Below are 115,343 nucleotides of genomic sequence, written 5' to 3' on the forward strand. Positions count from 1 at the left end.
TTACAAGTGGTTCTGTAATAACGCGTGAAAAAACAAAGACAGAAATTGTTGTTAAAATAATTGTTAAAACGCTAATGATAAGAAATTGGTTCATGAGTTTAAGTAACATATTTTCTAGGAAAGATGTTTTTAATAGCATATATAGCTTTCCTTGAAACTTTGTTGTGTTAAGTGGGCTTACTGTTGTGATGAACTTTGATTTTTTCCAGTTCCTTTCAACGACCAATCCGCCGTCTGGGACAGTTTCTGTTTTACAAGTAAGTTGTTTTTGCATATCTTTTGTTACGGGTTCTGAGGTGGAAATAATTTTGCCGTTATGGTCAGTAATAATGATAGCTATATCGGAGTTAGAAATTGATTCCGATTCAACTAAGTGTGCAGCCTCATTCGTAATATCGAATTCAGGATACACAGGGCGTTTAGGACTTTTATTATGTTCAGCGTGTTTCATTTCTTTATAATATTCATCCCGTCTCTCGCGGCTTTTTATTTTTTTACTATAGCGATTACCTTTCTCTAAAAGAGCATCTGTTTCCTCTACAATACGCATTTTTGAAAGGCTTTTATAAAAAGATACGAAAGCAATTGTTTCAATACATAAAGCTAATATTAAAAAGTATGTCCCAATTTTAAGGGAAAGTTTACTCATTTTTTCACCATACCTTATTCATAATAAAGAGTCAGTGGTATACGATTTCCCACTGACCGAAGTAATTATTCACTTTTCCATTTATATCCGACTTTATAGACCGTTTCTAAGTAATCTTCAATTGGAAATCCTTTTTTGCGTAGTTTATCACGGATATTACGAATGTGTGAATCAATTGTTCTATATTCGATATCTGTTTCATAGCCCCAAATTTTTTCGATTAAATCATCTCGGCTATAAGCACGGTTTGTATTTTGCAAAAATAGTCCGAGTAACGAAAATTCGATAGGAGTTAATGAGATTTTTTCATCATAAACTGTGACAGTATGTTTCGTTTTATCCCACTCAATACCATTGAAACTAACAAAGCCATCTTTTTTTGTACGGCGTAATATAGCCTCGATTCGTGCGACTAATACATGCTCATCAAATGGTTTTGTAATATAATCATCTGCGCCCATCGTGAGGCCTTTCACCATATCGTAGTTTTGATTACGAGCTGTTAACATAATGATAGGAACATTGGAAATTTGACGAATTTGATAGCAAGTATCCCATCCATCCATATTTGGCATCATAACATCTAATAAAATAATATCGAATTCTTTTTGTTCGATTAAATTTAGTGCTTCAAGGCCAGAGGTAGCTTTCATGCAAAAATAGCCGCGAGGGCTTAAGAACAGATCTAATAATCGTAACATACGTTCTTCATCGTCTACTAATAAAATTTTTACCATAATCTTGTGCACCCCAAACTGTTCATTCTACTTGTATAGTTTACATGAAAATAATAAAAAACTCTTTTTATGTGATTGAGTGGAAGAGTTATTTTTCGCTCAGAGTAATTGACATAAAAAATGCACTAGTTTTGCACAACTATTTTTTATAATAGAAAACGTAGCGACACAAAATACCCTATGTTGCGACATAACGTCATGTCATTTTATTTATAAAATGACAATTCCATTCTATTGTGTATGTGAGATAGAGAGGGTTTTCGTATTCACCTCGCATCGGATAAGAAAAATTTCCTATCTCACACTTTTTTTTAAAGGAGATCATACACATGAATTCAAAAGAAGAAATTTCAAAAAAAGAAAAGCAAGATCGTAATACGGTTGTCATGTGTGTTGCCGTATCTATGATTATTATTATAAGTTGCGTAAATAAAATTTTGGGGATTTTATAATATAAAAAAGCTGATTGCTTCTTAAGGAGCAATCAGCTTTTTTCATTGTTAGGGGAGTATTCCTATATGATAAACCAAGGTAAAATTGCTAACCCAGAAGTTACAATTGCTGTAGTAAATATTAAAAGCATAGCTCGTTTGTTTTGTTTCATATCACATTCTCCTCTACATATCAAGTACATGCGATCAGCGTGGGATGTAGTTCCCCACTGAGTAAAGTTTCACTTTATATTTTTAGTATAATGAATGGTAAGGATTGGTACGATCGATAAAGGTGACATGAAGATTACATTGTTGTAATGCAAAAAAACATCTTTCTTATTAAGAAAGATGTTTTTGGAAAACTACCCCGCTATTTGTGGGCAGTAACTCCCACCTTAAAATTCAGCGAATGCGAGGGAGTTAGGTGGGCGATAACTGCCCGTAAAAGCCCGATTGGTTCAACTAATACTCAGTAGGGAATGGAAAAAAACACTGAGTAAAGTTTCACTTTATATTGAAGTATTAATCATTTAAGAACAAAACCATATGTTCCTCGTCCCAATATTGACCATTGTGTTTTAATGAACGCTCTTGTACGCCGTAAGTTTGGAAACCTAATGACTCATATAATTTTTTTGCACCAACGTTACCAACTACAACATCAAGCATGAGTTGTTCTACATGTAATTTATCGGCATTTTCAATAATTGCTTTAATTAGAGCTCGTCCTGCTCCGAGACCACGTGCTTTTGGGGAAACAAAAACGGAGCCAATTTTTGCTTTATGTTCTTGTTTAATAAATGGTTTTGTTTCTAAAGTAGCGATACCAATTAAATCATTATCTTTGAAGACACCTAGAGTATACTTATCCGGATTGCTTAATCGTTTAGCCATAGCAGCCACAGGATTTTCATGTTTAAGAACATCTTCATAAGAAGAGCTAAAAGCTTCCGGATTCTTCGTTAAACCTTCCATACAAACTTTTAAATATATTTCTGCGTCCTCTGTTGTTAATAAGCGAATTTCCATAGTTGTAACCTCCCTGGTGGATTTCAAATAAATCCATTACTTTTATAAGATTGAGTATATGTTTTGTTAGTATTCTCTTTTAATTTGTAAAAGAATGAAAAGATATATGCTACAATGTTTTGTTTTAATTATGTAATGAAATTATATATTAACTTTGTTAACTATTCAAGTGTTTAATATGTTACATTTTTATAACTAAAATAACTCCTCGATTGAGGAGTTATTTTTTAAACATTGGATTGATAGCCATCAATTCGTTTTGGATGTGTGTAAATATTACAAGATTCATTTCTAATAAACCCTACGACTGTAATGCCTAAATCATGGGCAAGTTGCAATGCCAGTTTTGTTGGAGCGGATTTAGATAGAACAATTTCACATCCGATTTTTGAAACTTTGAGTAAAATTTCGGATGAAATACGTCCGCTAAATGCGATGATTTTTCCTTTAATGGATATATCGTTACGCAAACAATGACCATATATTTTATCTAATGCATTATGTCTTCCAATATCCATTCTTGATAGGAGGATATTGTTTCGATCACATAGCGCGGTATTGTGAACACCGCCAGTTTGGCGAAATGTAGTAGAAGATTGTTGCAAGGTATTCATTAAGTGAAAGCATTCTTCAGGAGTAATTTTTACATGTATATCATGTAAGTCTTTTGCTTTTGCTGCGTCGTTTACGAAAATAAAACCTTGTCTACCTTTTCCGCAGCAAGAAGTGATGTATCGTTTATTATATAAAGTTTGATAGAGCGGATTCACTTTTGATGATTTTACATGGACAATTCCGTTATCTTTTTGAACCCATAGTTCTTCAACATCTTTATAGGAAGAAATAATCCCCTCAGAAATTAAAAAACCAATTACCATATCTTCAATATAATTTGGTGTGCATACGACTGTTACATATTCTTCACCATTCAACTTAATAGTAATAGGAGATTCTGTAACAATCTCATCAAGCTGTTTTGAAAATGTACCAGATTGATAGCGTACAATTGTATAAGTCTCTTGCGTAGGCCCCATATTAAATTCCCCTTTTATATGTATTTCTCTCCCACATTTATCATAAAACAATGGAAAAAATAAAAACACCTATTAACAAGAAGATCACAGATTATTTTGGTTATTATTGTATATGTACGATATAATAGAACTGTAGAATAGTGATAATTTCAAGCTTTCGTAGTTATACCTTATAACATCTAGAATCGACTTCATAAGAAAGTATTTGGGTAGAGCGTTTCAAAAATATGTACAGTAATGCGATTTTGAAAACGGATTCATAATTGTGTTGTACAGTTGGTTGTAAGGAGAGGGGAAACTATGGCAGAACAGACAGTCCGTGTAACCGTCGATGGTAAAGAATTTTTTGCATCAGGTGAAAAGACGATACTACAATTATTTAACGAGAGTAATTTGGAACATCCTCAAATTTGTCATGTACCAGAAGTAGATCCAATTCAAACTTGTGATACGTGTATTGTAGAAGTAAATGGGAAGTTAATGCGTGCTTGTTCAACGAAATTAGAGAATGGTATGCATATTGAAAGACAGTCCCAGCGTGCAAAAGAGGCACAGACTGAGGCAATGGATCGGATATTAGAGAATCATTTATTGTATTGTACTGTTTGTGATAACAATAATGGTAACTGTAAAGTCCACAATACAGTACATATGATGGGAATTGAGGAACAGAAATATCCGTATGAGCCGAAAGTAAGTGCGTGTGAAGTGGATATGTCACATCCATTTTATCGATATGATCCAAATCAATGTATTGCTTGTGGGCAGTGTGTAGAAGTATGTCAAAACTTACAAGTGAATGAAACTATATCGATTGATTGGAGCTTAGACCGTCCACGTGTTATATGGGACAATGGTGTAAGTATAAATGACTCATCTTGTGTAAGTTGTGGGCAGTGTGTAACAGTATGTCCATGTAATGCGTTAATGGAAAAAACAATGCTGGGTGAAGCTGGATTCATGACAGGATTGAAACCGGATGTGTTAGATCCGATGATTGATTTTGTAAAGGATGTAGAACCTGGATATAGTAGTATTTTAGCAGTTTCAGAAGTAGAGGCTGCGATGCGTAAGACGAAAGTGAATAAAACAAAAACAGTTTGTACATTTTGTGGTGTAGGTTGTTCATTTGAAGTATGGACGAAAGACCGCCACATTTTGAAAGTACAGCCTGTTTCAGATGCGCCGGTTAACGGTATTTCCACATGTGTAAAAGGCAAATTTGGATGGGATTTTGTAAACAGTGAAGATCGCATTACGAAGCCATTAATTCGCCAAGGAGATATGTTTGTTGAAGCTTCATGGGAAGAGGCTCTTGAAGTTGTTGCATCCAATATGCAGCATATTAAATCAGAATATGGAAGTGATGCATTTGGATTTATTTCTTCTTCGAAAGTAACGAATGAAGAAAATTATCTTATGCAAAAACTAGCCCGTCAAATATATGGAACAAATAATGTAGACAACTGTTCCCGTTATTGTCAATCTCCAGCAACAGACGGTTTATTTAAAACTGTCGGTATGGGCGGGGACGCTGGAACAGTGAAAGATATTGCGGAAGCAGGCCTTGTCATTATCGTTGGAGCAAATCCAACAGAAGGACATCCTGTACTTGCAACGCGTGTAAAACGTGCACATAAATTACATGACCAAAAATTAATTGTGGCAGACCTTCGTAAACATGAAATGGCAGAGCGTGCGGATTTATTCATTCATCCGCGCCAAGGAACTGATTACGTATGGCTCGCTGGTATTACGAAATATATTATTGATCAAGATTGGCACGATAAAAAGTTCATAGCTGAAAATGTGAAGAATTTTGATGAATATAGCAAAATGGTAGAAAAGTATACGCTTGATTATACAGAAGAAATCACGGGGATTTCGAAAGAAAATCTGAAAGAAATGGCTCGTATGGTATATGAAGCAGATGGTACTTGTGTACTTTGGGGAATGGGTGTAACTCAAAATACTGGAGGAAGTACAACTTCAGCAGCAATTTCAAATCTATTGCTTGTTACGGGTAACTATCGTCGTCCTGGTGCAGGAGCATACCCATTACGCGGACATAATAACGTACAAGGCGCTTGTGATATGGCAACATTACCAAACTGGCTTCCAGGTTACCAAGCGGTTTCAGATGATGCGCTCCGTGCGAAATTTGAAAAAGCATACGGTACTACAATTCCGAAAGCACCAGGCTTAAATAATATTGCAATGTTACTTGCGGCAGATGAAGGAAAACTGCGTGGTATGTATGTTATGGGTGAAGAAATGGCTTTAGTAGATTCGAATGCCAACCATGTACAACATATTTTAGCGAATTTAGATTTCCTTGTTGTTCAAGATATGTTCTTATCGAAAACAGCTCGTTTTGCTGATGTTATTTTACCAGCGGCACCAAGCTTAGAAAAAGAAGGAACGTTTACAAATACAGAGCGCCGCATTCAAAGATTATATGAAGTATTGAAGCCGCTTGGTGATTCAAAACCAGACTGGTGGATTTTACAAAAAGTTGCTCGTGCACTAGGCGGGGATTGGAATTATGAAAGTCCAAGTGAAATTATGGACGAAATCGCGTCACTTGCACCGTTATACTCTCAAGCAACGTACGACCGTCTAGAAGGATGGAATAGTTTATGTTGGGGTAGTCATGATGGTAGCGATACACCGCTATTATATGTAGACGGATTTAACTTCCCAGATAAACTCGCTCGTTTATCATTAGATGAATGGATACCACCAGTTGTAGCGCCAGATGAGTATGATTTACTTTTAAATAATGGACGTATGTTAGAACATTTCCATGAAGGGAATATGACGAATAAATCGGCTGGTATTTTATCTAAAGTATCTGAAGTGTTCGTTGAAATCTCCCCGGAACTTGCCCTAGAGCGCAATGTGAAAGATGGTGGTCTTGTAGAATTAGCATCACCATTTGGGAAAATTAAAGTACAGGCACTTGTTACAGATCGTGTAACGGGGAAAGAGCTATATTTACCGATGCATGCAACAGTAAATGAAGAGGCAATCAATATTTTAACTGGAACGGCGACAGATCTTTATACGTGTACACCAGCGTATAAACAAACGATGGTAAAGATGCGTGTACTACGTGAAAAAGGGAATCGTCCGTTACCATCTTCAAACCCGAGAGATAAAAAGCGTAATCCGCAAAATGGTGTTGAAATCCAGCAAAAATGGCAAAGAAAACAATACGTATCACTTGTGGACTAGGGGGCGGAGATAGTGGCGAAAGAAATTACTGTAATTAAAAAGAAAGTTGTAACAGAGGAAGAACAGAAACAGCAAGTAGCGGATGAACTTCTAAATGAGTTATCTAATAATCGTGAAGCAGTAGAAGAAACGATGCAGCTTTTAGCACAGTTGCAGAAGGCTGGTATATTAGATGCAGCAATTAGTTTACTTGCTGCGAAGGAAGATGTTTCAAAAATCGCTGTGGAGCAATTAAATCGTGAACCAGTTAAAAATGCACTCAACAATATGATGGGGGCAGGAGAAGCGTTATCTTCAGTTGATCCAGAAATAACGAAGCAAATTACGTCAAGTTTAGTTACAGGATTGCAATTTGCAACAGATGAATTAAATAGTGGTAAAAAAACAAAAGTAATGGATTTCTTTAAAGTATTAAAAGATCCAGATATCAATAGAGCTATTACATTCGGTTTTAGCTTCTTGAAAGCATTTGGACAAGGCCTAGAGAAAAAATAGAATAAATGAAAAAGTGATGGGAAGTAGCCATCACTTTTTTCATTATATGTATAAGAGTGTTCATGTTAAGCGGAATATATTATTATTAAAAAGATGGATTAGAACTTGAAATATGGAATCCATCTCAAATACCGTTTTAGAATTTGGAGGAATATATGCAACACCGTAAAAAACTATCTATACCAGGAGTAATGAGACATTCCTTTCAAACAGTTAAATTTGCTTTTTGGAATGTATTAACTTTTCAACTTGCTTATAAATTATTAGCAGCGATTGTGTTTGTTCCACTATTTGGAATCATTTTTAATAAGTTATTGTATTTTGCTGGTTATGCAAATGCGACAAATGATGAATTATTAGCGTTTTTAAAGACGCCTTATGGCATCTTAGCAATCGTAATTTTATCATTGTTAGCACTGTTTCTTATCTTTACAGAATTTGCGGTGCTTATTATTATTTCGTATTTCGCTCATAAAAGACAGAAGGTGAAATTACGTCCGATTTTATATAAAACGGTAACGTATTTACCTACTCTTTTCACATATTGCTTACCAGGATTTATTTTATATGCTGTCGTATTGTTGCCTCTTTTAAATATGGGATATGAAACGGCGTTAATCCCGCAAATTCAAATTCCTAACTTTATTACAGGAGAACTGTTTAAGACAACGATGGGACAAGTTGGTTATTACACGTTCTTTGCTGTAGTCGCGTATTTGAATCTTCGATGGATTTTCGTTCTACCCATTGTTGTTTTAGAGCAAAAACCATTTCGCGTGGCAGCACGTAAAAGTGCAACTTTAGTAAAGGAAAGCTTTTTTAAAGTACTATTCTTTTTAGTAGGATTTTTTATTTCAATTGGAATTGTATATGTCGTGTTTTTGGGAATATATTTATTGTGCCTATGGGGTGTTTATGAATTTACAAACCCGAAAGGAACATTTGCATTATTAGCTGAATCAACGATTTCTGTATTTTTAACGAGCACATTGTATTTATTCAGCTTTATCGTGACGCCATTTTATATTATGGCGATTACGCGATTATACTTACAAAAGGTACCGGTTGAGGATGTTTTATTAGAAGAAGGATTAGATTATTCGAAAACGAAAGCAGATAAATGTTTCTTCCAAAAACATCGTTGGAAATTCATTGGCGTATACATTGTAGGAATTATTACTGCCGGAATGGTCGTTGCTTTCATTGTAACGTTTATTTCAAATTCATATAAAGAACCGATTATTATGGCGCACCGCGGGTATATATCAAAAGGTGTAGAAAATACGAAAGAAGCTGTGCAAGGTGCTATTGATGCAAAAGCAGACTACGCTGAAATAGATGTATTACAAACGAAAGACGGTGAACTAGCGGTTATACATGATTTGAAGCTGAAACGTCTCGCAAATGCCAATGTGCATGTGTCAGATTTAACGATGGCTGAGTTAAGGCAGCTTACCCTTAGTCAAGATGGACTTTCAGGACAAATAAGTACACTTGATGAAATCATTAAGCTAGCAAATGGCAAAATCAAACTTAATATAGAAGTGAAGCTTCATGGGGGCGAAAAAGATTTTGTAAACAAAGTCTTAAAAACGATTAAAGATAATGAATTTGAGAAGCAATGTGTAATTCAAACGTTACACTATCCACTTATTAAAGAGTTTAAGCGTGCAAATCCAGATATAAAAGTAGGGTATATATTGTATGCAAGTAGAGCTAACTTAAAGAATGTGAAGGCTGACTTTTACGTAGCAGAAGAATATATGTTAAATAAGAAGTTAGTAAAAGAAGCAAGGAAGTTAAACAAACCAATTTACGTATGGACAGTAAATGATATGGAAAATTTAAAGGCATATTATAAGTTGAACGTAGATGGTATCATAACCGATTACCCTGAAGATGCACGTGAAACAATTAAGATGTTAAAAGAGCAAGAAGCGGAAGAAAGTGATCTGTTTGATAAAATTACTGAAACGACAGATGATTTATTTTCTAAGTTATTTATAAGTTACCCAGCTGCTAGCTAAATGTTAGCAGCTGTTTTTTTTTGAAAAGAATATATCTCTAAAGTATTGAGTAAAATAATAACTGTATATGTATACGTTATCGCTTAGGTTTCTTACATTGTTAAATTATTGTCAAATAATAAAAGGTTGCTGTTTATTTTGAAGAGGTATAATAAAAATAGAGTGATAGATAATGAAATGTCACGAAACCCCCAATAGAATCAATGTTTTATATATTTACACTATTCTAAATATATAAACTTTATAAAAATGGTATGTTAGCGTTTTCATAACTTTTAAGTTATGCTAGAATAAGGACATAAGTTATTAATTATTACAAAAAGAAAAAAGAATCTCTTTTTTCTGTTAATTATAAGGGGGCATTTCATTATGCGTATTGGGGTACCAGCAGAAATTAAAAACAACGAAAACCGTGTGGCAATGACACCAGCAGGTGTTGTACATTTAATTCGTAACAATCACGAAGTATTCATTCAAAAGGGTGCAGGTTTAGGGTCTGGTTTCACAGACGCTCAGTATGTTGAAGCGGGAGCAAAAATTGTTGATACAGCTGAAGAAGCTTGGAACATGGAAATGGTTATGAAAGTTAAAGAACCAATTGAAAGCGAATACAAACACTTCAGTGAAGGCTTAATCTTATTCACATACTTACACTTAGCTCCAGAGCCAGAATTAACAAAAGCTTTAATCGAGAAAAAAGTTGTTTCTATTGCATATGAAACAGTACAATTAGAAAATCGTTCATTACCATTACTTGCACCTATGAGTGAAGTAGCTGGTCGTATGGCTGCACAAATTGGTGCACAATTCCTTGAGAAAAACAAAGGCGGTAAAGGTATCTTACTTGCAGGTGTTCCAGGGGTTAAACGTGGTAAAGTAACAATCATCGGTGGTGGACAAGCTGGTACAAATGCTGCTAAAATTGCAGTTGGACTAGGTGCGGATGTAACAATCATCGACTTAAGCGCAGAACGTCTTCGTCAATTAGATGACATTTTCGGAAACCAAGTAAAAACTTTAATGTCTAATCCTTACAATATTGCAGAAGCTGTTAAAGAGTCTGATCTTGTAATCGGTGCAGTATTAATCCCAGGTGCAAAAGCTCCAAAACTTGTAACAGAAGAAATGATTAAATCAATGGAACCAGGTTCTGTTGTTGTAGATATCGCGATTGACCAAGGTGGTATTTTCGAAACAACTGATCGTATTACAACTCATGATAACCCAACTTATGAAAAACACGGCGTTGTTCATTATGCAGTTGCAAACATGCCAGGTGCGGTTCCACGTACATCAACTCTTGCATTAACAAACGTAACAGTACCATATGCAGTACAAATTGCTAACAAAGGCTACAAAGAAGCTTGCCTAGGCAACACGGCACTATTAAAAGGTATTAACACATTAGATGGCTATGTAACATTTGAAGCAGTTGCAGAAGCTCACGGTGTAGAGTACAAAGGTGCTAAAGAATTATTAGAAGCAGAAACAGTATCTTGCTAATAGAAGCATTATACAAAACAAAATCGAACAATATATAAAACAACATGATAAGAGCTAAGAGTGAAGATCTCTTAGCTCTTCTTGGCAAAAGGGGGCATACATCGTGGCCAACCTATTTAAAAAGAAATCCGTTACGCAATTGTTAGGGGAAAGTAAAAGTAAAACTTTGACGAAAACGCTAGGGGCATTTGACCTAACAATGCTAGGGATTGGTGCGATAATTGGTACAGGAGTTCTAGTATTAACTGGATTAGTAGCAGCAAGAGATGCTGGTCCAGCAGTTATTTTTTCATTCATGATTGCAGCCATCGTTTGTGGATTTGCAGCATTATGTTACGCAGAGGTTGCTTCTACACTTCCTGTTTCAGGTAGTGTGTACACATACTCATATGCAACAATTGGCGAGTTTGTAGCTCATTTAATGGGATGGACATTACTATCCGTATATGTTGTAACGACTGCCGCAGTAGCTGGCGGATGGACTGGTTACTTCCATAACTTAGTGAGTGGATTAGGGCTTGAAATTCCAAAAGCACTGCTAACGATTCCGTCTCAAGGTGGTATGGTGAATTTACCAGCAGTTATCGTTACATTAGTTATAACTTGGTTATTATCAAGAGGTACGAAAGAAAGTAAACGCGTGAATAACATAATGGTATTAATTAAAATTGGTATCGTTGTTTTATTCATTGCAGTTGGTGTATTCTACGTGAAACCAGAAAACTGGATACCATTTGCACCGTACGGTTTAAGTGGAGTTTTCGCGGGGGGAGCAGCAGTATTCTTTGCTTTCTTAGGATTTGATGCATTAGCAACTTCTGCTGAAGAGGTAAAAAATCCGCAACGTGATCTACCGATTGGTATTATCGCTTCGTTAGTCATTTGTACAATCATTTATGTTGTAGTTTGTCTCGTTATGACGGGGATGGTTTCTTATAAAGAATTAGATGTACCAGAAGCTATGGCATATGTGTTAGAAGTTGTAGGACAAGATAAAGTAGCTGGTATAATCGCAATTGGAGCTGTAATTGGTATTATGGCAGTAATTTTTGCTTACATTTATGCAACGACACGTGTATTCTTCGCGATGAGCCGTGACGGTTTATTGCCAGAATCTTTCGCGAAAATTAATAAAAAGACAGAAGCGCCAACATTTACAGTTTGGTTAACAGGAATTGGTAGTGCTTTAATTGCTGGATTTATCGATTTAAAAGAATTGTCGAATTTAGCGAATATTGGAGCGTTGTTAACATTTGCGATGGTTGGTGTGTCAGTTATTATTCTTCGTAAAACACATCCAAAATTACAACGTGGATTTATGGTACCACTTGTACCGATCTTGCCGATTATTTCGATTGCATGTTGTCTATTCTTAATGGTAAATCTACCATTAAAAACATGGATGTACTTCGGTGCTTGGTTAGCAATTGGAGTAGTTGTATACTTTGTTTATTCGAAAAAACATAGTCATTTAAAAGACGATGGAAGTTCGCAGGATAATTTAGAACAAGCTAATTAAAAGGGATATAAGTATAGTAAGCCTTGTGCGTCTAGGGAGCGCGCAAGGCTTTTTCTTTTGTTGAAATAAAGGGGATGTATATTACTTTGTTGAATTTTTATGTCGGAATATGAAAAAAGGGTGGGGGCAAAATGGAAGAAACAAAAGTTGTTGTTGGAGCAGAGGGTTATAATAATAACCCTGGTTGGTTACATACGAATGAAGAAGAATTAAATTTATTACGGAGAGAAACTTGGCTTGATAAATTTCAACCTAATTCTTTATCAGTAATTTTGGCAGAACATGTATGGGAGCATTTATCATATGAAGAAGGAATTGAAGCTGCAAAAATTTGTTATGAGTTTTTAATAGAGAATGGATATATTCGTTGTGCAGTACCAGATGCATTTTTTCCAGATGAAGAATATCAGCAAGGGGTACAAGTAGGTGGACCTGGTCCATTAGATCATCCTGCAGCAAGCCATAAAATTGTTCATAACTATAAAACAATCACGTCCATGTTTGAATCAGCAGGTTTTCAAGTGATGCTCTTAGAATACTGTGATGAGAATGGTAAGTTTCACTATAATGATTGGAATGAGAAAGATGGATTTATTTATCGTTCGAAACGTTTTGACCATAGAAATCGGGATAATCAGTTAGGATTTGTTTCTTTAATTGTGGATGCGGTGAAAAATGAAAAGTAAGTAAAAAGGGGTGTGCGAATTGTGCATCCTTTTTTGTATGAGAATATAGAGAGTGCGGAAAATATGTATACGACTTATTAAAATGTGAACGGAATGTTCATAAAAAAAATTCAGATTTCATTGACACATATGAGTGGACGCTCATATAATAAGAGTATAAGATATATGAATGATTGTTCATATGTTCAATTAAAGAGGTGAGCTATAATGGCTGGAAATAAAGTAGAAACACCACAAGAGACATGTTCTCAAACGATAATTCATGAAGAAGTTGTAGAGCAAGTAAAACAAACAATTCCAACTGATGAAAGTTTAAGTAAAGTAGCAGAACTATTTAAAGTATTAGGTGACCGTACACGTACGAGAATATTACATGCGCTATTTGAAGCTGAAATGTGCGTTTGTGATTTAGCTTATTTATTAGGAATGACACAATCATCTATTTCGCATCAGCTTCGTGTGTTAAAGCAAGCGAAACTTGTGAAGAATCGTAAAGAAGGAAAGGTTGTTTATTATTCGTTAGCTGACCAGCACGTAATTCATATCTTCGAGCAAGCGTTTGAACACGTAAACGAAGAAGAATAAAAGAACGCGAGGAGGGAGAACGATGGCTGAAGCATTGGTGAAAAAGAAACTGATGTTAGAAGGTTTAGATTGTGCGAACTGTGCAATGAAAATTGAAAAAGGTGTTGGGAATATAGAAGGGGTAAATTCTTGTTCTGTAAACTTCGCAACAAAGACAATGATCTTAGAAACAGCACAAAATAAAGAAAACGAAGTTGTTACGGAAGCAAAACAACTCGTTACAAAATTAGAACCGCATATTAAAGTTCAAGAAGAACAAAAAAATAAAATTGCTAAAGAAGTATTTATATTAGAAGGTTTAGATTGCGCGAACTGTGCAATGAAAATTGAAAATAAAGTGAAGGAAATGCCAGCTGTCTCAGAAGCAACTGTTGATTTCGTATCGAAGAAATTACGAGTAGAAGTTGCGAATAAAAGAGAACTAGAAGCGACTGTAGCAAATATAACAAATGTCGTTCAAAAGTTAGAACCAGATGTGAAAGTTGTTCGTGAAGAGAAGAACGGTCATGACCACGGACATAGTCACGATCATGGTGAAGCAAATGTGAAAAAGATGGTAGGGAGATTAGTGGTCGGCGGAATTTTGACAGCAATTGCTGCATTAGCGGGCTTACCACAAATGGTAACAATTCCGTTATTTGTCCTTGCTTATTTATTAATAGGTGGAGATATCGTTTGGAGAGCGATAAGAAACATAACTCGTGGCCAAGTATTTGATGAAAACTTCTTAATGGCAATTGCAACTGTAGGAGCTTTTGCAATTCAACAATATTCTGAAGCTGTAGCAGTAATGCTATTTTATCAAGTAGGAGAACTATTCCAAAGTATTGCGGTAAACCGCTCCCGAAAATCAATTACTTCATTAATGGATATTCGTCCTGATTATGCGAATGTAAAGGTTGGAAATGAAACGAAGCAAGTATCACCAGAAGATGTAAAAATTGGCGATTATATTATCGTTAAGCCAGGTGAGAAAGTGCCGTTAGACGGAAAAGTAATTGAAGGAACATCAATGGTAGATACTTCAGCATTAACAGGTGAATCTGTACCACGTGAAGTAGAAGTTGGAAATGATGTATTAAGTGGCTTTGTGAACCAAAATGGTGTGTTGACAATTGAAGTTACAAAAGAATTCGGTGAATCCACTGTATCAAAAATTTTAGATTTAGTTCAAAATGCAAGCAGTAAAAAAGCACCAACGGAAAACTTTATTACGAAGTTTGCACGTTACTACACTCCAGTTGTAGTTATTACAGCGGCGATCATGGCGTTTATTCCACCACTTATTTTAGAAGGAGCTACATTCTCTGAGTGGATTTATAGAGCTTTAGTGTTCTTAGTAATCTCTTGTCCATGTGCGTTAGTTGTATCCATTCCTCTTGGATTCTTTGGAGGTATCGGTGGTGCATCTAAAAGTGGTGTGTTAGTAAAAGGTAGTAACTATTTAGAAGCTTTAAATGATGTAAAATATATTGTTTTTGACAAAACAGGAACATTAACAAAAGGTGTTTTCAAAGTTACAAAAATGGAACCGAGTGAAGGTACTACAAGTGAAGAGTTATTAGAGTATGCGGCATTTGCTGAAGTATATTCTAACCATCCAATTGCCCAATCTATTCGAAAGGCATATGGAAAATCAATTGATGAAAAAATAATCGATGATTATAACGAAATTTCTGGTCACGGTACAGTCGTAAAAGTACAAGGAAAAGAAATTTTTGCAGGTAATGCAAAATTAATGAGAAAAGAAAATATTGAATTTAAGCAACCAGAAACAGTAGGTACATTAGTTCACGTTGCTGTAGATGGAAGATATGCAGGTTATATTGTTATCTCTGATGAGGTAAAAGAGGATTCGAAACAAGCGATTCAAAAGTTAAAAGAACTAGGTATTAAAAAGACAGTAATGTTAACTGGTGATGCAAAACCAGTTGGTGAAGCTGTCGGTAAAGAATTAGGTTTAGATGAAGTTCATGCGGAATTACTACCGCAACAAAAAGTAGAAGAGATTGAAAAAATTGATGCAGCGAAGCACGGAAAAGAAAAAATTGCCTTCGTTGGTGACGGTATTAACGATACACCAGTATTAGCCCGTGCAGACGTTGGTATTGCGATGGGTGGTTTAGGATCAGATGCAGCAATTGAAGCGGCAGACATTGTTATTATGACTGATGAGCCTTCAAAAATTGCGACAGCTGTAAAAATTGCAAAACGTACAAGAAGTATAGTGTGGCAAAATATCATCTTTGCTCTAGGTGTAAAAGGGATCGTGTTATTACTTGGTGCTTTTGGTATTGCAACAATGTGGGAAGCTGTTTTCTCAGATGTTGGTGTGACACTACTTGCAGTGTTAAATGCAATGCGTGTATTAAGAGTGAAAGATTTATAAAAAAGAGGACGCGACCCGCGTCCTTTTTTTTATTGGTGATTTTGTTGAAATTGACTCAATAAAATAATACCAAATATTATTTTACTTTTAAATAGCGTGATATTAAAATTTACAAATAAAATACATTCGTCTTATTATTTTAATATATTTTTTACAAATATCCATATAGTATTGAAAAAACAGAGAAGGGGAAACTTCTCTGTTTACTTTTGTATGTTTTTTTCAACTTGTTCTCGAACTGTTTGAATGTAATTCATTTTATGATCCCAGCACTCTTGGCTTAAATCGACAGGGTATTCTTCAGGGTTTAAAGTTCGCATATATTCTTCCCAAAATAGAGAGAGACTCTGTTCATTATATTTTTGAATATCTAATATACTTGGTAGTTCATATGTTCTTTCACCGTTAACGAAAATGTCTTTATGCAGTTCACGGGCTTCAAAGTTTGTTACGAATTTACTTATATATGTGTGAACTGGATGGAACATTTTTAAGCGCTCTTCTTTTCCAGGTTCTTCAGAATCTAACGCAATATAATCGCCTTCTGCATGATCGTTTACCCGATTGATAATACGATAAATTCGTTTCAGTCCTGGAGTGGTAATTTTTTCAGGGTTAGATGAAATTTTAATCGTATCATTTAATTTTCCGTCAGTATCTTCAATCGCAACTAGTTTGTAAACAGCCCCCAATGCAGGTTGCTCAAAGGACGTAATTAATTTCGTCCCAACACCCCATACGTCAATTTTTGCTCCTTGAGATTTAAGGTGCATAATTGTGTATTCATCTAAATCGCTAGAAGCGATAATTTTTGTATTTGTAAACCCTGCTTCATCTAATAGTTTTCGTGCCTTTTTTGATAAATAAGCCATATCACCACTATCAAGACGTATGCCATAGAAATCAATACGATCCCCAAATTCTTTTGCAACACGAATCGCATTTGGAACACCAGATTTCAATGTGTCATATGTATCAACGAGAAAGACGCACTTTTTATGAGTTTCAGCGTATTTTTTAAACGCGACGTATTCATCGCGATATGCTTGAACGAAAGAGTGAGCGTGTGTGCCAGCTACAGGGATCCCAAAGCGTTTCCCAGCACGAACGTTGCTTGTAGAGGAGAAACCACCAATAAAGGCAGCACGTGTCCCCCAAAGGGCAGCATCGAACTCATGGGCACGTCTTGTGCCGAACTCTAAAAGCTCATCATTACTTGCAGCGTGTTTCATACGTGCTGCTTTTGTTGCAATTAATGTTTGGTAATTCACAATATTTAAGAGGGCAGTCTCAATAATTTGTGCTTCACCAAGTGGTGCATCAACACGTAATAAAGGCTCGTTATTAAATACAACTTCACCTTCTTGCATACTGCGAATCGTCCCAGTGAATTTCATATTTTGTAAATAATGAAGGAATTCTTCTTCAAATTGTAATTCTGCTAAATAAGCTATATCGCTTTCAGTAAAACTGAAATTTTCTATGTACTCTACAATTTTCTCAAGGCCAGCAAAAACAGCGTAACCGTTCTCAAATGGAAGCTTTCGAAAATATAAATCAAAAACAGAACGGCGATTATGAATACCATCTTTCCAATATGTATAAGCCATGTTGATTTGATATAGGTCTGTATGTAAGGCATAACTATCGTCTTTATAATGAGTCATCGCGAGAACACCTCCATAATTTGGTTATAGTATACCAATTTTTCACCATTCGTAGCAAAGAAGAGATATTGATGTGAAGTCAAGAGAGAAAAAAATGAAATTATGCATATTTTTTAGAAAATTTATATTTATCAATTTATATTTCTCCAGATTTTATGTATTATTAGAGTAATGGGGGTAATGAGAATGGAGGAGGACAATGCAACACACATTAGAAAAAATAGGCAAACAAGTCTTTTATAAACGGCTACAGCAAAAAATGACACAAGAAGAATTATGTCAGGGCATTTGTTCTGTCTCATACTTAAGTAAGATTGAAAATGGAAAGATTGAAGCATCAGAAGAAATTCTACAATTGCTCTGCACAAGACTAGAAATTGCTGTGACGGATTTGAGAGATGTAGAAGAAGATGTAAAGGGGAAGCTGGATGAATGGTTGAATGCACTAGTTCATTTGGACAAGCAACAAGTAGAACGTATATATGAAGAGTTGCAAGGTGAAATGAAGCATGTGTTGGATTTTGAAATTATAAATTATTATAAACTGCTGTATACACGTTATTTAATTATGAAAAGGGATATTTCTGCGCTCGAAGAAGAATTAGATAAGTTGAAGAAGGTATATAAAAAATATTCTCCATTTCAGAAGTTGTTATATATGTACAGTAGAGGATTATTGTGCTGTTTACAGTATAGATGGAAGGATGGGCTAGATTACTTATTAAAAACAGAAGTAATGGCCAAAGAACAGGGGTATCATGAAACAGGCTTGTATTATAATATAGCGCTTGCATATACTCATTTAGATATTCATCATCTTGCAATTCATTTTGTAAATATGGCATTAGAAGGATTTCGTAGTGAATATAAGTTTAGAAACATAATTAATTGCCAAATCCTTATTGCGGTAAGTTATACAGAAAAAGGTCAGTATGAAGAAGCTTTAAAAATGTATGAGAGTATATTGAGAGAGGCCACATCTTTTGCTGATAAGGATGTACTATTAGCTATTACTTTAAGTAATATGGGAAGTATCTATTATAAAAAAGGCAAATATCAGCAAGCGAAAAAATATTATTTAGATAGTCTACAACTTCAAAAACAAATAGATTTAAACTATTTAGATACAATATACGAAATGGCATTAGTATGCATTAAATTAGAAGAGTTGGAAGAGGCAAGGACATTAATTGATAAGGGAATTGATGCAGCAAAACAGGAAGAGAGATTTAATGCAAAATTATATTTGCTTTTAATGCTTAGATATAAATATTTTGAAGAAGCAAAAGATTATAAAGCATTTTTGGAAAATGAGGCTATCCCGTTGTATAAATCTGCAGGAAATAAAATAGAATTAAAGAAAGTATACGTTGAACTAGCAGAACATTTTTCCAGTTTATCGAGATTTGAAGAAAGTAATCGATACTATAGGTTAGTTATTGATTTAATGAATGATAATAAGGAGGAATAAAAATGAAAAAGATGGTATTTGGAGTATTGGCGTTTATAGTGACTCTTACAGTTGCTGGAGGAATACATCAATATAGCAGTAAACCTGATATTGTTGGTCAACAAGCTAAAACTGTTGAACAAGTTAATTTATAATCTCCCCCCCTTTCCAACCGGAAAGGGGTTTTTCAATATTTGTTCCTCAAAATTCTACAAAACTTGAGAAAAAAATTATTTGAATTTTTAGTATATTAATAGTGGAAACATAATGCTAATATGAAACTACTCTTTTTCAAAAAAATTTTTTATTAGGGGGAAGGTTCATGAAAAAGAAAAGTTTAGCGTTAGTGTTAGCGACAGGAATGGCAGTTACAACGTTTGGAGGGACAGGCTCTGCATTTGCGGATTCTAAAAATGTGCTCTCTACGAAGAAGTACAATGAGACAGTACAGTCACCTGAGTTTATTTCTGGTGATCTAACTGAAGCAACTGGCAAGAAAGCAGAATCTGTTGTGTTTGATTACTTAAACGCAGCAAAAGGTGATTACAAGCTAGGGGAAAAGAGTGCACAAGATTCTTTCAAAGTGAAACAAGTGAAGAAAGATGCTGTAACTGATTCAACAGTAGTACGTATGCAACAAGTTTACGAAGGAGTGCCTGTATGGGGTTCTACTCAAGTAGCTCACGTAAGTAAAGACGGTTCTTTAAAAGTATTGTCTGGAACAGTTGCACCTGATTTAGACAAAAAGGAAAAGTTGAAAAATAAAAATAAGATTGAAGGCGCAAAAGCAATTGAAATCGCGCAGCAAGATTTAGGGGTAACACCGAAATATGAAGTAGAACCAAAAGCGGACTTATATGTATATCAAAACGGTGAGGAAACAACATATGCATATGTTGTAAATCTAAACTTCTTAGATCCAAGCCCAGGAAACTACTACTATTTCATTGAGGCAGACAGCGGTAAAGTATTAAATAAGTTTAATACAATTGATCATGTGACGAATGATGATAAGTCACCAGTTAAGCAAGAGGCTCCTAAACAGGATGCGAAAGCTGTTGTAAAGCCTGTAACAGGAACGAATAAAGTAGGAACTGGTAAAGGTGTATTAGGAGATACGAAGTCGCTTAATACAACGTTATCTGGATCATCTTACTACTTACAAGATAATACACGCGGGGCAACGATTTTCACATATGATGCGAAAAACCGTTCAACATTACCAGGAACATTATGGGCAGATGCAGATAATGTTTTCAATGCAGCGTATGATGCAGCAGCAGTAGATGCTCATTACTATGCAGGTAAAACATATGATTACTATAAAGCTACGTTTAATAGAAATTCTATCAATGATGCAGGAGCGCCGTTAAAATCGACAGTTCATTACGGAAGTAATTATAACAATGCATTCTGGAACGGATCACAGATGGTATACGGAGATGGTGATGGTGTAACGTTTACTTCATTATCTGGTGGAATTGATGTAATTGGTCACGAGTTAACGCATGCTGTTACGGAAAATAGTTCAAATCTAATTTATCAAAATGAATCAGGGGCTTTAAATGAAGCGATTTCTGATATTTTTGGTACTTTAGTAGAATTCTATGATAACCGTAACCCGGATTGGGAGATTGGTGAAGATATTTACACACCTGGTAAAGCAGGAGACGCACTTCGCTCTATGAGTGATCCTACGAAGTATGGTGATCCAGACCATTATTCTAAGCGTTACACTGGTTCAAGTGATAACGGTGGTGTTCATACAAACAGCGGCATTATTAATAAACAAGCTTATTTATTAGCAAATGGTGGTACGCATTATGGTGTAACTGTAACTGGTATCGGGAAAGATAAATTAGGTGCGATTTACTACCGTGCAAATACACAGTATTTCACGCAATCTACTACATTTAGTCAAGCTCGTGCTGGTGCAGTACAAGCTGCTGCAGACTTATATGGTGCAAATTCTGCTGAAGTAGCAGCAGTTAAGCAATCATTTAGTGCTGTTGGTGTAAACTAAGGCTTTAAGGAAGAGCTAGTAATAAAATACCTCAAAAATAAAGAAGGAGCATAGGCTCCTTCTTTATTTTTTTCTCCATTTTTTCCACAAATAAAACAATCCAATAACGCCTGCGATTGTTACAACCCACTTCGCTTCATTTGTTCCGTTCATGACTTGGTATGCCGAATATACTTCAATCAATAAGGCCGGTATTTTACCTATTGTACTGGCAATACTGAAGGAGAGTAATGACATTTTCCCTAGAGCTGCAAATAAAGTCACGATACTTGATGGGATGAAAGGTATCAATCGAAACGATAGAACGAGTAGAAAGGCCTCTCTACCTTCTACATAAAGAAGACGCTCTACCTTTGGGTACTTATTTACTTTATCGTGAGTGAACTTTTGAAGGCCCAGGCGGTAAATATAAAACGAGATAATAGCCCCTAAGGCCTCACCTGCGATCGAAATGATTGTGCCATTTGTTACACCGAAGAGCTGTATATTAATGGCGGTTAAAAAGATGCTAGGAATAACACCTAAAAGACTAATGATGATGTTAATTAAGATACTAAGTGGAATTGCGATTGAATAGTATTCTGTTAAGAAATTTTGAATCGTTTCAGCCATTGTTTAAAATCCTTTATCTTTTTTTGCATTACACCATATTTCGATTGTATAGGCAAGGGAAAATTTACATAATGTAGAAAAACGTTGATAAGAAGGGGTATTGATACCTTATATGGGTATTAGGTATATAAAAATAGGGGTATTTTAAATCGTTTTGAAAAATAGTATAAAAACCTTTGTCTAAAAGAGTTTTATAATTATATTATTGGTGATTTTATTCGGGAAATAATTATAAAATATAGGGGGTATATATTATAAAAGGCGAAAAATAGAGGGTTGATGAAATTGCGCGGGTAAATATGGAAAAATAGATGAAAAAAATGAAAACTGATAGATTTTTTCGTTGTGAAATTGACTTTTAGTGAAGTTGCGATAATAATCATGGAAGAGGTGATATGATGAAACGAATAAGTAGTCTTTTCTTCAGTAGTTTATTGGCATTAGTGCTGATCTTAAGTGGATGTGCAGGAAAAGAACAAAAAACAGAGAAACAGACAGGTAATCAAGCTACATCGGTAGAAAAAATTAGTGATAATATTTTAGATGAAATGGAAGGACCACCTAAAAATGGTCATACGATTGAAAGACATGTAGGCAAGTCAGAAGAGGATTTGAAGAATCGCTTGAAGACAGATAAAGTGTCAGCCGCAAGTACATACTATGATAAAGAAACAGCGACGAAAGCTGTAAAAGATAGCTTGAAGCAACATGACAAGGAAATTCAAGATTGGTTAAAAAATTCTAAAGAGGCTCGTCTCGTAATAAATACAACTCATTCATTCCCTGTTGGAAAAACGGTAATAAAGAAAAATATGAGTGTAAAAGACAAGTTGGTAAAAACTGTTACTGTTTTAGCAAGAGATAAGTCAGGGGAATTAGGATTTAAGATTATTACTTCTTATCCATCTGATAAATAAGAAGGGGGAGTACATTATGTATACGACATTACAATACTTTCTTAAATCGTACTGTACGTTAAGTATTCATGAGGATGAAATAGTAAGCGTGATGGAAGAGTTTATTGAACAAGAAGACGAAGAAATTGTTTTGAAATTACGTGATGAATTAATAAATATGAAGAAAAAGAACGCGTGGGAAGAGGCGTGTGTATTAGCTGCGAAGCAAGGAAACCGTATGTGGTCTTTAGAAGAAACGAAAGATCATCTTGAAACTTTTTTACTATTACTGCAAAAGAAAAAGGCGTGATTTACTCACGCCTTTTTCTTTATGCTATTTGGTTGATATTATCTATTCTTTTGGAGCGCTTTTATATACGCTTTTTGAAATTTGTCCATTTGATATTACTTCCCCGTTTTGTGTTACTTTTTTATACGTAACCGCTGTGATTTTATCACTAGTCCTACTAATTACTTGAGAAGAAACTTCAACATTTTTACCAGTATTTGTACCGAAAATGCGTGTAGTAATACTACCTCCATTTGAAAATGCTTGAATATAAATATGATTGCCTGTATTATTTTTAAATTTTAAATCTGGACCATAATCTGCTACTGCTGCATCTTGCCCAAGTGGTAAATAATTTACTGGCATAGAATGATTGCTTCGAGAAACAATTCCTAAATCAGCCCTTAAAGCTGCGCTGTATAAAGTACTACTGACTTGGCAAACTCCTCCGCCTGCACTTTGTATTACTTTACCTTGTGAATATACTGCTGCAGATTTGTAACCATGTGCAGCATCAGTTACGCCAACGCGGCCGTTAAAACTAAATGTTTGATCAGGTGCCACAATAACCCCACTTAAAGTATTAGCTGACTTATTTACGTTAAATGATTGATTTCCGTTACGGCCAGCCATTGGAGTAGAATATTCAGCAATGACTTCTTTAATACCCATTTTCTGTATATCTTCTGTAGAGCGTTCTGGTTTTATGAATGTAACTGGTAATGTAACATCTGATTTACCAGTAGTAATAGCTTCGTTTGTTAAACTGTTTAGTTTTCCTTTATCAATTTTTTCTCCGTTTTGGCTTTGACTAACATTTACTGTTGAGCCTTCAATGCTTAATTCTGCATTAACAGGATTTTTTAATGTTTCATTATATTTATCTTTTATAAAGGTTTCATAAGCTGTTGCATTTAATTGTGGTGTTAATTTATAGTCACGTTTTAATTCACCGTTTTCAGCTTGCTTACGCATTTTGTAACGATTCATTACGTTTCCTTCTTGTTCTTTAAAGATTTTGTCAATAATATCTTTCTCTTTATAATTTACTCCTAAATCTTTCCATGTGTAAGTTTGTTTATCGTTTTGGAATATGTAGGTAAGGGATTTTTGATCTAATTCAGTTACCCTTTGATTAATAATTGCTTGAATATCTTTCTTATTTTTTCCATCGAGAGAAATACCTTCAAATGTAGTATTTGGTAATGCAGTAGTATCTAATTGATTATTTAATTTGGATACATATTGATATCCCCCAACACCGCCTACACAAAGTAATATGCCCCCAGCAATTGCAGAACCAATCAGTATTTTACTTAGCTTCATTTATTTCCCCCCAGAAATTTATGTATAAATATATGTATTACATTTTTTGTATAAAAATGATGAAAATAACATTATGTACGTACTAGTATACTATTATTTTCACTGCGTGTGTAATGTTTTCATAAAAAATGTTACATTGCTGTAATAATTGTCACTTCTTGTCACAATGTGTATGAAAAAAATGTTGAAAAATATAATAAAAAGGCTGTCTAGAAAGATCTAGCAGCCTTTTTATTATAATTTTTTATGTTCATTTTTATTCGTAACACCGAGATGTTTTTGAAGGGTAGTTGAAATAGTATCGACGCTTTTTTCATTTGGAACGTAATAATAAATACCACCTATATATTTATCTGTACCTTCTACTTGCATTTTTTCCATCTTTAAATTTGAATCCATTGAATTTTTTGTAATTGTCATCATATCATCAAAAGTTAAATTGGTTTTTAAGTCTTTATCGACAGCGTCTAGTAGGCCACCGATTTTATTAATGGAATTAAGAGATAGTGCCTTTTCAGCAATGGCCTCTAATACAAGCTGTTGTCGTTGGCCACGCATATAATCACTATCGATGTGACGAGTTCTAGCTAGTGCCAGTGCCTCTTCTCCATTTAAATGTTGACGTCCTTTTTTTAGATGAATTGCATCTGCTTCATCTTTACTATTTTGCTCTGTGAATTCAACTGGAACGTCCACAGTAATGCCACCAAGAGAATCAACAATTTTAATAAAGGATTTAAAATTGAATTTTACATAATAATCAACTGGAACATCTAAAAAGTTCTCTACCGTATCAATTGTGCTGTCTACACCACCGAATACGTGCGCATGTGTGATTTTATCGTATTTATCACGTGATTTAATGTAGACGCGTGAGTCACGTGGAATGCTTACAAGTTTAACGGATTTATCGTTTTTATTAATTGTTGCAAGTAATAACGCATCTGTTCGAGTTGCTTTTCCATAACCTTTTTCCCTAATATCACTTTCATCAACACCCATAATTAGTACGGAAATATTGTCGGTCATAGGTTTAACAGCTTTTTCACGTTTACTGGACTTATCTCCTCGACCTAGTTCAGCATAAGCATTATTTAAGACGGACTTTGCTTTACTGTATATATGGAAGGAGTAGCCTCCTGCTCCAAGTGCTACAATTAGTAATGGAATAAGAAGGAACCAAAGTAGGCGTTTTTTCTTTGAGCGTCCTTTTTTGGCTCGCGTATTGTTGTTCGTGTCGGATTTCATCATTTTTTCTCCTTTAAAACTATCAAAGTGTATACATTTAGAAGTGTATTCAAACACATAAAAAATATTTTACGCTAAATAAAAGCGATTGTACATGTATAAAAAATAGATGTCTTGATTATTTATCCCGTATTAACGAGCAGTAAAATGCCCACCTCAAAGTCCAGTGAATACAATGAAGTTAGGTGGGAGATAACTGCCCGTAAATACCCGATTGGTGAAGGCTAATAATCAGAGTGGGGATAGCCCCACTCTGATTAAAGTTTCACTTTATAAGACACCTATTCGTTATTGTATACAAAAGATAAGGATAAGAAAATGATAAAATTTTACCTAATTACAACATAATGCTTACGATAATTGCAGATAAAATACTAACGAGAGTAGCTCCATATAGTAATTTAAGGCCAAACCTCGCAACAACGTTTCCTTGTTCTTCGTTTAGTCCTTTTACCGCACCTGAAATAATACCAATGGAAGAAAAATTGGCAAAAGACACGAGGAAAACAGAAATAATACCAACTGTACGGGGAGAAAGGCTATTAGAAATTTTACTAAGGTCCATCATTGCGACAAATTCATTCGTTACAAGCTTCGTTGCCATAATGCTGCCAGCTGCTACAATTTCAGAACTTGGTACACCGATAAGGAATGCGATAGGTGCAAATACGTAGCCAATTAATTGTTGGAACGTAATACCGAATATAATGAGGAACAAGTCATTAATACAACTAATTAAGGCAACAAATCCGATGAGCATAGCGCCGACAACAATGGCTACACGAAAACCATCAAGAATGTATTCTCCAAGCATTTCAAAAAAGCTTTGTTTTTCACCTTTGATTTCTAAAATATCTTCGTCATCTTTAACGTCGTAAGGGTTAATGATGAGTACGATAATAAAACCGCTAAATAAATTGAGAACGAGTGCAGTTACTACATACTTAGGTTCAATCATTGTCATATAGGCACCTACGATAGACATAGATACGGTTGACATAGCGGAGGCACAAAGTGTATAAAGACGGTGTTTTGGGATTTGAGCTAATTGCTTTTTCACTGTAATAAAAACTTCTGATTGGCCGACAATGGCAGAGGCGATAGCGTTGTAAGATTCTAATTTTCCAAGACCATTTATTTTACTAAGAAAGTACCCGATCCAACGAATGAAAAATGGTAATATTTTGAAATGTTGTAATATACCAATTAAAACAGAAATAAAGACGATTGGTAATAATACAGTAAGGAAAAATGGCATTTCACCTTTATTTGCAAGACCACCAAATACGAAATTTATTCCATTAGCAGCATACTCGAGTAGCTTTGTAAACAAACTGGAAATGATTCTAATAAGTATGAGGCCGATTTCTGTATTTAATAGTAAATAGGTTAAAATTAACTGTATAATAAGCATGATAAAAATTGGTTTAAATTTAATATGCTTCTTATTATTGCTAGCAATATAAGCGAGCAAGAAAACAACAATTAATCCGACGAAAAAAGTAATGAATTTCATGGTAAGCCCCCTAAAAGAGATATTCTGCTATATATGTTTTTCATTTCAAGGGAGAATATGCATCTTTGGTAAAGAAAGGAATAGAGAGAGTATGAATATATGTAGAGTGCATCACGTTGCAATTATTTGTTCGAATTATGAGACGTCAAAGGATTTTTATACTAGAATATTAGGGTTTAAAGAAATGAATGAAGTATATAGAAAGGAACGAGATTCTTATAAATTAGATTTATGTGTAGGAGAAGAGTATCAAATCGAATTATTTTCATTTCCAAATCCGCCTGAGCGCAAAAGTTTTCCAGAAGCAGCCGGTCTTAGACATTTAGCATTTGCTGTTACAAATATAGAAGAAGCTGTGAAGCATTTAAATCAATGTGGTGTTGAGACCGAACCGATCCGTATTGATGAAATAACGGGGAAGAAATTCGTCTTTTTCCAAGACCCTGATGGTTTACCTTTAGAATTGTATGAGGTTTGAAAATTGGTGGATTTTATATAGAGTTGCTTTCCAATAATTGAAGAAACTAAAGTGAAACTTCTTTTTAAAAGGAGGTGTAACTTTAGCTAAGAAAGCTAAAGAGCATATGTGGATATTTTAAAATTATTGATGGTAGTCATTCTTATTGGGTTAACAGCATTTTTTGTGGCTGTTGAATTTGCAATTATTAAGGTACGTAGCAGTCGTATTGATCAACTCGTTAGCGAAAAAAGACGAGGTGCACTGGCCGCTAAAAAGGTAACTACAAATTTAGATGAATATTTATCGGCCTGTCAGCTAGGTATTACAATTACTGCTTTAGGGCTCGGGTGGTTAGGGGAACCAACCATTAAACATTTACTCGAGCCGTTGTTTTTAAAATTGCAATTCTCACCTACAATTTCCAGTACAGTTTCATTTATTATTGCCTTTGCAGTAATTACATTTTTACATGTTGTCATTGGGGAACTTGCTCCAAAGACATTTGCTATACAAAAAGCAGAACAAGTTAGCTTATTGTTATCTAAACCACTTATTTATTTTTACCGAGTTATGTATCCGTTTATTTGGGCTTTGAATGGTTCAGCGAGGGTTGTAACTGGTTTATTCGGATTACATCCAGCTTCTGAACATGAAGTAGCTCATTCAGAAGAAGAATTAAGGTTAATCTTATCTGAGAGCTATGAGAGCGGAGAGATTAACCAAAGGGAATTTAAATATGTAAATAATATTTTTGAATTTGATAATAGAGTAGCAAAAGAAATTATGGTACCTCGTACGGAAGTTGTAGGCTTATATGAGGACGAACCATTTGAAACACATATTAAAGTAATCGCGCAAGAAAAGTACACGAGATATCCTGTATTTGGTGAAGATAAAGATGAAATTATTGGGATGGTTAATGTAAAAGATTTATTTATTCGTTATATGGATGGTAGTCGGGACGAGGAGTGCTCGATTATGCCATATACAAGGCCAGTTATTGAAGTGCTAGAAAATATTCCAATTCATGATTTACTATTACAAATGCAAAGAAAACACATTCCATTAGCTGTATTGTATGATGAATATGGTGGTACAGCAGGGATTGTTACACTAGAAGATATTTTAGAAGAAATTGTTGGAGAAATTCGAGATGAATACGATGAAGATGAGAATCCACCTATAGAGCATGTAAGTGAAGGTTATAAAATCGTAGAGGGAAAAGTGCTTATTAGTGAAGTAAATGATTTGCTTGGCATACATTTAATTGCTGATGATGTAGATACAATTGGTGGCTGGATTATGGTACAAAAACAAATCGTTGCTGAAGGAGATGTTATTGAGAAATACGGTTTTTATTTTAAAGTCCTTGAAAAGGATATGCATCAAATTAAACGAGTGGAAATAAGGAAAGTAGAAGAATGATTTTCTATAAACTTTAATAAAAAGGATATGCAGAAAAATAAATGTTTGCGCTTTCAAAAAAGGTACTATATAGTGAAGGTGGATACTGAAAAATTCTTCTGAATGATACTCGTGTTTTTCGAGGGCGGATTTTTTGGATAAGGATTTAGAATGAAAAAGTATAGGTGATAAAAATGATAGCAACGAAGGATATACGTATAGAAAAAGATTTTTTAGGTGAAAAAGAAGTACCAAGTGCAGCTTATTATGGTGTACAAACATTACGTGCCGTAGAAAACTTCCCAATTACAGGATATCGCATTCATCCATCACTCATTACAGCAATGGCAATTGTGAAAAAAGCGGCGGCGCTTGCGAATATAGATACTGGTTACTTAGCTAAAGACATTGGACATGAAATTGCAGAAGCAGCGCAAGAAATTGTTGATGGAAAGTTTCATGATCAATTTATCGTAGACCCTATTCAAGGCGGAGCCGGAACTTCTATTAATATGAATACAAATGAAGTAATTGCGAATAGAGCGTTAGAACGTATGGGATATGAAAAAGGGGCGTATGCGAAAATTAGCCCAAACACTCATGTGAACATGGCCCAATCAACGAACGATGCGTTTCCGACAGGAATTCATATTGCAACTCTTATGATGTTAGAAAAGCTTCTTATTACAATGGAAGAACTTCATTCTGCTTTTCGTAAAAAAGCAAAAGAGTTTGATCACGTTATTAAAATGGGACGCACACATTTACAAGATGCAGTTCCAATTCGCCTTGGACAAGAATTTGAAGCGTATAGCCGAGTGCTTGCGCGTGATATAAAAAGAATTAAACAGTCTCGTCAACATTTATATGAAGTGAATATGGGGGCGACAGCTGTTGGTACAGGATTAAATGCAAATCCTACGTATATTGAACAGGTGGTAAAACATTTAAGAACGTTTAGTGGGTTCCCACTTGTTGGTGCAGAGCATTTAGTTGATGCAACGCAAAATACAGATGCATACACAGAAGTATCTGCAGCACTTAAAGTATGTATGATGAACATGTCTAAAATTGCAAACGATCTTCGTATTATGGCGTCTGGGCCACGTGTTGGGTTGGCTGAAATTCAATTGCCAGCACGTCAGCCGGGTTCATCGATTATGCCAGGTAAAGTAAATCCAGTTATGGCAGAAGTGATTAACCAAGTCGCATTCCAAGTAATCGGAAACGATCATACAATTTGCTTAGCATCAGAAGCAGGACAATTAGAGTTAAACGTAATGGAGCCTGTGCTTGTATTTAATTTAATTCAATCTATAAGTATTATGAATAATGGATTCCGTGTATTCCGTGAATATTGTATTGAAGGAATTACAGCAAATGAAGAATTGCTGAAGCAATATGTTGAGAAAAGTGTTGGAATTATTACAGCAGTTAATCCTCATATTGGTTATGAAGCAGCATCTCGTATTGCACGTGAAGCGATTGAAACAGGAAAATCTGTTAGGGAGTTATGTTTAGAGCATGGTGTACTGACAGAAGAGGAATTGGATATTATTTTAGATCCATTCGAAATGACTCACCCTGAAATTGCTGGAGCTTCTTTATTAAAAAATAAAGAAATGTAATGTGAAAAACACCGATCCATTTGGATCGGTGTTTTATTTTTAAAAGATATTAAATACAGCGTTTAATTGAAGTAAGCTAATAACAGCTAAGAAGATTAAACTGTATTTCATTGCTGTTTTAAATAGAGCAGATTCTTTACCAACTAGTCCAACTGCGGCACAAGCAACTGCTACAGATTGTGGTGAAACCATTTTTGCCATTGTACCACCTACTACGTTTAAGGCAACGAGTGTAGAAGGAACGATGTTTAACTGGTCTGCTGTTACTGCTTGAAGTGGTGCGAATAAAGAACCACTTGAAACTACTGAACCTGTAATGAATACGCCAATCCATCCTAAGATTGGAGAAAGAACTGGGAATGCATTACCAGTAGAAGAGAATGCAAGTCCAAGTGTAGATGACATACCAGAGTAGTTCTCTACGTAAGCTAAAGCGATAACGCTACAAATTGTATATACTGGAGCTTTTAATTCTTTCATTGTTTCAATCATTAATTCCTTAACCATTTTACCTTTTACGCGGTAAACGATAAGTGAAACGATAATTGCTAGTACAATCGCAGTAGTTGTAGAAGAGAATACATCAAATTTGAAAACAGCTGCGAAAGGTGTATCAGCTTTTGTAATTGGTGTAGTTTTCATAACAGCATTATGAAGACCAGGGAACTGAATGTTAAATACTAAGTTTGCTAACGCACCATCTGGAGCAAATAAAGCTTTAATCGGTTTTAAGTTAAAGATTGTTACAAATGCAGTTAAGAATACGAATGGAGACCAAGCATATAAAATTTGATTGAATGTATGTGATACTTTAGTTTCTTGTTTTTCTTCTTTAGTAGAAGATTTTGGTTGCCAAACACGTAAGAATAATGCAAGAGCAATCATACTTACAACGGCTGCGAAAATATTAGTAAGTTCTGCGCCTAAGAAGTAAGTTACAGCGAATTGAGTAATAGCGAAAGAAACACCACTTACAAGAATACCTTGCCAAGTTTCTTTAATACCTTTAATTCCATCGACCATTGAAACAAGTAAGAAAGGTAAGATAACACTAATGAAAGGTAAAATAAGAACAGTTTGACGACCAATAGTTAATGCGTCAAGTTGAGTTAATTGTGCTGGTACTGTAACTGGAATACCCATAGCACCCATAGCACCACCAGCAATATTAGCTACTAAACAAATACCTGCTGCTTTTAATGGATTAAAGCCCATACCTACAAGTAGTGCGGCTGTAATAGCAACTGGAACCCCTAGACCAGCTGCGCCTTCTAAGAAAGCACCGAAAGAATAAGCGATTAATAATACTTGTAAACGTTGATCATTTGTAATGCTTGAAATACTATCGCGAATAATATTGAATTGCTCTGTTTTAACAGTTAATTTGTAAAGGAAAATTGCAGCGATAACGATAGTACAAATTGGATAAAATCCAGATAAAACACCGAATCCGGCAGATGCTACAGCTACTGTTGCTGGCATTTTATAAACAAATATTGCAAGGATAATAGCGACAATCACACTATAAAGACCAGCCATGTAACTTTTCATTTTGAATCCCATTAAACAAATGATGAAACAAAAGATTGGAAGTGCTGCGATTAGTGCAGATAACCAAATATTGTTTAACGGGTCATAAATTTGTGTCCAAGTACTCATAATAATGACAACTCCTATCTATTATATGTGAAGAAATTCACATTATTTGTGAAACAATTCACAATCAACTTACATGCTTAGTATATTCTCCTTCAACACTATTGTCAACGTAAAAAAGTATAATTATTCCATAATAGTGTTAAAAGAAAAGCTTTGTTCATAAAGTAGACAAAAAACACACTCAAATGAATTTAAGTGCGCTGTATAAACTATGTGCATATTATTTTGCTTATTCAGATGGCATGTTCCTTATAGGCGTATATTAGATGAAGTCTTTTATATTAAGTATAAAGTTTGATATATGCAATTATCTGTCCTGTTTGATCTAGTGGGGGGAACGGTGAGTGGATTTAATAGGAAGTTTTGCACAACAATCCAACCGCTTGCAATACGAATAAAAAATAAGAAACAAATTTTTAATATCACATCATCTCTTTTTACTGAAAATTCCTTTTAGCGTAACAAAGAGGTTAATTATAGTTCAACTACATTACGATAGGTTATCAATTATAGACGGTATTTTACAATACCGTTACTGTGCATTTCAATGAGGTGAAAATATAACAAAAAGCCTGATAAAACAACGTTTGCAAGCAAAGTATTCGTAGGCCATTATTTTGCTTTTTCGTTATATCATATAGTATAATATTCAAAATCAGCAAGGATTTTTTCCTGAATTTTTGCTGATAAAGATGGAAAAATTTTTCGGCTTTATAGGTTGATAAAGTTATGTCGTAACAGGAAATATAAGAACAGATATATAAATAAATAAAAAGAACATAAAAACGCAAATAAAAACGAAAATGAGGGGAACTTTATGAGCCAAAATCAATTCGAATGTCGTATTTCAGAAGAAGATGTACAAATGTTAAGAGCGTTAGCTCACCCACTTCGTCTACGTCTAGTAATGGAACTTATGCAAAGAGGAACATGTAATGTAACACAGCTACAGGAAGTATTAGAAATTCCACAATCAACTGTTTCACAACATTTAACGAAGTTAAAGCAAAATAAAGTAGTACGCTTTGAAAGACGAGGATTAGAAGTGTATTATCAAATCCATAATGATAAAGTAAGTGCAGTAGTAAAAACATTATTTTCTTAAAATTTGAATATTATGGAAAAAGACGTGTAGAATATACGTCTTTTTTTATTTGTCAGAAAGGTAGCGAGAGAGTAAATATTAGCATGTTAGGAAGAAATGACTATCAATCAATATGCTGCCTTACGGAATATATTCTAAAAGGAAAAGAAAAAATAAAAAGGAGTATAGTAAGCAAAAGGAGGGATAGTAGTATGGATGTGAAACGTGTGAAACAAATCTTATCTTCTTCAAGTAGAATTGACGTTACATATGAGGGCGTACCAGTATGGATTGAGAGCTGTGATGAGCAGAAGGGGAGTGCTCAAGTGTATGATGTATCTAATCCTGGTGAGAGCGTTCATGTGGACGTGACAGCTTTAGAGGAGAAGTAATAAAAAAGACGCTTCTAATTTTAGAAGCGTCTTTTTGTTATTCCATCATATGTGCAATTTTCTTAGAGAACATAAGAAGTACTAATCCCAGTACAATTACGATAATACCGATGCTTGCGAATACTTCTAAATATCCTAAAGATTGAGTGAAAGCGGCTAATTGTCCTGCTAATAAGTTTGCGAAGCCAGTACCAGCTAACCATACACCCATTAATAATGATGCTAATTTAACAGGAGCAATTGCACTTACCATAGATAATCCGATTGGTGATAAGAATAACTCACCGATTGTGTGGAACATGTAAGTGAATACAATGAATAGTAAGTTTGCTTTCATTGTAATGTTACCTTCATCGCTACCAGTTTTTAAAACAGCTAAAGTTAGAACTAAATATCCAATCCCTAGTAAAATCATGCCTAATGCCATTTTTGTTGGGATTTTCAAATCGCCATTTTTTGTTTTTGAAAGCTTAATCCATAACGCAGAAACAGGTAATGCTAGTAAGATAATGAATAGTGGGTTTACAGATTGGAACCAAGGTGTTGGAATTGTAAATCCACCAATTGTACGATCTACGAACTTATCTGTGTAAAGTGTTAAAGAACTACCAGCTTGCTCAAATCCTGCCCAGAAGAATACTACGAAACAAGTTAAAATTAAAATTGCAGCAGTACGTTTTTTCTCTTGTGTTGTTAAAGGTTTTTTCTCAATTGCTTTTGCATTTTTTTCTTTAGATTGTTTACCTACAACAGTTGTTCCGATAGACCCTAAGTAACGAGGTGCTAAGAAATTAAAGGCAAGCTGCCCAATAATCATACCGATACAAGCTGTTAAGAAACCGTATCTATAATCTGCGAAGTAACCGCAAATGAATGGAGCGATAAGAGCTCCTAAGTTAATCCCCATGTAGAAGATAGTGAAGGCACTATCACGACGAGAATCGTTTTCGCTATATAATTGACCTAATAAAGTCGAAATATTTGGTTTGAAGAATCCGTTACCAATAACTAATAATCCTAATCCTAAGAAAAGTCCAGTTTTTGTGTTCATTGAGAATAATACAAAGTTACCAATTGCCATGATGATACCACCAATAGTAATGGCATGTCGCTTCGTAATGAAATGGTCAGTTAACCAACCACCAATAATAGGTGTGAAGTATACTAACATTGTGAAAATACCGTAAATTTGAACTGCAACTGCTTTATCAAATCCTAAACCGCCGCTTACTAAGCTCGTTGTTAAATAAAGAACTAATAAGCCACGCATTCCGTAATAACTAAATCTTTCCCACGCCTCTGTAAAGAACAACAAGTATAACCCTGGTGGATGTTTTTTTGGTGATTGTTGCTCTCCAGCTTTGTCTAATTTTAAAGCTGCATCCATTTTTGTTTCCCCCTAATCCTGTATAACGGATATTTATGTAATCATTTTAATTTACAAAATATTTAGAAGTCAATAGAATTATATGGAAATAGAAAGAAAATTTCTAAAAAAGTTCTATTTTTCTTCGACCGTTACTGTATTTTGCCCTGAAAACGAGATGATAAGCGTTTTCAAATGTAATAATTGAATTCTAAAAGAAAATAAAATAGTGATTAATCAGAAAATTTAGATTAAAACATTTATTCTGATATAAAGAAAATATATTCTATTTACTTTCTCAATATAACATATTGGGAATAAAAATACAAAACGAAATAATGTGACATTTAAGTGAATTGAAAAATAACCAGCTCCACAGAAGGGAGCTGGTTAAGGAAATATTATTTAACAAAGCGTTTTTCGATGTCATCTAATAGTAGGTTAGCGGCCATTACGCCACCAGCTGTATTCCAAATAACGTCATCAACTTTGTATGCTTTACCATTTTTTACTGCATTTAAATTTTTAAATAGAGGATCGTTTATATACTCTTTTTCTAGTTCAGACCCTTTTTTCTCATTTCCTTTATCGAATGTGAAGTAGAATAATACGTCACCATCCATAGCAGAAATACGCTCTTTAGATACGTTACGCTCTGCAAAATCATCTTTATTTTGATCTCCAGGACGTTTAAATCCAAGTTCTTTTAAAATAACACCAGAGAATGTATCGCCATGATAAATACGAACATCACCAGGCATGAAACGAACCATAGAGATTTCTTGGTTTACTTTATCGCCAAGTTTGCCTTTTAAATCTTTTATACGTGATTCGTAATCAGCTACAACTTTTTGACCTTCTTTTTCTTTATTTAATGCTTTTGCATAAAATTTGAAGTTATCTTTCCATTCACCACGTAATGTTTCTGAGAACACAGTAGGTGCAATTGCTTTTAGTTGTTCGTACACTTTTTCGTGGCGCATTTTATTACCGATAATTAAGTCTGGTTTTAAAGAAGCAATTGTTTCAACGTTAACTTGTCCTTCATCACCAACAACTTTTACATTTTTCATTTTATCCTTAATATGTGGATACCATGGGTCACCAGTCCAAGACTTTACAGCACCAACTGGTTTCACACCTAATTCAAGTAAAGCTTCAGTTCCTTCATTTGTTAAGATAACTACACGTTTTGGATTAGCAGGAACTTCTGTTTTACCCATTGCATGTTCTACAGTAACCACTTCTTTTTTATTATCTTCTTTTGTAGATTCTTCTTTGTTATTTGATTTTCCACAAGCGCTTAAAAGCATTGAAAATGCTAGTAAAAATACAAATACTGTAAACGATTTCTTCCGCATGAAATTCATTATGTACCCCCTACATGTTGAGAATATTTTTCAATAGCAAGCATGATATTAAGCCTTTATCTTTTGATTGTCAATACATATGGGTGAAAATAATTCTCATTTCCGTTGACAATGAGAATTAAGTTGAAATACACTAACAACGTATCATTATACATTGAAGGGGAAACGCTGCATGTTATTAAAAACAAATCGAGCAAAATGGATTGGATTATTTGTTGGAATCATTGCAGTCGTTATTTGTATTTGGGGAAGTATTATTTTCGGATATACAAATACGAGTTGGAAACTAGCATTGGATGCTTTTTTCCATTTTAACGGTTCCAATGAACATATTATTATTCAAAATGTACGTCTGCCTAGGGCGTTAATTGCAGCTAGTGTTGGTGCTAGTTTAGCCATTGCTGGTTGTCTTATGCAAACTTTAACTAAGAATCCACTTGCTTCTCCAGATTTTATTGGATTAAATTCAGGTGCTGCGTTCTTTATAGTTGTAGCAATTGTAATCTTTTCAGTAACATCATTATCAGCTTTCACATGGATTGCCTTTTTAGGAGCGGCGGTTGCAGCTGTACTTGTATTTGCTTCTAGTTCTTTAGGAAAAGAAGGGACTACTCCTCTTAAGTTAACGTTAGCAGGGGTCGCAATTAGTGCATTATTTTCATCATTAACACAAGGATTACTTGTGTTAAATGAAAAAGCACTTGAAGAGGTATTATTTTGGCTTGCTGGATCTGTGCAAGGGAGAAAATTAGAAATTTTACAATCTGTATTCCCATATTTATTAATAGGATGGATTGCATCTCTTATGATGGCAGGGAAAGTAAATACATTAATGATGGGGGAAGACGTTGCAAAAGGACTTGGACAACGAACGATTTTAATGAAATCATTCGTACTACTTATTATTGTCCTGTTGTCTGGTGGTTCAGTTGCGGTCGCAGGTCCAATTGGATTTATTGGTATTGTTACCCCGCATTTTGCCAGATTTCTAGTTGGAGTAGATCATAGGTGGAGAGTACCGTATAGCGGTTTATTAGGTGCAATACTATTAATCTTAGCTGATATAGCAGCAAGATATGTCATTATGCCACAAGAAGTACCAGTAGGAGTTATGACAGCATTTATTGGAGCTCCATTCTTTATTTATATTGCACGTAAGAGAGGGCTTAGCAAATGAAGAAGTATATTCCATTTCGTATAGGGAAAGGCGGGCCCTCGTTTTTAATGTATAAACGAGCTTGTCTCGTCTTATTTAGTTTATTAGTTGTTTTAATAGGATTATTTTTTGCGAGTGCAGGTATGGGAGACATGAAAATTGCTCCTTATGATGTATGGCAAGCGATCACTGGAAATGGCGATGCGATGTCTAACATGGTTGTAAATAAGTTTCGTATGCCGCGTATTTTAATTGCCATCCTTGTAGGAATTGCGCTTGCTGTAGCAGGATGTATTTTACAAGGTCTCGTTCGAAATCCACTTGCTTCTCCGGATATCATCGGGATTACGGGTGGGGCAAGTGTTGCAGTTGTATTGTTTTTAGCTATATTTAGTGATAAAAATAATGCGCTAACTGTAAGCATTCATTATATGCCGTTAGCAGCCTTTGTTGGGGCAACGATTGTGGCGCTTTTTGTATATTTATTTGCATGGAGAAATGACGGGTTATCGCCGATTAGTCTTGTTTTAATTGGTGTGGGGTTTTGGGCATTAACGAAAGCGGCAACGACTTTGTTTATGTTGTTAGCACCAATTTATCAAGCGAGTCAAGCGAATGTATGGATTACAGGTACTGTTTATGGTTCTTCATGGCAAAACGTTATGGTGCTTGCACCGTGGGTTCTCATTTTAACGGTAATATCATTTATAGCTGCTAGACATTTAAATGCGCAAGAGCTAGGGGATGATATTGCGGTAGGACTTGGTGTTCCTTTAACGAAGTCACGCGTATTCATGTTATTACTTAGTACGGCTTTAATTGGGGGAGCAGTTGCCTTCGCCGGAGGAATTGGATTTGTCGGTTTAATGGCACCTCATATTTCACGAAGGCTAGTTGGTTCTTTATACGGTGCATTACTCCCAGTTGCAGCTATTGTCGGTGCAATTCTAGTACTTGCTGCAGATTTAATTGGGCGTACAGTTTTCACACCACTTGAAATTCCAGCAGGGGTATTTACATCAGCAATTGGTGCACCTTATTTTATTTATTTACTTTATAAAAGTCGGAATTCATAAAGGGAGATGAATATGCAAAAAGCATTGGAGACGAAATGTTTGACGTTGTCTTATGGTGAAACAATTATTATTGATGAGTTGAATTTAGAAATTCCAAAAGGTGAAATTACAATCTTTATCGGTTCCAACGGTTGCGGGAAATCAACTTTATTACGTTCACTAGCTAGATTATTAAAGCCAACAACTGGTGACATTTTGTTAGATAATCAAGCTATTCAAAGTATGCAAACGAAGCAAATTGCTCGTCAAATGGCAATTTTACCGCAAGGACCGCAAGCACCTGAAGGGCTTACAGTATTGCAACTTGTAAAACAAGGACGCTATCCATATCAAACATGGCTGAAACAGTGGTCAGAAAAAGATGAGGAAATGGTACAGAAGGCACTTGCAGCAACAGGTATGACAGAATTTGCTGAGCGTGATGTGCATGCTCTTTCAGGTGGACAACGACAACGTGCTTGGATTGCAATGACGCTTGCACAAGATACAGATATTATTTTACTGGATGAGCCTACTACATATTTAGATATGACTCACCAAATTGAAGTGCTAGATTTATTATTCGAATTAAATGAAACAGAACAAAGAACAATTGTTATGGTATTACACGATTTAAATTTAGCATGTCGCTATGCAGATAACATTGTAGCCATTCAAGATAAACAAATATATGCACAAGGTAAACCTGAAGAAGTGGTAGATGAGAAACTAGTACGTGATGTATTCCGAATGGAGTGTCAAATTAGTACGGATCCGTTGTTTGGAACACCGCTTTGTATACCTCACGGAAGAGGAAGATGTGTAGTTAAAGAAGTTGCTCAGGCAATGAGATAAAAAAACGATGAGTGATTCATCGTTTTTTTTATTTGGTACAAGAAAATAAGAGGAAGAGAGGAATACGTAAGCGACGTTTATAATCTGCTTCATTTTGAAAATAGGTTGGATTTGGTGTAGCTTCTTTTAATGATGTAATGGTAAATCCGGCTTGCTGTAATAATGTGAAATAATCTTCCGTTGTACGATGATATTTAATAACTTCTTGGTCAATCCATGGTTCAACCCGTTTGCCTAGTTTAAAGTAATCATCGACGAGCCAACTCGTTCTTTTACCACTTGTTTGTAAGCTTTCAAACGAAGAAGTAATAACGGGATGTTGAACGCTAAAGGTAAAGGTGCCATTTGTTTTTAAAGTTTGAAATACATTTTGAAAAATGGTATCAAGATGTTCAATATAATGTAAGGCGAGTCTAGATGTTACTAAATCAAAAGTGGAAGAGGGGTAGGTATAATCTTTGAGGTTTAAAAAATGAACAGATCCATTTTTATTTTCTAGTTGTTTTTTAGCTTTTTCATACATAAGTTCGGAGCCTTCAATGCCGGTGTAAGAGTAGCATCCCTTTTCTAATAATTCCGCGCCAAACTTAGCATCACCACAGCCTAAATCGAGAATTTGTTTTCCTCGTACATGACCAATGAGCTGAAAGAATACTGGTTTTTCAATGGATTCATTTGGGCTATTTTCTCGGTATCTTCGTTTCATATATTGTTTGAAAAATGCTGTGTTATTGTATACATCAGATTCTGTAAATGCCATGTTTGAAACCTCCCGAAATATTTTTTTAATTCTATCAAATATGAAAAGTAAATGATAGATTTATTGTAATGAATCATATATAATCTAGAAATGTAAGCGGTTACTTTAAACTATTTTTCTATAATAAATTCTGAAAACGTGTTAAGCTAGTAGAGGGATTATTAGAACTATTAAGACAATAATCCGCTTACATGAACGATGGGAGGCTTCACGATGTCTAGTAAAACACTTGCGAAATTTTTAGAAGAAAACTTAGAGGATTTAAAATCAAAGGGGCTTTATAACGTAATTGATCCGCTTGAGAGTTCAAATGGACCGATCATTACAATTGGCGGAAAAGAATATATTAACTTATCTTCAAACAACTATCTTGGATTAGCAACAGATAGCCGTTTGCAAGAAGCAGCAATTGGTGCTATTCATAAGTACGGTGTTGGAGCAGGGGCTGTTCGTACAATTAACGGTACTTTAGATTTGCATATTAAGTTAGAAGAAACAATTGCAAAGTTTAAACATACAGAAGCAGCAATTGCTTATCAATCAGGATTTAACTGTAATATGGCAGCGATTTCAGCTGTTATGGATAAAAATGATGCAATTCTTTCAGACGAATTAAACCATGCTTCTATTATTGATGGTAGTCGTCTATCAAAAGCAAAAATTATTGTTTATAAACATTCGGATATGGAAGATTTACGCCAAAAAGCAATTGCGGCGAAAGAATCAGGTCTTTACAATAAATTAATGGTAATTACAGACGGTGTCTTTTCAATGGATGGAGATGTTGCAAAACTACCAGAAATTGTTGAGATTGCAGAAGAGTTAGATTTAATGACATACGTAGATGATGCACACGGTTCAGGTGTACTTGGAAAAGGTGCAGGAACTGTAAAGCACTTCGGTCTTTCTGATAAAGTTGATTTCCAAATTGGTACATTATCAAAAGCAATTGGGGTAATTGGTGGATATGTAGCAGGGAAACAAAATTTAATTGACTGGTTAAAAGTTCGTTCACGTCCATTCTTATTCTCTACAGCATTAACACCAGCTGATGCAGCAGCTTGCATGAGATCAATTGAAATCTTAATGGAAAGCACAGAGTTACACGATCGCTTATGGGAAAATGGTCGCTACTTAAAACAAGGATTAAAAGAACTTGGCTTTAACATTGGGGAAAGTGAAACGCCAATTACACCTTGTATCATTGGGGATGAGGTATTAACACAAGAATTTAGTAAACGTCTAAATGAAGAAGGTGTATACGCAAAATCTATCGTGTTCCCAACTGTAGCAAAAGGAACAGGGCGCGTTCGTAATATGCCTACAGCAGCTCATACGAAAGAAATGTTAGATGAAGCAATTCTTAAGTATGAAAAAGCAGGAAAAGAAATGGGCATCATTTAAGTAACGACATCTTTTGAATAGCTTGCAAATGAGGAGTGGGGAAAATGAAAAAAATTCTAGTAACCGGTTCTTTAGGGCAAATTGGTTCTGAACTAGTAATGAAACTTCGTGATGTATACGGCGCATCAAATGTTATTGCAACAGATATTCGTGAAACAGATAGTGAAGTAGTAACGTCTGGTCCATTTGAAACGTTAGATGTAACAGATGGACAAAAACTACATGATATCACAAAGCGTAATGAAGTAGATACAATTATTCATTTAGCAGCTTTACTTTCAGCAACAGCAGAAAAAAATCCGTTATTTGCATGGAACTTAAATATGGGCGGACTTGTAAATGCATTAGAAGCAGCTCGTGAATTAAACTGTAAATTCTTCACGCCAAGTTCTATCGGCGCATTCGGTCCATCGACGCCAAAAGATAATACACCGCAAGATACAATTCAGCGTCCTACTACGATGTACGGGGTAAACAAAGTGGCAGGAGAATTACTATGTGATTATTATCATCAAAAATTTGGTGTAGATACGCGCGGTGTCCGTTTCCCAGGTTTAATTTCTTACGTAGCTCCTCCAGGAGGCGGAACAACTGATTATGCAGTTGAAATTTATTATGAGGCGATTAAAAAAGGTGCATACACCTCATACATTGCTGAAGGAACGTACATGGACATGATGTATATGCCTGATGCTTTACAAGCGATCATTTCATTAATGGAAGCTGATCCAAGTAAGCTAGTGCATAGAAATGCATTTAACATTACAGCAATGAGCTTCGAGCCAGAGCAAATTGCAGCGTCAATTCGTAAACACATTCCGACGTTTACAATGGATTACGCAGTAGATTCAGCTCGTCAAACAATCGCTGATAGCTGGCCAAACTCTATTGACGCAACTGCAGCAATGAAAGAGTGGGGCTTTAAAGCAGAATACGATTTAGACAAAATGACAACTGACATGCTGGCTAAGTTAAAAAAAAAGCTCGCAGCTGAGTTAGTGATGAATTAATAGGAAGAGTCGATTCTTAGGAATCGGCTCTTCATTATTTTTGGGAGGAGAGAAGTCTTATGCAAAGAGTTGATGTCGTATACGCACTAATACATGACGAGGAAATAGATAAAATATTAATGGTACATAATACAGAACAAAACGTTTGGTCATTGCCAGGTGGGGCTGTGGAAAAAGGTGAAATATTAGAGGAAGCACTAATAAGAGAAGTGAAAGAAGAGACAGGTTTAACTGCTACGTTAGGTGGACTTGTTGCGATCAATGAAAAATTCTTTGAAGAATCAGGGAATCATGCACTGTTTTTTACATTCCGAGCGAATGTAGTAAAAGGGGAACTTATTGCGGAAGATGAAGGTGAAATTTCTGCAATAGAGTGGGTAGATCGAACAATTGCGAATGAGCGCTTCCCATACTATGACGGAGGATTTGAATCTTTATTAGAAGTAGCCATTCCATACAAGTTTCAACCAGAAACAAAGTAATTGAACGAAAAAACAGGAGCCACAAGGCTCCTGTTTTCTATTCAATCGTCTTCAGTAATAGTTTTTTCAGCAATGGTTTAATCTTCAATCGTAAATCTTCAGCATGATTTGCAACTAAGAAGTGATGGTTATAAATGTTTTTCATCAATTGATAAGTTGCTTCTTTCGCTTCGCCTTCTTCGATGAAGATACCGATTACTTCCATACCACTTTTACGCGCGAGTTTAACAGCTTCATGCGTATCTAAAATTCCGTCTTGTTGATAGTCTAGCGCAGAAGGCTCACCGTCTGTGAAGACTAGTAAGAATTTATGTTTCTCAGGTCTTTTGGCAAGTTTTTCAGAAACGATACGAATAATATATCCGTCGCGGTTATCTTCTTCTTCACGAAGTTGCATAATTTCTGGACCAACGTTTGGTAACGTTGAGTTTTTATAATTTACAACTTCATGAATAACGTTCGGCTTATCTTCAGGTTTAGCGCTAGAGGCATCTTCCCAAAATCCGCTAATAGCGTGCGGGATTTTTAAAGACTTTAAAGCTTCATGGAATAGTACAACACTCTTCTTCGTTTCTTCCATTTTGTTATACATAGAACCAGAACAGTCAACTAACAGTTGGAATGCAACATCGAGTTCTTGTGACTCTTGTCCTTTTTTATAAAACATACGTGGTTGTTTTTCGGTATAAATACGAAGGAATTTCTTACGAAGTCTTCCGTAATATTTATCACTATTCGCATTCGTTTTATTTTCAATCGTTTTTTCGATAATTTTCTTTAATTCTTTTACATCTTTATTGACGACTGATTTGATAGCTTGGTAATCTTTTTTCTCATCTGAGTTTGCTTTGCGAGCTTCTTTAAATGTATGAGAAGCACCTACATTATACTTACCGTATGCACCGTCGTGCTGGCTAGAAGCGTGTGAAGCCCTTGCTTCTTCTGTATCAGCGCCATCAAAGTTGGATTGTGTACTTTTTTGAGAAGTACCTTGTACAGAACCAAGTGCTTGGTCGCCATCTTCTGATTCGCGAGCAGTATCGCCCATCATGTTTGTTTTTGTTCCGCTTTCTAATTCAAAGCGTAAAAAGTTCTCGTTTTCGTTATTTTTATTTTCACGATGCCATGTGGAGAAACTTTCATCCATTTTGTTTTTATTTTCATCGTCATCTATAAGCTGCGTATCATCATTTGCTAAATCTTCGACGCGACAGTTCTTTTCGTCTGCAAGGACAGATAAGTAAAGTGGAGCATGTCCGAAATAGTTGTTAAGCATATCACTTTCAAGAAGCGCCTCTAAGCGATAGCGAATTTTCTCAACGATATACATAATATCTTCTGTATTACGTGCTTGGAATGTTTCATGTAAAATCGCTTCAATTTGCTCAAAATATTCATTATTAAACATTTCATATTTATCGCTCGTTAATGAAAGATAGCATAGGCAAAATAGACGATCACCGTGATAATTACGAACGCGGTTTATTTCATTTTGAGAGCCGAAATAGTTGCGGTACATTTCTTTTCGACGTTTAAAAACATGCTTCGTGCCAGGACGTAAGTTCTTTACGATTTCCTCAACGCGTAAATCTTCTAATAGAACAAATAATTGTGTTAAAAACTTTTTTAGGGGCGATTCTTGCAATTCAATCGCATAAGAACGAATTAAAGTCATGTCCGAGTAATGTTTATTACCAAGTGCTTTTAAGAAGACTTCGCTTTTTAATCCGATTACTGTATCTTCTTCTTTTCGATCATCCCAAAAGTGACTAATGACAACTTTCTTTTCAATTTCGTCGTAGTATGCTTTATAGCCATATTCAAGATAGGCATCGTCTTCTTTTAGAAGGGCATACATTAAGTTTTCCATTTGTAGAAACAGCGACGCATCAATTTTTTTGTCACTAAAAATTTGTCTCATAAATTATCCCTCAAAGAAATAACTTTCTGCTAATTCACGGACAGTCATTTGTTCTGTTTCATCATTAAGTTTTGCAATTATGCTTCGTTCAATCGCTCGCATAATAGGAATATATACACCTAAATCACATGCGTCGATAATACCACGAATACTTGCTGCTTCTTCACTTACACGTCCATCGCGAGCTAAAGGCATAAGGTCGCTTGCAAATGCAACAAACTTTTCAATTGTTGCAACATCATTTAATTTTGATTCTGCTAATAATAGTTCTTTTAATGTGTCACCTTGAATGTAAGGAACTTCAATAATAACGAAACGGTTTTTTAACGCTTCATTTAGTTCACTTGTTCCAACGTAACCTTCGTTAATCGCAGCAATTACACGGTATTCGTCATCACCGTATACAACCTCTTGTGTAAATGGGTTTGTAATCATTTTACGGTAATCTAATGCGCCGTGAAGTAGCGGTAAAGTTTCAGGTTTTGCCATATTGATTTCGTCAATATATAGGAAGTGACCGTTCTTCATTGCTTTCATAAGAGGACCGTTAACGAATGAAACTTCAGATGCACCATCTTTCGTTTGTAGTGTGTTGTATCCTAAAATACCCTCTACATCTAAGTCGACAGAGCAGTTAATGCTATGCATTGGTTTTTGGAATAAAGAAGAAAGAGTTTCCGCTAGTACTGTTTTACCACTACCAGTCGGTCCTTTTAATAGAATGTTCTTGCCAAGAAGAAGTGCTGTAATCGCATCTTCAATAATGCTATTATCAGACGCTTTATATATTTTCGTTCCGATTAAATGTGCATTTTCACCAGCTTCTTGTTTATTCTTTTCATGAATCGTAGAAAGCTGTTGTTTTAAATCAGCATGTATATGAAATTGTTCTAACATGTATTTCCCACCTAACATTATTTTCATAAAGTAATACATCTTATGATAACTTGTTTTAATATGGTATGCAAAGAAAAGGAAGGAGGATAAAGGGAAAAGAAAAAGCAATCAAGATAAAGTTGATTGCCTACAGTAAAGGAGAAATGAGCCTCATGAAAGACTCCAATATGCGTTTTTTTATACTTCTTTTTTGGAAAGAGTTCCATTTAATTTCAGTTGAATGTTTAAAATCTTCTTCGAAATCACATTTAATATCGTGAACTGTTTTTGATTCATAAAGTACGCTAATAATTTCGTAATTCAATTCAAAGCTACGTACATCCATGTTCGCTGTTCCGATAGTTGCAATTGTATCATCAACGAGTACAATTTTTGCATGCATAAAACCATCTTTATAACTGTAAATAGAAGCACCAGCTTTTAAAAGCGGAGTGAAATAGGATTGAGATGCTTGATCGCTAATGATGCTATCACTTTTACCTGGATATAAAATCCGTACATCTATTCCGGCAATTGCACTTAAGCGTAATAATGTTAAAGTTTCTTGATCTGGAATAAAGTAAGGGGTAGCGATCCAAATGGATTTTTTTGCAGAGCCCATAACAGCTAATAATGTATTACGAATACTTTTATCATCGGAGCTTGGTCCGCTTGCTACGATTTGAACAGCACCTTCTGCATTTGAAATTTCTTTACCTGGGAAGTATTGTCTATTCATGAATTGATCCCAGGAATAGGTATTTAAACCACTAGAGGCATAGAGCCAGTCTTCTAGAAAGATTGCTTGTAATTTATATAATGCTTTTCCTTCTATTTTTAAATGACTATCACGCCAAACGGGAAATTTCTTTGAACGGCCAAGATATTCATCACCGACGTTGAGTCCTCCGGTAAAACCAATTTCTCCATCTACAATAACGATTTTTCGATGGTTACGATAATTGACAGTTTCAAGTAACCAAGCTGAAAAAATAGGGTCAAATTCTACAATTTCAATCCCAGCTTCTTTCATAGGTTGCAAAAATCGTCTTCTTAACGTATTACTTCCAAGGCCATCATAAAGGAAGCGTACAATAACACCATCTTTTGCTTTTTGTATTAAAGCATCTCGAACTTTTGTACCAATTTCATCAGATTTATAAATGTAGTATTGAATATGTATATGATGCTTTGCCTGCTCTATAGCTCGCAAAATTTCTGAAAATGTTTGATCTCCGTTTGTTAAAAGTTTTGTAGTTGTTTTATCTGCGGCAGGACCACCTCCAAATTTTTGTATGACTTCTGTTAAATGTATGGAACGTTCATTTAGTGGGACTGTGAGTAATAACTCTAGTCTTCTTCCTTCTAATATTTCACGGAATAATTTTCTTTGTTCTTCTGAACGATGGAGATGTTTTTTTCTTCTCCAGCGGCTGCGTCCGAAAATAGCGTATAAAAGCACACCTATAATAGGAAGAAGTGCTAATACTAAAAACCATGCTAACGTACTTTGTGGAGATCTATTTTCTATAAAAATAACGAATGAAATTCCGACGATTGTGATGGACCATAGAGCACCGACAAATGTATATAACGAAATATACGATGTATTTAATAGGAACAGAACGATAGATACGATTGTAAATATTAATAGTAATTGAACGATAGGCTTTTTCATTTCTATATAATTCCCCTAATCTTTTTTCAATATAGACTTCTTAAATAGAAGATGTAATATGACATCTTTATTATAAGGTGTTTTGCTTTTTTTACAAAATATAGACATATCACCCATACTTTCCGCATTTGTCCTACATACAGTGTACTATCCCATTTTTTATCTCACTCTTAACGCATATGAAAATGAAAAAATCGAAAAGGAGCGGAGAAACATGAATTATATAGAAAACAATGGATTGTACTATCGGAATCATCATCATGGAGGACACAATCATGGTGGGCACAATCATAACGGTGGACATCATCACCATGGAGGACACAATCACTATGATCACCATCATCATCACGGAGGCGGATGGGGCTGGGGTGGTGGTAGTTCATGGGGAGGTGGATTTTTCCCTGGAAGCTTTGCAGGAGGAGTGTTAGGCGGACTGACAGCTGGTGCATTAACAGGTGCAACAAGTGGAGGATATTATCCAGCTCCATATCCAGTAGCTTATCCATCGCCATACCCTGTAACGTATCCAATGCCATACCCAGGTTATCAGCAAATACCATATTCGTATTAAATTAAAAAAGAGGCTATCCTCTTTTTTAGTTTAATACAGTATTTATTTATAAAATAATTCCAAAGTTAAGGTAGAAATATGTTAATATTTTGTTATTGTAATTCAAAAACATACACATTAATGTAGATTTTCATATTATTATTCGTGAATAGTTATGTAGTATGATCTAATTTCTATTTCGTTATTAAAAACAAAGAGATCAGATATGAGTGGTATTAGTTGGAAACAAGGCTTGCATAGAGCTACTTAAAAGGATTGCGGTATAATAAGGCGCGAAGTAATTAGAGATATGGGAAGCTACCAGTTATAATTGAAACGGTATAATATTGCTTTTTATTACAAATAATATTATGTTATTTTAATCGGTTTATTTAAAAAGATAATTTATGTAAAGGGCTAGTATTAGAAAATGAAATATCTCTATTTCTATGAAGAGAAACAGGTTGTGTTTTAGTCAGATAGAAGCAAGGAGAGATGCGCATGCTAGAACAGAGAGGTCATGCATTATATGATTCTTCGTTGCGAGATTTAAAGTTAGCATTAGATGAGTCTTCAATTGTTGCAATTACAGACCGAAAAGGTCTTATTACATATGTAAATGATAAATTTTGTGAAATCTCTAAATACAAAAGGGAAGAATTAATTGGAAAAGATCACCGTATTTTAAATTCAGGTCATCATCCGAAAACCTTTTTTCAAAACTTATGGAAACGTATTTTGAATGGGAAAGTATGGACAGGTGAGATTCGGAATCGAGCGAAAGATGGTACATATTATTGGGTCAAAACAACAATTGTTCCATTTTTAAATGAAAAAGGAGAGCCATACCAGTTTATCGCAATTCGAAATGATATTAGTAGTAGAAAAGAAGCGGAACAGAGGTTGAGGCTAAGTGAAAGTCGTTATAGGGAACTTGCCTATCATGATGCTTTAACGAGTTTGCCGAACCGTTTGCAATTAATAACGACCGTTAATAAATTGATTGCAGATAAAAAAGAATTTGGTATGATTTACTTTGATTTGGACCGTTTTAAATTAGTAAATGATACGTTAGGTCATATGATAGGGGACTTACTTTTAAGCGAAGTCGCTTCAAGGTTGCATTATGTACTAGGAGAGAAAGATGTTCTGGCTAGGCTAGGTGGCGACGAATTTGTGCTGTTAACAAAAAATCATAGACAAGATGATATGAGGCAGTTAGCGACATCTGTGTTGTCATGTTTCCAGGCACCATTTATTCTTGAAGGCCATGAAGTATATATTTCAGCTAGTCTAGGACTTTGTTCTTATCCACAAGACGGACAAGACGTGGAAACATTATTGAAAAACTCAGACTTAGCTATGTATAGTGCAAAAGAACAGGGGAGAAATGCTGCATGTTTCTTTACAGATGAGCTACGCGCGAAAATAAATCGTAGAATGAAAGTTGAGTTTGCTTTGCAAAAGGCAATTCGTGATGAAGAGTTAGATGTAGTATTGCAGCCTATTATTGATTTGAAAACGAAGAGATATTCTGGTATAGAAGCTCTAGTACGCTGTATGACAGAAGACGGACCTATTTCACCAAACGAATTTATCCCGGTAGCTGAAGAGTCTGGACTTATTATAAAGCTAGGAGACTGGGTATTAGAAAAATCGTGCCGATTGTTTAAAACATTGCCAAATTATCAAGAAGGACTAAAGTTATCAGTGAATTTATCTATACAACAATTAATGCAGAAACGTTTTATTTTCTCTGTACGTAGCATTTTAAAGAGAACTGGTTTTCCTCCGAACCGTTTAATATTAGAAATAACGGAAAGCATAGCAGTCCGCCATTTTGATTATATTATTGCTACATTACAAGAATTAAGAAATATGGGTGTGTTAATTGCTTTGGATGATTTCGGAACTGGCTATTCTTCCTTATATTATTTAAAACAACTACCACTGGATATTGTAAAAATTGATCGTAATTTTATTCGTGAATTTCATTATGATCACGCACAACCAGAACGAACGATTGTAAAATCCGTTATTGAAATTGCTCATAGTTTAAATTTAGCAGTAGTTGCTGAAGGAGTAGAAACAGTAGAGCAAGAGAGTTTGTTACAATCAATGAGCTGTGATTATGTACAGGGATTTTATTATGCGAAACCTTTATCTGTAGGAGAGCTAAAAGAAAAGTTAATTACAGATTTTTAATAAAAAAGAGAAGCCAGCAGCTTCTCTTTATTTAATCTGTTTTTTGTGAGTCTTTCATTAGTACTGGATAAAGAATAAGACCTAATATAAACAATCCAATTCCTAAGAAGAACGTTTTTAAATCAGCAGTTCCCGTTTTGATAACCCAAATGGAGTATACCAATGCCAATGTAGTGATAATTCCATCTTTTACTCGAGATCCTGGTAGTATATCATACGTTTCTCCTGTAATAACTAATTTTAATTGGTACAAGGTAGAAACAAGGTATGGAATTAAATAGGCTAATGTTGCTACGACGATAGCGAAACTATATGCTTCTGAAACAGTACCAGAAATCGTTGAAAATAAGAAAATTTGCGTCATTACATTTGTAATCAATAATGATTTTGAAGGACTACCTTTTTTATTTGTTTTCCCAAAAAACTTAGGAAAAAGTCCATTCTTTGCTGCCTGGTAAGGTACTTCTGAACTAACAACGATCCAGCCAACTGTAGATCCAAATAAAGATATAAGAGCGAGTAAGGCCATTATATATGCACCTTTATTTCCAATTGCTAAATTTAATGCATCTACTAACGGTTTTTGAGACTCCTTTAAAGCATCTTGCGGAAGAGCTCCCATTGTAAGTAAAGTAATTGACATGTAAATAAGAAGAGCGATAATTAATCCGAAAATCGTAGCTTTTTTTACATCGCGCTGTGATTTTGCACGGTTAGAAAGCATAACCGCTGATTCAATACCGATAAATGCCCAGAGTGTTGCAATAGCAGCTGAATTGATTTGGCCACCTAACGAGATAGATTGTCCTGCTTCATTCATAAAGGTTTGACCGTCTCCGAAATTAGAAGCATTGAAAATGAATAATGTAATTACAATAAACATTGTAAATCCGATAATTTTTGCAATAGTAGCAAGTAGATTCATATTTCCAGCTCGATCAATATTTTGAGAAAGAATATATTGAATTCCCCATAGCATAAGGCTACATACAAGGAAAGTTAACCCTTTTCCGAGTTCTAGTGAAAATCCGTTTATTGAAAAAAGAATTTGCTTACTTTGTAAAACTGGAAAGAATGTTGATAAATATCCAGCAAAGGAAATAATAACAGATGCTGTTGCAGCCCAGTTAGCAGCCCAATATCCCCATGCCATACTATATCCTGCAACTTTACCAGCTTTTTTTGAAGGAAACATCGCTTGAGCATAGCTTTGTGGTCCAGCTTTTAATTCTGGTTTACGAATCGCTAAATTTCCAAATACAAGTGCAATCATAAAAACGCCAAGGCCTGTAATACTCCATGCGAGTGTAGAACCCATTGGACCTGATACTTGTGCTAAATTTGCTGGAAGCATAAATACGCCACCGCCAACCATATTCCCGATAACAAATGCTGTTAAAACCCATAATCCCCATTTTTTCGTTTCCATTTTTGTTAACTCCTTTGTAGTAAGTTTTGCTTAAACATCATTTTTTACTAGCTTTTTGACAATAAAAAAAGAGCCATGTAGATAAAAAAATACCTACATGGCTCTTTCGCCAAAGCGTAGGTACAACGGGAATAACCCTTGTACCTACGCGTAATTTTTCCGCTAGGTTTCAAGGGTTACGTATGATGATGATGTTTTTGTGCAAATGTAACTACAGTTGTTGTATAAGTAAGCATAGTTCTTTGCTCCCTTTCTCCTCTGATTTTGAAGTTAGTATACTACATGTTTTTTTGAATGAAAAGAAAAATATAAAAATTTTTATAAAAATACGTTTTAAAGATTAAATATTTACCTATATTTTTCTTGTAATGGAAAATAAGTGAGAGATTGGCAGAAGAGTGAAGCATGTTATAATACATATAGAATTATAAGGTGACAAGGGGCTATTGTAGATGATGAGTAAGTATGAACAAATTTATACAGAAATCAGTAAATCTATTGATAATAAACAATTAAAAGAGGGATGCAAAATCCCATCAGAAACAGAATTAATGAAGCAGTATGAGGCAAGCCGAGGCACGGTAAGAAAAGCTGTAGATTTACTGCAAGAGCGTGGATATGTGCAAAAAATTCACGGAAAAGGTGTGTTTGTTTTAAAGCGAAAAAATATTGAATTTAATTTTGGTGGTATTGTAAGTTTCCAAGAAGAAAATGAACGTTTAGGACGTCATTGTATTACAGATGTCGTAGAAATGGAGAAAATTGAAGCGACGAAAGACGTAGCAAAGTTATTAAACGTGAAAGAAAAAACAGTGATTGACCATATTAAACGTGTACGAAATATTGATGGAGAAAAAGTAATTTTAGATATAAACCATTTTGTATCGGAATATATTCCAGGGTTAACGAGAGAAATTGCAGCTACATCGATTTATAAATACATTGAGAAAGAGCTTGGGCTACATATTAGTTATTCACAGAGGGTAATTGAAGTACAGCCATGTACAGAGGATGACAGAAAGTATTTAGATTTAAATGGAACAGACTATGTTGTCGTTGTGAAAAACTTTACACATTTGTATGATGGAAGTCAGTTTGAATATACAGAATCACGCCACCGCTTAGATATTTTTCACTTTTCGGATGTGGCACGCAGGAAGTAAAGAGGCGGAACAAAATATTGTTTCATCTCTTTTTTTTATAAAAAAACACAAACTCGTATATATGAGTGTTGACTAACTTATATATACGAGTTAATATGTAATTGTAAACGGTATCAAAAAAAGAAAAGAGGGACGGGAATATGGGGAAAGACTATCGTAAAACAGCAGAGGAAGTGTTGCAGTATATTGGTGGGAAAGACAATATTGAACAAGCTGCACATTGTGTGACGAGGCTCCGTATCGCTTTAAAAGATGAAAGTAAAATAGATAATGATAAATTACAGTCTGTTTCATTAGTGAAAGGAGCATTTCATAACGCTGGGATATTTCAAATTGTAATTGGTCCAGGGGATGTAGATCGTGTTTACGCTGAATTGATAACGCTTGCAGGTATGGAAGAATCGACTGTAGCTGATGTAAAAGACTCTGGAAATCAGAAGTTAAATCCAGCTCAAAAGTTTGTGAAAATATTTTCGGATGTATTTATGCCGATATTACCAGCGATCGTAACAGCTGGTTTACTAATGGGTATTAACAATCTATTAGGCGCAAAGGACTTATTTTTTGATGGGAAAAATTTATTAGATGTTTATCCGAACTTAGGCGGGCTTTGGGATTTAATTAATATGATGGCCAATACAGCATTCGTATTCTTACCAGCACTTGTCGGTTGGTCAGCAACGAAGCGTTTTGGTGGTAGTCCAATACTAGGGATTGTTATGGGACTAATGCTTGTGCACCCGGCCTTATTAAACGCTTGGGACTATGGAAAAGCAGCGACTGGTTTAGACGGACAAAAGATTGAGTACTTCGATATTTTAGGACTGTTCCAAATTGAAAAGGTAGGGTATCAAGGTCAAATCTTGCCGGTTTTAGTAGCTGCATTTGTGTTAAGTAAAGTAGAAATTTTCTTAAAGAAACATGTACCAAATGCAATTCAATTATTAGTTGTACCAATTACAACAATCGTTGTGACAGGTGTGTTAGCATTAGGAATTATTGGTCCGGTTACACGCCATATTGGAGATTTATTAACAGTAGGATTAGTAGGTGTATATGAAACAGTACCAGTAGTTGGAGCAGTATTATTTGGAGCGTTATATGCACCGCTTGTAATTACAGGTATGCATCATATGTTTATTGCAATTGATTTACAATTGATTGCACAACATGGCGGTACATTTATTTGGCCAATGATTGCTCTTTCTAACATTGCGCAAGGTAGTGCGGCACTTGCGATGTTCTGGATTTCTAAAAATCAAAATGATAAAAGTATGGCATCAACATCAGCCATTTCAGCATACTTCGGTATTACAGAACCAGCGATGTTTGGTGTGAATTTACGAAATAAGTTTCCGTTCTATGCAGCGATTATAGGGTCTGCTGTGGCAGCGATATTCATTACATTAAATGGTATATTAGCACCTGCTATCGGAATTGGGGGATTGCCAGCATTTATTTCTATCATTCCGAAATCGATTCCAATGTTTATTGTCGGAATGATTATTGCAGTTGTAATCCCATTTACTTTAACATGGTTATTTGCAAAAAGAGTCAAACAGAAGTAGGAGGAAGTTAAACATGAAGGATTGGCATAAAAGTGTAGTCTATCAAATTTATCCGAAGAGCTTTAATAGTTATTACAATAGAGAAACCGGTGATATAAAAGGGGTTACAGAGAAACTAGATTATTTAAAAGAACTCGGAGTGGATTATATTTGGTTAACACCGATATACCAATCACCACAAAATGATAATGGATATGATGTAAGTGATTATTACAGCATTGATCCATCTTACGGAACGATGGAAGAGTTTGAAGAACTTTTAGCAGAAGCGAAAGTACGTAACATTGAAATTATGCTTGATATTGTTGTAAATCATAGTTCGACTGAACATAAGTGGTTTAAAGAAGCGAAGGAAGATAAAAATAGTCCATATCGTAATTACTATATTTGGCGTGATGAAAAAAATAATTGGCAGTCTAAGTTTGGTGGATCTGCTTGGAAATATGATGAGAAGACGGAGCAATATTATTTACATCTATTTGATGAAACACAAGCTGATTTAAATTGGGAAAATGAAAAACTTCGTGAAGAAGTATATGATATGATGCGCTTTTGGCTGGATAAAGGGGTAACGGGATTCCGATTAGATGTCATTAATTTAATTTCAAAAGACCAATGCTTCTTAAATGATGAAGGTAATACTGCGACAAGTGATGGACGCAAGTATTATACAGATGGCCCGCGTGTTCATGAATATTTACAAGAGATGAACCGCAATGTTTTTGCAGGAAAAGATGTAATTACAGTTGGAGAAATGTCTTCTACGACAATTGATAATTGTATTAAATATTCAAATCCTAAGCGTAATGAATTAAGTATGACGTTTAGTTTTCATCATTTAAAAGTAGATTATCCCAATGGAGATAAGTGGACAAAAGCAAATTTTGATTTCATTAAATTAAAAGAAATTATGTCTAATTGGCAAATTGAAATGCAAAAGGGCGGAGGATGGAATGCGTTATTTTGGTGTAATCATGACCAGCCTCGCATCGTGTCACGCTTTGGTGATGATGGAAAGTACCGAAACGAATCTGCAAAAATGTTAGCGACAGCTATGCACATGCTGCAAGGAACGCCTTATATTTATCAAGGGGAAGAAATCGGTATGACAAATCCTAAATTTAAGTCCATCGAGCAATATCGTGATGTGGAATCGTTAAATATATACGATATAAAGCTAAAAGAAGGGCTATCACAAGAAGAGATTATAGGGGTTTTAAAGCAAAAATCTCGTGACAACTCTCGTACTCCGATGCAGTGGAATGAAGAGGTGAACAGTGGTTTTACAACAAGTACACCTTGGATTTCAGTGGCTGAAAATTTTAAAGAAATAAACGTAGAGAAGGCATTAGCAGATAAAGAGTCCGTATTTTATCATTATAAAAAGTTAATAGAGCTTAGAAAAACGTATGATGTAATTACAGAAGGAGAATATGCTATTTTGGATAAAAATGATCCTAAAATTTGGGCATATACTCGTACTACAGAAAGTGAAGTACTACTTGTTATAAATAACTTCTATGGAGAAGAAATAACGTACTCTGTACCGGCGCACGTTCAATTAGATGGAATGAAACAAGAGGTACTACTGTCGAATTATAAAGATTCCAGCAAGGATATTACAAAACTTAAATTAAGACCATATGAATCAATTGTGTATCGATATACGAAATAAAAAGGTTGTATGCCCGAGCGGCATACAACCTTTTTATTTTAAGACACCACTATACAAAATATTTACGTCTACTTCAGGTTTGAATTTTACTTTTGCATAATCTTTATTCCAATTTTTTTTCTTCCATAAATCAGGGTGATAAGCGATGAGATGTCTACCAATTCCAAAAGCATCACAATTTGCTTTTTGTAGTTTATTTGTTATTTTTTTCGCTTCTTTCGTAAGTTGCTTTGATAATTCCTTATTTAGTTTTTTTCTGGCTTCCATTTTATAAATATTATCTCTTGGGGCTTCAAGTGCTATTACTTTTAGTTGGAGCTTAATGTGAGCATAAACATTTCCTTTTTTATCCGTTGTTATTTTTAAATCTCGTTTTAACTTTCGATTGCTAATTTCCATTGTTAAATAATCAGATGTCTTCTCAGATTCATCACTAGTAAGTTTTTGGGTTATACGGGCACTTGTTCCCATTTTTCCGGTTAATAATACGAATAAAACAGATTGTTTCAAAGGTAAATGTCCAGTCAATTTATCATTGTTAAATAAAGCTAACCCATTTGTAATTAATTCTTTTCCTTTTATTTTTATAGAAGGGAGTGTAAAGTCTTTACCGGGATCTAACATTTTTGTAGCGGCTGTTTCTAAAGTTTCTTTTGGAAATACACTCATATCTTCTAAACTTTTCACTTTTTTCTGTAGAAAATCTCCAATTAGTAAATTTCCTATTTTCTTTTTTTCGAGTATCTCCGATGTTTCACCATCTACTGCAATAAGTTTTACTAAAGCAGTTGGGTTTGTTGGGTCCCGAAAGCTGACATCTAAATAGGGTAATATACCTTTTTTTAGAATTTTGGTTCCTAGTAATTGAACACCATATTTAAAATAGCGAATATTCCCAGTCACATTTTTTTTTAGGGCATCGCTTGTATCCCTTATGTTATGCCCGGTTGCTGAATGTATTTCATTTTCGAATGAAGATTGCTCTCCACTTGAACTTTTTACGAGTTCAAGCGTTTGCTGAAGCTTATTCTCTTCCGTAACATCATATCCAATGCTATAAGCTAATCTAGCTTCTCTTAATGGTTCTTGATCCCAACAGCCAGAAAGGAGGCAACTAGTACATAATATAAAAAGTAATTTAAATCTTTTTGGAAACATACTGTTCTCCTTTCTTCTTTCTTATTACTGAATAGAGTAGAAATAAAAGAGGGAGAACAACGATGAAAATATAGGTGAACTTATCTGTGAAAGTTGCAATGACTTTTAATTCTTCAGGTGTATCTATAAATAAGGCTACACTAAAAGCAATAATACCAACGATTGGAACAGCCTTTTTATGATTAGCGAGGTTGAATATATGTCCAATTCCTATAGAAGCGGCACAGTAATAACTCGCAATAGAAGCGACAACTGTTATCATCCATATTGGAATGAATAGTAAATCAGTCCGGTCTATAATCCCGATATGTAAGGAGCGTAATAAGTAAGCAACTGGTTCTGGGATAAGTTCAATTTGTTTTGGACTAAATACGATAAAGCAAATCCAAACAGTGAAAGCATAAAAGAGAGTCACAAATCCATTAGCGATAGAAATTGCCTTCAGTTTTTCCACAGAACTCCCATTTACTTTAGGAAATGCGATGAGAAAGATTTCAAAACCATACATAGCTGTAATTGTTTCTTTCGATGCTTGAATAATATTCCACCATCCAGCCTCTGTAATGGGAAAAATATAAGAAAAGTCAGCTCGGGAAAGCCCTAGGGCGATTAAAAGCGCCATAGGTAAAATGAGAATAGAGGTCATGACATAAAATCGTACGATGACTTTAAACGTATTATAAGCTACATAACAACAAGCTATTGTAAATAGCATGAGAATGGCATACCACGGAGTTGCTTGTAATATCCAAACTTTAATGACGTTACAAGCATTCAACATAACCGTCATACCGATAAGGGTAAAATAAAAAATATAAGAAAAGCCCAATAGTTTTCCTAACTTATTACCAAATAGCATACAAACACTTTTATACATATCTGCATCAGGAAATCGTTTTAAGAAAAGCCACATAAGTAAAATAATAAGTTGAATGGCAAGCCCCGCGATGAGCGCAGAAATCCAACCACCACCTTTTGCTATCGGATGAAGCCGGTTAGGTAGAGATAGTATACCGACCCCAATTTGGCATTGAATAACGAAAAAGGTAAATTGAACTAGCGAGATTTTACTTTGCGTGTTTGTCACCGTCCTCATCCTCTCTCGTTACATGTTGGCGTTGCATTTTTTTTGGTTTTGGATCATGTGGTCGTTCCCAAAATGACCAAATTGGTAGTCTTACGAAAGAATCTTTCATATCTTTAATCCGCATCGGGGCAACAGGAGAAAGATATGGTGTATGAAATGAATGAAGCTGACATAAGTGAACGAAAGTTATAATGAGACCGAATGATATGCCTACATATCCAAATATGGCAGCAAGGAGCATTAATGGAAAACGAAGAATTCGAACTGCTGAACTCATATCGTTTGATGGAACGAGAAAAGATGAGATTGCAGTTAAAGCTACTACGATGATCATCGTATAAGAAACGAGCCCAGCTTTTACAATCGCATCACCAATTACTAAACCACCTACAATACCGATTGTTTGTCCAACACGGCTCGGCAAGCGAATACCAGCTTCTCGTAATAACTCGAAAATTAACTCCATTAAGAGAGCTTCAAAAATAGGAGGAAGCGGTACTTTCTCTAACGAAGCTTTAATCGTATACACAAGTTCGAGCGGCAACACATCGGGATGAAATGCGACAGTTGCAATATATAAAGCTGGCAAGAGAAAGGCAATTAAAAAACTTACTAAGCGAATCATTCGGACGAAAGAACCGACAATCCAACGGTTATTATAATCATCTGGTGATTGATAAAAAGCGAATAACGTAACAGGTACGATGAGCGTTGTTGGATCTCCGTCAGATAAAATGGCAACACGTCCTTCCATTAAATTAGCAACAGTTCTATCTGGACGCTCTGTATTTAATTGCTGCGGAAATGGGGAGAAAGACGTATCCTCTATAAATTCTTGTATGTATCCTGGTGACATAAGTGCATCCGTTTTAATCGTTTCTAATCTTCTTTTCACTTCTGTAACTAAATCGTCATTCGCTATATTTTGCATATAAGCAATTGCTACTTTCGTGTGCATTTCTTCACCGATTGTAAAATACTTAACAACTAAATTTGGACTCTTAATGAGTTTACGAATAGAGCTTAAATTAGTTGCTAGATCCTCTACAAAACCAGTATGTGGACCACGCACAATCCCTTCATTATCAGGCTCCGCTATATCTCTCTTTAAAGATAAAGCTGTTTCGAAAATACAAAAACTATCGACGTGTTCATGAAAATATAAGGATTTACCTTGTAATAAAACCTGTACTCCATAATTTAAATTCGTTTCTTTTTTCATATTTAACGTAGAAAAAGCTTTATCTAAAGATAAATCCGACCTCGTTAATAATGGTTCAAGAGCTAATTGATGAATTAAATTTGGATCTGCTAAAGATTCAATATATATGATTGTTCCTTTTCCGTTTTGAAAAGGGAGATCTAATTTTTTTATATCATCAGAATGAGAAAGTTTATTTTCAATGTAATTAATGTTCTCCAGAAGTGATGGAAACATATGCATTTGTTTTTTACTCTCTTGTTGTTCTTTTTTGTCTGTCATAATTTCCACCTCTTTTAAAGTACGATTGTTTCTGTTAATTTTTGTCGTTTGTGAGAAATTTATGCTTGAATTATTTTTTTAAAAAGAGAATTCAAAGTTACGTTACATTGTCTTTTGCGCATTATTCAATTTCATAGCAGTACTTCTAACATTTGTGTCGAATTAAGAAGATATATAGGAGGGATATATATGGAAATAGCTGTAGAACGTGTTTTTACGAAAGAGATTTTAAAAAGAGCAGCGAATTTGTTTCATGTAACAGTGGAAGAAAAGCCACTTGGAGATTTTGAGAATTATATTTTTAAGGCGAAGGGTGATAATGATGAAGATTACGTATTACGTTTAACACATTCTTCTCATCGTTCTAAACAAGAGGTAGAGGCTGAACTAGATTTTTTACGATATGTTGCGGAGAATGGGGCAAAGGTAGCAGGACCTCTTTATTCAACGTCTCGAAATCTCGTAGAAGAAATCGTAGCAGGGGATGGAACGTTCTTTTTCGCTTCTTTATTTACATATGCAAAAGGTGAGCAAGTAAAAGGAGAGGAATCGCCTTATTGGGGAGATGCTTATTTTGAAGCATGGGGAAAAGCGATTGGGCAACTGCATCGCCTTACAATGGATTATCCTAAAACAGACTACCGTGATACGTGGGAAGAAGACGAAAGTGGAATTGTTAATGAATTAGAAGATGGTCAAGTGAAAAAGATTGCAGCGGTACTAATGGATGAAATTAAGGCCCTTCCAGTTGAAAGAGAAACGTTCGGTCTTATGCACGGTGATATCCATCAAGGTAATTTTCATTATGATGGTAAAGAGCTAACAATCTTTGATTTTGATGATGCGGCTTATAATTACTTTATACATGATTTAGCGATGGTTCTATACTACTCTGTTCTATTTACAACGTGGACAGCAGAAGAGAAGACAGATTTTGCTCGTAAACAGTTACAAGTGTTACGAAAAGGATATGAGTATGAGCACAGGCTGGCGGATAGTTGGTATGAATCGTTGCCACTATTTTTACGTTTACGTGATATAGGTTTATATGGAACGCTTCAGAAGAAGTTTAAAGGTAAAGATATGCCTGATAACTTCTTGAAATTATCAGAAGAGCTATACGAAAGAATTATTAAAAGAGAAGCAATTGTGAATATATAATACATTTAGTTCAAAACAAAGTATATAAAACAAATATATACTTTGTTTTTTTATACAAAAATATGTTTACTTTATTAAAATAATATTGTCCTAGATTCAGTATGCACTTATAATTTTATATATATTCTGAATATTCTTTATAAAGGAGGAGGGGGAATGTTGGAAACTTTCGTAAATTGGATAAATAATATTGTTTGGAGTCCAGCACTTGTTTATTTATGTTTAGGAGTAGGTTTATATTTTTCCATTCGAACGAGGTTTTTACAAGTAAGGCACGTAGGAGAAATGGTGAAGCTGACATTTAAAGGAGAAAAATCAGAGGCTGGTGTTTCTTCATTCCAAGCGTTAGCACTTTCATTATCAGGACGAGTTGGGACAGGGAATATCGCTGGGGTAGCAACAGCGGTTGCATTCGGTGGACCAGGAGCTGTATTTTGGATGTGGGCAGTAGCCTTTTTAGGGGCAGGATCAGCTTATGTAGAATCAACACTCGCGCAAATATATAAGACGAAACATCAAGGGCAGTTTCGTGGTGGACCTGCTTATTACATCGAAAAAGGTTTAGGTGTAAAATGGTATGCATTAGTATTCGTTGCAGCGACAATTATTGCAACGGGGCTTTTATTGCCAGGTGTGCAAGCAAATAGTATTGCTGTAAGTTTAGAGACAGCTTTTGGAATTAACACTACATTATCAGGGACTTTATTAGTTGTTGTATTAGCTATTATCATCTTCGGTGGAGTAAAGCGAATCGTTAACGTTGCACAAGTTGTCGTACCGTTTATGGCAGTTGGTTATATTTTAGTAGCTTGCGTTATTGTTGCTATGAATATTGAAAAATTGCCAGAAGCATTTATGTTAATTATAAGAAGTGCTTTTGCATTAGAGGCGGCTTTCGGTGGTATTATCGGTTTAGCAATTTCTTGGGGAGTAAAACGTGGTATTTATTCCAATGAAGCAGGGCAAGGAACTGGGCCACATGCAGCAGCAGCTGCTGAAGTATCACATCCAGCTAAGCAAGGCTTAGTGCAAGCATTTTCCGTTTACATTGATACATTATTTGTTTGTTCAGCAACAGCATTTATGATGATTATTACAGGCATGTATAACGTATTTGATGCGAGCGGAAAAAACTTTATCGTAAATAAATTAAACGGTGCTCAGCCAGGACCGGGGTATACACAGGCGGCAGTAGAATCTGTTTTCCCTGGATTTGGAAACGGTTTCGTTGCAATCTCGTTATTATTCTTCGCGTTTACAACAATTATGGCGTATTACTACATTGCAGAAACGAATATTGCGTACTTAAATCGTGATAAAGACCGTCCTTGGATGTCTATGGTACTAAAGTTTGTATTTTTAGGAGCTGTATTCTATGGATGTATAAAAACAGCAGCAACGGCTTGGGCTTTAGGCGACATTGGGGTAGGAATTATGGCATGGGTAAATATCATTGCGATTTTACTATTACAAAAACCTGCATTAGTCGCATTAAAGGATTATGAAAAACAGAAAAAAGAAGGAAAAGATCCAGTATTCGATCCAGGGCCATTAGGAATTAAAAATGCTGATTTTTGGGAGCATGAATACGGGAAAGATAAGAAAGAAGAAGTATCTTAACAGAATAGAAATGAAGAAGCAAAGGGGAAACTCTTTGCTTTTTTTTATGGACAAATTGAAGCTAAAAGTTATTTTTGAGACTATTTTTGAATATAAAAAGAATGTACATGCATTGTTAGGGGAAGGGGGAGTATGTTGATAGAATTTTGTAATGTAAATAAATATTATGGTAACTTTCAAGTTTTGAAAAATATTAATGTGCAAGTGAAAAAAGGTGAAGTGGTGGTAGTTGTCGGGCCTTCAGGATCAGGAAAAAGTACATTGCTTCGATGTATAAATCAATTAGAGGCAATTACAGATGGAGAATTAATTGTACAAAATACAGAGGTACACAATAAAAAAACGGACATGAATGAATTGCGGCGAAATATTGGGATGGTCTTTCAACATTTTTATTTATACCCACATAAAACAGTTCTGCAAAATATTACATTAGCACCGATTAAAGTAAATAAAGTTTCCAAAGAAGAAGCAGAGAAAACAGCAATGCTTTATTTAGAGAAAGTAGGAATCCCAGAGAAGGCTAACGTATATCCACATCAATTATCCGGAGGACAACAACAAAGGGTAGCAATTGCTAGAGGACTTGCGATGCAGCCGGAAATTATGCTATTCGATGAGCCTACGTCTGCTCTTGATCCAGAGATGATTGGAGAGGTACTTGATGTTATGAAGGCGCTGGCTAAAGAAGGGATGACGATGGTTGTCGTTACACATGAAATGGGATTTGCTAGAGAGGTAGCAGATAGGATCTTATTTATGGATGATGGTCAAATTATTGAAGATACAACACCGGCGCACTTTTTTGCAAACCCTGAACAAGAAAGAGCTCGTTTATTTTTAAGTCGGGTGCTAAATCATTAGAGGAGGAATTTCATGCTTAAAATGAAAAAATTATTTACTTTAATCGTATTTTCATGTTTATTCGTGCTTGTTGTTGCTGGTTGCGGAAGTAAGAAAGATGAGGCAAAGGAAACAAATACGAAGCAAGGCGGGGCTGTTGAGCAAATTAAGAAACGAGGGAAATTAGTAGTTGGGGTGAAGAATGATACGAATTTATTTGGATTAAAAAATCCTTCAACAGGGCAGGTAGAAGGATTCGATGTTGATGTCGCGAAGGCACTTGCGAAAAAGATTCTTGGAGATGAAAAGAAGCTAGAGCTGAAAGAAGTAACGTCTAAAACACGTATTCCAATGCTGAAAAATGGTGATATTGATGCAATTATTGCAACAATGACAATTACGGAAGAACGCAAAAAAGAAGTGGATTTTTCAGATGTATATTTTAAAGCAGGACAATCGTTACTTGTGAAAAAAGGAAGCAATATTAAGAGTGTCGATGATATAAAACAAGGCGTTAAAGTATTAGCTGTAAAAGGATCAACATCTACAAATAACATTCGTCAAAAGTCACCAGAAGCGACTGTATTAGAGTTTGAAAATTATAGTGAGGCATTTACAGCGTTAAAGGCAGGTAAAGGTGATGTGTTAACGACAGATAATGCGATCCTTTACGGAATGGCAAAACAAGATTCTAATTATGAAGTAGTAGGAAAAATTTTCACAGATGAACCGTATGGAATTGCAGTGCAAAAAGGGGCAGATGATTTAACGAAAGAGATTAATACTTTAATTAAAGACATGAAAGCAAGCGGAGAGTATGACAAATTATATGAGAAATGGATTGGACAAAAACCAGAAAAGTAGATAGTAAAAGTGAGAGGATGAGAGTACTCATCCTCTTCTTGTAAAGAAAGAGGGGAGAATATGTGCCTGATTTTTCTATATTAACGAATAACATTGATATGTATTTAGAAGGATTTAAATATACAGTTATGTCTAGTGTAATTGCATTGATAGGTAGTTTTATTTTAGGAGTAATTTTGGCAGTAATGCGTATTGCACCTATTCGTATTTTAAATTGGATAGGATCAGCTTTTGTGGAGTTTGTAAGAAATATTCCACTCGTATTAATTGCATTTATATTCTATTTTGCTTTACCTGTAATAGGAATTACTTTAAATGGTTTTGTAGCAGGAACAGTTACGCTTACGGTATATACGGCAGCTTTTATTGCAGAAGTAATTCGCGCTGGTATTTTATCAGTTGCGAAAGGGCAGATGGAAGCTGCTCGCTCTTCAGGGCTAACGTATGTGCAGGCGATGTATTATGTTGTCTTACCCCAAGCAGTGAAAATTGTAATTCCCCCTTTAGGAAACCAGTTTCTCAATTTAGTTAAAAACTCCTCAATACTTGGAATTATTGCTGGTGCTGATTTAATGTATCAAGGAGATTTAATTTCAACGAAGACGTTTGTTACGTTTGATGTTTATATATTTGTCGGGATGTTTTATTTAATATTAACAATTCCGCTCAGTATGCTAGTGCGTTATTTAGAAAAACGCTTGGCAAAGGAGGCGGTGTAAATGGATTTCAAGGGAGCAATTACAGGAGATCATATTCTATTTTTATTAAAAGGATTACTTATAACATTAGAGGTAGCGCTCATAGCAATTGTACTTAGTTTTATTATTGGAAGTGTAATCGGTATATTGCGCTACACGAAAATACCTGTCGTCTCACAAATATTAGGAGTTATAGTTGAAGTGATTCGAAACTTACCACTACTGTTAATTATATTTTTCACGTATTTTGCACTTCCAGAAGCAGGCTTGAAATTAGAAATTATAACAGCTGCAATTGTTGCTTTAACAATATTTGAGGCAGCAATGATATCTGAAATTGTTAGAAGTGGTTTATTGTCTATTGAAAAAGGGCAGGTTGAAGCCGCAAGATCTTCGGGATTAACTTATGTGCAAGCGCTTTGGCATATTATTTTGCCACAAGCATTAAGGAGAATGGTTCCGCCGCTTGTCAGTCAATTTATTTCATTGCTGAAGGATACGTCGCTAGCGGTTGTTATATCACTCCCTGAGCTTATGCATAATGCTCAAATTATTAGCGGGCAAAATGTGAATTACATGATTCCAACATTTATATTAGTAGCTTGTATGTACTTTATCGTAAATTATAGTTTATCAATTTTATCGAGAAGATTAGAACTTCGTTGACTCTTACAATATATGTAAGGGTTTTTTCCTTGTTTCTCCTTATTTTCCTCTAAATAGAATCTAAATCTTGCAATAATTCGATTTTTATATTATTTTATCAGAAAAGTTTTAATTTTATATAGAAAATGTAATCGCTTTCGTGTATATTTTTATTATCAGAAAATTTTAACAAGATATAGGGGTATTGGTAGGGGGAGGATTTAGATGCAGCAACCAACGAATGAGAAATTACATCGCACGATGAAGAGTAGACATTTATTTATGATCGCGCTTGGTGGTGTAATCGGAACTGGTTTTTTCTTAGGTTCAGGTTACACTATTAATCAGGCTGGACCAGGGGGAGCCATCCTTTCATATTTAGTAGGCGGATTTATTATGTATTTAACAATGCTTTGTCTTGGAGAGTTAACGGTAGCTATGCCGGTTTCAGGATCTTTCCAAAAGTATGCAACGAAGTTTATTGGACCAGGAACGGGCTTTATGATTGGCTGGTTATACTGGCTTGGCTGGGCAGTAACAGTGGGGCTAGAATTAACGTCAATCGGTTTAATGATGAAAAGATGGTTTCCAAATGTTGATGTTTGGGTATGGTGCCTTGTATTCGGTGTTATTTTATATGCTTCAAACGCAATTTCGGCAAAAAGTTATGCTGAATTAGAATTTTGGTTTTCTAGTATTAAAGTAATTACAATCCTTGCATTTGTCGTTCTTGGTGGTAGTGCATTATTAGGATTTATATCATATGACGGAAAAGAAGCAGCACCTCTTTTCTCTAACTTTGTAAGCGATGGTGGACTTTTCCCGAATGGACTAGCTGCCGTACTACTTACAATGATTACAGTTAACTTCTCATTCCAAGGAACAGAGTTAATCGGAATTGCAGCGGGAGAAAGTGAAAATCCAGAAAAAACAATTCCACGTGCGATCCGTAATACAGTATGGCGCATTATGTTATTCTTCATTTTAACAATGACAATTTTAGTAGGATTAATTTCTTGGAAAGAAGCAGGCGTAATTGAAAGTCCATTCGTAGTCGTATTTGATAAAATTGGTATTCCATACGCAGCTGATATTATGAACTTCGTTATTATTACTGCGTTACTATCTGTAGCGAACTCTGGATTATATGCAGCGACGCGTATACTATGGTCACTTGCAAATGAGGGAATGGCACCAACTTCCTTCCAGAAAGTAAATAAGCGTGGTATTCCAATTACAGCGCTAGTCGTAACGATTGCGGTAGCTGGATTATCTCTATTCACAAGTTTCCTTGCAGAAGATACAGTATACATGTATTTATTATCGATAGCTGGTTTATCGGCTGTTTCAAGTTGGATCATTATTGCTCTATCGCAACTTCGCTTTAGAAGTCAGTATATAAAAGGCGGAGGAAAGTTAGAGGACTTAAAGTATAGAACACCACTATACCCGATTGTTCCAATTTTAGCTTTAATTACAAATAGCATTGTTGTTATTAGTTTAGCGTTTATTCCTGAACAAAGAATGGCGTTATACTGTGGTATTCCATTTATCATTTTCTGCTATATATATTATTATATTAGTAAGAAACGGCAGAAACCGATGAAAGTGGAGATGGAAAAAACAAATGAAACTAACAATCAAACACGATGATATAGAAGCAGATTTATTGTATGGTCAATTAGCGATTGGAAAAGAAAACGGTTATTCACCGTTACAATTACTCGTTTCTTCTATCGCAGGGTGTAGTGCAATTGTTTTTCGAACGATTTTAGAAAAGAAACGTATTCCATACGATACGTTTACAATCGAAACTGAAATTGGTAGAAGTGAAGCGTTATCGAAGCCAGTTGAAAGTGTTCATTTGCACTATAAAATTAAAGCGGAAAACATTACAGAAGAGCAGCTGGACAAGGCGCTGCAACTTGCAGTGAAAAATTGTACGATTGTTCAATCTGTAAAAGATAGTATAAAGGTTACGGAAACAATTGAACTAATAAAATGAAACATAAAAACGTGAGAATACGGCTCTCACGTTTTTATGTTTTTAATAAAGGGGGAAATATGATGGAATGTTTAGGGTGTAAATTAGCAGGCGGAGAGGAAATTATATATAAAATATATGAAGATGATTATGTAACATGTTTTTTAGATCATGCGCCTTTCTACTCAGGACATACTTTAATTGTGCCAAAGCAGCATGTTGTAGAAGTAGACGAATTAGATGACGTTGTAGCAAAATCTATTATGGATGCTTCTAAGCTCATTGCAAAAGCGATTAAGATAGTATATAAGCCTGACGGAGTTACAGTTTGTCAAAATGGTGGAGTATTTAACGAGTTAACACATTATCATATGCATGTCGTACCAAGATATAAAGAGCGTTCGTTTGCTGAGTTTTATATGGTACAACCAGGAGAAAAGCAGAATCATAACTTGGAAGAGACACAGAATTTGTTAAAAGAAGCGATAGAGCATATGCTGCTTACTGAAAAGGCGTAGCGGTCAGGAAAATTCTAATATTAAAAAGCCCAGTTTCTCAGTTAAAATAGAGAAATTGGGCTTTTGTTTATTTTATTATTAAATTTTATTTATAAACAGATTTTGTGGTGTCACAAAGTATATCGCTCATTCGTTATATAGAGTGAGAGGAGGAATTATATGAAAGTTACAAACAACGATTATGAAAAGATGGAAGAGCTATACGAATTGTACGAGCAAAAAATTTATTACGTAGCTTATTCTATTTTAAATAATATTCAGCAGGCAGAAGATGCAGTTCAAGAGACGTTTATTACTCTTTATAAGAATTTGGAAAAGCTCCATAACTTGGCTACTCAAGAGCTTAAACGTTACATTTTGAGGATTGCGAAAAACAAGGCGATTGATAGTTACCGGAAAAACAAACGACATGAAACATTTTTAGAAGAATATGAAAGAGAATCTGTAGAAGCAGTAGATGAAAATATTGAAGAGTGGGAAAAACGTAAAATGTCTGAGGTTCAAATTGATGCATTGCTAAAAGAGTTAAACGAATCTAATAGACAGGTGTTTAAGTACAAAGTCTTCTATAACTTAACGTATCAAGAAATTTCAAGTGTCATGGGGATAACCGAGGCAAATGTCCGCAAGCAGTTTGAACGCGCTCGAAAACGAGTCCAAAATATGATAGGAGGTATACAACATGACGAATTCAAAGAACTCCAAAGAAATATATGAACTTGCTGAAAAAATTGCTTTAGATGATTTTGATAAACTTGAAGAACAACATGAATTTTCACATACATATACGCGCAAAAAGAAATTGTTTATGGAGGAAATGAAGCCGCAAGATGGACAACCGCTGAAAAAGCGTAAAAGACATCGTATGTTAATCGCTGCTGCTTGCTTATTGATCGGCATGCCGACAACCGTTTTTGGAGCAGTAAAGGTCTATAATATGATCGTTCAAAAACAAAATTATGAAGTAAATGTTTCAGTAACAAATAAGGACTCGAAAAAGGCTGATAAGTGGTATAAGCTGAAAATCGATAAATTACCAGAAAATATGGAAGCAATTGATGACTCTGCTATGAAATATTCCTTTAAAGATAACTACGCAATGGGTGGATTTTCATTCGTTCTTTGGAGAGTAGGAGGGAATTCAGATTTTCCAACTCTGTACTCGAAAAGTTATGAAGAAAAAGAGATAAATGGTAAGAAGGCAGTAATTGTCCATAGAGAAAATGGTAATAAAGATTTAATGTTTAATAGAGTAATTTTTCTCTATTTTGAGGAAGAAGGAATTATGTTACAAAGTTACATTGGAAATGATATAAACGAAGAACAAATGATAGATGTGCTAGGGAGCATTTCACTTGAGCCCACGTCAAAAGAAAAGTCATCATATATAAGCGATTATGATAAAAAGTATTTTAGCCAAGAAAGTAAAACAACTAAGGTAATTCCTTTGAAGAAGGATAGCAAACGACTATTTCATATAGGGCAAAAGGTTCCAGTAACGATATCTATGGATAACAGTCAAATTGAATATGTGATAGAAAAAGTTGAAATCTTTGATTCAATCAAAGATTTTAAACAAGAGAACTTTAATGAAATGGGCTTAGGAATACTAAGCAGGAATCAAGCTTTGGATCAAGCTGGACAATTGATACCATATAGAAGGGATAAATATAAAATTGGAAATGGTAAAGATTCAATTGATCAATTAGTAGAATCAAAATTAATTCATCCTAAATTTGTCTACCTGACAACAACAGTGAAAAATATAGGTAAACAGGCGACAGAAGAAATCTATATGACTCCATCTATAAAAGTTCTTGAAGATAAAGGAAATGCATGGCAGTATGCTGGGAAAGATGGAATCGCAGAAAAAAATATTATGACAGGCGAAGTTGATTATTTAGAGCCTCATGGAGATGGAAAAAGCTTTTACAATATTGGCAGTATCACACCAGGAGAAACGGTAAAAGTTAATTTAGGTTATTTTGTAGATGAAGATAAATTAGATTCAATCTTTTTGGATGCTTTCAATTACAGAGGGATTGGTGACACTGAAAATATGAATTCGAAAAATCGTTGGTGGTTTGATATTCGTCAATAATAAAACAATAGGAACAACAGGACAAAGAAGCTGCTTATATTTAGCAGCTTCTTAGTCTTCATACATATGTAAAACTTCTTTCGCACGCATACGTAAACCATCTATCAATTCTATCGGTTCTAAAACTTTTGCATCTTTTCCGAGTCTATAAAATAAAGGGGTAATAAAATTGATTTCTCCTTTATCAATTGTTGAATGTATATATCCTGTCCCGTTTTCGTTTGTTACAACGAATTCTTCAAGGTAAGGCACGCTTTTACATTGGCGTACGCCTTCTGTTGACAGTAAAACATGTAACTGAGTAGGATTATGTACTACGTGAGAGTTAGAGGCAAACCACTCTTCTAAATTCATGAATGTATCTTCATTTTCTTCCGTTGATAATATAGAAAGAATACGATCGACGCGATACAGTAATGTTTTTTCTACATTAAAATCATAAGCAGGTAAATACCATAAACCATCATGCGCATATACACCGATAGGATGAACGTGTTTTGTTTTGATCCTTGATTTAGATTCGTATTGAAAGTGTAAATTTTTATTTTCAATAGCCGCTGTTAACACTTCGTTTAAAAGTGGTGTCTCAATTGTTCTTTTCGGATTCCAAAAGGCGATATAAGAACGTATTTTGTCAACTTTAGCTTTCGCATCATGTTGTAGGGAGCTATATAGTTTATGTGTAACGGAATTTATTTCTGTATTAAAAGGCAAGTCTCTGTAGTAGCTTAAAGATTGAAAGGCAAAAAAGATGGAGACTGCTTCTTCTTCGGTAAATAAAATAGGTGGAATTACTCTATTCGTTAATACTTTATATCCTCCGTTGCGACCTTGTTCAGCGTAAATGGGTAATCCCATATCACTTAAATCTAAAATGTATCTATGGACAGTACGAACAGAAATATTAAATTCATCAGCTATTTCTTGCGCTGTAAATGCTTTTTTCGCAGAAGCAAATATAAGAATATCTAATAAGCGTTTAGCTTTTGACAAATGTATCACCTTTTTTCTTTTTAAACATGACATAAATTGTCGTGTTTTATTGTTAGTATATTGTTTACAGCATAATGTTATCAAGATGAGATGTAAGGAGGAAAAAATATGTCACGTGAAATAGTTTTATTTATTGCGGCGAGCTTAGATGGATATATTGCGAAAGAAGATGATGATTTACAGTGGTTAATGGAAACCGAAGGGGAGGGAGATAACGGTTATACAGAAATGTACGAAACGATTGATACAATAATTATGGGAAAAAGAACGTACGATTATGTAGTAGAGCATATAGAACCATTCCCGTATTTAGATAAAAAATGTTATGTTTTTTCTAACTCAGAAAAAGGTTCAAACGAACACGTGGAGTTTGTAAATGAAGATGTAGTGGAGTTTACAAAAAGGTTGAAAGAGCAAGAAGGATCTAAAATATGGATGGTCGGTGGAGGGAGTCTCTTAAGAGAGTTCTTTAAGAATAATCTAATTGATGAATATGTTGTTACGATTACACCTCACATATTAGGTTCTGGAGTTCCGTTATTTCAAGACAAGAACCCGGAAATTAATTTAACTTTAACGGATACGAAACGTTTTGGGCAATTTGTAAATTTATATTATAAAGTAAAGTGATAAAAAAACACGACTATTGATGATAGTCGTGTTTCTTTATGGATGGTAATGAAACTATAAAGCAAGACCCGTAATCGATTTCGCTCGTTACAGTAATATTTCCGCCGTGTAGTTCTACAATTTCTTTTACGATAGATAGTCCTAAACCAGTTCCGCCTGTAGATCGTGATCTCGCTTTATCAACTCGATAAAAGCGGTCGAAAATGTGAGGGAGATCTTCAGGAGGAATACCTTCGCCTTCATCTTCAATTGTAATAGAAATACTTTTATGTTCTTCTGTAACAGAAATGTTTATATGAGAATGTTCTTTTGAATGTCTATAAGCGTTATTTAAAATGTTCACCACAACTTGTTCAAATCGTTGTTCATCTAAGTTTACTAGCAGTGTAGGAGGACAAGAGAAAGAAACTTTAATGTATCTTTCTTTATATATGGCATTTACTTTTTCGGCTATGCGAGTTAGGAAGGTGTGTAAATGTACTTCCTTTACTTGAATAGAAAAGTTATGTTGTTCCATTTGTGCAAGTGAAAATAAATCTTGAACTAAGTTTGTAATGTAATCAGACTCATCTTTTATAATTGATAAATATCGCAAACGTTGTTCAGAAGGGGTGCTTTCTTTTGAAGCAATGTCAGCATAACCTCTTACGTATGTTAACGGTGTTCGTAATTCGTGAGCAACACTTGCTAGAAATTCACTTCGCTCTGTTTTCATATAATGTAAATCATTTGCGAGCGTTTGAATAGATGATGCTAGTTCACCAATTTCATCATTTCGAGTAGTCGTTAATGAAACGGACAAATCGCCTTTACTCATTTTTTCAGTTGCATGTTTCATGTGTAACAATGGTTTTGTTAATAAACGTGATAATAGGAAAATTGTGATGACTGTGAGTAGAAACGTGATGGCGCCAGCAATAATGAATTGTTTCGTTAATCCATTTACCAACTTTTCAATGGATTCTGTTCCAAGAAACATATACACATACCCTTCATGTTTTCCAGCTACTATGATAGGACTAACTGTACATATATAATTAGATGTTTTCCAATGATTTTCTATAATCGCTCCGTTATGGTCTGTTCGAGTCTGCATGCTACTAATGTGATTTTTTATAGTCGTGTTTATTTCGTTAGATTTAGCTAGCACTTCTTTATTTGTATTTGTAATAACGACAGTTGTTTCAGCTTCAGATTCCATTAATGCTACGTGAGAGATGGTTTGCTCATCGTAATATTTTTCAAGTACATCTCGATGACTATTTCCTCGCTTTAATAAAGCTGTCATTTCTTCATTTACTCTAGTGTTTACGAGACTATAATAGAGCAAAATAAAGAGAACACTTTCAATTAAAAGTGTAACAATTAAAAAATAAAATCCGAATTGAATTGAAATTCGTTTCATCGTTTTGCCCCTTACTGTTCAGTATCAACCCATCGATAACCTACTCCATACACGGTTTTTAAATGATGATCAATAGGGAAATTTGCTTTTCGCAATTTATCACGTAAATTACGAATATGCGAATCGACTGTGCGATCTTCTGTATTTGTGTTTAATCCCCAAATTCGTTCGATGAGCTGATCACGGTTTAATACGTAGTTCACATGGCGTAAAAATAATCCGAGTAAAGAAAATTCAATTGGTGTGAGAAGGAGTTCTTCACTATGGACAGAAACGAAGTGTTTTGTTTCATCCCATACAATACCGTGATATTGGATTTGTTTATGTTCATTTGTACGTCTTAAAACGGCTTCAATTCTTGCGAAAAGTTCTTCTTCATGGAAAGGTTTTATTACGTAATCATCGGCTCCAAGTTTTAATCCTTGAACGACATCTACTGTTTGATCACGAGCTGTAACCATAATAATAGGAATGTTACTAAAAGATCGGATTTTTTTGCACGTTTCCCATCCGTCCATCTTTGGCATCATAATATCGAGTAAAACAAATTTAAAGTTTCGATTTTCTATATGTAAAATAGCTTCTTCTCCTGAAGTCGCACATACGCAGTTATATCCAATTGGGGTAAGATAAAGCGTTAATAATTCAAGCATTCTCGGTTCATCGTCTACGAGCAGTATATCAATCATAGAGAGCCCTCCATATTTATAATCGTTACTTAAAGTGTAATGCAAAATCATGAAGAAATGGTGCAGATTATGATGCATCTGCATAATTTCTTCAGAATTGCTTGTTATTGTGGAGTTGAAATTACATTTTAGGTAATCATATTGGCTCAAAAATGATTAATACGGAGGCGGTATAGTGAAAAAAATGACCCGAATTTTTGGGATAACAATAATTACAGCAGTTGGTCTTGCTGCATGCGGACAAACGAATACAGACCATAAAAACCATGAATCTACAAAAGAGAAGAAAACAGAGCAAAAGGAAATGAAAATGAATCAGGAGGTAACGGCGCCAAAAGAAATGAACGAAGGTGCATTGAATGATTTATTAACGACAAGTCTAAAAAATGTGACGAGGTTAAATACAAATGACCCCCTAAAAATGGCAGTATTAACTTCGCAAACGATATGGCCAGCAACTCATAAGGAGAACCAGCCAGGTGCTGTTATTTTAGTACCAGCAAGCGAGTGGCAATTAGGTATTGCGAGTGCAGACCTTATTCATCATCCGAATAACGGGCCGATTTTATTTATAGAAAAAGAAAAGATACCGGAAATGACGTTAAAAGAAATAAAACGATTAAATCCAATCGGAACGAAAGATGGGACACAAATTATGGTGATGGGGGATGTAGGTACTAGCGCGCTTGAACAATTAAAAGGTTATAAAGTAAAACAAATAAAAGAAATGGACCCAGCTATATTTGCGAAGGATGTTGATAAGGAGTATGCCGACATAACAGGAAGCTACCCAAGTAGTGTTATTATTGGTTCGTCTGCAGAAGAAGGACGTTTATATACAACACCCGCTGTAAATTGGATTTCTCATATGCCGGAACCACTACTCTATACAGAAAAGAATAAAGTGCCAGAAGCGACAATAGAGGCATTAAAAATGAGAAAAGATAAAGCAAATATATATGTATTAGGGCCAGAAAAAATTGTTTCAAAAGAAGTGGAAAAAGAGCTGAGCAAATACGGGAAAGTAACGCGTATTAGTGGAGAGACCCCTACAGAAAACTCGATTGCGTTCGCTAAATTTAAAGATGAAAAAACAAAATTTGGCTGGGGATTCACAAAACCTGGTCACGGTTTATCATTTGTTTCAAGTAAAACACCAGATTTAGCAGTTGCTGGGGCACCTTTTTCACATATGGGTAAACACGCACCTGTTGTATTATTAGAAGAAGGTAAAGCTTCACAACCAGTGTATGACTTCCTTGCTACTATTCAGCCGAAGTTTAAAGATGATCCGACACTTGGACCATATAATCATGGCTTCTTATTAGGAAGTACGAGTGATATTTCATTTGAAACACAAGGAATACTAGATGAGAGGTTAGAAATTGTTCAGGAAAGTGGTCAAGGACACGGTGGACATTAATGAAATGAGAAAAGACGCTACTGATATAGCGTCTTTTTCTTTAGGAAACTTTTACATAGTAAAAAATCTTCTACTCGTTATATAATAGCTTTCGTGCAGTCGGCTGATTTTCTTATGGAGAAAATCAAATGATAAAGGAGTAGAGGAGTGGTATTTTGTTTCAAACGATAAAAAATGATTGGTTTTCTAATGTGAGAGGGGACGTGTTATCAGGAATTGTCGTTGCTTTAGCATTAATTCCTGAAGCGATAGCCTTCTCTGTTATCGCTGGTGTGGATCCGACCGTTGGGTTATACGCAGCCTTTTGTATTGCAGTTACCATTTCATTTGTTGGCGGAAGAACTGGGATGATTTCAGCTGCAACAGGTGCAATGGCATTATTAATGGTGACGCTCGTTAAAGATCATGGTTTGCAATATTTATTTGCTACAACAATATTAACAGGTATTGTCCAAATTATTTTTGGCGTGTTCAAACTGAGCTCATTTATGAAGTTTGTTCCGAAATCTGTTATGAGTGGTTTTTTAAATTCACTTGGAATTTTAGTTTTTACAGCGCAATTGCCACATTTTAAAAATGCAACTTGGCAAATGTATGCACTCGTTGTATTAGGACTTGCAATTATATATTTATTTCCACGTATTACAACGGCTGTACCTTCTACGCTTATTTCAATTATTATTGTGACGAGTATTGCACTTATGAGCGGACTACAGTTGAAAACAGTAGGAGATATGGGAAGCTTGCCGAAAGAATTACCATTATTTAGCATTCCTGACGTGCCTTTTACAGTTGAGACATTAGGGATTATTTTACCGTATGCAGTTATGCTTGCAATTATCGGTTTACTAGAATCATTATTAACAGCTTCAGTTTTAGATGATATGACGCATACGGAAAGTAATAAGCATAAAGAGGCACGCGGTCAAGGGATCGCAAACATTGTTGCTGGTTTCTTCGGAGGAATGGCAGGTTGTGCAATGATCGGTCAATCTGTTATTAATATTAAATCAGGTGGACGAGGTCGCCTATCAACATTTGTAGCGGGCGGATTTTTAATCGTATTACTATTTGTTTTAGGAGATTATGTCGTTCATATTCCGATGGCAGCTTTAGTTGCAGTTATGATTATGGTTTCAATCGGAACGTTTGATTGGAACTCTGTAACAACAATTCATAAAGTACCAAAAGGAAACGCATTTGTTATGATTGTAACAGTTGTGATTGTCTTAATTACACATAATTTAGCATTAGGTGTAATTATCGGAACAGTAATTAGTGCGGTTTTATTTGCATTCAATATGGCAAAGATTCACGTGAAACATTTATATATTGAAAATAAGAAAATATACGAAATTCACGGTCAACTTTTTTTTGCATCTACAGCCGACTTTATAAATAATTTTTCATTTAATGAAGATGTAAAAGAAATCGAAATGAACTTTACTCATGCGCACGTATGGGATGATTCGGCAGTGGCATCAATTGATAAAGTTATCATGAAGTATGAACAAAGTGGTGTGAAAGTAACTATAACAGGATTAAATGAACGTAGTTCAAAACTTGTTGCAAATTTAGCTACTTATAATAAAAGAATTGCTAGTTAAAAGCCTCCTTTTTAGGGGGCTTTATTATATAATACGAATAGGATAACGAAAAGGGGATTCAGCATATGTACAAACAAATTATATTAGCATGTGACGGTTCTGAACATGCACTTCGAGCAGCGGAGCATGCAACATATATTGCGAAATGTAGCGAAGAAACAAATGTTGAAGTTGTGTACGTAGTAGATAATAGAACGGCAAAATCAGATATTATACAAGGTCAAACAGATTTAGAAACAATATCGGCTAGTCGAAAAGATAAATTAAAAGAGATTGAAGGTTTATTAAAGAAAGAGAACATTTCTTATACAATTACGATATTACATGGTGATCCTGGAGATACAATTGTTCAATATGTAAATACAGGAGATATAGATCTTGTCATTGCTGGAAGTAGAGGGCTCAATACACTGCAAGAAATGGTGCTGGGAAGTGTAAGTCATAAAATAGCAAAGCGTGTGAAATGTCCAGTGATGATTGTAAAATGAAATAGAATGTAACGAAGACCTTAGTATAACTGAGGTCTTTTTTTATGTATAAATGACTCTTATTTGTGGAAATACTAGATATATAAGTTGAAAAGATGTTAACTTACAAATTTGTAAGTTAGTTGTTAGAGAAATCGATGTTATGAAATTTTTCCCATTGGTAAAATAAAAGTATCAAAGGGGAGATAGGGAGGATGGAAGCAATGAAATCATTTCAAAATTTGTCATATAGCCAAGGTGTCAGTCTTATTTGTTTAGGGGGATTTGCTGCATCTGTTACGTTAGCTGTTTTAATAAAGGTGTTTCATCAAATCTTTTAATCTTATAGTAGGGAAGGAATTGGTTGTTATCATTAGTAGGAACAGCAATGAAAATAAAAAATAGCTCTTAGCATGTATGTAAATGCTAAGAGCTATTTTTATGCTTGTTATATATTATTTAAGCTTGCTTTTGTTTTACTGACCCTGTATTTAAAGTAAGAGCAAGGAAGAACATTGCAAGTACGCAAGATGCAAGTAATAAGATGAATCCGCCATCCCATCCGAATGCATCTACGATAAAGCCCATAGCTGCACTAGCAAAAGCAGCTCCGCCTAAGTAACCGAAGAATCCAGTTAAGCCTGCTGCAGTTCCAGCAGCTTTCTTTGGTGCTAAGTCTAGAGCGTGTAGACCAATTAACATAACCGGTCCGTAAATTAAAAATCCAATTGCGACAAGTGCGATACTATCAACCATTGGATTACCAGGAGGGTTTAACCAGTAAACAAGAACTGCGATAAATACACCAACCATAAATAGAATACCAGCAGGTGCACGACGTCCTTTAAAGAGTTTATCACTCATCCATCCGCAAAGAAGTGTACCTGGAATACCAGCCCATTCATATAGAGCGTAAGCAGTACGTGAGCTACTATGAGTAAAGCTTTTTTCTTCTACTAAATAAGTAGGAGCCCAGTCTACAACGCCGTAACGTACGAAATATACGAAAACGTTCGCAATAGCGATGTACCATAAAAACTTATTGTTTAATACGTATTTAAATAAAATTTCCTTTACTGAAAGCTCGCGTTCGCGATCTTTTACTTTTTCATCTGGTGGATATTCTCCAGTATGTTCTTCAATAGAAGGTAGTCCACAAGATTGAGGTGTATCTTTCATCGTAATTAATACATAAATACCAACTAAAATTGAAAGAATACCTGGGAAGTAAAAAATACTTTTCCAGTCATCTGCGAAGAAGTATAAGCCTAATGTTACAAGTGAAGGCATAAGCGCTCCGCCAACATTATGAGCGACGTTCCAAATAGACATTTTTGTACCACGTTCGCTAATAGAGAACCAGTGAACCATCGTACGACCACAAGGAGGCCATCCCATACCTTGTACCCATCCATTTAAAAACTGAAGTACAAACATAAGTATAATGCTCGTTGTAATGAAAGAAAATGAGCCGAAAATAATATTAATGATACCTGATAAAAATAGCCCAGCTGCTAAAAAGTAGCGAGGATTACAACGATCGGATACGATACCCATAAGAAATTTACTTAATCCGTAAGCGATAGAAACTGCTGAAAGGATAACCCCAAGTTCCCCTTTACTAAAGCCTTGCTCGATTAAGTATGGCATTGCTAGTGAAAAGTTTTTTCGAACAAAGTAGTAACCTGCATAACCGATGAAGATACCTAAGAATACTTGTAAACGTAATTTACGGTATTCGCTATCAACGCGATCAGCTGGTAAGCGTTCCGCGTGGGGCGCAGGTTTAAATAATTGTGTGAAAAACATAAAATGAAAATCCTCCCCTAATTAATTCGAAGCGTTTTAAGACAGAGAACATAAAAAGGCCATGAAATATAAAAAAGTTTCCTTTTTTATGATTCATAGCCGTGTACTCCGTTTCTCCGTGACTGTCAATATTAACTTCGTCGAAAATTATACAACTTTGTGACAAAAATGTAAACGTTTTTATGAATAAAAGTATTGACGGATTTTGTTCGTGGGATTAATATTTAAATACATTAAATATTTTATTGTTTAAATAAGAGGTGGATAACATGCCAAATGATATGACGCATATCGATAAAATTCAAGCTCTTGCCTTTTCGATTGGAAAGAAAATGCAGACGGAGTTATTAGAACAAATGCAAGCGACAGGACTTACACCACCGCAGTTTTATATTTTAAAGATTTTAGATCATTATGGGGCTTCAAGAGCGACAACATTAGCGAAAAAGATGTATGTGAAGCCTAGCGCGATTACAGTGATGATTGATCGTCTAATCGATCAAGAACTTGTAGAACGCTATCACGACAAAGATGACCGTCGCGTTGTCATCATCGAGTTAACGAAAAAGGGGAAAGCTAGAGTAGAAGAGGCAATGACAGCTCGTAACGAGCATATTGCAAAATACTTTTCACATTTAGAGTTGCAAGAAAGAGAAGATTTATTACGTCTCTTTGAGAAGTTAGAAACCATTATTTGTGGGACACAAGAGAAAAAAGAGAATAACTAAGAGGAATTGAGGAGATTACATGGAGCAACAAGAAAATCAAAATAGAAAGTTGTTGTTAATCGGTTTAATTATCGCGATGCTATTTGCTGCATTAGATGGAACAATTGTTGGTACAGCAATGCCACGTATCGTCGGTGACCTAGGTGGATTAAGTTTAATGACATGGTTAACAACAGCTTATATGTTAACATCAACGACAGTTGTACCAATTGCAGGTAAATTAGCGGATTTACTTGGTCGTCGTAACGTATATATAACAGGGCTAGTTATTTTCATGATTGGTTCGGCGTTATGTGGTATGGCAAATGGTATGACAGAATTAATTATTTTCCGTGGTATTCAAGGTCTTGGTGGCGGTATTATGATGCCAATGGCTATGATTATTATTGGAGATATGTTCACGGGGAAAGAACGTGCAAAATGGCAAGGTATTTTTGGTGCGTTATACGGCCTTGCTTCTGTAATTGGACCACAAGTTGGTGGTTGGATTGTAGATGCAGTGAACTGGAGATGGGTATTCTACATTAACTTACCGGTTGGTATTTTAGCAACAATCTTTATTGCAATGGGATTAAAATCGCATAAACAAACAGGACCAATTAAAATTGATATCGCTGGAATCTTTACGATGATTCTCGGTGTTGTAAGTTTATTACTTGCGCTAACGTTTGGCGGAAAAGATTATGCATGGGATTCTTGGCAAATTATCGGTTTATTTGCACTAGCTGTAATTGGTATCGTTAGCTTTGTTATCGTTGAAACGAAAGCTGAAGAGCCAATTTTACCAATGCATTTCTTTAAAAATCGCACATTTACAATACTGAATGCGATTGGATTCTTTATGAGTATTGGAATGTTCGGCGCGATTATGTTCGTACCATTCTTCATGCAAGGTATTGTAGGAGTAAGTGCTGCTGAATCAGGAACAATTATGACTCCAATGATGATTACAATGATTGTGATGAGTATTATCGGTGGGCAACTTGTATTAAAAGTTGGTGTAAAACCACAAATTATCGCAGGTATGCTTATTATGGCCGGTGGTTTCTGGTTATTAACAACGATGGATATGCACACAACGAAGCTTACAGCTACTTCTTATATGATGGTTATCGGTTTAGGAATGGGTCTTGTAATGCCGACATTAACATTAGCGTTACAAGAAAGCTTCCCGAAAAAAGACCTTGGTGTTGTAACATCATCAAGTCAGTTCTTCCGACAAATCGGTGGTACATTTGGTATTACAATTTTAGGATCAATTATGAATAACACTTCAGGTACGACATTAACAAAGAATTTAGTACCTGTATTAGATACATTCCCGAAAGAAGCGGGACAAATGGTAACGAAATTTAAAGATATGATTCACACAGATCCACAAGGTTTATATTCGATGCTATTTAGCCCAGAGGCATTAAAACAAATGCCAGAAGCGTTCGCTAACAGTATTGTACCTATTTTGAAAAACTCTTTAGTAGACTCGCTTCATACTGTATTCTTAACAGGATTAGTATTTATCGTAGTAGGTGCTATCTTTACGATTTTCTTACAAAAAATTAAATTATCAGATCGTAAAAAAGATGCTAAAGAGCCTGTTGTAGAAGAAAAAGAAAAAACTGTATCATACTCGTAATGAAGAAGCATCGCCTTATGGCGGTGCTTTTTTGAGTATAACCTCAAAAGCTTTTTAGTGAGAAATGATTGACGTATTTTTAGAAATACGTTATATTATTTTCTGTAAACGGTTACATGAAATGAGGAGAAAAGAGAATGAGTACGATCAAAGACGTTGCGAAATTAGCGGGAGTATCTGTTGCGACCGTTTCCAGAGTTCTAAATAAAAATGGATATGTTCACGAAGATACATTAAAAAAGGTAGAACGTGCAATTGAGATGTTAGATTATAAGCCTAGTACAGTAGCGCGTTCACTGTATAATAAAAAGTCTCGTTTAATTGGCTTAGTTGTTCCAAATATCGTGAATCCATTCTTTCCGGAAGTTGCACGTGCCGTAGAAGATGTAGCACATAAACAAGGTTACACAGTTGTCCTTTGTAACTCTGATGAAAGTTTAGAAAAAGAGAAACAATATATTGATGTGCTTAGACAAAATAATGTAGATGGATTTATTGTAGCAACGAATCCACAAAATAGTGTTAATTACATGAATTTATCTGTTCCGGTTGTTGCGATTGACCGTATGTTTAATGAGCGTATTCCTACTGTATATGCAGATAACTATGCAGGAAGTCAGGCTGCGACAAAGTTGTTACTAGATAAAGGATGTAAATATATTGCACATATTCGCGGTCCACGTGATGTGAGTACTGCAAATGAACGCTTTGAGGGTTTTGTAGACGTTATTACGCAAAATAATCTTTCGTATATGATTGCAGAGAGTACGTTTGATCCAGCAAATAGTGAGCGTGTAGCGATGGAATTATTAGAAGAATACCCGCATATTGATGGTATTGTTGCTGGGAATGATTTAATTGCGATCGGTATTGTAAAGGCTGCACTTCAAAAGGGGATTGCCATTCCAGATGATTTACAAATTATCGGATTTGATGGCATTTCTTTAACGGAAATGATGTATCCATCTATTACGACAGTTGCACAACCAATATATGAAATGGGGAAAATTGCAACAGAGTTGTTGTTAGAGCAAATGGAAGGAAATACATTAGAAGAGAAACATTATCGTTTGCCGATTGAAATTATAGAACGAAATACAACGAAGTAAGGAGATGAAACAGATGCCAAATATTGCAGTAGTAGGGAGCATTTCAATGGACTTAGTGGCTGTTTCAAAAAAACGGCCGAAAGCAGGAGAAACAGTAATTGGTGAAGCGTTTCATACAATCCCAGGAGGGAAAGGGGCAAACCAAGCAGTTGCTGCAGCTAGATTAGGAGCAAATGTAGCAATGGTTGGAGCGGTAGGAAATGATGATTATGGAACAGTAGTTAGAAAAAATTTAGAGAACGAACGCATTTTTATCGATTATGTGGTACCGGTTACAGATAGAACGACAGGAATTGCTCATATCGTTTTAGCAGAAGAAGATAACAGTATTGTTGTCGTACAAGGGGCAAATGCTCTTGTAAATAAGTCAGTTGTAGATCGCTCCAAAGACCTTCTTGTAAAAGCGGATATGGTTGTTCTTCAACTAGAAATTCCACTTGAAACAGTAAAATATGTATTGACTATTTGTGAGAAACATAATATTCCTGTTATGTTAAATCCAGCGCCAGCACAAGTTTTATCAGAAGAAATTTTAGAAAAGGCAACTTATATTACGCCAAATGAACATGAGTGCCGCATCGTATTAGATGATTTCATCTCACCAATTGAAGATTTACTGGCTAAATATCCAAATAAACTATTGATGACAGAAGGTTCTAACGGTGTTCGTTTCCATAATGGGACGGAGATTGTACATGTTCCTAGCATTGCTGTTGATGTAGTGGATACAACTGGAGCTGGTGATACATTTAATGGTGCGTTAGCAGTTGCACTTTCTGAAGGAGAGACACTTCAAAAAGCAATTCGTTTCGCGAATATTGCCGGTGGTCTTTCTGTAACGAAACTTGGAGCACAGGGCGGTATGCCAACGAGAGAGCGAGTACGTGAAGTGCAGGTGATTGTTGGGTGAAAAAGCATGGTGTATTAAATAGTGAAATCGCGGCAGTCCTTGCTTCACTTGGGCATACAGATACGGTTGTAATTGCTGATTGCGGGTTACCGATTCCGGATGGAGTAAAACGAATTGATTTAGCTGTTGAGATTGGAAAACCGAGTTTTTTAGAGGTGTTACAAGTTGTAGCTGATGATATGGCAATCGAAAAAGTGACGTTAGCAGAAGAAGTCATTATAAATAATGCGGAAGTAAATAAAGAAATAGAGCAGAAATTAATAGAGCCAGCATTTGAGTATGTATCTCATGAGCAATTTAAAGAGCATACAAAGAAAGCGAAGGCGATTATTCGTACAGGCGAGGCTACGCCTTATGCAAATGTAATTTTACATGCAGGCGTGATTTTTTAATAAAGGGAAGTGATGGGAATGCATATTGAAATGAAAAACATTTCAAAGGCGTTCAATGGAAATCCTGTTTTGAAGAATGCACAGTTTATGATTGAAACAGGAGAAGTCCATGCATTGATGGGGGAAAATGGAGCGGGTAAATCAACGCTCATGAAGATTTTAACAGGTGTATACAAAAAAGATGGTGGGACAATCACGATTGATGGGCAAGAGCGCACCTTTAAAAATGCGAAAGAAGCTGAAGAGTACGGCATCGCATTTATACATCAAGAACTAAACATATTGCCGAATTTAACAGTAGCTGAAAATATGTTTCTCGGTAAAGAGTTAATGTATGGGAAAACAGGTATTTTACGCACTCGACAAATGAACGCCATTGCGCAGCAGCAACTAGCGGAGTTAGGGTTGCATGTAAGAGGCGCTATGTTAGCAGAGGAATTATCGGTTGGACAACAGCAAATTATCGAAATTGCGAAAGCATTAATGACCAACGCGAGCGTTATTATTATGGATGAACCTACTGCGGCACTGACGGATCGTGAAATCGAAACGCTCTTTACAGTAATCAATAAGTTACGTAAAGAAGGTGTTTCATTCGTGTACATTTCGCATCGTATGGAAGAGATTTTCTCAATATGTGATGCTATTACGATTTTGCGTGATGGAGAATACGTCGGAAAGAGATTAATTCCAGAAACATCATTTGATGAAGTAGTGAGTATGATGGTGGGGCGCAGCATTGGTGAACGTTATCCAGAGCGAAATAGTCAAATTGGTGATGTCATTTTTGAAATGCGTAACGGAACGAAGAAAGGGAAATTTGAAAATGTTTCTTTTCAAGTGAGGAAAGGTGAAATCCTTGGTGTAGCTGGTTTGATGGGAGCTGGCCGTACAGATATTATGAAAGCGATATTTGGATACGAACCTTTAGACTCTGGACAAATTTTTATAAATGGACAAGAGGTAAAGATTGATAGTCCAATAGATGCAATTAGACAAAGAATTGCTTTTATTACAGAAGATAGAAAGTCTGAAGGATTAGTGTTAGATTTTTCAATTCGAGAAAATTTAGCTTTACCGAATTTAGAAAGTCTTTCAAAGGGAAGTGTTCTAAGCAATGAGCTAGAACAACAGTTTACAGAGGATATGATGAAGCTTCTTAATGTGAAAGCATCTAGCGGAGAGCAGGCAGTGAAATCTCTTTCTGGTGGAAATCAGCAAAAGATTGTAATCGCAAAATGGCTAGGCATTCATCCGCAATTACTCATTTTAGATGAGCCAACAAGAGGTGTTGATGTTGGAGCGAAAAAAGAAATTTACTCTATTATGAATAAGCTTACAGAGCAAGGCGATGCCGTTATTATGGTATCATCTGAGCTTCCGGAAGTTTTAGGGATGAGTGATCGAGTTCTTGTTATTCATGAAGGAAAAGTCGGCGGAATTTTAGAGAAAGATGAGGCATCACAAGAGTCTATTATGGCACTAGCTACAGGGGGAGAGTAAGGATGGCTAAGAAGGGGAATGTATTACAACAACTCGGTTCTTTAATCGGTTTAGTATTAATTATCGTCGTAATTACAGCTTTAAATCCAGCGTTCATTGAAATTCCAAATTTATTTAATATACTGCGTCAAGTATCGATTAATGCGCTTATTGCATTCGGAATGACCTTCGTAATTTTAACAGGGGGTATTGACTTATCGGTAGGTTCTATTTTAGCATTATCAAGTGCACTTGTTGCTGGAATGATGGCAAGTGGCATGGATCCGTTCCTTGCAATGGCAGTTGGATTATTAGCAGGTCTTGTAATGGGAATTGTAAACGGTATCATCATTGCGAAAGGAAAAGTAGCTCCATTTATTGCAACTTTGGCAACAATGACTATTTTTCGTGGGTTGACGCTTGTTTATATGGACGGACGTCCGATCACTGGTCTTGGTGATCATTTAATGTTCCAAATGTTTGGCCGCGGTTATTTTCTTGGTATTCCGGTACCAGCTGTTACAATGATGATCGCTTTCGCAGTACTGTACTTCATTTTGAAGAAAACGACATTTGGTCGCCGTACATTTGCAATTGGTGGAAATGAAGAAGCAGCAGCACTATCAGGTATTAATGTTACGAGAATTAAAGTAATGATTTACGGTCTTTCCGGAATTTTGGCAGCGCTTGCAGGTATTGTCTTAACATCACGATTAGATTCTGCACAGCCGACTGCAGGTACTTCTTATGAATTAGATGCAATTGCAGCAGTTGTATTAGGTGGAACAAGTCTTTCTGGGGGAAGAGGATGGATTGTTGGTACATTCATCGGTGTACTTATTATCGGTGTACTAAATAACGGTTTAAATTTATTGGGTGTATCTTCTTTCTTCCAACAAGTTGTAAAAGGACTTGTAATCTTACTAGCTGTATTAATTGATCGCAGAAAAGAAGCGTAATGGAGGGACAGTTCATGAAGAAATGGTTACTTATACTCGTTGCATGTATTATGGTCATTACTGCTGGTTGTTCAATGGAACCGCCAGAATGGGCAAAGGATTCTAGCGATAAAGGTCGAAATAAAACTATTAAAGTTGGATTCTCTGTTTCAACTTTAAATAATCCCTTTTTTGTAACTTTGAAAAAGGGTGCAGAAAAGAAAGCGAAAGATAGTGGCATCGAATTAATTGCTGTTGATGCACAAAATGATGCAGCAAAGCAAACGAACGATGTTGAAGATTTAATTCAAAAGGGTGTCGATGTAGTTGTTATTAATCCGACCGATTCAGATGCTGTTGCTTCAGCAGTAAGTGCGGCAAATGCAGCAAATGTTCCTGTTATTACAGTAGACCGCGTTGCGAATTCAGGTAAGGTTGTTTCTCACATTGCTTCTAACAATATCGAAGGTGGTCAAATGGCTAGTGATTACATTCGGGAATTAGTTGGCGAAGGAGCAAACGTTGCTGAGTTAGAAGGAATCCCTGGATCTTCCGCTGCTCGTGAACGTGGGAAAGGATTCCATAACGTAGCCGATAAGTCTTTAAAAGTAGTTGCAAAACAAGCGGCTGATTTTGATAGAGCGAAAGGATTATCTGTTATGGAAAACATTTTGCAAGCAAATAGCGATATTAAAGCCGTGTTTGCTCATAACGATGAGATGGCATTAGGTGCACTTGAAGCATTGAAGTCTGCTGGAAAAACAGATGTAGTAGTTGTTGGATTTGATGCAACAGAAGATGCTGTGAAAGCGGTTAACGATGGGCGTATGGCTGCAACAGTCGCTCAAAAACCAGAATTAATCGGAGAGAAGGCGATGCAAACAGCAAAAGAGATAACACAAGGTAAAAAAGTGGACAAATCTATTCCGATTGAATTAGAGCTTATTAAGAAAAAAAAATAAATATAAAATGAAAATTAGGAAGGAAGAATAACAAATGAAATTCTTTATTGATACAGCAAACATTAACGAAATTAAAGAGGCAAATGCATTAGGCGTATTAGCTGGAGTAACGACAAATCCATCACTTGTAGCAAAAGAAGGCGTAGATTTCCACGAACGCATTCGTGAAATTTGCAACGTTGTAGAAGGACCTGTAAGTGCAGAAGTAATTAGCTTAGAAGCTGATAAGATGATTGAAGAAGGAAAAGAACTAGCGAAGATTGCTCCAAACGTTGTTGTAAAAGTTCCAATGACAACAGAAGGTTTAAAAGCAGTAAAAGCGTTCTCTGATTTAGGAATTCGTACAAACGTTACATTAGTATTCTCAGCAGTTCAAGCATTACTTGCAGCTCGTGCTGGTGCAACATACGTTTCACCATTCTTAGGTCGCTTAGACGATATCGGTCATAACGGTATGGACTTAATTCGTCAAATCGCAGAAATCTTTGCAATTCATGGCATCGAAACAGAAATCATTGCAGCATCTGTACGTCACAGTGTTCACGTAACTGACGCAGCATTAAACGGTGCACATATTGCAACAATCCCAGCAAACGTAATTGCTTCATTAGTGAAGCACCCATTAACAGATCAAGGAATTGAGAAATTTTTAGCTGATTGGGAAAAAACACAAGAGAAATAATAGAAAAGCAAGAATCCTAGTTTAATTGACTAGGATTCTTTTTTTTATTTAAAAGAATTTTCATGCAATTTTGCATATTGTCTTTTAAATTTGTTATATAAGATATTTAATATATATCACATAACTCTTTATTTTTCATATTTCGACATAAAGTGAAACTTTAATCAGTGGGGGCTTTGTTCATCCCCACACTGATTATTAATTGAACCAAGGGATAAAAAGATAGAGGGTCTGACCAGAAAACTGGAGGGCATGATTCTATAACAAAAAGCTTAATGTTTATAGAATTATGTCTTTTTATATAGGGAGGGTAGTAAACAGAGATTTCGACAAAAATGCACCAATTTATCTGAATTTTAAGTTTTATAAAAGGGGAGAAATGGAATGAGAAGAAAAGCACCATTTAAAGTGTTGTCATCATTAGCAATTGCGGCAATTATCGGATGTACATCTGTAATGAGTGCTCCGTTAGCATATGCAGAAACGGCAGCAAAAGAGAAAGATAATGTATCTACAACACCAATTGATTACAATTTAATTCAAGAAGATCGTTTAGCGGAAGCACTGAAAGAAAGAGGAACAATTAATCCAGCATCTTCTAAAGAAGAGACGAAAAAAGCTGTTGAGCAATATATTGAAAAGAAACAAGGAGATCAGGCGAATAAAGAAATTCTTCCAGATGCTCACTCACAAGAAACGTCTGATTTCACAAAAAAAGTAAAAGAGAAAAAGATGGAAGAAAAGGAAAATGTAAAAAAGGCTGAAAAAAATGTTAGCCTTGAGCAAAAGCCAGAACCAAATAAAAAGCAATTGAATGAGCAAGTTCCAACTTCAAAAGCAAAGCAAGCTCCATATAATGGATCTGTTCGATCGGATAAAGTATTAGTGCTACTCGTTGAATTTAGTGATTATAAACATAATAATATTGATCAAACACCAGGTTATATGTATTCGAAAGACTTTAGTAGAGAACATTATCAAAAGATGTTGTTCGGTAATGAGCCTTATACTTTATTTGATGGTTCAAAAGTAAAAACGTTTAAACAATACTATGAAGAGCAGTCTGGTGGTAGTTATACGACAGATGGATATGTAACGGAGTGGCTAACTGTTCCAGGAAAAGCATCTGATTATGGAGCTGATGGTAGCAGTGGTCACGATAATAAAGGTCCGAAAGGTGCACGTGATTTAGTGAAAGAAGCTTTGCATGCAGCTGCTGAGAAAGGACTAGATTTATCCCAGTTTGATCAATTTGATAGATATGATACAAACGGGGACGGGAATCAAAATGAACCTGACGGTGTAATTGATCATTTAATGGTAATCCATGCTGGTGTTGGTCAAGAAGCTGGTGGCGGTAAATTAGGTGATGATGCGATCTGGTCACATCGTTCAAAATTAGCAGTAGATCCAGTAGCGATTGAAGGTACGAAATCAAAGGTAGATTACTTTGGTGGTAAAGTCGCAGCACATGATTACACAATTGAACCGGAAGATGGAGCTGTAGGTGTGTTTGCACATGAATTTGGACATGATCTTGGATTACCAGATGAATATGACACGAAATATACTGGAAATGGTTCACCAGTCGAAGCTTGGTCATTAATGAGTGGAGGTAGTTGGACAGGGAAAATCGCAGGAACAGAGCCGACTAGTTTTTCACCACAAAATAAAGACTTTTTACAAAAGAATATGGGTGGCAACTGGGCAAAAATATTAGAAGTAGATTACGATAAAATTAAGAGTGGTGTGGGAGTTCCTACCTATATTGATCAAAGTGTTACGAAATCAAACCGTCCAGGCGTTGTACGTGTTAACTTACCAGGTAAAAGTGTTGAAACGATTAAACCGGAGTTTGGAAAGCATGCATATTATAGTACAAGAGGCGATGATATACATACAACGTTAGAGACACCATTCTTTAATTTAACAAAGGGAACAAATGCAAAATTCGATTATAAAGCAAATTATGAGTTAGAAGCAGAGTGCGATTTCGTCGAAGTACATGCAGTAACAGAAGATGGAATGAAGACGTTAATTGATAGACTTGGAGAAAAAGTAGTCCAAGGAGATAAAGATACAACAGATGGGAAATGGATTGATAAATCATATGATTTAAGTCAATTTAAAGGCAAAAAAGTGAAACTACAATTCGACTATATTACAGATCCGGCTGTAACATATAAAGGTTTTGCGATGGATAATGTAAATGTAACTGTTGATGGACAAGTTGTATTTTCTGATGATGCAGAAGGACAGTCTAAAATGAATTTAAATGGTTTTGTTGTTTCTGATGGGACAGAGAAGAAAGCTCATTACTACTACTTAGAATGGAGAAACTATGCGGGATCAGATAATGGATTAAAAGCAGGAAAAGGTCCAGTGTACAATACAGGTCTTGTCGTTTGGTATGCAGATGATAGCTTTAAAGATAACTGGGTTGGGATGCATCCAGGTGAAGGATTCCTTGGTGTTGTTGACTCTCATCCAGAAGCGCTAGTTGGTAATTTAAACGGGAAACCAGCATACGGTAATACGGGCATGCAAATTGCAGATGCTGCATTTTCATTTGATAAAACACCAGCATGGAGTGTAAATTCATTAACACGTGGTCAGTTTAACTATTCTGGATTACAAGGTGTTACAACTTTTGATGATTCAAAAGTATATAGTAACAAGCAAATTGCAGACGCAGGAAGAAAAGTTCCAAACCTTGGACTTAAATTCCAAGTTGTTGGACAGGCAGAAGATAAATCGGCAGGCGCTGTTTGGATTAAACGCTAATAACATAAAAGCACATTCTTCATATGAAGAGTGTGCTTTTTAATTTGTACAGTAAGTTATTATTTTAGCTTATGTAATACAAGTCTCTGTTCATATGTAGTGTATCAAATTATGTGGGGAAAGGAAATATTTCCGAGGAAATTGTCGAAGTATCGTCGGTATTTATACACCTTTTTTGTAAAAGAAGAAATGTAGTATTGCCTTTACAGTTTAATTTATTTACATTGTTACTTGGTTACACACAAAAGTAATATATTCGGCAGTAAAAGAGCGCTATTGGATAGTGCTCTTTTTGTAGATAGAAAGGAGTTGAGTTAAATGAAAGAAATAATTGAATGTCCACAGTGTGAAGGAGAGATTACTGCGCAACATATTATTGATCTCCCGCATCCTTTTTCATTCAGATGTCCACACTGCAAGGTGAAGTTAAAAGAAATGAGAATCACACCGTGCTTAATATTAGCAGCAATTTGTATCATTCCACTGTTTATTATAATTGGAGAGAGTATTAAGGAATTACTAGTAAAATATTTTTCTATTATAGATGATGTACCAACTGTACTTATTTTCTTCTTATTTTGTTATCCATTGTATTATTTCTATGAAAAATATAATGCTATATTGTTTATTAAATACGGCTTATTGAAAGTTAAAAGTTGAATTGAATAGGAGATTATCATAATGCTTTGGAAAATATATTTAGTTATTGTAGCAATATTAGCTATTATTTCGTTAGTAAGGGGCATGTTTCAAACACCAATTCAAAAGTTTGACTTTGTAGTTTCTATTATTACGTGGATAGGGCTCTTTGGTTTTGTATTTGATATACAAATATTAACCTCAATTGTTTGGAAATGTATTTTCTTGTTTAGCATCATTTGGACTTTAACTGCAGTTTTTGTTTTTCGTTTATATGAGGAGCGAGATGAGCCGTTACCTTTTATATTTAAAGTAATTGGAATTATTCCAACGCTTCCATTATATTACGGATTATATCAATATGCATTTTAAAAAAGACAACGATGGATTATCCCATCATTGTCTTTTTTACTTTGCTTCTTACATAAATCATCCCAGCAAATGTTAATAAAAATGCTGTCCCGATAATGAAGCTGATGCTAGGTGATGCTCCGATTGCGCCGACTGTAAAGGAGCCAGCAACAACTCCTAATGAGAAGAAGGCATAAAATAATCCGAATGCCTTTCCGCGATTATCGTCTGTAGTATTTTCAACGAGTAAAGCGTTAATAGAGGGGAAGAGGATTGCGAATCCAATTCCATAAATCATCATTACGATAAAGAGCATACCTTTTGTAGCAAATAATCCGAGTAAAGATAATGCGAATGCCATAACTGCAATTCCGATTAGCATTAGTTTCGAACGATTAAATCGATCGTAAATACGATTTGTTGGAAGCAAGAAGAAGAGGATAGCAGTTATACCAAATACACTTAACATCATGCCTGTTGTGGATGCTTTAAGCGCTAATGCCTCAACTTTTACTGGTAACATATAAGTGACAATTCCTTGTGAAAACATTAATGTGAAAGCACCAATATATGCTTGTAATAACGGTTCTGATTTTAAAAGTTCAACCATATCTTCTTTGTTCATCATTTGCGTTCTTGATGTATCTTTTCTTGATACGTTATTTGGTAAGAAGAATAGAGATACGATCGTACCAAGAGCCATTAAAATAGAAATAGTAATGAAGACCCATTCTACGCCAGCTGTTGCTTTCATAATACCGCTGAAAGCCGGTCCTACGATTGCGGCTGTTCCAACAGCAGCACCAGATAGAGCCATTGCTTTTCCTTGTCTTTTTGCATTTGTTTGTTTTGATAAAAATGTAAAGGCAGCAGGAATTAAAAAGCCATCACTAAATCCATGCATAAAGCGAACAACTAATAGTTGTTCACCACTTTGAACAACGGTGTATAACAAGACTATGAAACTCGTAATTCCCATGCTTATATAAAGGATTTTTTTTGCACCAAATTTATCGACAGCTGCTCCAGCAATAATATTACCGATCATATTAGCGAATGAGTACATACCGACAACTAGCCCGATAATAAGAGGGGTTCCTCCAAGGCTTTGAGCGAAAGTACTCATAATAGGTAATTGTGAAAATGTATCTAAAAATGCCACGATAACGATAAAGTAAATAAAATATTTCAAGCGATATTCACCTCTCCTATGCTATTATGGCACAATGCTAATTTCACCTGCAATGAAATTGAATTAACAGATGTGGAAAAAAGTACAAAGTGACAAAATATTGAACGTTATTTGTAAAAAATTAGTAGAGATGCGATTGTTTTTTTGAAATATATGGATAGAAGTATTATAATAGAATTGTAAACTTCACCAGGTTAAGTATATACATAGAGAGGGATGTATAAAATGAAAGCACTACTTTGGCATAATCAACGTGATGTACGAGTAGAAGAAGTACCAGAACCAACAGTAAAACCAGGAACAGTGAAAATCAAAGTTAAATGGTGTGGTATTTGTGGGACAGACTTGCATGAATATTTAGCAGGGCCTATTTTTATTCCAACAGAAGAACATCCATTAACACATGTGAAAGCACCTGTTATTTTAGGTCATGAGTTTAGTGGTGAGATAATAGAGATTGGTGAAGGAGTTACATCTCATAAAGTGGGAGACCGCGTTGTTGTAGAACCAATTTATTCTTGTGGTAAATGTGAAGCTTGTAAACATGGACATTACAATGTTTGTGAACAACTTGTTTTCCACGGTCTTGGCGGAGAAGGCGGCGGTTTCTCTGAATATACAGTAGTACCAGAAGATATGGTTCATCACATTCCAGATGAAATGACGTATGAACAAGGTGCGCTTGTAGAACCAGCAGCAGTAGCAGTTCATGCAGTACGTCAAAGTAAATTAAAAGAAGGGGAAGCTGTAGCAGTATTTGGTTGCGGTCCAATTGGACTTCTTGTTATCCAAGCAGCTAAAGCAGCAGGAGCAACTCCTGTTATTGCAGTTGAACTTTCTAAAGAACGTCAAGAGTTAGCGAAATTAGCAGGTGCGGATTATGTATTAAATCCAGCAACTCAAGATGTGTTAGCTGAAATTCGTAACTTAACAAATGGTTTAGGTGTAAATGTTAGCTTTGAAGTAACAGGTGTTGAAGTTGTACTACGTCAAGCGATTGAAAGTACAAGCTTCGAAGGACAAACTGTAATTGTTAGTGTATGGGAAAAAGACGCAACAATTACTCCAAATAACTTAGTATTAAAAGAAAAAGAAGTTATTGGTATTTTAGGATACCGTCACATCTTCCCAGCTGTTATTAAATTAATTAGCTCTGGTCAAATTCAAGCAGAGAAATTAATTACGAAAAAAATTACAGTCGATCAAGTTGTTGAAGAAGGATTTGAAGCACTTGTAAAAGATAAAACACAAGTGAAAATTCTTGTTTCACCTAAATAAGATAGAATCGAATAGAGTAGCCCTTTTCTAGAAATAGAAGAGGGCTACTTTTTTTCTATACTGAAAGGTGATAGACTTTCCTTTGACTAAATGTATTTTTGTTTGGAAGGGAGAATCTAATGCTTTCATTTTTGTTAACTTTAAAGCGAATGTTAAGAGCCTGTTTACGAGCGTGGAAAGATAAAGAATTTCAAGTATTATTCGTATTAACAATTTTGACTTTAATATCGGGTACGATTTTTTATAGTACAGTTGAAGAATTACGTCCTATTGACGCTTTATATTTTAGTGTGGTCACGTTGACGACTGTCGGTGATGGGAATTTTAGTCCGCAAACTGATTTCGGAAAGATATTTACAATCTTATACATATTTATTGGGATTGGATTAGTGTTTGGATTTATTCATAAGTTAGCAGTTAATGTACAATTGCCAAGTATATTATCGAATAGAAAAAAAGAGTAAAGCATTCAGATGCTTTACTCTTTTTTTACATTAGTTTAGACAAGCCTTAATAATAGTTTATTAAAATGAAAGTGTATTCATTCATTATATTCACTGTGTATAAAGTTATAATGATATGAACATTTGCATATTTTAATTTATTGATAGAAATTTCGTGAAAGGTGGGATATTCTAGTCATAGGTTAACCGGACGACATCATAGGATCCTAACAAAATGTTTACAATAATTCAATTATAAAATGGAGGATTTTATATGAAAAAGAAAGTACTTGCTTTAGCGGCAGCTATTACATTAGTTGCTCCATTACAAAGTGTTGCATTTGCTCATGAAAATGATGGGGGACAGAGATTTGGAGTTATTCCGCGCTGGTCTGCTGAAGATAAACATAAAGAAGGCGTGAATTCTCATTTATGGATTGTAAACCGTGCAATTGATATTATGTCTCGTAATACAACACTTGTAAAACAAGATCGAGTTGCACTATTAAATGAATGGCGTACGGAGTTAGAGAACGGTATTTATGCTGCTGACTATGAAAATCCTTATTATGATAATAGCACATTTGCTTCACATTTCTATGACCCTGACAATGGGAAAACTTATATTCCGTATGCAAAGCAGGCAAAGGAAACTGGAGCTAAGTATTTTAAATTAGCTGGTGAGTCTTACAAAAATAAAGATATGAAACAAGCATTCTTCTATTTAGGATTATCTCTTCATTATCTAGGGGATGTAAACCAACCGATGCATGCAGCAAACTTTACGAACCTTTCGTATCCACAAGGGTTCCATTCTAAATATGAAAACTTTGTAGATACGATAAAAGATAACTATAAAGTAACGGATGGAAATGGATATTGGAACTGGAAAGGTACGAATCCAGAAGATTGGATTCATGGAGCGGCAGTAGTTGCGAAACAAGATTACGCTGGCATTGTAAATGATAATACGAAAGATTGGTTCGTGAGAGCTGCTGTATCACAAGAATATGCAGATAAATGGCGCGCTGAAGTTACACCAATGACAGGTAAGCGTTTAATGGATGCACAACGTGTTACTGCTGGATATATTCAGCTTTGGTTTGATACGTACGGAAATCGTTAAGTATTTAAAAAAGGTCAAATCTCAGAATAGAGTATTTGGCCTTTTTATCACTATACAATACATGGAGGTATGAAACGTGAAAGGTAAATTGCTAAAAGGTGTACTTAGCTTAGGTGTTGGTCTAGGAGCTTTATATAGCGGAACGTCAGCTCAAGCAGAAGCGTCTACAAATCAAAACGATACATTAAAAGTGATGACGCATAATGTATATATGCTATCAACAAACTTATATCCGAACTGGGGACAAACTGAGCGTGCTGATTTAATCGGGGCGGCAGATTATATAAAGAATCAAGACGTAGTTATATTAAATGAAGTGTTTGATAATAGCGCATCAGATCGTTTATTAGGGAATTTGAAGAAAGAATATCCAAATCAAACAGCAGTATTAGGTCGTAGTAGTGGAAGTGAATGGGATAAAACGTTAGGAAACTATTCATCTTCAACTCCTGAAGATGGTGGCGTTGCGATTGTGAGCAAATGGCCAATCGCTGAAAAGATTCAATATGTATTTGCAAAAGGATGCGGGCCAGATAATTTATCGAATAAAGGATTTGTATACACGAAAATTAAGAAAAATGATCGCTTTGTTCATGTAATTGGTACGCATTTGCAAGCGGAAGATAGTATGTGCGGAAAAACTTCACCTGCATCTGTACGTACAGACCAATTAAAAGAAATTCAAGACTTTATTAAAAATAAAAATATACCAAATAATGAGTATGTGTTAATTGGTGGTGATATGAACGTAAATAAAATAAATGCAGAGAACAAGAATGACTCAGAGTATGCATCTATGTTTAAAACATTGAACGCTTCTGTACCATCTTATACTGGACATACAGCGACTTGGGACGCAACGACAAACAGTATTGCAAAATATAATTTCCCTGATAGTCCTGCTGAGTATTTAGATTATATTATTGCAAGTAAAGACCATGCGAACCCATCGTATATAGAGAATAAGGTGTTACAGCCACAATCTCCACAATGGACTGTTACATCATGGTTCCAAAAATATACGTATAATGATTACTCTGATCATTATCCAGTAGAGGCGACTATTTCTATGAAGTAGTTTCAAAAAGTTTCTTCGTAAAGAAGAAACTTTTTTTATTTGCAAACAGGAAAATCACACTTTCTTTCCAATATGTATAAGACATATTGAGAAGAGGAGAGAAAAATGTGGATCGAGGAATTTTTAAAGAAGTTCCATTACCGTGTGCATTTTTGGATGAAGTGGCTTTAGATAGAAATATTCAATCGATTATAGAGTTAAGTGGAAATAAAAAGATTCGTATAGCGAGTAAATCGTTACGCTCTGTTCCGATTATGCAAAAGATACTAGCTGCAAATAATCGATTTCAAGGTATTATGTGCTTTTCACCTAGAGAGATTTTATTTTTAATAGAACAAGGATTTAATGATTTATTGCTTGGATATCCTGCTTACGATGAAAGAGCTCTGTATGAAATTAGTTTGTTAACAAAGAAAGGTTTCATTATAACTTGTATGGTGGATTGTGAAGAGCATATTGTGTATTTAGAAAACATTGCTGAGCAATCTAAAGGATGTTTTCGTGTTTGTTTGGATATTGATATGAGTAGTCGCTTCTTTCAATTTCATTTTGGTGTACAAAGGTCCCCAGTAAAAAATGTGCAGGATGCGTTGAAAGTAGTAGAAAAGGTGAGAAGGTCATCATATTTAATGTTAGATGGTGTAATGGGATATGAAGCTCAAATTGCCGGGGTGGGCGATTATATACCGAATCAATGGTTGAAAAGTAAAGTGATTTCGTATTTAAAGCAGAAATCAGTGCTAGAAGTTAAAGAAAGAAGAGAACATATTGTAAAAGCAATACAAAACATTGGTATTGAGCTAAGGTTTGTAAATGGAGGCGGAACAGGAAGCATAAAAACAACCGAGAAAGATAATTCAGTTTCAGAGATTACAATAGGTTCTGCTTTTTATTCTCCGAAGCTGTTTGATTATTATAAAGAGGTGAAATTTCATCCAGCGGTCGGATTTGCCTTACCAGTTGTGCGTAAACCAGTCCCGTTTATTTACACTTGCCTAGGTGGTGGATATATTGCTTCAGGAGCAGTTGGAAAAGATAAAGAGCCTGAAGTTTGGAGACCGAAGGGTGCAAAATTATTAGATTTAGAAGGTGCTGGCGAGGTACAAACGCCAATTTTTTATAACGGTAAGGAACGAGTGGATATAGGAGAGACCATTTTGTTTCGTCATAGTAAGGCTGGTGAATTATGTGAACGCTTTCCTTTTTTGTATCGTGTTAAAAAAGGAGAGATTGTCGGGGAGTATTCAACATATCGGGGGGATGGCCAATGCTTTCTATAAAGGGACAAAAGTGGAGAAATTGGACAGGGAATGTAGAAGGAACGCCGCATTATACGATGTATCCAGAAAGTATACAAGATGTAGTAGAAGTTGTGGGGCTTGCGCGAAAAAAGGGAAAGAAAATTCGTGTTGTCGGTTCAGGACACTCGTTTACCCCCCTTGTGCAAACGGAAGAAGTTTTAGTTTCTTTAGATGAATTGAAGGGTATTGTGAATATTGATGCAGAGAAGATGGTTGCTGAAGTATGGGCAGGAACAAAGTTATATGATTTAGGGAAGTTACTTGAGGAAAAAGGTTATGCGCAAGAAAATTTAGGGGATATTGATTCGCAATCTATTGCAGGAGCGATTAGTACGGGGACTCATGGAACGGGTATTACCTTTGGGAGTTTATCAACACAAGTTATAGAGATTACGGCAGTTCTATCTAATGGTGAGAGTATAGTTTGTTCGGAAGCTGAGAACGTAGAATATTGGAGAGCGTTTCAGTTGTCACTTGGAATGTTAGGTATCATTGTAAAGGTAAAATTGAAGGTTATTCCAGCGTATTCACTCGTTTATGAAAGTGAAAAACAGTCATTATCCACTGTAATGAACAAACTAGAAGAATATAAGAAGCATCGTCATTTTGAATTTTTCGTTTTTCCTTATTCTGATGAAGTACAAGTGAAACTTACGAACGAAACAACGAATAAAGGCAGTGATTTGAAATGGCATAAACTAAAGGTGGAGTTACTTGAAAATAGGATGTTCTCTTTACTATCTAAAGGATGTAAATGGTTTCCTTCTATAAGTAAAGGAGTGAGTCGATTATCAGCTAAAGCTGTACCAAACACAAAAATAATTGGCCCGAGCTATGAAGTATTTGCTACATCACGTACGGTGCCATTTTATGAAATGGAGTATAGCATTCCTTCAAAGTATATGAGGACGGTTGTAGAAGAAATCTCAAATCTTATTGAAAAGAAAAAGTATAAGGTGCACTTCCCAATCGAATGCCGCTATGTAAAAGGGGATGATATATGGCTTAGTCCGGCCTATGGAAGAGATTCAGCATATATCGCTGTTCATATGTATAAAGGTATGAAATATGCTGCTTACTTTGGCGAAGTGGAAAAGATTTTTCTGAAGTATGAAGGGCGTCCACATTGGGGGAAAATGCATACATTATCGTATGAGCAATTACAATATATATATCCAGAGTTTCATTCGTTTTTACAGGTGAGGAAATCTCTAGATGAACTTGGAATGTTTTTTAATCCTTATGCGGAGAAGTTATTTATCCCGCTATTTGTCAGGCAGTAAGACCCCTACGTCAAAATTCAGTGGAAGCAAAGAAGTTAGGTGAGGGCTAATTAAAGTTTCACATTATGTATATGAAAAAGCTGACAAATAATTATTTGTCAGCTTTTTTTTAGTGTAATTGCATTTCTTGTATGACTAATATGTTCATAAAATAGTAGTTTATCACGGCTAAATACATGTAGTAAAACATGAATAATAAATAGGCCGTTAATGATGAATAGGAATAATAATGTAACGAGTAATACTAAAGGCTCTGTGTGATTTAAAATAGAGCTACTAGAAAGAATATAATTGATTCCACCTAACGCAAAATAAAATATACCGTAGCGAATAAATAGTTCTTTTAATGTAATACGATTTGATTTTCCTTTCACGTGAATGCGAAGCAATGCTTTCCCAATTGTTTTTCCGTTAGTAAAGTATGGAATAATAATAAAGTAAATAAGGATTGAACACGTAATGAAAATGAGTTCATACATATTGGTGTAAGATTGCATATTAGAAACGAAGAAAGAATTTCCTTTGTTTTTAACGACAGGTACAACGATAGATAAGAAAATCCAATCAATTTGCATCGCGATAAGGCGACGAATGAATCCGACTGGTTTCGTTTCCAAATCAATATGACTATCTAACTCGTTTGTCTTCGGAAGGAAGTACGTAAATATTGGTGCAATGATAAAACCAATTACGCCACCTAATGTATTTAAAAACAAATCATCGATATCAAATAATCGGTATGCACAATTGTATATACCGTATAATCCAGTCACTTGTGTTAGCTCGAAAAATAGTGAAAGGAAAAAGGAAATGCAAATTGTTTGTAAGAAACTACGTCGGAAATAATAACGTAAGTAAATACCGAATGGAACAGTTAATAGAACGTTAAAGGCAACTTGTAAAAACGCAGACTCTTTTAATAAGTAGAAATAAGTAGCTGGTTTCGTTAAAACTGCCGATGTATGACTACTAATCTCTTGTATGAAATAAAATGGTGCGAGTTGCATGTGTTGTGTATTAGCCGGTTGTAGGCTACAAGTATCAAACGTTTGTGGCAACGGCAAAATAACAAGAAAATAGGCATTTAATAAGTAAAGTAATAATGAGTATAAAATAAATGAGCGCCATTTATTTAAATAACCGTATTTTCGATAATTAAATATTAAAAAAGGGATTAAAAGAAACATTGCTAAAAAAGGAAATAAAATAAATGCTGTTTTCACTGGAAATAAATATGCAGTCAAAGTAAAACTCCTTTCAATAAAAATTCGTTTATCATTATAGCGCTAAAAATATTTAAATACAAAGTTAAAACCTTTCGAAATAGAAAAAATTACTAATTTGATAGGGATTAAGTTATAATAAATTTAATATAAGGATATTGTGATTATATAAGTTGAGAGAGGGTACAAGAGATGCGATATGAACTTTTTTCTGTAAGTGGGGATCATATTACGACTTTTGAAAGTGCATGGCGTTTTCAGGAGGGAGAACAGATTTTTGTTCATGATGATCAAACAAAACGAAACTTTATTATTATTCGGCTGACGCATGATGTATTTCAACAAAATAAACATGTTATTCGTTTGTATTGTCAAGAGAAGAAAGTGTATGCATAAGAGAAGCCCTCTTACAGTATGAAAAGTAAGAGGGTCCTTATCTCGTTATTTGTGAACAGCCCAATTGATGAGGGCTGATTAATTTAACTTTATCATTTTGGCCCTCGTAAGGAATAAAAAGAGAAGGATTAATGCACATAGGTAGCATTTGATTTGGAAGAAAGGATATAGCCTTGTATTTTGTGCTTCAAAGTTTCATTGCCTTCTTTTTGAGAAAGCCATGTATGGTAATCTTGTTGTGTTTTCCATAACATACGAATCATATACTCTGCCTTATCATTTGTACGATGAACAGGTGAAAACTCTATGTTAATACAACCGTTCGTTCCGGGGAAAGGATAATATTGTTTAAGCCCATAAAGTAGCTCATTTTCATATTCGTACTTAATGTGAATGAGTTTAGTAACTATAAACATATAAACACCTCTTTTACGATAATAGTAGGAAAGATAGAATTACTGTAATAGTGAACTCGATAAATATTATACTATTCTGAAAATTATAAGTAAATAATAGGTTTTAACTGAATAAAGGTATAAAAAAGCGAGTCATTCTATTACACTAGATGACTCGCTTTTAATTTGTAAGTTTTACTTTATAAGAAAATAAGAGTAAGTACACCTACGATAATACAATAGAAAGAGAAATATTTTAAATTTCCTTTTGCCATAATGTTCATAAACCATTTTAGTGAAATATACGTCATGATAAATGTTGCGATGAATGCAACGACATATGGTACGAATAATGTGTCTAGATTTGGGTCATTTGCAATGTCTGTAATGCTTAACAATAAGCCACCTAAGCTAACAGGAATGTATAGTAAGAATGAGAAGCGAAGAGCTGTTTCTTGCTTCATACCAAGTAACATTGCTGCTACGATTGTGGCACCAGATCGGCTTATTCCGGGAATCAGTGCACAAGCTTGTGCTAATCCGACGATGATTGCATCTTTCATAGAAAGGTCGCCATCATTTTTACGACCGCGTAAATTTCTAATAATCCAAAGGCCGACAGCAGTAATAAGAAGGGAAATCCCAACCATCTTCACACCTTTTAAGTACTGATCGATGTAATCTTTAAATAAAACACCAATAACACCTGCTGGAATGGTTGCAATAACAAGATAAATAATAAAGAAGAAATCTGATTTTGCGTCTTCTGCTCTTGTAAATATATAAGAGAGACCATTCTTCGTTAGACGAATTAAATCATTTCTATAAATAAGTAATACAGCTAATAATGAAGCTGAATTAACAAGTAGTTCGAAGCTAAACCCTTCTATTTTTAGTCCTAGCAAATGTTGTGCTAAAACGAGATGACCACTTGAAGAAATCGGAATTGGTTCTGTTAGTCCTTGGAACAGACCGAGAATTAAATATTTTAAAACGTAGTAAAATTGTTCCATAATAACCTCCTTGTTTATTAGTTGAAAGAAACAACTTTTCCATTATAACAAAGATATGGATGAATATTGAAAAGAAATAAATATTCAAAATAAAATAAAAATCCCTTATAGCAGTATAAGGGATTCTTAATTTTAATTAAGAAGTCACTGTTCCTTGAAGACTTTTAGATAATTGAACATCGACTTTTTCAGCATCATGAATATGATTCATAATAGTAGTATTTAATTTTTGGAACATTTGTTGTGTGTTAGCGAATTCTCGTAATATGTCATCATTACAAGACTTTTGGTTTTCGATAGCCTTAATAACATTTGTAGCACCATTTTGTAACGTTTGAATCATAACTAAAATATTTTCAATTCTAGCATTTGTATCGGCGCTCATTTCTACACCTTCATCGACTAAATGTAAATTATCTTTTGTGTTATCATATGCTTTTTCAATTTCTTCTTGTATTTTTTTCGTTAAGTTGCCGATGTTTTTTGTACTTTCTGCTGTACTTTCCGCTAGTTTTCTTACTTCATTGGCAACGACGGCGAATCCTTTACCGTGCTCTCCAGCACGTGCGGCTTCAATACTCGCATTTAATGCAAGTAAATTTGTTTGTGCTGCAATGTTTTGAATGACTTCTACAATTTGCTCGATTTCCTTTGAGCGTTCGCTTAGATGATTCATACTATTAGACGTGCGTTGAGATTGTTCACCTAATTTATTAATTACAATAAGTAAGCGGTGAACGGATTCTTTTCCTTCATTAGAGCAGTCAATAATTTCTGCAATAGACTGAATTAAGCTTTGTTCCTTTTGTAACATTTCATTATTTAACTCATTGGAATGTGTCGTACGTGTTGAAACATTTTCGAAACATGAACTTAATTGTTGAACTAAATTTTGAAGTGTATTATGTTGGTTATTTACAAGTTGATGCTCTTGGATAACGCTTTGTACACGATCGTGGATAGTAGAAATAGTCTCCTGCTTTTCGATATCTTTTTGTTTTAATTCTGCTTCTAATTCTTGTATACGCTCTTGTAATTGAGCAATTGTATGTTGGAGTGATTTTTTTTGAGTAAACATGTATTTATTTCAACCGCCTTCGAAAGTTATATTTTCTCTATATTTGGATTTTAGCATCTTTTGTATTTTTTAAATATAGGAATTGTTAAATATTTAAGAATCTATTACATTTTATTCATAATTCTCTTTTTTTCGTCACGAAAAATAAACTGTATTTAATCGTTTTGTAAACAAACTGTAAAATAAATCATGTATAACTGTATAAGAAGGGAGTCGGATTATGAACTATTTTAAGCGAATCAGCTGTCTAGTATTAGCAGGAATTATCGGTCTTTCTAGTACAGTCGCTGTTAAAGCAGAGTCAAACGACGAGAAACTTAACAACATGCAACAGCAATTGCAACAAAACGATGCAGAAATGCAAAAGAAAGAGCAAGAGAAGCAAGCTGTTAGTAAAGAAATTAAAGGTATTGAAAACGAACTACATAATTTAAATAATACAATTGCAAAAAATAAAGAGGATCAAGCTGCTATTCAACGTAAAATCGATGAAACACATAAGCAGATTGAGCAAAAAAAGCAAGAAATTGTCGTTTTGGAGGATAAAGTCCTTGCTCGTAAAGATATTATGAGAAAACGTATGGTTTCTGTTCAAAACAGTTCAAATACAAGTTTAGTAGTAGAAGTTGTAGTAGAATCAAAAAACTTTGCAGACTTCTTACAACGTATGAACGCAGTTTCTACTATTCTAGAAGCTGATAAAGAAATTTTACGTCTACAAGAACAAGATCTTCGTCAAATTGAAGAAGATAAGAAAACAATTGACGAAAAAGAAGCATCTTTAGTAGTAGACAAACAAAAATTAGCAAAAGCGCAAGCTGAACTGCAAGATAACTTGAAAAAGCGTCAAGATAACTTACAAACAGTTCAAGCTAAATATAATGAAGTTGCAAGTCAACTTAATTTAGCAGCGGAAGAAAAAGCTAAAATTGAATCAAATATGAAGACAGTACAAGAAACGATTGCTCGTGAGCAAGAAGCAGCAAGAATCGCAGCGGAAGAGCGTGCAAAAGCAGAAGCAGCTGCAAAAGCAGAGCAAGAAGCTTTAGCGAAAGCACAAGCAGAAATTGCTGAAAAGCAAAAGCAGGAAAAAGCTAGTAAACCAGCTGAACCAGTTGCTAATAATAATTCGAAGGTAGAACCTGCAAAACCTGCACAACCTGAACCATCTTTTAAGCCAACTGCTGGTGGGAAAGAAATTTATGTAGAAGCTACAGCTTATACAGCTGATCCAGGGGAAAATGGTTATGCACCAGGTCAACAAGTATTTTCTGCATGGGGACCAGGTGGTAAAGGTTATAATCTAACTGCAAACCCAGGAATGAAATTAATTGCTGTAGATCCAAATGTTATTCCATTAGGTAAGACTGTAAATGTTGAAGGTTATGGAGTAGCAATTGCAGCCGATACTGGTGGGGCTATTAAAGGGCATAGAATTGATGTTTTAATGCCAGATAAAGGTTCATCAAGTAGCTGGGGCAGAAGAACAGTTAAAGTTACAATTTTAAACTAACAAGTAATCCAACTTTACAATACGTAGAGTTGGATTTTTTTATAATAATAATGTTAAGTTGAGTTTACATTTTGTTAAGAATAGCATACAATAATGGTGAGAGGTGGTAAATTTGACCATTTTAAACAGAGTAAAAGAATTAAGAGCTCGTTTTAACTTTACGCAAAGCGTATTAGCAGAAAAGGTTGGAGTAACGAGACAAACAATTGCAGCAATTGAAAAAGGGGATTACGTTCCTTCGTTGTTATTAGCACTTACGATTTGTGATGTGTTCCAGTTAAAGATGGAAGATGTGTTTGTTTTAAATAAGGAGGGAGAAGAGGATGAATAGAATTGTTTTTTCTTATATTATAAATGTACTCTATACTGCACTAGCATGTTGGACATTTGTTGAATTTTATAGTGTTATTACAGAGTTAGCAGATATAATTAAAAACGAGAAATTCCCATTTGAAGTATGGTTTAATGGAGTACCATTCATTTTATTATTTATTGGAGCAATTATAGTTACAATTTTTTATAGAATTCAAAAGAAAAAATATAAGAATTTATCTTTTTGGATGTATCCATTATTATTTCCGCTAGAAGATGAACGTGAAAAAGCGATTACGGATAAAGCTTGCCGAACAACATTTGTATCGTTATGGTTTGTGTTACCTTGTGCAGTTGGATTTTTAACTTTTTCGCCTATTATTAATGAATATCTTCCTGGATACCCATTATATATTCTATTTTCTATTTTCTTTATTCAAATGACAGTATTTCACGTATCACTATACAGAAATAAATTAGCTTAAAAAGAAACCTTCTTGCACCGGCAAGAAGGTTTCTTTTCAGCTAATACTTGTACATATGACGATATTATTTTATCATTTTATATAGAGTAAGATTTTGTAAGGGAAAGGAACTGTGTATGAATAAGCAAAGAATTTATAGTATAGTAGCAATTCTGCTATTTGTTGTAGGTGGCGTGTTAATTGGAAAGCCATTTTATGATGGATATCAGGCTGAAAAGAAACAGACTGAAAATGTGCAGGCTGTTCAAAAGATGGATTATGAAAAGCATGAGACGGAATTTGTAGATGCTTCCAAAATTAATCAACCAGACTTGGCGGAAGTAGCGAATGCATCATTAGATAAGAAACAAGTAATTGGTCGTATTTCGATTCCAAGTGTTTCAGTAGAACTGCCTGTTTTAAAAGCTTCTACTGAAAAAAACTTATTATCAGGTGCAGCGACAGTAAAAGAGAATCAAGTTATGGGAAAAGGAAATTACGCATTAGCAGGACATAATATGTCTAAAAAAGGTGTTTTATTTAGTGATATAGCTTCTTTGAAAAAAGGCGATAAAATTTATTTGTATGACAATGAAAATGAATATGAGTATGCGGTTACTGGTGTATCTGAAGTGACTCCTGATAAGTGGGAAGTTGTAGAGGATCATGGGAAAGATGAGATAACGCTTATTACATGTGTATCTGTAAAGGATAATTCTAAGCGTTATGTTGTTGCTGGTGATTTAGTAGGAACGAAGGCGAAGAAGTAAAAAAGAAGGTGAACTCTTTAAAGAGTTCACCTTCTTTTTTACTAATGTTGAGAAATAATAGAATATTTCGGTTCGTATTTAAGTATTCTTCTATTTATGTATAATAAAGTTAGAATTCTATATTTTGGGAGGAACAAGAGTGAGACAACAGGTGAAGAAACTTCTTTTAACAACGAGTATAGCGTTATTGGTAGCTCCAATTTCAGCTTATGCGCATCCAGGGCGTACAGATGCTAATGGCGGACATACATGTCGTACAAATTGTGAGAAGTGGGGATTACAGTACGGGGAATATCATTATCACAATAAACCAGCTTCTAGTAGTGGCGCAACGAGCCCAGCTCCTAGTCAGAATAATAATAGTGCTGTAGAAGCTGAGAGACAAGCAGAAGCACAGCGCAATACTGAGGCTGAAAAACAACGTGCTGCAGAAGCACAGCGTAAAGCTGAAGAAGAGAGACAACGTGTAGCCGAGGAACAAAGAAAAGCTGAAGAGGCACGTAAGCAAGAGAAAGCGCAGCGCCAAGCTGATATGGAAAAAGGTCAACTTGAAGGTCAAAAGAATGGAGAAACTGATTTTAAAGCAGGAAAAAATGATGCAGAAGTGCATGTAGCTGGAAAATCTGATGCATATAAACAAGCGTTTAAAGCGACTTATGCAGCCGCATGGTCTTTAGAAGAGCAGAAGAAAACGCATTTTGAAAAAGGAAAAGAACAAGGTTTAGCACAAGAGACGATGGACGATAGTCAAGTTGCTCCAGAGTTTAAGGTAAACTTTGCAGACGGGTTCAAAGTAGGGAATAAAGAAAGAACAGAAAAAATTGAAAAAGAGCAAGCTGAATTAGGGGAAAAGACAGGGAAAGAACTAGCTGAAAAGAATCCTGAAAATAGAGAGAAAGAAGTATACGTGAAGGCATATGAAACAGCGTATGAAAAAGGCTATAAGTCTACAAAAAAGGCAGTAGAAAAGGCTGGCTATAAGTATGCATTTGAAAACTATGATTTAAAAGTTCCTGCTAAGTATGAACGAAATGAATTGTTAAAGAAGTGGTTTACTGAAGGATTTAAATCGAATAAAAAAGCAGCGGAAATTCGAGAAGAAGGGTATAAAAAAGGAGACAGCTGGTTCTCATTCTTCTATAAGAGTTTCGTACCAAGTGAATATAAAGAACATAAAGAGCTGTACGAACAAGCAATAGAAAAAGGTAAAACAGCATAAAAAAGATGAGGAGAAATTCCTCATCTTTTTTAATCCATCCATTTCACTAATTTCTTAGAAATTAATAATAAAACACAGCCTAATACAATTGCCACAGCGCCAATAACTGTGAATACTTCAGCGTATCCAAGTGAAGTTGTGAAGCTTGCGAGTTGTCCGCCTAAAATGTTGGCGATACCTGAACTTGCTAGCCATACACCCATTAATAAAGATGCTAATTTTACCGGAGCAAGCGCACTAACCATTGATAGTCCGACAGGTGATAAGAATAGCTCACCTAACGTATGGAAAAGATACGTAAAGACGATAAACAGTAAGTTTGCTTTTTCTGTAATGTTATGTTCATCACTACCTGTTTTTAATGTAGCGATAACGAGAATGATATAACCGATACCGAGTAAGATCATACCAAGTCCCATTTTAGTTGGGATTTTTAAATCACCCTGCTTGCGAGTTGCAAGTTTTGCCCATAATGCAGAAATGACTGGAGCAAGTAAAATAATAAATAATGGATTGACCGATTGGAACCAAGATGTTGGAACTTCCCATCCGAACACAGAGCGGTCTACAAATTTGTTTGTATATAATGTTAATGAGCTACCAGCTTGTTCAAAGCCAGCCCAGAAGAAGACAACGAAGCATGTTAAAATGACGATAACTGCGGTACGTTGTTTTTCTTTTTTTGTTAACGGTGTATCTCCTACTGATGGTTGTCCAGCAGCTGTTTGTAAATCACGAGTTGGTTTTTTACCGATATTACCAAGGAAGCGATTTGATAGTGTTGTAAATAAAATTTGTCCAATGATCATTCCGATTGAAGCGGCTAAGAAACCGTAACGGAATCCGTAATGTACAACGCCATCAACTGTTGTTTTGAATAAATTTTCTGATAAAAATCCGCAAACGAGTGGAGCTAAAAATGACCCGACGTTAATACCCATATAGAAAATGGTAAATGCACTATCACGTTTTGGATCGTTCTCTTCGTATAATTCTCCAACCAGTGTAGAGATGTTCGGTTTGAAGAATCCGTTACCTATAATAATAAGCGCTAATCCGAGGTATAGGCCTAATTGGTTTTGCAAGGCAAATAGTGTAAGGTTACCGATTGCCATTGTTATACCACCAATTGTGATTGCTTTTCGTCTACCTAGAAAACGGTCTGTTAAGTAGCCACCAATCATTGGTGTGAAATAACAGGCTCCAGTATAAAATCCGTAAATAGAGAGTGCCCATGCGGGACTAAACCCAAGACCACCGCTTACTAAAGCTGTCGTTAAATATAATGTTAATAATCCTCGTAATCCATAGTAACTAAATCTTTCCCACATTTCTGTAAAGAAGAGTAAGTATAAACCTGGAGGATGTTTCTTTTTTCTTTGTTGTTCTCTTTCTAGTTGTATCGCTGATTCCATGTTATTTTCCTCCTGACACAAACAAAAACAAAGTTAATAATTTTGTACATTTAATATTTTACCTTATTAACTATTATAAGTCAATAAAGGTTGATTTTTCAGAAGAAATTGGAAAAGAGGAATAGCTATAGAATGGGTGTTTCTTTTGTGATAGACTATGGACTATGTTTTCTTTGTAAGGAAGCGGGTTATTGTACTTTTTATATGTGAAATTGATTTCATAAAAGATGAAATTAAAGAAGGAGAAAGAAATGAAATTGTTACAGAAAAAAGAAATTTTACTTATTAGCCTTATGTTATTCTCTATGTTCTTTGGAGCAGGGAATCTGATATTTCCACCTTTCCTTGGATATGAAGCAGGAGAACATGTTTGGATTTCATTAGTAGGATTTATTATATCAGCAACAGGTCTTCCTATATTAGGTGTTATCTCCATTGCAAAAGCAGGAAGTTTTCAAACGTTAGCGGGTAGGGTTCATTCTTCATTTGCAATTATTTTTCCATGTATCGTGTATGTATTTATTGGACCTGGGCTTGGTATACCACGTGCGGGAAGTTTAGCTTTTGAAATGGGGCCAGGTCAGTTATTCCCTGAAGCAGGAAGCGGAGTATTATTGTTTTATACAGTTATTTTCTTTAGTATTGTTTATTGGTTAAGTTTATCACCATCTAAGTTAATGGGTTTGTTTGGGAAAGTTTTAACACCATTATTATTATGTATGATTGCCATTATTTTTATAAAAAGTATGTTTACATCAGTAGGTGGCGTGAAAGAGGCTGCGGGGAATTATGGACAAGCTCCTATGTTTCAAGGGTTTTTAGATGGATATTTAACAATGGATGCGTTAGCTGCTTTAATCTTTGGAATTGTTATTGCAAATGCATTACGTGCAAAGGGTATTGAAGATGATAAAGGTTTAGCGAAATATATGAGTATTGCTGGCATTGGGGCAGGATTATTATTATCGATTATTTATGTCATCCTTGGATATGTGGGGGCAATTAGTGGCTCATTAGGAACATTCGATAACGGTGCGAAAGTGTTAGCACAAGTTATGATTACATTATTTGGACAGGGCGGAGTCGTTTTATTAGGTCTTATTTTTACTATCGCGTGTTTATGTGTTTCAATTGGACTTGTTACGTCTTGTAGTCAATTTTTTGCGAGTGCATTTCCGAAAGTATCTTATAAATTGTGGGCATTTATAGTAAGCGTTGTTAGTATGATCTTAGCTAATTTAGGGTTAACGCAAATTTTAAAAGTATCAGTACCAATTCTTGGATTTATTTATCCAATTGCGTTAACGCTTATTATTCTAGGGTTATTCCATCAGTATATTGGAAAGTATGCATACGTATATGCAGTAACTGTTTTGGTTGTAGCGATATTTAGTGCAATTGATATTTTAAATAAAAATGTAATGATGAATCAGTGGACGTCAGCATTAAAATACATTCCGTTTTATACAGAAGGTGTTGGGTGGATTGTTCCAGCTATTGTAGGCATGTGTCTTGGTTTCATCGTTAGCATTGTTTTAAATAAGAATAACTGAGTAAAAAGGTGTTTTCCGATTTTGGAAGACGCCTTTCTTTTTTTGGAAAAAATACTATTGAAAATGAATAGACTAGGAGTATGATAAAGATAATTGGTAATATATAGGTTTAATGAGAGTTACAAATGAGGGGGGAGCGTATGAATAAGGATTTGGATAAGAAAATAGAAGCACTCGAAACGGCAATTGAAACAATTCAAGAAGCACTTGCTGAATTAAAAGTGAAGCAAAGGGAAATAGAAGTAGAAAACGCTCAGCAACATGTTAGTAAGAACAAGAAAGAATATATTGAAACAGTAATGGAGGAAAAGCCAAAAGAAGAAATAGTTAAGATAAAAGAGCCTTTGCAAGAACGTCAGGTAAAACAAGTAGATATATCTGCTTTTAAACCAGAGCCATTTAATATTATTAAGTTTTGTCAAACATGGTTACCGCGTGTATTTGTCGGTATTATGTTGCTTGGAGTGATCTGGTTATTTAAAGCAGGGGTAGATGCTGGCTTATTAACACCAGCGATACGAATTGTGTTTGGTATCGTATTATCTATCGGATTGTATTATATAGGAGATATTCAAATTAAAAGAGAGCGGCAGGCGTTAGGGTTAGTATTAGCTGGAGGAAGTATTACCGGGATTGTTCTAACAACGTTTGCAGCACATTATTTATATGGATTTATTCCGGCAAGTGTCGCGTTTCTCTGTAATATTGCATGGGTTATTTTAGGTATTTATTTAGCGAAAAGATATCAATCGGAATATCTCACTATTTTCGTAGCGGTCGGAGCGTTCTTCGTACCATTCTTGTTAAATAGTACGACTCCTAATCCTTATATTTTCTTTGGATATGAGACAGTATTAACACTTAGTTTATTATGGTATGCGTTGAAAAATCGTTATAAATACTTATATATGATTTCTTACGCTGTTGCTGCCATTGTCCTTTTCGTTTTCTTTGCTGTTATGTCAATGTTAGTAGAGAACTTGCAAGTACAGTTAACGATTGTATATGGTTTGATTCATTTACTATTATTTTGGCATATGTTTACGGAGAGAAGTTTTATACTAGAACCACGTTTGGCGATATTTAGTGCAAATGCAGTGTTCTTTATACTAGCTATTTCAAAAATACATGATTTTACAACATGGGGATTAATTATTAGTGCAATCGTGCATGCCGCTATGTTCGTATTTGAATATAGGAAAAATAGACATTCTACATTTACAAATCTCTTATTTGGTTTCGCAATGGGAGCATTTAGTTTAGCAATTTTATATGAGTATAGTTTAGTGAATGCAGCGATTGTACTATTATTACAAGGTTTCCTCGGCATGGTCACTTCTATTAAAGTAAAACAACAGATAAAATTGTATGTTAGTGCGACGGTTTACGCAATTGGAATGATACAGACTATTTTTAGCCCGTTTGATCAATTTATTTCGGCAGGCTTTGTTGCTCATCTTATTTTAATAGGAACGTTCTATTATTGCATGAGAGAAGCGAAAGAAGTATTAGCGAGCTTCGGCAAATATATGTATTCTATAGTGCTCTATTGGTTTATGATAATTGTATTTATTACAATTACGAGAATCGGTGAAGTTTTATCTACAGATGGAAGCGTAATTAGTGTATCAGTATCGTTATTATGGATGGTATATGCATTATTTGCGGTTTGGTTTGGAAGAAATAGAAATATGAATGAAATATTATATGCTGGTTTAGTCGTTTTAGTCGTAACGGTAGGGAAGTTATTCTTACTTGACTTACCAGAGGTATCGATGATGATTAGGGCAGTGTTATTCCTAATCGTCGGTAGTATAGGTATCGTTATTTCAAGAATGTTTTTCTCGAAGGAAGAGAAGTGAGAAGAAGGCAATCCATGTATGGATTGCCTCTTTTATTATTTCTTATTAATTGTTACAGTTTCATTATATTTCGTTGTTGTATTTTGGCGTAGACGAAGCGTTGCTTGTCCAATTGTATTTGAATCAATCTGTACATTTACAACTTTCTCAGCAGAGCCTAAGCTGTTTGTTGTGAAAGAAAATGCACTACTATATCCAAAAGTAGATGGCCAAGTGCCGTTTGCATTTTGTACTTTAGCCACTTGTGTTCCACCAGTAGTGAAGATACCTAAAGAATAGTTGTTATAAGTTGTATTAGGTAGTAAGTTGTTTACTTGAATCTTCATTTGGAAAATTTCATTGTTTGGTAGAATGCTAGGGTGTGTAACGACGTAGTCGCTTGTTGTTACCGCACCGTTATAACCGTATGAACCTGGTTTAAAAGTATTTGTATTAAACCATTGATAACCTGCATTTGGTGCACTCCAAGGTTCAGGTTGTGGTTCTGTTGATAAGCTTGGCTGTTCAAATGTTTGTAGAGCTGTAGGTGAATCAAGTTGTAAACCATTTACTTGATCTAAACTTGTAAATGTCTCTTTATTTGATAACCAATTTACGATGTTTTCTAATAAGATAGCATCGTTTTCTTCTTTATAACCATCGTAAGTTTTCTTTGTTTGGCCAGAATCTTCACGAACGTACTTTGGCGTAGCATCTTCAACAGGAGAAGAGTCACCAATAAAGGCAGCTTTTCCAAGTCCTACTTTTGCAATTGCAGCATATGGGCCTTCTGCAATACCACCGCCATTATAAACGCCGCTATCAACAGCGTTATTCCATTTTGATGGATTTTCTGGAAGGTAAACAAGTCCTTTTGCTAGTTTTGGATTTGTAATTGCCAGAGTAGAACCAGCATGCATTGCTACAGACGAAACACCTTTTGTAATTCCGAAAGATTGTTCAGGCGATACAATTGTTTTCGCTGAAACATCACCAAGTGCATTGTAGCGGAAGCGAATACCGAAGTTGTCAGAGAGCCAATCAGAGCTTTCTACTCCTTGCATAGCTTGTGAATTTGTTTCTTCATTAGACATTCCTTTTGCTGGATTATCCCAAGCACCGCGTCTATATCCATTAAATACTTCAGAAGAGTCCCAGCGATTTTTATTACGATCTGCATTGTAATGATCAGCAATAAAGAAGATACTACCACCATTTTTTACATATTGTAACATAGCGTCCTGCTCAGATTTTTTGTAAGGAATATTAGCTTCTGGAACGATAAATACATTGTAATCTTTTAAATCTTCGTACGTAATAGGTGTTGATTTACGAAGTTCCTTTACGTGATATCCGTTTTTTGCAATGCCGTTTCCGAAGTCAGAAAAGCCGCCGTCAATAACCCAGTCAGCTGTCCCAGCAGTTTGACCGTGTGTATTATCAAATAATACTTTCTTCCCATTGTTTTGATTCACAACTTTTGCAGCAATTTCAGGAGCTGGGTCTACAGAGCTTTCGGCATAAGTAGACGGTATGAACGAGGTCCCTATACTTAGTGTAATTGCTGTTGCTAAAGAAAATGTAATCCATTTTTTATTCTTCATAGAAGAATCCCCCTAATAATAAATATATGTGCTTTAATAATGTAATTTATTTTTCTGTAAAAATAAAGACGGAAAACATAAAAAATATTAAAAGATTGTAAAAATACCGTGAATTATGTTGAGAAATATTTATATAGATATAAAAACATCCCTTCCAAGTAATAAGGAAGGGATGTTTTGCTTAACTAATTTTTGAGTTAGGTGTTTCATCAATCTTATGAAACCCTTTCATGTAATATACGATTGCTAAGCCGATAAGCCAAATTGGGCCAACAATCAATGCAATTCGTGTATCTTCTGAATACGCCATTATACCTAATACTAATATAAGGAAAACGAGTGAGAAATATGAGCTTAATGGGTATAAAGGCATTTTATACGATAACCTTTGTTTATTTTGAGTAGGCAAGCTTTTACGGAATTTAATTTGAGCAACTAATATAATGCCCCAAGTCCAAATTGCGCCGAAAGTTGAAATGCTAGTAAGCCATGTAAATACCTTTGCAGGTACGAGATAGTTTAATATAACACCAATGAGTAAAACGATAGC

General features: G+C 35.1%; 103 protein-coding genes and 1 pseudogene (2 of these 104 running past the window's edge). 72 read left to right on the top strand and 32 right to left on the bottom strand.

The features are described from left to right. On the bottom strand, positions 1-649 hold the 5' end (the start) of the coding sequence (locus MKY21_RS02970) for a HAMP domain-containing sensor histidine kinase (protein WP_000041026.1). The gene continues 806 nt to the left of window position 1, outside the view; the window shows 649 of its 1,455 coding nt (coding positions 1-649); its start codon is at positions 647-649; its stop codon lies off the left edge, out of view. 65 nt (positions 650-714) lie between these two features. Beyond that, the gene (locus MKY21_RS02975; protein WP_000238959.1) at positions 715-1,386 is read right to left on the bottom strand and encodes a response regulator transcription factor; all 672 of its coding nucleotides are present in this window, start codon (positions 1,384-1,386) and stop codon (positions 715-717) included. Positions 1,387-1,715: 329 nt separating this feature from the next. Between MKY21_RS02975 and MKY21_RS02980 the strand changes: the two genes are divergently transcribed. After that, positions 1,716-1,838: a hypothetical protein gene (locus MKY21_RS02980; RefSeq protein WP_001085005.1), complete on the top strand. Its 123-nt coding sequence runs from the start codon at positions 1,716-1,718 to the stop codon at positions 1,836-1,838. A 504-nt stretch (positions 1,839-2,342) separates the two neighbouring features. Here the strand turns inward: MKY21_RS02980 and MKY21_RS02985 are convergent. Next, positions 2,343-2,849 (bottom strand): GNAT family N-acetyltransferase, encoded by a 507-nt coding sequence (locus tag MKY21_RS02985; RefSeq protein WP_000405884.1) that lies wholly within the window; start codon positions 2,847-2,849, stop codon positions 2,343-2,345. Positions 2,850-3,076: 227 nt separating this feature from the next. Further along, positions 3,077-3,883, bottom strand: coding sequence for a formate dehydrogenase accessory sulfurtransferase FdhD (gene fdhD, locus MKY21_RS02990; protein ID WP_000529230.1), 807 nt, complete (start codon positions 3,881-3,883; stop codon positions 3,077-3,079). Positions 3,884-4,183: 300 nt separating this feature from the next. Here fdhD and fdhF point away from each other — a divergent pair, with 300 nt between their 5' ends. The 8 genes from fdhF (at position 4,184) to MKY21_RS03030 (ending at position 16,324) form a co-directional block, all read left to right on the top strand. Next, on the top strand, positions 4,184-7,120 hold the full coding sequence (gene fdhF, locus MKY21_RS02995; RefSeq protein ID WP_000840636.1) for a formate dehydrogenase subunit alpha: 2,937 nt from the start codon (positions 4,184-4,186) through the stop codon (positions 7,118-7,120). Positions 7,121-7,132: 12 nt separating this feature from the next. Continuing rightward, positions 7,133-7,615 (top strand): DUF1641 domain-containing protein, encoded by a 483-nt coding sequence (locus tag MKY21_RS03000; RefSeq protein ID WP_001040540.1) that lies wholly within the window; start codon positions 7,133-7,135, stop codon positions 7,613-7,615. Between the two features lie 155 nt (positions 7,616-7,770). Then, positions 7,771-9,642, top strand: a complete 1,872-nt coding sequence (locus MKY21_RS03005) for a glycerophosphodiester phosphodiesterase (RefSeq protein WP_001164705.1) — start codon at positions 7,771-7,773, stop codon at positions 9,640-9,642. A 369-nt stretch (positions 9,643-10,011) separates the two neighbouring features. Further along, a complete protein-coding gene (gene ald / locus MKY21_RS03010) occupies positions 10,012-11,145 on the top strand; it encodes an alanine dehydrogenase (protein WP_001219744.1) in 1,134 nt (377 codons plus the stop codon). A gap of 103 nt (positions 11,146-11,248) precedes the next feature. Next, positions 11,249-12,664, top strand: a complete 1,416-nt coding sequence (locus tag MKY21_RS03015; protein ID WP_001284890.1) for an amino acid permease — start codon at positions 11,249-11,251, stop codon at positions 12,662-12,664. A 131-nt stretch (positions 12,665-12,795) separates the two neighbouring features. Then, positions 12,796-13,350 (top strand): class I SAM-dependent methyltransferase, encoded by a 555-nt coding sequence (locus MKY21_RS03020; RefSeq protein ID WP_000393176.1) that lies wholly within the window; start codon positions 12,796-12,798, stop codon positions 13,348-13,350. Between the two features lie 207 nt (positions 13,351-13,557). Beyond that, positions 13,558-13,935 carry an ArsR/SmtB family transcription factor gene (locus MKY21_RS03025; RefSeq protein ID WP_000918378.1) on the top strand — a complete coding sequence of 126 codons (378 nt, stop codon included), beginning with the start codon at positions 13,558-13,560 and terminating at the stop codon, positions 13,933-13,935. Between the two features lie 22 nt (positions 13,936-13,957). Beyond that, positions 13,958-16,324 (top strand): heavy metal translocating P-type ATPase, encoded by a 2,367-nt coding sequence (locus MKY21_RS03030; RefSeq protein WP_000796559.1) that lies wholly within the window; start codon positions 13,958-13,960, stop codon positions 16,322-16,324. 203 nt (positions 16,325-16,527) lie between these two features. Here the strand turns inward: MKY21_RS03030 and MKY21_RS03035 are convergent, their stop codons facing one another. Further along, complete coding sequence (locus MKY21_RS03035; RefSeq protein ID WP_000150184.1) at positions 16,528-17,991, bottom strand: nicotinate phosphoribosyltransferase; 1,464 nt, start codon at positions 17,989-17,991, stop codon at positions 16,528-16,530. A 199-nt stretch (positions 17,992-18,190) separates the two neighbouring features. On the opposite strand from MKY21_RS03035, the gene MKY21_RS03040 reads away from it, so the two are divergent. The 3 genes from MKY21_RS03040 (at position 18,191) to MKY21_RS03050 (ending at position 21,464) form a co-directional block, all read left to right on the top strand. Next, on the top strand, positions 18,191-19,462 hold the full coding sequence (locus tag MKY21_RS03040; protein WP_001164881.1) for a tetratricopeptide repeat protein: 1,272 nt from the start codon (positions 18,191-18,193) through the stop codon (positions 19,460-19,462). A 2-nt stretch (positions 19,463-19,464) separates the two neighbouring features. Beyond that, positions 19,465-19,596 carry a quorum-signaling peptide NprX gene (gene nprX, locus MKY21_RS03045; RefSeq protein ID WP_016112135.1) on the top strand — a complete coding sequence of 44 codons (132 nt, stop codon included), beginning with the start codon at positions 19,465-19,467 and terminating at the stop codon, positions 19,594-19,596. Positions 19,597-19,763: 167 nt separating this feature from the next. Further along, positions 19,764-21,464, top strand: coding sequence for a M4 family metallopeptidase (locus MKY21_RS03050; RefSeq protein ID WP_000730369.1), 1,701 nt, complete (start codon positions 19,764-19,766; stop codon positions 21,462-21,464). A 63-nt stretch (positions 21,465-21,527) separates the two neighbouring features. Here the strand turns inward: MKY21_RS03050 and MKY21_RS03055 are convergent, their stop codons facing one another. Continuing rightward, positions 21,528-22,076, bottom strand: coding sequence for a TVP38/TMEM64 family protein (locus MKY21_RS03055; protein WP_000852232.1), 549 nt, complete (start codon positions 22,074-22,076; stop codon positions 21,528-21,530). Between the two features lie 398 nt (positions 22,077-22,474). Here MKY21_RS03055 and MKY21_RS03060 point away from each other — a divergent pair, with 398 nt between their 5' ends. Together MKY21_RS03060 and MKY21_RS03065 are read left to right on the top strand one after the other, a co-directional pair. Continuing rightward, complete coding sequence (locus MKY21_RS03060; RefSeq protein WP_000822699.1) at positions 22,475-22,993, top strand: RNase A-like domain-containing lipoprotein; 519 nt, start codon at positions 22,475-22,477, stop codon at positions 22,991-22,993. Positions 22,994-23,009: 16 nt separating this feature from the next. After that, complete coding sequence (locus MKY21_RS03065) at positions 23,010-23,282, top strand: hypothetical protein (RefSeq protein ID WP_000288803.1); 273 nt, start codon at positions 23,010-23,012, stop codon at positions 23,280-23,282. 42 nt (positions 23,283-23,324) lie between these two features. On the opposite strand, the gene MKY21_RS03070 is transcribed toward MKY21_RS03065, so the two are convergent. The 3 genes from MKY21_RS03070 to MKY21_RS03080 form a co-directional block, all read right to left on the bottom strand. After that, positions 23,325-24,587 carry a VanW family protein gene (locus MKY21_RS03070; protein WP_341075394.1) on the bottom strand — a complete coding sequence of 421 codons (1,263 nt, stop codon included), beginning with the start codon at positions 24,585-24,587 and terminating at the stop codon, positions 23,325-23,327. Between the two features lie 234 nt (positions 24,588-24,821). Then, entirely contained in the window at positions 24,822-25,838 is a 1,017-nt protein-coding gene (locus tag MKY21_RS03075) for an LCP family protein (RefSeq protein ID WP_002163841.1), read from the bottom strand. A gap of 334 nt (positions 25,839-26,172) precedes the next feature. After that, positions 26,173-27,351, bottom strand: a complete 1,179-nt coding sequence (locus tag MKY21_RS03080; RefSeq protein ID WP_000668870.1) for a NupC/NupG family nucleoside CNT transporter — start codon at positions 27,349-27,351, stop codon at positions 26,173-26,175. Between the two features lie 91 nt (positions 27,352-27,442). Between MKY21_RS03080 and gloA2 the strand changes: the two genes are divergently transcribed. The 3 genes from gloA2 to aspA all read left to right on the top strand — a co-directional run bounded on the left by gloA2 (position 27,443) and on the right by aspA (position 30,843). After that, positions 27,443-27,829, top strand: a complete 387-nt coding sequence (gene gloA2, locus MKY21_RS03085; protein WP_001017679.1) for an SMU1112c/YaeR family gloxylase I-like metalloprotein — start codon at positions 27,443-27,445, stop codon at positions 27,827-27,829. A gap of 108 nt (positions 27,830-27,937) precedes the next feature. Beyond that, positions 27,938-29,236 carry a hemolysin family protein gene (locus MKY21_RS03090; RefSeq protein ID WP_061140053.1) on the top strand — a complete coding sequence of 433 codons (1,299 nt, stop codon included), beginning with the start codon at positions 27,938-27,940 and terminating at the stop codon, positions 29,234-29,236. Positions 29,237-29,409: 173 nt separating this feature from the next. Continuing rightward, on the top strand, positions 29,410-30,843 hold the full coding sequence (aspA, locus tag MKY21_RS03095) for an aspartate ammonia-lyase (protein ID WP_000562129.1): 1,434 nt from the start codon (positions 29,410-29,412) through the stop codon (positions 30,841-30,843). A 39-nt stretch (positions 30,844-30,882) separates the two neighbouring features. On the opposite strand, the gene MKY21_RS03100 is transcribed toward aspA, so the two are convergent. Continuing rightward, positions 30,883-32,502, bottom strand: a complete 1,620-nt coding sequence (locus MKY21_RS03100) for an L-lactate permease (RefSeq protein ID WP_000109101.1) — start codon at positions 32,500-32,502, stop codon at positions 30,883-30,885. Positions 32,503-33,319: 817 nt separating this feature from the next. Here MKY21_RS03100 and MKY21_RS03105 point away from each other — a divergent pair. Beyond that, complete coding sequence (locus MKY21_RS03105) at positions 33,320-33,607, top strand: ArsR/SmtB family transcription factor (RefSeq protein WP_000081428.1); 288 nt, start codon at positions 33,320-33,322, stop codon at positions 33,605-33,607. Positions 33,608-33,798: 191 nt separating this feature from the next. Then, positions 33,799-33,978, top strand: coding sequence for an acid-soluble spore protein H (locus MKY21_RS03110; protein ID WP_000382679.1), 180 nt, complete (start codon positions 33,799-33,801; stop codon positions 33,976-33,978). A gap of 37 nt (positions 33,979-34,015) precedes the next feature. Here MKY21_RS03110 and MKY21_RS03115 read toward each other — a convergent pair whose 3' ends face one another. Further along, positions 34,016-35,365, bottom strand: coding sequence for a peptide MFS transporter (locus MKY21_RS03115; RefSeq protein ID WP_000338314.1), 1,350 nt, complete (start codon positions 35,363-35,365; stop codon positions 34,016-34,018). 380 nt (positions 35,366-35,745) lie between these two features. Next, positions 35,746-36,714: an ABC transporter substrate-binding protein gene (locus MKY21_RS03120; protein WP_001010279.1), complete on the bottom strand. Its 969-nt coding sequence runs from the start codon at positions 36,712-36,714 to the stop codon at positions 35,746-35,748. Between the two features lie 172 nt (positions 36,715-36,886). On the opposite strand from MKY21_RS03120, the gene MKY21_RS03125 reads away from it, so the two are divergent. The 3 genes from MKY21_RS03125 to MKY21_RS03135 are packed head-to-tail and all read left to right on the top strand — an operon-like array spanning position 36,887 to position 39,780. Then, a complete protein-coding gene (locus MKY21_RS03125) occupies positions 36,887-37,891 on the top strand; it encodes a FecCD family ABC transporter permease (RefSeq protein WP_000925233.1) in 1,005 nt (334 codons plus the stop codon). Further along, the gene (locus MKY21_RS03130) at positions 37,888-38,946 is read left to right on the top strand and encodes a FecCD family ABC transporter permease (protein ID WP_000760070.1); all 1,059 of its coding nucleotides are present in this window, start codon (positions 37,888-37,890) and stop codon (positions 38,944-38,946) included. The genes MKY21_RS03125 and MKY21_RS03130 overlap by 4 nt, the downstream gene beginning before the upstream one ends. Positions 38,947-38,958: 12 nt before the next feature. Further along, positions 38,959-39,780 (top strand): ABC transporter ATP-binding protein, encoded by an 822-nt coding sequence (locus MKY21_RS03135; protein ID WP_044797125.1) that lies wholly within the window; start codon positions 38,959-38,961, stop codon positions 39,778-39,780. A gap of 28 nt (positions 39,781-39,808) precedes the next feature. On the opposite strand, the gene MKY21_RS03140 is transcribed toward MKY21_RS03135, so the two are convergent. Further along, entirely contained in the window at positions 39,809-40,540 is a 732-nt protein-coding gene (locus MKY21_RS03140) for a class I SAM-dependent DNA methyltransferase (protein WP_341075399.1), read from the bottom strand. Positions 40,541-40,753: 213 nt separating this feature from the next. Between MKY21_RS03140 and MKY21_RS03145 the strand changes: the two genes are divergently transcribed. The 3 genes from MKY21_RS03145 to MKY21_RS03155 are packed head-to-tail and all read left to right on the top strand — an operon-like array spanning position 40,754 to position 43,436. Further along, on the top strand, positions 40,754-41,944 hold the full coding sequence (locus MKY21_RS03145) for a glycine C-acetyltransferase (RefSeq protein WP_341075401.1): 1,191 nt from the start codon (positions 40,754-40,756) through the stop codon (positions 41,942-41,944). 44 nt (positions 41,945-41,988) lie between these two features. Next, positions 41,989-42,954: an L-threonine 3-dehydrogenase gene (locus MKY21_RS03150; RefSeq protein ID WP_044797126.1), complete on the top strand. Its 966-nt coding sequence runs from the start codon at positions 41,989-41,991 to the stop codon at positions 42,952-42,954. A 59-nt stretch (positions 42,955-43,013) separates the two neighbouring features. Further along, positions 43,014-43,436 carry an NUDIX hydrolase gene (locus MKY21_RS03155; RefSeq protein WP_001189928.1) on the top strand — a complete coding sequence of 141 codons (423 nt, stop codon included), beginning with the start codon at positions 43,014-43,016 and terminating at the stop codon, positions 43,434-43,436. 37 nt (positions 43,437-43,473) lie between these two features. On the opposite strand, the gene MKY21_RS03160 is transcribed toward MKY21_RS03155, so the two are convergent. From MKY21_RS03160 to MKY21_RS03170, 3 genes are all read right to left on the bottom strand, one after another. Further along, a complete protein-coding gene (locus tag MKY21_RS03160; RefSeq protein ID WP_001248850.1) occupies positions 43,474-45,357 on the bottom strand; it encodes a vWA domain-containing protein in 1,884 nt (627 codons plus the stop codon). A gap of 3 nt (positions 45,358-45,360) precedes the next feature. Continuing rightward, positions 45,361-46,254, bottom strand: a complete 894-nt coding sequence (locus MKY21_RS03165) for an ATP-binding protein (protein ID WP_000892972.1) — start codon at positions 46,252-46,254, stop codon at positions 45,361-45,363. A gap of 127 nt (positions 46,255-46,381) precedes the next feature. Continuing rightward, a complete protein-coding gene (locus tag MKY21_RS03170; protein WP_000743029.1) occupies positions 46,382-47,911 on the bottom strand; it encodes a cardiolipin synthase in 1,530 nt (509 codons plus the stop codon). Positions 47,912-48,125: 214 nt separating this feature from the next. On the opposite strand from MKY21_RS03170, the gene MKY21_RS03175 reads away from it, so the two are divergent. Then, complete coding sequence (locus tag MKY21_RS03175) at positions 48,126-48,482, top strand: hypothetical protein (protein ID WP_001106406.1); 357 nt, start codon at positions 48,126-48,128, stop codon at positions 48,480-48,482. A 480-nt stretch (positions 48,483-48,962) separates the two neighbouring features. Next, a complete protein-coding gene (locus tag MKY21_RS03180; protein WP_000893350.1) occupies positions 48,963-50,666 on the top strand; it encodes a putative bifunctional diguanylate cyclase/phosphodiesterase in 1,704 nt (567 codons plus the stop codon). Between the two features lie 31 nt (positions 50,667-50,697). Here the strand turns inward: MKY21_RS03180 and MKY21_RS03185 are convergent, their stop codons facing one another. Then, the gene (locus tag MKY21_RS03185; protein ID WP_044797131.1) at positions 50,698-52,095 is read right to left on the bottom strand and encodes an amino acid permease; all 1,398 of its coding nucleotides are present in this window, start codon (positions 52,093-52,095) and stop codon (positions 50,698-50,700) included. Between the two features lie 452 nt (positions 52,096-52,547). On the opposite strand from MKY21_RS03185, the gene treR reads away from it, so the two are divergent. The 3 genes from treR to treC all read left to right on the top strand — a co-directional run bounded on the left by treR (position 52,548) and on the right by treC (position 56,501). Continuing rightward, on the top strand, positions 52,548-53,258 hold the full coding sequence (gene treR / locus MKY21_RS03190; RefSeq protein WP_000987236.1) for a trehalose operon repressor: 711 nt from the start codon (positions 52,548-52,550) through the stop codon (positions 53,256-53,258). A gap of 140 nt (positions 53,259-53,398) precedes the next feature. Continuing rightward, positions 53,399-54,826 carry a PTS system trehalose-specific EIIBC component gene (gene treP / locus MKY21_RS03195; RefSeq protein WP_341075407.1) on the top strand — a complete coding sequence of 476 codons (1,428 nt, stop codon included), beginning with the start codon at positions 53,399-53,401 and terminating at the stop codon, positions 54,824-54,826. Between the two features lie 13 nt (positions 54,827-54,839). Next, positions 54,840-56,501, top strand: a complete 1,662-nt coding sequence (gene treC, locus MKY21_RS03200) for an alpha,alpha-phosphotrehalase (protein ID WP_061664096.1) — start codon at positions 54,840-54,842, stop codon at positions 56,499-56,501. A 33-nt stretch (positions 56,502-56,534) separates the two neighbouring features. On the opposite strand, the gene gerKC is transcribed toward treC, so the two are convergent. Genes gerKC through gerKA form a run of 3 tightly spaced genes read right to left on the bottom strand, consistent with a single transcriptional unit; the run spans position 56,535 to position 60,229 of the window. Then, positions 56,535-57,659 (bottom strand): spore germination protein GerKC, encoded by a 1,125-nt coding sequence (gene gerKC, locus MKY21_RS03205; protein ID WP_000484123.1) that lies wholly within the window; start codon positions 57,657-57,659, stop codon positions 56,535-56,537. Beyond that, positions 57,640-58,746: a GerAB/ArcD/ProY family transporter gene (locus MKY21_RS03210; RefSeq protein WP_016117152.1), complete on the bottom strand. Its 1,107-nt coding sequence runs from the start codon at positions 58,744-58,746 to the stop codon at positions 57,640-57,642. Before MKY21_RS03210 ends, gerKC begins: the two co-directional genes overlap by 20 nt. Beyond that, positions 58,727-60,229, bottom strand: coding sequence for a spore germination protein GerKA (gene gerKA, locus MKY21_RS03215; protein ID WP_000130114.1), 1,503 nt, complete (start codon positions 60,227-60,229; stop codon positions 58,727-58,729). Before gerKA ends, MKY21_RS03210 begins: the two co-directional genes overlap by 20 nt. 189 nt (positions 60,230-60,418) lie before the next feature. Between gerKA and MKY21_RS03220 the strand changes: the two genes are divergently transcribed. From MKY21_RS03220 to MKY21_RS03270, 11 genes are all read left to right on the top strand, one after another. Next, the gene (locus MKY21_RS03220; protein ID WP_016117153.1) at positions 60,419-61,390 is read left to right on the top strand and encodes a phosphotransferase enzyme family protein; all 972 of its coding nucleotides are present in this window, start codon (positions 60,419-60,421) and stop codon (positions 61,388-61,390) included. A 159-nt stretch (positions 61,391-61,549) separates the two neighbouring features. Beyond that, entirely contained in the window at positions 61,550-63,010 is a 1,461-nt protein-coding gene (locus tag MKY21_RS03225) for an alanine/glycine:cation symporter family protein (RefSeq protein ID WP_033693781.1), read from the top strand. A gap of 132 nt (positions 63,011-63,142) precedes the next feature. Beyond that, a complete protein-coding gene (locus MKY21_RS03230; protein ID WP_341075412.1) occupies positions 63,143-63,874 on the top strand; it encodes an amino acid ABC transporter ATP-binding protein in 732 nt (243 codons plus the stop codon). 12 nt (positions 63,875-63,886) lie between these two features. Next, entirely contained in the window at positions 63,887-64,717 is an 831-nt protein-coding gene (glnH, locus tag MKY21_RS03235) for a glutamine ABC transporter substrate-binding protein GlnH (protein ID WP_000916491.1), read from the top strand. A 62-nt stretch (positions 64,718-64,779) separates the two neighbouring features. Next, positions 64,780-65,436, top strand: a complete 657-nt coding sequence (locus tag MKY21_RS03240) for an amino acid ABC transporter permease (protein ID WP_001112667.1) — start codon at positions 64,780-64,782, stop codon at positions 65,434-65,436. Then, positions 65,437-66,081 carry an amino acid ABC transporter permease gene (locus tag MKY21_RS03245; RefSeq protein ID WP_000345955.1) on the top strand — a complete coding sequence of 215 codons (645 nt, stop codon included), beginning with the start codon at positions 65,437-65,439 and terminating at the stop codon, positions 66,079-66,081. It begins immediately after the preceding gene. A 204-nt stretch (positions 66,082-66,285) separates the two neighbouring features. Beyond that, on the top strand, positions 66,286-67,713 hold the full coding sequence (locus tag MKY21_RS03250; RefSeq protein ID WP_001187097.1) for an amino acid permease: 1,428 nt from the start codon (positions 66,286-66,288) through the stop codon (positions 67,711-67,713). Continuing rightward, positions 67,688-68,065, top strand: coding sequence for an OsmC family protein (locus MKY21_RS03255; protein ID WP_000778817.1), 378 nt, complete (start codon positions 67,688-67,690; stop codon positions 68,063-68,065). The genes MKY21_RS03250 and MKY21_RS03255 overlap by 26 nt, the downstream gene beginning before the upstream one ends. Next, a complete protein-coding gene (locus MKY21_RS03260) occupies positions 68,062-68,562 on the top strand; it encodes an HIT family protein (RefSeq protein WP_341075415.1) in 501 nt (166 codons plus the stop codon). The genes MKY21_RS03255 and MKY21_RS03260 overlap by 4 nt, the downstream gene beginning before the upstream one ends. Before the next feature lie 159 nt (positions 68,563-68,721). Continuing rightward, positions 68,722-69,279 (top strand): RNA polymerase sigma factor, encoded by a 558-nt coding sequence (locus MKY21_RS03265; RefSeq protein ID WP_086423289.1) that lies wholly within the window; start codon positions 68,722-68,724, stop codon positions 69,277-69,279. Further along, positions 69,245-70,663, top strand: a complete 1,419-nt coding sequence (locus MKY21_RS03270) for an anti-sigma factor (protein ID WP_341075418.1) — start codon at positions 69,245-69,247, stop codon at positions 70,661-70,663. The genes MKY21_RS03265 and MKY21_RS03270 overlap by 35 nt, the downstream gene beginning before the upstream one ends. 51 nt (positions 70,664-70,714) lie before the next feature. Here the strand turns inward: MKY21_RS03270 and MKY21_RS03275 are convergent, their stop codons facing one another. Continuing rightward, entirely contained in the window at positions 70,715-71,689 is a 975-nt protein-coding gene (locus MKY21_RS03275) for a helix-turn-helix transcriptional regulator (protein WP_113710808.1), read from the bottom strand. A 75-nt stretch (positions 71,690-71,764) separates the two neighbouring features. Between MKY21_RS03275 and MKY21_RS03280 the strand changes: the two genes are divergently transcribed. Beyond that, positions 71,765-72,286 (top strand): dihydrofolate reductase family protein, encoded by a 522-nt coding sequence (locus MKY21_RS03280; RefSeq protein WP_000085766.1) that lies wholly within the window; start codon positions 71,765-71,767, stop codon positions 72,284-72,286. 13 nt (positions 72,287-72,299) lie between these two features. Here the strand turns inward: MKY21_RS03280 and MKY21_RS03285 are convergent, their stop codons facing one another. Together MKY21_RS03285 and MKY21_RS03290 are read right to left on the bottom strand one after the other, a co-directional pair. Further along, positions 72,300-73,691 carry a sensor histidine kinase gene (locus MKY21_RS03285; RefSeq protein ID WP_109140732.1) on the bottom strand — a complete coding sequence of 464 codons (1,392 nt, stop codon included), beginning with the start codon at positions 73,689-73,691 and terminating at the stop codon, positions 72,300-72,302. 11 nt (positions 73,692-73,702) lie between these two features. Next, complete coding sequence (locus MKY21_RS03290) at positions 73,703-74,380, bottom strand: response regulator transcription factor (RefSeq protein WP_341075420.1); 678 nt, start codon at positions 74,378-74,380, stop codon at positions 73,703-73,705. 175 nt (positions 74,381-74,555) lie between these two features. Here MKY21_RS03290 and MKY21_RS03295 point away from each other — a divergent pair, with 175 nt between their 5' ends. From MKY21_RS03295 to MKY21_RS03310, 4 genes are all read left to right on the top strand, one after another. Beyond that, complete coding sequence (locus tag MKY21_RS03295; RefSeq protein WP_109140733.1) at positions 74,556-75,803, top strand: cell wall-binding repeat-containing protein; 1,248 nt, start codon at positions 74,556-74,558, stop codon at positions 75,801-75,803. Positions 75,804-75,958: 155 nt separating this feature from the next. Beyond that, positions 75,959-77,410, top strand: a complete 1,452-nt coding sequence (locus MKY21_RS03300; RefSeq protein WP_000487916.1) for a SulP family inorganic anion transporter — start codon at positions 75,959-75,961, stop codon at positions 77,408-77,410. Positions 77,411-77,475: 65 nt separating this feature from the next. After that, a complete protein-coding gene (locus MKY21_RS03305) occupies positions 77,476-77,898 on the top strand; it encodes a universal stress protein (protein WP_000277999.1) in 423 nt (140 codons plus the stop codon). A gap of 203 nt (positions 77,899-78,101) precedes the next feature. Then, positions 78,102-78,218: a DUF4027 family protein gene (locus MKY21_RS03310; protein ID WP_000834733.1), complete on the top strand. Its 117-nt coding sequence runs from the start codon at positions 78,102-78,104 to the stop codon at positions 78,216-78,218. Positions 78,219-78,336: 118 nt separating this feature from the next. On the opposite strand, the gene glpT is transcribed toward MKY21_RS03310, so the two are convergent. Next, complete coding sequence (gene glpT / locus MKY21_RS03315) at positions 78,337-79,686, bottom strand: glycerol-3-phosphate transporter (protein WP_000466384.1); 1,350 nt, start codon at positions 79,684-79,686, stop codon at positions 78,337-78,339. 269 nt (positions 79,687-79,955) lie between these two features. Here glpT and MKY21_RS03320 point away from each other — a divergent pair, with 269 nt between their 5' ends. The 12 genes from MKY21_RS03320 (at position 79,956) to MKY21_RS03375 (ending at position 92,317) form a co-directional block, all read left to right on the top strand. Next, positions 79,956-80,414, top strand: a complete 459-nt coding sequence (locus MKY21_RS03320) for a MarR family winged helix-turn-helix transcriptional regulator (protein ID WP_001132365.1) — start codon at positions 79,956-79,958, stop codon at positions 80,412-80,414. Positions 80,415-80,433: 19 nt separating this feature from the next. After that, entirely contained in the window at positions 80,434-82,047 is a 1,614-nt protein-coding gene (locus tag MKY21_RS03325; RefSeq protein ID WP_000437641.1) for an MDR family MFS transporter, read from the top strand. A 137-nt stretch (positions 82,048-82,184) separates the two neighbouring features. Continuing rightward, entirely contained in the window at positions 82,185-83,156 is a 972-nt protein-coding gene (rbsR, locus tag MKY21_RS03330) for a ribose operon transcriptional repressor RbsR (RefSeq protein ID WP_086391912.1), read from the top strand. A 13-nt stretch (positions 83,157-83,169) separates the two neighbouring features. Continuing rightward, entirely contained in the window at positions 83,170-84,066 is an 897-nt protein-coding gene (gene rbsK / locus MKY21_RS03335; protein WP_341075422.1) for a ribokinase, read from the top strand. Next, positions 84,063-84,458, top strand: a complete 396-nt coding sequence (rbsD, locus tag MKY21_RS03340) for a D-ribose pyranase (protein ID WP_000716151.1) — start codon at positions 84,063-84,065, stop codon at positions 84,456-84,458. Before rbsK ends, rbsD begins: the two co-directional genes overlap by 4 nt. 18 nt (positions 84,459-84,476) lie before the next feature. After that, positions 84,477-85,961, top strand: coding sequence for a ribose ABC transporter ATP-binding protein RbsA (gene rbsA, locus MKY21_RS03345; RefSeq protein ID WP_016117168.1), 1,485 nt, complete (start codon positions 84,477-84,479; stop codon positions 85,959-85,961). A gap of 2 nt (positions 85,962-85,963) precedes the next feature. After that, a complete protein-coding gene (locus tag MKY21_RS03350) occupies positions 85,964-86,899 on the top strand; it encodes an ABC transporter permease subunit (RefSeq protein WP_001074641.1) in 936 nt (311 codons plus the stop codon). Between the two features lie 14 nt (positions 86,900-86,913). Beyond that, on the top strand, positions 86,914-87,840 hold the full coding sequence (rbsB, locus tag MKY21_RS03355) for a ribose ABC transporter substrate-binding protein RbsB (protein WP_044797147.1): 927 nt from the start codon (positions 86,914-86,916) through the stop codon (positions 87,838-87,840). A 34-nt stretch (positions 87,841-87,874) separates the two neighbouring features. Next, entirely contained in the window at positions 87,875-88,522 is a 648-nt protein-coding gene (gene fsa / locus MKY21_RS03360) for a fructose-6-phosphate aldolase (RefSeq protein WP_000667661.1), read from the top strand. A 384-nt stretch (positions 88,523-88,906) separates the two neighbouring features. Further along, positions 88,907-91,306 (top strand): M6 family metalloprotease immune inhibitor InhA2, encoded by a 2,400-nt coding sequence (inhA2, locus tag MKY21_RS03365; protein WP_341075423.1) that lies wholly within the window; start codon positions 88,907-88,909, stop codon positions 91,304-91,306. A gap of 318 nt (positions 91,307-91,624) precedes the next feature. After that, positions 91,625-91,966: a hypothetical protein gene (locus MKY21_RS03370; protein WP_000658666.1), complete on the top strand. Its 342-nt coding sequence runs from the start codon at positions 91,625-91,627 to the stop codon at positions 91,964-91,966. Positions 91,967-91,987: 21 nt separating this feature from the next. Continuing rightward, positions 91,988-92,317: a hypothetical protein gene (locus MKY21_RS03375; RefSeq protein WP_341075425.1), complete on the top strand. Its 330-nt coding sequence runs from the start codon at positions 91,988-91,990 to the stop codon at positions 92,315-92,317. Between the two features lie 16 nt (positions 92,318-92,333). On the opposite strand, the gene MKY21_RS03380 is transcribed toward MKY21_RS03375, so the two are convergent. After that, positions 92,334-93,488: an MFS transporter gene (locus MKY21_RS03380; protein WP_000873271.1), complete on the bottom strand. Its 1,155-nt coding sequence runs from the start codon at positions 93,486-93,488 to the stop codon at positions 92,334-92,336. Positions 93,489-93,713: 225 nt separating this feature from the next. On the opposite strand from MKY21_RS03380, the gene bdhA reads away from it, so the two are divergent. The 6 genes from bdhA to MKY21_RS03410 all read left to right on the top strand — a co-directional run bounded on the left by bdhA (position 93,714) and on the right by MKY21_RS03410 (position 99,997). Then, on the top strand, positions 93,714-94,766 hold the full coding sequence (bdhA, locus tag MKY21_RS03385) for a (R,R)-butanediol dehydrogenase (protein ID WP_016117171.1): 1,053 nt from the start codon (positions 93,714-93,716) through the stop codon (positions 94,764-94,766). A 119-nt stretch (positions 94,767-94,885) separates the two neighbouring features. After that, positions 94,886-95,230: a potassium channel family protein gene (locus tag MKY21_RS03390; protein WP_000948209.1), complete on the top strand. Its 345-nt coding sequence runs from the start codon at positions 94,886-94,888 to the stop codon at positions 95,228-95,230. Between the two features lie 253 nt (positions 95,231-95,483). Then, positions 95,484-96,335, top strand: a complete 852-nt coding sequence (gene cerA / locus MKY21_RS03395; RefSeq protein WP_000730997.1) for a phospholipase CerA — start codon at positions 95,484-95,486, stop codon at positions 96,333-96,335. Positions 96,336-96,411: 76 nt separating this feature from the next. Then, a complete protein-coding gene (gene sph / locus MKY21_RS03400) occupies positions 96,412-97,413 on the top strand; it encodes a sphingomyelinase C (protein WP_000676797.1) in 1,002 nt (333 codons plus the stop codon). Positions 97,414-97,520: 107 nt separating this feature from the next. Beyond that, positions 97,521-98,693 (top strand): amino acid deaminase/aldolase, encoded by a 1,173-nt coding sequence (locus tag MKY21_RS03405; RefSeq protein ID WP_086391916.1) that lies wholly within the window; start codon positions 97,521-97,523, stop codon positions 98,691-98,693. Next, on the top strand, positions 98,681-99,997 hold the full coding sequence (locus MKY21_RS03410; RefSeq protein ID WP_000948953.1) for a D-arabinono-1,4-lactone oxidase: 1,317 nt from the start codon (positions 98,681-98,683) through the stop codon (positions 99,995-99,997). The genes MKY21_RS03405 and MKY21_RS03410 overlap by 13 nt, the downstream gene beginning before the upstream one ends. Before the next feature lie 98 nt (positions 99,998-100,095). Here MKY21_RS03410 and MKY21_RS03415 read toward each other — a convergent pair whose 3' ends face one another. Further along, positions 100,096-101,241 (bottom strand): VanZ family protein, encoded by a 1,146-nt coding sequence (locus MKY21_RS03415; RefSeq protein ID WP_086391917.1) that lies wholly within the window; start codon positions 101,239-101,241, stop codon positions 100,096-100,098. A 171-nt stretch (positions 101,242-101,412) separates the two neighbouring features. Between MKY21_RS03415 and MKY21_RS03420 the strand changes: the two genes are divergently transcribed. Continuing rightward, positions 101,413-101,616 carry a hypothetical protein gene (locus tag MKY21_RS03420; RefSeq protein ID WP_001268332.1) on the top strand — a complete coding sequence of 68 codons (204 nt, stop codon included), beginning with the start codon at positions 101,413-101,415 and terminating at the stop codon, positions 101,614-101,616. Between the two features lie 128 nt (positions 101,617-101,744). Here the strand turns inward: MKY21_RS03420 and MKY21_RS03425 are convergent, their stop codons facing one another. The 3 genes and pseudogenes from MKY21_RS03425 to MKY21_RS31130 all read right to left on the bottom strand — a co-directional run. Further along, positions 101,745-102,032 (bottom strand): hypothetical protein, encoded by a 288-nt coding sequence (locus MKY21_RS03425; protein WP_000471237.1) that lies wholly within the window; start codon positions 102,030-102,032, stop codon positions 101,745-101,747. A 179-nt stretch (positions 102,033-102,211) separates the two neighbouring features. Continuing rightward, the gene (locus tag MKY21_RS03430; protein WP_000434794.1) at positions 102,212-103,024 is read right to left on the bottom strand and encodes an undecaprenyl-diphosphate phosphatase; all 813 of its coding nucleotides are present in this window, start codon (positions 103,022-103,024) and stop codon (positions 102,212-102,214) included. A gap of 136 nt (positions 103,025-103,160) precedes the next feature. Beyond that, positions 103,161-103,661: pseudogene (locus MKY21_RS31130) on the bottom strand (methyl-accepting chemotaxis protein); the annotation flags it as partial. A gap of 661 nt (positions 103,662-104,322) precedes the next feature. On the opposite strand from MKY21_RS31130, the gene MKY21_RS03440 reads away from it, so the two are divergent. The 5 genes from MKY21_RS03440 (at position 104,323) to MKY21_RS03460 (ending at position 108,380) form a co-directional block, all read left to right on the top strand. Continuing rightward, positions 104,323-105,615 carry a 3D domain-containing protein gene (locus tag MKY21_RS03440; protein WP_109140738.1) on the top strand — a complete coding sequence of 431 codons (1,293 nt, stop codon included), beginning with the start codon at positions 104,323-104,325 and terminating at the stop codon, positions 105,613-105,615. A gap of 112 nt (positions 105,616-105,727) precedes the next feature. Next, on the top strand, positions 105,728-105,946 hold the full coding sequence (locus MKY21_RS03445) for a helix-turn-helix transcriptional regulator (protein WP_000154019.1): 219 nt from the start codon (positions 105,728-105,730) through the stop codon (positions 105,944-105,946). Further along, positions 105,939-106,412 carry a hypothetical protein gene (locus MKY21_RS03450; RefSeq protein WP_001080043.1) on the top strand — a complete coding sequence of 158 codons (474 nt, stop codon included), beginning with the start codon at positions 105,939-105,941 and terminating at the stop codon, positions 106,410-106,412. Before MKY21_RS03445 ends, MKY21_RS03450 begins: the two co-directional genes overlap by 8 nt. A gap of 116 nt (positions 106,413-106,528) precedes the next feature. Beyond that, positions 106,529-107,161, top strand: a complete 633-nt coding sequence (locus MKY21_RS03455; protein ID WP_001041724.1) for a class A sortase — start codon at positions 106,529-106,531, stop codon at positions 107,159-107,161. Positions 107,162-107,300: 139 nt separating this feature from the next. Beyond that, on the top strand, positions 107,301-108,380 hold the full coding sequence (locus MKY21_RS03460) for a YHYH domain-containing protein (RefSeq protein ID WP_341075433.1): 1,080 nt from the start codon (positions 107,301-107,303) through the stop codon (positions 108,378-108,380). A gap of 29 nt (positions 108,381-108,409) precedes the next feature. On the opposite strand, the gene MKY21_RS03465 is transcribed toward MKY21_RS03460, so the two are convergent. Continuing rightward, on the bottom strand, positions 108,410-109,795 hold the full coding sequence (locus MKY21_RS03465) for a peptide MFS transporter (protein WP_000443143.1): 1,386 nt from the start codon (positions 109,793-109,795) through the stop codon (positions 108,410-108,412). Between the two features lie 251 nt (positions 109,796-110,046). On the opposite strand from MKY21_RS03465, the gene brnQ1 reads away from it, so the two are divergent. Continuing rightward, complete coding sequence (gene brnQ1, locus MKY21_RS03470; RefSeq protein ID WP_044797159.1) at positions 110,047-111,348, top strand: branched-chain amino acid transport system II carrier protein BrnQ1; 1,302 nt, start codon at positions 110,047-110,049, stop codon at positions 111,346-111,348. Between the two features lie 140 nt (positions 111,349-111,488). Next, positions 111,489-113,210, top strand: a complete 1,722-nt coding sequence (locus MKY21_RS03475; protein WP_086391919.1) for a DUF2339 domain-containing protein — start codon at positions 111,489-111,491, stop codon at positions 113,208-113,210. Between the two features lie 35 nt (positions 113,211-113,245). Here the strand turns inward: MKY21_RS03475 and MKY21_RS03480 are convergent, their stop codons facing one another. After that, a complete protein-coding gene (locus tag MKY21_RS03480; RefSeq protein ID WP_000791510.1) occupies positions 113,246-114,793 on the bottom strand; it encodes a hypothetical protein in 1,548 nt (515 codons plus the stop codon). A 181-nt stretch (positions 114,794-114,974) separates the two neighbouring features. After that, on the bottom strand, positions 114,975-115,343 hold the 3' portion of the coding sequence (locus MKY21_RS03485) for an amino acid permease (protein ID WP_001164898.1). 1,023 nt of this gene lie beyond the right edge of the window; 369 of the gene's 1,392 nt are visible here — the last part of the coding sequence; the start codon falls outside the window, past its right edge; the stop codon is at positions 114,975-114,977.

Origin of the sequence: Bacillus sp. FSL R9-9497 (assembly GCF_038005805.1) — a bacterium.
Lineage (GTDB): Bacteria > Bacillota > Bacilli > Bacillales > Bacillaceae_G > Bacillus_A > Bacillus_A cereus.

What these genes read in the sequence shown, in the direction of transcription:
- bdhA (WP_016117171.1), top strand. Translation starts at nt 93,714, where the DNA reads ATGAAAGCACTACTTTGGCATAATCAACGTGATGTACGAGTAGAAGAA.
- MKY21_RS03250 (WP_001187097.1), top strand. Translation starts at nt 66,286, where the DNA reads ATGCAGCAACCAACGAATGAGAAATTACATCGCACGATGAAGAGTAGA.
- MKY21_RS03305 (WP_000277999.1), top strand. Translation starts at nt 77,476, where the DNA reads ATGTACAAACAAATTATATTAGCATGTGACGGTTCTGAACATGCACTT.
- MKY21_RS03150 (WP_044797126.1), top strand. Translation starts at nt 41,989, where the DNA reads ATGAAAAAAATTCTAGTAACCGGTTCTTTAGGGCAAATTGGTTCTGAA.
- MKY21_RS03475 (WP_086391919.1), top strand. Translation starts at nt 111,489, where the DNA reads ATGAATAAGGATTTGGATAAGAAAATAGAAGCACTCGAAACGGCAATT.
- MKY21_RS03220 (WP_016117153.1), top strand. Translation starts at nt 60,419, where the DNA reads ATGGAAATAGCTGTAGAACGTGTTTTTACGAAAGAGATTTTAAAAAGA.
- fdhD (WP_000529230.1), bottom strand. Translation starts at nt 3,883, where the DNA reads ATGGGGCCTACGCAAGAGACTTATACAATTGTACGCTATCAATCTGGT.
- MKY21_RS03450 (WP_001080043.1), top strand. Translation starts at nt 105,939, where the DNA reads ATGAATAGAATTGTTTTTTCTTATATTATAAATGTACTCTATACTGCA.
- MKY21_RS03390 (WP_000948209.1), top strand. Translation starts at nt 94,886, where the DNA reads ATGCTTTCATTTTTGTTAACTTTAAAGCGAATGTTAAGAGCCTGTTTA.
- MKY21_RS03120 (WP_001010279.1), bottom strand. Translation starts at nt 36,714, where the DNA reads ATGAATTTCATGCGGAAGAAATCGTTTACAGTATTTGTATTTTTACTA.
- MKY21_RS03480 (WP_000791510.1), bottom strand. Translation starts at nt 114,793, where the DNA reads ATGAAGAATAAAAAATGGATTACATTTTCTTTAGCAACAGCAATTACA.
- nprX (WP_016112135.1), top strand. Translation starts at nt 19,465, where the DNA reads ATGAAAAAGATGGTATTTGGAGTATTGGCGTTTATAGTGACTCTTACA.
- MKY21_RS03265 (WP_086423289.1), top strand. Translation starts at nt 68,722, where the DNA reads ATGAAAGTTACAAACAACGATTATGAAAAGATGGAAGAGCTATACGAA.
- MKY21_RS03455 (WP_001041724.1), top strand. Translation starts at nt 106,529, where the DNA reads ATGAATAAGCAAAGAATTTATAGTATAGTAGCAATTCTGCTATTTGTT.
- MKY21_RS03040 (WP_001164881.1), top strand. Translation starts at nt 18,191, where the DNA reads ATGCAACACACATTAGAAAAAATAGGCAAACAAGTCTTTTATAAACGG.
- MKY21_RS03350 (WP_001074641.1), top strand. Translation starts at nt 85,964, where the DNA reads ATGGCTAAGAAGGGGAATGTATTACAACAACTCGGTTCTTTAATCGGT.
- gerKC (WP_000484123.1), bottom strand. Translation starts at nt 57,659, where the DNA reads ATGTTTCCAAAAAGATTTAAATTACTTTTTATATTATGTACTAGTTGC.
- MKY21_RS03230 (WP_341075412.1), top strand. Translation starts at nt 63,143, where the DNA reads ATGTTGATAGAATTTTGTAATGTAAATAAATATTATGGTAACTTTCAA.
- MKY21_RS03280 (WP_000085766.1), top strand. Translation starts at nt 71,765, where the DNA reads ATGTCACGTGAAATAGTTTTATTTATTGCGGCGAGCTTAGATGGATAT.
- MKY21_RS03275 (WP_113710808.1), bottom strand. Translation starts at nt 71,689, where the DNA reads ATGTCATGTTTAAAAAGAAAAAAGGTGATACATTTGTCAAAAGCTAAA.
- gloA2 (WP_001017679.1), top strand. Translation starts at nt 27,443, where the DNA reads ATGAATATATGTAGAGTGCATCACGTTGCAATTATTTGTTCGAATTAT.
- gerKA (WP_000130114.1), bottom strand. Translation starts at nt 60,229, where the DNA reads ATGACAGACAAAAAAGAACAACAAGAGAGTAAAAAACAAATGCATATG.
- MKY21_RS02980 (WP_001085005.1), top strand. Translation starts at nt 1,716, where the DNA reads ATGAATTCAAAAGAAGAAATTTCAAAAAAAGAAAAGCAAGATCGTAAT.
- treC (WP_061664096.1), top strand. Translation starts at nt 54,840, where the DNA reads ATGAAGGATTGGCATAAAAGTGTAGTCTATCAAATTTATCCGAAGAGC.
- MKY21_RS03060 (WP_000822699.1), top strand. Translation starts at nt 22,475, where the DNA reads ATGAAACGAATAAGTAGTCTTTTCTTCAGTAGTTTATTGGCATTAGTG.
- MKY21_RS03115 (WP_000338314.1), bottom strand. Translation starts at nt 35,365, where the DNA reads ATGGATGCAGCTTTAAAATTAGACAAAGCTGGAGAGCAACAATCACCA.
- MKY21_RS03325 (WP_000437641.1), top strand. Translation starts at nt 80,434, where the DNA reads ATGGAGCAACAAGAAAATCAAAATAGAAAGTTGTTGTTAATCGGTTTA.
- MKY21_RS03080 (WP_000668870.1), bottom strand. Translation starts at nt 27,351, where the DNA reads ATGAAATTCATTACTTTTTTCGTCGGATTAATTGTTGTTTTCTTGCTC.
- MKY21_RS03465 (WP_000443143.1), bottom strand. Translation starts at nt 109,795, where the DNA reads ATGGAATCAGCGATACAACTAGAAAGAGAACAACAAAGAAAAAAGAAA.
- rbsA (WP_016117168.1), top strand. Translation starts at nt 84,477, where the DNA reads ATGCATATTGAAATGAAAAACATTTCAAAGGCGTTCAATGGAAATCCT.
- MKY21_RS03140 (WP_341075399.1), bottom strand. Translation starts at nt 40,540, where the DNA reads ATGGCATTTACAGAATCTGATGTATACAATAACACAGCATTTTTCAAA.
- MKY21_RS03005 (WP_001164705.1), top strand. Translation starts at nt 7,771, where the DNA reads ATGCAACACCGTAAAAAACTATCTATACCAGGAGTAATGAGACATTCC.
- MKY21_RS03255 (WP_000778817.1), top strand. Translation starts at nt 67,688, where the DNA reads ATGAAACTAACAATCAAACACGATGATATAGAAGCAGATTTATTGTAT.
- MKY21_RS03110 (WP_000382679.1), top strand. Translation starts at nt 33,799, where the DNA reads ATGGATGTGAAACGTGTGAAACAAATCTTATCTTCTTCAAGTAGAATT.
- treR (WP_000987236.1), top strand. Translation starts at nt 52,548, where the DNA reads ATGATGAGTAAGTATGAACAAATTTATACAGAAATCAGTAAATCTATT.
- fdhF (WP_000840636.1), top strand. Translation starts at nt 4,184, where the DNA reads ATGGCAGAACAGACAGTCCGTGTAACCGTCGATGGTAAAGAATTTTTT.
- MKY21_RS03245 (WP_000345955.1), top strand. Translation starts at nt 65,437, where the DNA reads ATGGATTTCAAGGGAGCAATTACAGGAGATCATATTCTATTTTTATTA.
- rbsK (WP_341075422.1), top strand. Translation starts at nt 83,170, where the DNA reads ATGCCAAATATTGCAGTAGTAGGGAGCATTTCAATGGACTTAGTGGCT.
- MKY21_RS03170 (WP_000743029.1), bottom strand. Translation starts at nt 47,911, where the DNA reads ATGAAAAAGCCTATCGTTCAATTACTATTAATATTTACAATCGTATCT.
- MKY21_RS03410 (WP_000948953.1), top strand. Translation starts at nt 98,681, where the DNA reads ATGCTTTCTATAAAGGGACAAAAGTGGAGAAATTGGACAGGGAATGTA.
- fsa (WP_000667661.1), top strand. Translation starts at nt 87,875, where the DNA reads ATGAAATTCTTTATTGATACAGCAAACATTAACGAAATTAAAGAGGCA.
- MKY21_RS03320 (WP_001132365.1), top strand. Translation starts at nt 79,956, where the DNA reads ATGCCAAATGATATGACGCATATCGATAAAATTCAAGCTCTTGCCTTT.
- rbsB (WP_044797147.1), top strand. Translation starts at nt 86,914, where the DNA reads ATGAAGAAATGGTTACTTATACTCGTTGCATGTATTATGGTCATTACT.
- MKY21_RS03050 (WP_000730369.1), top strand. Translation starts at nt 19,764, where the DNA reads ATGAAAAAGAAAAGTTTAGCGTTAGTGTTAGCGACAGGAATGGCAGTT.
- MKY21_RS03175 (WP_001106406.1), top strand. Translation starts at nt 48,126, where the DNA reads ATGAATTATATAGAAAACAATGGATTGTACTATCGGAATCATCATCAT.
- MKY21_RS03020 (WP_000393176.1), top strand. Translation starts at nt 12,796, where the DNA reads ATGGAAGAAACAAAAGTTGTTGTTGGAGCAGAGGGTTATAATAATAAC.
- MKY21_RS03430 (WP_000434794.1), bottom strand. Translation starts at nt 103,024, where the DNA reads ATGGAACAATTTTACTACGTTTTAAAATATTTAATTCTCGGTCTGTTC.
- MKY21_RS03160 (WP_001248850.1), bottom strand. Translation starts at nt 45,357, where the DNA reads ATGAGACAAATTTTTAGTGACAAAAAAATTGATGCGTCGCTGTTTCTA.
- glpT (WP_000466384.1), bottom strand. Translation starts at nt 79,686, where the DNA reads ATGTTTTTCACACAATTATTTAAACCTGCGCCCCACGCGGAACGCTTA.
- MKY21_RS02985 (WP_000405884.1), bottom strand. Translation starts at nt 2,849, where the DNA reads ATGGAAATTCGCTTATTAACAACAGAGGACGCAGAAATATATTTAAAA.
- MKY21_RS03180 (WP_000893350.1), top strand. Translation starts at nt 48,963, where the DNA reads ATGCTAGAACAGAGAGGTCATGCATTATATGATTCTTCGTTGCGAGAT.
- glnH (WP_000916491.1), top strand. Translation starts at nt 63,887, where the DNA reads ATGCTTAAAATGAAAAAATTATTTACTTTAATCGTATTTTCATGTTTA.
- MKY21_RS03065 (WP_000288803.1), top strand. Translation starts at nt 23,010, where the DNA reads ATGTATACGACATTACAATACTTTCTTAAATCGTACTGTACGTTAAGT.
- MKY21_RS03310 (WP_000834733.1), top strand. Translation starts at nt 78,102, where the DNA reads ATGAAATCATTTCAAAATTTGTCATATAGCCAAGGTGTCAGTCTTATT.
- MKY21_RS03155 (WP_001189928.1), top strand. Translation starts at nt 43,014, where the DNA reads ATGCAAAGAGTTGATGTCGTATACGCACTAATACATGACGAGGAAATA.
- MKY21_RS03035 (WP_000150184.1), bottom strand. Translation starts at nt 17,991, where the DNA reads ATGACTCATTATAAAGACGATAGTTATGCCTTACATACAGACCTATAT.
- MKY21_RS03285 (WP_109140732.1), bottom strand. Translation starts at nt 73,691, where the DNA reads ATGAAACGAATTTCAATTCAATTCGGATTTTATTTTTTAATTGTTACA.
- MKY21_RS03290 (WP_341075420.1), bottom strand. Translation starts at nt 74,380, where the DNA reads ATGATTGATATACTGCTCGTAGACGATGAACCGAGAATGCTTGAATTA.
- MKY21_RS02975 (WP_000238959.1), bottom strand. Translation starts at nt 1,386, where the DNA reads ATGGTAAAAATTTTATTAGTAGACGATGAAGAACGTATGTTACGATTA.
- MKY21_RS03100 (WP_000109101.1), bottom strand. Translation starts at nt 32,502, where the DNA reads ATGAGTACTTGGACACAAATTTATGACCCGTTAAACAATATTTGGTTA.
- MKY21_RS03055 (WP_000852232.1), bottom strand. Translation starts at nt 22,076, where the DNA reads ATGGCTGAAACGATTCAAAATTTCTTAACAGAATACTATTCAATCGCA.
- MKY21_RS03185 (WP_044797131.1), bottom strand. Translation starts at nt 52,095, where the DNA reads ATGGAAACGAAAAAATGGGGATTATGGGTTTTAACAGCATTTGTTATC.
- rbsR (WP_086391912.1), top strand. Translation starts at nt 82,185, where the DNA reads ATGAGTACGATCAAAGACGTTGCGAAATTAGCGGGAGTATCTGTTGCG.
- MKY21_RS03370 (WP_000658666.1), top strand. Translation starts at nt 91,625, where the DNA reads ATGAAAGAAATAATTGAATGTCCACAGTGTGAAGGAGAGATTACTGCG.
- MKY21_RS03130 (WP_000760070.1), top strand. Translation starts at nt 37,888, where the DNA reads ATGAAGAAGTATATTCCATTTCGTATAGGGAAAGGCGGGCCCTCGTTT.
- MKY21_RS03440 (WP_109140738.1), top strand. Translation starts at nt 104,323, where the DNA reads ATGAACTATTTTAAGCGAATCAGCTGTCTAGTATTAGCAGGAATTATC.
- cerA (WP_000730997.1), top strand. Translation starts at nt 95,484, where the DNA reads ATGAAAAAGAAAGTACTTGCTTTAGCGGCAGCTATTACATTAGTTGCT.
- ald (WP_001219744.1), top strand. Translation starts at nt 10,012, where the DNA reads ATGCGTATTGGGGTACCAGCAGAAATTAAAAACAACGAAAACCGTGTG.
- MKY21_RS03165 (WP_000892972.1), bottom strand. Translation starts at nt 46,254, where the DNA reads ATGTTAGAACAATTTCATATACATGCTGATTTAAAACAACAGCTTTCT.
- MKY21_RS03025 (WP_000918378.1), top strand. Translation starts at nt 13,558, where the DNA reads ATGGCTGGAAATAAAGTAGAAACACCACAAGAGACATGTTCTCAAACG.
- MKY21_RS03135 (WP_044797125.1), top strand. Translation starts at nt 38,959, where the DNA reads ATGCAAAAAGCATTGGAGACGAAATGTTTGACGTTGTCTTATGGTGAA.
- MKY21_RS03125 (WP_000925233.1), top strand. Translation starts at nt 36,887, where the DNA reads ATGTTATTAAAAACAAATCGAGCAAAATGGATTGGATTATTTGTTGGA.
- MKY21_RS03145 (WP_341075401.1), top strand. Translation starts at nt 40,754, where the DNA reads ATGTCTAGTAAAACACTTGCGAAATTTTTAGAAGAAAACTTAGAGGAT.
- treP (WP_341075407.1), top strand. Translation starts at nt 53,399, where the DNA reads ATGGGGAAAGACTATCGTAAAACAGCAGAGGAAGTGTTGCAGTATATT.
- brnQ1 (WP_044797159.1), top strand. Translation starts at nt 110,047, where the DNA reads ATGAAATTGTTACAGAAAAAAGAAATTTTACTTATTAGCCTTATGTTA.
- MKY21_RS03030 (WP_000796559.1), top strand. Translation starts at nt 13,958, where the DNA reads ATGGCTGAAGCATTGGTGAAAAAGAAACTGATGTTAGAAGGTTTAGAT.
- MKY21_RS03260 (WP_341075415.1), top strand. Translation starts at nt 68,062, where the DNA reads ATGAAACATAAAAACGTGAGAATACGGCTCTCACGTTTTTATGTTTTT.
- MKY21_RS03425 (WP_000471237.1), bottom strand. Translation starts at nt 102,032, where the DNA reads ATGTTTATAGTTACTAAACTCATTCACATTAAGTACGAATATGAAAAT.
- MKY21_RS03075 (WP_002163841.1), bottom strand. Translation starts at nt 25,838, where the DNA reads ATGATGAAATCCGACACGAACAACAATACGCGAGCCAAAAAAGGACGC.
- MKY21_RS03270 (WP_341075418.1), top strand. Translation starts at nt 69,245, where the DNA reads ATGACGAATTCAAAGAACTCCAAAGAAATATATGAACTTGCTGAAAAA.
- MKY21_RS03105 (WP_000081428.1), top strand. Translation starts at nt 33,320, where the DNA reads ATGAGCCAAAATCAATTCGAATGTCGTATTTCAGAAGAAGATGTACAA.
- MKY21_RS03375 (WP_341075425.1), top strand. Translation starts at nt 91,988, where the DNA reads ATGCTTTGGAAAATATATTTAGTTATTGTAGCAATATTAGCTATTATT.
- inhA2 (WP_341075423.1), top strand. Translation starts at nt 88,907, where the DNA reads ATGAGAAGAAAAGCACCATTTAAAGTGTTGTCATCATTAGCAATTGCG.
- MKY21_RS03420 (WP_001268332.1), top strand. Translation starts at nt 101,413, where the DNA reads ATGCGATATGAACTTTTTTCTGTAAGTGGGGATCATATTACGACTTTT.
- MKY21_RS03070 (WP_341075394.1), bottom strand. Translation starts at nt 24,587, where the DNA reads ATGAAGCTAAGTAAAATACTGATTGGTTCTGCAATTGCTGGGGGCATA.
- aspA (WP_000562129.1), top strand. Translation starts at nt 29,410, where the DNA reads ATGATAGCAACGAAGGATATACGTATAGAAAAAGATTTTTTAGGTGAA.